The organism is Variovorax soli, assembly GCF_031454625.1.
Classification (GTDB): Bacteria; Pseudomonadota; Gammaproteobacteria; order Burkholderiales; family Burkholderiaceae_C; genus Variovorax; species Variovorax soli_A.
This window is the reverse complement of record NZ_JAVDRF010000002.1, coordinates 276,206-388,026: the sequence shown is the minus strand read 5'-3', so window position 1 is coordinate 388,026 and position 111,821 is coordinate 276,206. Positions and strand designations below refer to the sequence as shown.

Sequence of the window (111,821 nt, the reverse complement as noted above, 5' to 3'; positions counted from 1 at the left end):
GCGCAACCCAGCACGCCCGTGCTGGGCACGCCCTTCTGGCATCACGCCAACGCTCAATGACCGCGATGAGCGCCATCAACGACCCCAACGACGTCGCGCGCGCCATCGTGGCGGCGCATGCCGCTCGCTTCGGCGAGACAGGCGACCGCCCAGGCTCCTTCTCTTCTGAGGACGCGGTGTACCGTGGCGCCAAGACCGCCTGCGCGGCGCTCGGTTTCATCGAGGTCGATGCCGAGTGCCTGTCCCGCGCCTGGCAGGCGCAGACCCTGCGCACCGGCGCTTTCGATGCCCAGGCCTGGCCCGAGCACCCGGCCGATTTCGGCATGCGCCCCTTCCCCCCGTCGGCCCGTGCCGATGCGTTCCCGCCCTGCCCCGAGAAGCTCGGCCTCTACGCCGTGCTGCCCGACGGCGCCTGGGTGGGACGCATGGCGCGCGCGGGCGTGCCGACGGTGCAGCTGCGCTTCAAGTCCGGCGATGCCGATGCGGTGAAGCGCGAAGTGCACGCGGCCGTGGAGGCGGTGCGCGGCACGGGCGCCCTGCTCTTCATCAACGACCACTGGCAAGCCGCCATCGAGGCGCGGGCCTACGGATTGCACCTGGGCCAGGAGGATCTCGACGCTCTGGCTCCGCAGGAGCTGCAGGCGATCCGCGACTCCGGCCTCCGCCTGGGCGTCAGCACCCATGGGTACGCGGAGATGGTGCGCGCCGACGCCGTGAGCCCGAGCTACCTCGCCATGGGCGCGGTGTACCCGACCACGCTGAAGCAAATGGCCACCGCGCCGCAGGGGGTGGCGCGCCTGGCCGTATACGCGCGATTGATGCGCGGCTATCCGCAAGTCGGCATTGGCGGCGTCGACGCCCGGCGGCTGCCTGAAGTGCTGGCGACCGGCGTGGGCTCGGTGGCCGTAGTGCGGGCGCTGGTGGCCGAGGCCGATCCCGAGGCCGCGGCAGCCCGGCTGATGAAGGCCATGGAAGCCTGAGAAAATTTTTTAGCGCACCCGGGCAGGGCAATGCGACCCCGCCGGGAGGGCCGAAAAGTCACGCTATAATCTGAGGCTTGTTCCTCGATAGCTCAGTCGGTAGAGCGCCGGACTGTTAATCCGTAGGTCCCTGGTTCGAGCCCAGGTCGAGGAGCCACATTGAGAGCCCTGCTATCGAATTCGGTAGCAGGGCTTTTTTCCTGTGGAGCCGAACGGCCTCGCCTAAGGCAGTTGGTCGATGCGCTCCTTCGCATCCCTGGTCGCCTCCTGTAGGGCGAGATCGCTCGAGGCCAAGCCGGTCCCTTCCAACTCGAAGCGGGACGTGCCGTCCAAGACGTACGACCAGTGCCAGGCCCGGCCTCGCTCGATGCAGGCGATCACGACGTCGTGACCGTTGTAGTGAAACTCGGCGTCCAGCTCCGGCATAGGCACCTCTACGGCTTCGGCCTCTTTCGCGTCCAGCTCGAGCTGCCAGGGCTGGCTGCACAGGCCATGACCGCGGCAGCGCCGGCTGGGTCGTGGGTCCTTCTTTCCCGAGGTGGCTTGGGCTTGACCTTGACCCATTCGCTGGTCCGCAGACCGGGCAGGTAGATGCTCGAGCGGCGCTTCGCGATGAACGCCTGGTGGCCGGGAAGGCCTCCCGCCAGCTTCAGCAGATGCGCCCCTCCTTTTTCGGCGTAAGGCACCACGAGGATGCCCCAGGGGGGTTCCACCAACAGTTGCCCGAGCGCGGCCTTGCGCAGCATCAGCGGCAGGGCCGTGATGTCCTCGCCGCGATGAACCAGAAGGTCGAACACGCAGTAGACGACCGCCCTGGCCCCCAGGTACCAGCAGCGATGGCGGGCCCGCTCCTGGAGTGCCTTCAGATCGCTTCGGCCTTGGTCGTCCAGCACGCATATCTCGCCGTCGGCGACGCACGGACCGCCGCCCACCTCGGCCAGGCTGTCGCTGATCTCGGGAAACCACTTGGTCGCATCGGCCCCATGGCGCGTTCTCAGCTGGACGATGGTGCTGCCGAACGCGGCGGTCACGCGATAGCCCTCGTACTTGAGCTCATAGATCCACCCCGGCTCGTGGAGACCCATCGAGCGCTCCGACACCAGCATGGGCTTGAAGTCTTGGAGACGGACCATGGCACGGGCAAGACGCCTCGCCTACTGCGGCGGCGCCGCGGGCTTCTGCGGCGCCTGCTGCGTCTGCTCCTGCATGACGGGTGAACGCTCCCTGGATTTCGAGAGCAGGAAAAAGGCGAGGACGGCGAGAACCACCAGCACGATCACCATGATCGCGCCCCAGCGGAAGACGCGCTTGTCGTCGCGGTCGTCGCTCTTGGCTTGTGCTTGTCGAGTCGTTGGCATGGTCGATTCCTTGCACGAATCGATCCACGCTACCCGGCACGCCTGCCGCTGCGCCGTCAGACAGGGGCTCGGCGCCCTGTCTCGAAAAGCCAGAAGAATTCCGCACGCGGGCCATTGCTGTCTTCAGGAGTCATCGACGCATTCGCTCCCGCGCACGACGAGGCCCGCTCGTTGCCGACGGGCCGCGCATCTCCCGGCCGTCCCCCGTGTCAGGCGCCTTCCCGCAAGGCCTCGCGACCGCGTCCGTCGCCGGCACTTTTGCCCCGCGCCAACACTCCAAATACAGAAACGCACAGGAGACACAGCATGCCGGACGACTTGAGCAACCGCGGCCCGCAGGATCGGTCGCGCATCAACGTCAGCGAGACGCACGAGCTTCGCTACTGGACGAAAGAGCTGGGCGTCAGCGAGGCGCAATTGAGGGCGGCAGTCGCCGCCGCAGGCACTTCGGTCGAGGCCGTCCGCCAATACCTCGGGAAGTAGCAGCAGCAAGGATTGGCGGCATGGAGCCAGCGATGTCCAGGAACGTCGTGTTGGTGTACAGGGGCTATCACTTTCTCTGCAGGGCCGAGAAGGAGCGCCCGGGCCGGTTCCGGCCGGTCGTCATCCGGCAGCTCGGATTCCCCAGCGAAAAGGAGGTGCAGCTGATGAACGACTCCGACCTTTGCCGCACCGAGGCGGAAGCACTTCGACACGCGGAGCAGCAGGCCGTCCATTGGGCTGACAGCCGGGCCGAGGTCCACGAAGTCTGAGGCTGCCCCGCAGCAAGTGTTTCGCTGCAGTGCAGCACGCGGGCGCGCGCGTCAGGCGCCCTCTTGCGCCACGCCGATGTTTGCGCAGAATTGAACTGCCCTTCATGAAAGGAGGCCTCCCATGCCGATGGAGCTTCTTCGGCAGATCGCCCAGCAGCCGCTGCCATGCACGATCTATGCACCCGCCGAGATCGACAAGCTGCGCGTCCTGCGCGCCGCGGAGCTGGTCAGCGCCTTCATTCCGCCCGCCGAGTCCCTGCCGAGCGGATGCGAAAGCCACAGGCCGGCTCAGGTCCTGGCCATCACCGCCAAGGGGCAAAAGGCATTGGAAGGCCAGTTGCAGGACACGCTGGACCTTTGAGCGAAGCGCCGTCGTCCATCTCTGCTTGCTTGAATTAGGGAAGTCACTGATCAATCAGTGCATCCGAGTACAGAAATCGTCGATTCGAGTACCAATCCTGCAAGCCAAGGTCTCCAGAATCGGTTGAAGCGACTGCCTCGTCGCCAACCACAAGGAGACATCCCCATGAAGCGTTTTCTGAAGGCGGGACTGGTGCTCGCGCTCGCCGGCGCGGGCCTGGCCGCCCATGCCGAGACCGAACTGGTCGTCGCCACCGTGAACAACGGCCACATGATCGAGATGCAGAAGCTGACGCCGGTCTTCGAGAAGGCGCACCCCGACATCAAGCTCAAGTGGGTCACGCTCGAGGAAGGCACGCTGCGCCAGCGCGTCACCACCGACATCGCCACCAAGGGCGGCCAGTTCGACGTGATGACCATCGGCATGTACGAGACGCCGATCTGGGCCAAGAAGGGCTGGCTCCATCCCATCGCCACCGACGCTGCCTACGACGTCGACGACCTGCTGCCGGCGATGCGCACCGGGCTGTCGGCCGACGGCAAGCTCTACGCCGCGCCTTTCTACGGCGAAAGCTCGATGCTGATGTACCGCAAGGACCTGGCCGACAAGGTGGGCTTCAAGATGCCCGAGCAGCCGACCTGGGCGCAGGTGAAGGAGCTGGCCGGCAAGGTGCACGACCCCAAGAGCGGCGTCTACGGCATGTGCCTGCGCGGCAAGCCGGGCTGGGGCGACAACATGGCCCTGCTCACGACCATGGTCAACACCAACGGCGGCCAGTGGTTCGACATGAGCTGGAAACCGCAGATCGACACAAAGCCCTGGAAGGACGCGATCACCTTCTACGTCGACCTCATGAAGGCCTATGGCCCGCCCGGCGCCTCGGCCAACAGCTTCAACGAGAACCTCGCCCTCTTCAACGAAGGCAAGTGCGCCATGTGGGTGGATGCGACCATCGCCGCCTCCTTCGTGAGCGACCCCAAGCAATCCAAGGTGGCCGACAAGGTGGCCTTCGCGCAGGCGCCCGTCGCTGTGACGCCCAAGGGCGCCAACTGGCTCTGGGCCTGGGCGCTGGCGATCCCCGCCGGCTCGCAGAAGGTGGACGCAGCGCAGACCTTCATCAAGTGGGCGACCTCCAAGGACTACATCAAGCTGGTCGCCAAGGAACAGGGCTGGAACGCGGTGCCGACCGGCACGCGCAAGTCGACCTATGCCACGCCCGAGTTCATGAAGGCGGCGCGCTTCGCCGAAGCCGAGAAGAAGGCGATCGATACCGCCAACCCGAACGACAGCACGCTGCCGAAGTCGCCCTACGTCGGCGTGCAGTACGCCGCCATCCCCGAGTTCCAGGCCATCGGCGTCGCGGTGGGCCAGCAGATGAGCGCGGCGCTCTCGGGCAAGACCAGCGTCGACCAGGCGCTCAAGACCTCGCAGACGGCGGCCGAGCGCGAGATGAAGAAGGCCGGGTACTACAAGTGAGCACCCTCACGCCCTCCCCCGCCGGGGAGGGCCGGGCACCGGGCGCGGACACCGCCGCCCCGCTTCCCGGCTTCTCCCAGAGCGGGAAGAAGAAGAACAAGAAGACCGCAAGCGACCGCTTCCTGCCCCGGCTGCTGATGGCGCCGGCGGTGCTCACGCTCTTCCTCTGGATGATCGTGCCGTTGGCGATGACGATCTACTTCTCGTTCGTCAACTACAACCTGATGCAGCCTGGCGACCACCCCTTCGCCCGCTTCGAGAATTTCCAATATTTCATCACCGACCCGGACTTCTGGCCGGCGGTGTGGAACACCCTGCTCCTGATCGGCAGCGTGATCGTGTCGACCGTGGTGCTGGGCGTGCTGCTGGCGCTGCTGGTCAACGAGCCCTTCCCCGGCCGCGGCATCGTGCGCGTGCTGCTGATCTCGCCCTTCTTCGTGATGCCCACGGTGAACGCACTGCTGTGGAAGCACATGATGATGAACCCGATCTACGGCGTGCTCGCAGACCTCTGGCGCGCCTTCGGCGCCGAGCCGATCGACTGGCTGACCGACGTGCCGCTGCTGTCCGTGATCATCATGGTGGCATGGCAGTGGCTGCCTTTCGCCTGCCTGATCTTCATCACCTCGCTGCAGTCGCTGGACCGCGAGCAGATGGAAGCCGCGCGCATGGACGGCGCGAGTGCGGTGCAGCGCTTCGGCTACCTCACGATTCCGCACCTCGCCCGGCCGATGGCGGTGGTGATCATGATCGAGATGATCTTCCTGCTCTCGGTGTTCGCCGAGATCGCGGTCACGACCAATGGCGGACCGGGCAACGAGAGCACCAACCTCACCTACATGATCTTCAAGCAGTCGCTGATGAACTTCGACGTCGGCGTAGCCTCGGCGGGCGCGCTGTTCGCGGTGATCCTGGCCAACATCGTGGCGGCCTTCCTGATCCGCATCATCGGCAAGAGCCTGGATTGAGGGGAAGCACATGCAAACCGACAGTGTCATCCCCCTCGTCCTGCGCACCGCCGGCGCCTGGGCCGTCTCGCTGCTGCTCTTCTTCCCGCTGGGCTGGCTGGTGCTGACCTCCTTCAAGACCGAGCTGCAGGCGATCCACGTGCCGCCGCTCTTCGTCTTCGAGCCGACGCTGGACAACTTTTCGGAAGTGCAGCGCCGCAGCGACTACCTCCTGTTCGCGAAGAACTCGCTGATCACCAGCATCGGCTCCACCATCCTGGGCTTGCTCATCGCGGCACCGGCGGCCTATTCGATGGCCTTCTTCCGCACCCGGCGCACGCGCGACATCCTGATGTGGATGCTCTCGACCAAGATGATGCCGGCGGTCGGCGCACTGGTGCCCATCTACGTGCTCGCGCAGACCGCCGGCCTGCTCGACTCGCGCACCGCGCTCACCATCGTCTTCACGCTGTCGAACCTGCCGATCATGGTGTGGATGCTCTACACCAGCTTCAAGGACATCCCGCCCGAGATCCTGGAAGCCGCGCGCATGGACGGCGCCAACCTGTGGACCGAGTTCCGCCACGTGGTGATGCCGCTGTCGATCGGCGGGCTCGCCTCCACCGGCTTGCTGTGCCTGGTGCTGAGCTGGAACGAGGCCTTCTGGGCGCTCAACCTCAGCTCGGCCAAGGCGGGCACGCTGGCGGTGCTGATCGCCTCCTATTCGAGTCCCGAAGGCCTGTTCTGGGCCAAGCTCTCGGCCGCCTCGCTGCTCGCCATCGCACCCATCGTGGTGTTCGGCTGGTTCAGCCAGAAACAGCTGGTGCAGGGCCTCACCTTCGGTGCCGTCAAGTAAAGGACTTCTCCATGGCCTACCTCCAACTCGACAACATCAAGAAGAGCTTCGGCGATACCCACGTCATCAAGGGCGTGGACCTGCAGATCGACAAGGGCGAGTTCGTCGTCTTCGTCGGCCCCTCGGGCTGCGGCAAGTCGACGTTGCTGCGCCTGATCGCCGGGCTCGAGCCCATCACCAGCGGCACGCTGTCGCTGGACGGCAGGGACATCACGCGCACGCCTTCGGGCAAGCGCGACCTGGCCATGGTGTTCCAGAGCTATGCGCTCTATCCGCACATGAGTGTGTTCGACAACATGTCCTTCGCGCTCAAGCTGGCGAAGGTGTCGAAGGACGTGATCAAGACCAAGGTCGACCACGCGGCCAAGACGCTGAACCTCACGCAGTACCTTCACCGCACGCCCAAGGAGCTCTCGGGCGGACAGCGGCAGCGCGTGGCGATCGGCCGCGCGATCGTGCGGGCGCCCAAGGTCTTCCTGTTCGACGAGCCGCTGTCCAACCTGGACGCGGCGCTGCGCGGCAACACGCGCGTGGAGATCAGCAAGCTGCACCGCGCGCTCGGCGCCACCAGCATCTACGTGACGCACGATCAGGTCGAGGCCATGACGCTGGCCGACCGCGTGGTGGTGCTGCGCGACGGCCTGATCGAGCAGGTCGGCACGCCGATGGAACTCTACGACCGGCCTGCCAACCAGTTCGTGGCCCAGTTCATCGGAATGCCTTCGATGAACATGGTGCAGGCCCGCGCGATCCCGAGCTTCGCCGCACAGGTGAACGGGCGGCTGCCGACCGACGGCTTCCTGGGCGTGCGGCCGGAAGGCCTGCGCGTACACCCGGGCGCCGCGCCTGGCGCGCCCGCGCGCGTCGAGCTGGTCGAGGCGCTCGGAGCCGACACGCTGATCCACGTGGACGTCGCCGGCGTGCCGCTGATCGCCCGCCAGAACGAGCGCACGCCGCTGCATCCGGGCGACGCGGTGACCGTGGAGCTCGATCCCTCGGTGCTGCATTTCTTCAACCGGGAAGGCCGTGCGGTCGCCGCCTGAATTGCTTCGTCCCATGTCCCTTCCGCTTCTTTCGGAGTTCGTGATCCTGCATCTCGGACTCGGCTCCTTCCATCGCGCCCACCAGGCGGTCTACCTGCAGCAGCTGATCGAGGCCGGCGACGCCCGCTGGTCGCTCTCGGGCGCCAACCTGCGGCCCGACATGGCCGAGCTGCTGGCCACGCTGCGGGCGCAGGACGGCTGCTACACGGTGGAGACCGTCTCACCGGCCGGCGACTACCGCTACCAGCGCATCGGCGCCATCCGCGAGGTGCTGCCCTGGGAGCCGTCGCTGGCGGCGGTGGTCGCGCGCGGGGCCGATCCGCGCACGCGCATCGTGTCCTTCACCGTCACGGAGGCCGGCTACTACCTCGATCCGCAGGACCGTCTCGACACGGGCGCCGCCGAGCTGGCCGAGGACCTCGCGCGGGCCCGGCGCGGCGAGGCTGGACAGACGATCTACGGCGCGGTCTGCGCGATCCTGCGCGCGCGACACGACGCCAGTGCCGGCCCGGTGACGCTGCTCAATTGCGACAACCTGCGCCACAACGGCCGGCGTTTCCGGCAGGGCCTGCTGGCCTTCATCGAAGAGGCCGGCATGCCTGCACTGGCGTCCTGGGTGCGCGAGAACACCACCTGCCCCAACGCGATGGTCGACCGCATCACGCCGCGCCCGCCGCCCGAGTTGCGCGCGCGCGTGCGCGAGGCCACCGGCTGGGACGACGCCGCACCGGTCACGGCGGAGCGCTTCACCCAATGGGTGATCGAGGACGACTTCATCCACGGCCGCCCGGACTGGGCGCGCGTGGGCGTGGAGCTGGTCGATTCGGTGGCGCCGTACGAGGAGGCGAAGATCCGCATCCTCAACGCCAGCCACAGCTGCATCGCCTGGGCCGGGACGCTGGTCGGCCTGCAGTACATCCACGAAGGCACGCGCACGCCGGCGATCCGTCGGATGGCTTTCGACTACGTGACCGAGGACGTGATCCCGTGCCTGGACACACCCGGCCACCCGAGCCCGGTGGACCTGCCGGCCTACCGCGACGTGGTGCTGGAGCGCTTCGGCAACCCCGCGATCCGCGACACCAACCAGCGCGTGGCGATGGACGGCTTCTCCAAGATTCCCGGCTTCATCGCGCCCACGGTGCGCGAGCGCCTGGCGCGCGGCGAGGGCATCGCCGGCGTCGCGGTGCTGCCCGCCCTCTTCCTGTTCTTCCTGCGCCGCTGGCATGCAGGCACGCTGCCCTACAGGTACCAGGACCAGGGCATGGATGAGGCAGTGGCCCATGCGATCTGCGACGCGCCCGACCCGGTCACCGCCATGTGCAGCGACGCGGGCCTGTGGGGCGATGTCGCGGGCGATCTTCGCCTGGTCGACGCGGTACGCGCGGCCTCGGAGCGCGTGCGCACCTTCATCGAGGAGAAAAGCAGATGAGCAGCCGTCTCGCGCAACGTCATGTGCTCGTGTCCGGTGCCGGCGGCGGGATCGGCCTCGCCATCGCCGAAGCGTGCCTGCAGGAGGGCGCTCGATGCACATTGGTCGATCGCTCGCCCGCGCCCTCCGATGGCGTGGCGCACCTTCAGCGCAGCCATCCCGGCCGCGTGATCTACCTGCCGGCCGACGTGACCGACGATCATGCGGTCGCGCAACTGCTCGAATCGGCCCAGGCCGCCGCTGGCTCGATCCATACCCTGGTCAACAACGCCGCGGTGTTCGACATGGCGCCGCTGCTGGAGAGCGACCAGGCCTCCTTCGACCGGCTTTTCGCGGTCAACGTGAAGGCGCTGTTCTTCGTCATGCAGCGCGTTCTGCAGCACATGGTGGCTCACGGCGAGGCGGGCTGCTCGGTCATCAACATGGCCTCGCAGGCCGGCCGCCGCGGCGAGGCGCTGGTCTCGCACTACTGCGCGACCAAGGCCGCCGTCATCAGCTACACACAGAGCGCGGCGCTGGCGATGGCGCCGCGGGGCATCCGCGTCAACGCCATTGCGCCCGGGGTGGTCGACACGCCGATGTGGGCGCACGTGGATGCGCTGTTCGCCCGCTACGAAGGCCTCGCGCCGGGGGAGAAGAAGCGCCGGGTCGGCCTCGAGGTGCCGCTGGGCCGCATGGGCACGCCGGGCGATATTGCCGGCGCCGCCGTGTTCCTCGCCAGCGACGAAGCCCGCTACATCACCGCGCAGACGCTCAACGTCGACGGTGGTAACGTCATGAGCTGAAGGTAGATCGAAGGAAGCCTTCCATGACATCGGTGCGCCAACGCCACCTGCCCCGACACCGCGGACCCGAGCTCGAACGCGACATCACGCGGTCGCCCTCGCTCGGCTACGAGGCGCCCGAGGAGACCGGCCTGGTGCGCTGCCTGGCCCATGGCTTCCCCAGCCCGCTGGTGCGCTGGCATTTCCACGACGAGTACGAGCTGCACCTGATCACCGAGACCTCGGGCAAGGCCTTCATCGGGGACTGGATCGGTCCCTTCCAGCCGGGCCACTTGGTGCTGTGCGGTCCGCGCCTGCCGCACAACTGGATCTCGCTCGACGCGCCGGCGGATGGCGCGGCCGGGCGCGACCGCGTGATCCAGTTTCGCCACGAGCCGATCGAACGCGCGGCAGCGGAGATCCCGGAGCTGCAGGAGGTGATGCAGTTGCTGGAGCGCTCCCGCCACGGCATCGAGTTCTTCGGGCTCGCCGAGCGCGCGCAGGCCCACTGGGACGCGGTCAAGGGTGCGCGCGGGCTGCGCCGCTTCGCGCTCTTCTGCGGCTACCTGGCCGATCTCGCGCAGTGCACCGACTACCGGCTGCTCTCCAACGTGCAGATGCAGGGCGTGGAAGGCGATGCCGGTGTGGACCAGATCAATGTCATCGTCGACCGCATCACCTCCAACCTGGCCGAGCCGATCGTGATGGCCGACATCGCCGCCGAGCTGGGCATGAGCGAGAGCCGCTTCAGCCGCTTCTTCAAGCGCTCGACCGGCAACAGCTTCACCGATTTCGTGAACCGCGTGCGCATCAACAGCGCCTGCCACCTGCTGATGCAGACCGACCATTACGTGACCGACATCTGCTATCAGGTCGGCTTCAACAACGTCGCCAATTTCAACCGTCGCTTCCTGGAGATCAAGGGCATGACGCCGACCGAGTTCCGGCGCCAGAGCGACCACCGCTTCGGCAGCGGCTGACAACGCCAAGGGACCCGCGCTTGTACCTCGGACTCGACCTCGGCACTTCGGAGCTGAAGGCGCTGTTGCTGGCGCCGGACCACCGCATCGTCGCGCTGGCGCGGTCGCCGCTCACGGTCGACCGGCCCGCGCCCCTGTGGTCTGAGCAGGCGCCTTCGCAGTGGTGGGAAGCGCTGGAGGCGGTCATGGCCGAGCTGCGGCGCAGGGAGGCGCCAGCGCTTTCGGCGGTGCGCGCCATCGGCCTGTCGGGCCAGATGCACGGCGCCGTCGCCATGGATGCGCAGGACCGGGTGCTGCGCCCCGCCATCCTCTGGAACGACGGGCGCAGCGCCGCCCAGTGCCGCGACCTCGCCGCCCACGTGCCCCGCTTGGCCGCCATCGCCGGCAACCTCGCGATGCCGGGCTTCACCGCGCCCAAGCTGCTGTGGATGCGCGAGCACGAGCCCGATCTGTTCGCGCGCGTCGCGCATGTGCTGCTGCCCAAGGACTGGCTGCGCTTCATGTTGAGCGGCGAGTTCGCGAGCGACATGTCGGACGCCTCGGGCACGCTGTGGCTGGACGTGGGCGCGCGCGACTGGTCCGACGAACTGCTGGCCGCGTGCAGCCTGTCGCGTGCGCAGATGCCGCGGCTGGTCGAGGGCAGCGCTGCCGCCGGGCGACTCAAGGCCGAACTGGCCCAGCGCTGGGGCATGGCGCCGGGCGTGACCATCGCCGGCGGCGGTGGCGACAACGCGGCCAGCGCCGTCGGCATGGGACTGGTGGAAGCGGGACAGGGCTTCGTCTCCCTGGGCACCTCGGGCGTGATCTTCATCGGCGGCGAGCGCTTCGAGCCTCGTCCCGAGGCGGCGGTGCATGCCTTCTGCCATGCACTGCCGGGACGCTGGCACCAGATGTCGGTGATGCTGTCCGCCTCCAGCGCGGTCAGCTGGGCCGCGCGCAGCTTCGGTCTCGGCAACGAGGCGGCGCTCCTGGCCGCGGCCGCTTCGCTCGGCGACGAGGCGCGGCAGCGCGCTCCGCTGTTCCTGCCCTACCTGTCGGGGGAGCGCTCGCCGTACAACGATGCCGACGCGCAAGGCGTGCTGTTCGGCCTGACGCATGCGCACGGCCCGGCGGACATCGCGCATGCGGTGGTCGAAGGCGTGAGCTTCGGGCTACGCGACGGCCTCGACACCCTCGCACGGCCGGCCGGGGACCTGGTGCTGGTCGGCGGCGGCGCGCGCAGCACCTGGTGGGCGCAGCTGCTGGCCGATGTGCTGGAGACGCCGCTGGCGATCTGCGAAGGCAGCGAGGCCGGTGGCGCACTCGGCGCGGCGCGGCTCGCCTGGCTCGCCGATGGCGGCAGCCTGGCCGAGGTCTGCCGCCGCCCCCAGCTGCGGCAGCGCTTCGAGTCCGATCGCGCGCCGGCTGATTGGCTTCGCGCCCGGCACGCCCGCTCCAAGGCCCTCTACGCTGGGCTGCGCCCGCTCTTCGGCGCCAGGAATGAATGAGCTGCCGCGCCGCGCCGAAGTACCGGCCCATTGACCGCGCTTTCGGCGTATGCCGCCCGGCTGTGCCGCGATGCGACCTTTGACGGATGGGCCAAGGGCGCCGCGGCAGCTACCTTCGCTGCATGCCTTCCTTCTTCAAGTTCGCGGCCCGGTGCCGGGCGCCCTTTTCTGCGCGCAGTTGCATCGAGGCACGCCCGACCCCGCCGTGCAAACCGCCCCGGCCGCCCCTGTTGGTGCTGCGCGGCGTGTCCCAGCAGGGAACGATCCGCGCGCACGCAGCCAAGGTGATCGCGGTCACCGCGCTGCATTTCGGGACGCAGGGCCGATAGGCCCTAGAGGATCGAGTGATCGGTGGTGAACAGGCAGGAATCCGCGTCGGACGGAGGCTCCTGCGGGTCGTGCGCAGCAGCGTGCCGCGTGACCGGCGGCGGCGCCTCGCCCTCATCGCCGATGCCCATCGGCGCCGGGGGCTTGCCGAAAGGCGCCAGGCCCTGCACCACACGCAGCGCCGATGCGCCCTGGATCAGGGCCTCCGAATAATCGGGCAGGCCCTGGGTCGAGGAGTCCACCGGCCGATAGACCAGGCACTCGTCGGAGTCCGCCTGCACAGCCTCCATCAGCACCCAATGGAATTCATTGGGTTCGAGTTCGAGAACCGTGAGGGCAAGATCGCGCAGTGCCATGGGGGAAACCTCTTATTCAACTGTTTCAACGAATTGTTACAGCTGAATAATGATCGACAAAGGTACTTTCGCACGATGCATCCTCCAGCTGAGGTAGGCAGGGGGAAATAGCGTGAAGGGCGCCGCAGTTGCGGCGCCCTGCACTCAACCGAGGCGAACCGGCACGAAGATCCGGTCGCCGTCGCGCTGGATCAGCAGCGCGATCGACTTGTCGGCCTTCGCCGCCACCTCGCGAACCTGCTCCACGCTCTTGGCGGGCGTGCCGTTGATCGCCAGCAGCACGTCGCCGGCCTGCACGCCAGCCAGGGCCGCGGGGCCGCCTGCATCTTCGATCAGCAGGCCGCTGTCCACATGAGCCTCGCGCTTTTCCTGCGGCTGCAAGGGTCGCAGCGCAAGGCCGAGCTTTCCGTTGCCGGCGCCGGCGTCATTCTTGGCCACGGCGCTCGTCTTGTCGCTGGCATCGCCGAGGCGCGCGCTGATCTCGTGGCGCTCGCCCTGGCGCCACACGTCCAGTGTGATGCGGCTGCCGGGCTTCTTCTGGCCGATCAGCGCCGGCAGGTCGCCCGAAGAGACGATGGGCTCGCCATCGACCTTGCGGATGACGTCGCCCGAGCGCAGGCCGGCCTGGTCGGCGGGGCCGCCCTTCTCCACGTTCGACACCAGCGCGCCCTCCGGCTTGTCGAGCTTGAAGGAGTCGGCGAAGGTCTGGTTGACCTCCTGCACCGCGACGCCAAGCCGCGCATGGCTGACCTTGCCGGTCGCGACGATCTGGTCCTTCACCTGGATCGCGACGTCGATCGGGATCGCGAAAGACACGCCCTGGTAGCCGCCGCTGCGGCTGTAGATCTGCGAGTTGATGCCCACCACCTCGCCGCGCGCATTCAAGAGCGGCCCGCCCGAGTTGCCGGGGTTGATGGCGACGTCGGTCTGGATGAAGGGCACGTAGCTGTCATCGGGCAGCGAGCGGCCCTTGGCGCTCACCACGCCGGCCGTCACCGTGTTCTCGAAGCCGAAGGGCGATCCGATGGCGAGCACCCATTCGCCCACCTTCAAATCCTTGGTGTTGCCCAGTTGCAGGGTTGGCAGGTTCTTGGCGTCGATCTTCAGCACGGCGACGTCGGTCTTCGCATCCGAGCCCAGCACCTTGGCGCGGAACTCCCGGCGGTCGGTGAGCTTGACCGTCACTTCGTTGGCATCCTTCACCACATGGGCGTTGGTCAGGATCACGCCATCGGGGCTGACGATGAAGCCGGAGCCCTGGCCGCGCACGGGAACGTCGCGCTGCGGGCCACGGGGGCCGAACTGGCCGCCGAAGCGGCGGAAGAACTCGAACATCGGGTCGTCCGGATCGATGCCTTCCATCGCGGTCTTGGTGGTGCCGGTCACGCTGATGTTGACCACGGCCGGACCGTCGCGCGAGGTGATGGTCGAGAAGTCGGGCATGGTGACCAGGGGCGCCGCGGCGGCAGGCGCCGCAGCCGTTGCGCCCACGGCACTGGCACTGGTGTAGGCGCCCGCGCCGACGGCGCCGATCACTCCGGCGGCCGCCAGAGCGACAGCGAGAGCACGGGGCGAGTTCAGACGGACATTCATGGCAGTTCCTTTCGATGTGTCAGTGGAAAACACGATGAAAGGAATGTCGTCCGCTTCGCTTAGGCCCGCCTTAAAAATCGGAGGGGAAACGCACGCTCACCCGCAAGCCTCGGAGGCTTTCCGAGCGGCCGATGTCCAGCGTTGCGCCATGCTGGTCGGCGATGGATTTCACGATCGCCAGCCCCAGGCCGCTGCCCGGCGCCTGCGGCTCGCCCGCGCGGTAGAAGCGGTCGAGCACGCGCTCGCGCTCCTCGACCGGCAGCCCCGGGCCGCTGTCTTCCACGACCAACTCGGCGCCGCCCGCCTGCGACGCGATGCGGATGTCGACCCGCCCGCCCTCGGGCGTGTACTTGACGGCGTTGTCGAGCAGGTTTCGCAGCAGCGTGCGCAAGGCCTCTGGTCGGCCCCGCACCCGTGCCGCGTCTGCGGCGGCGATGCCGATATCGATGCGCCTCGCCTGGGCGACCGCGATCGCGTCGGACAGCGCGAGCCGCGCGACCTCCTGCAGTTCCACCGCTTCCGGCGGCATTTCGGCGGTGGCGCTGGCTTCCTGCCGCGCCAGTGCCAGCATCTGCTCGACCAACCGCGTCGCGCGGTCGATGCCCGCCGCCAGGCGGTTGACCGCCAGCTCGCGCGCGGCTTCGTCGGGCGCTCGCTTCAGCCCTTGCACCTGCAGCTTGAGCGCGGCGAGCGGCGAGCGCAGCTCGTGCGCGGCATCGGCCACGAAGTGCTTCTGCGCCTCGAAGGCCCGACGCACGCGCTCGAACAGGAGGTTGAGCTCGTGCACCAGGGGGCGAACCTCCTCCGGCAGGCCGCTCTCGCTCACCGGGGACAAGTCGTCGGCTTGCCGCGCCGCGACCTGGCCGCGCACCCGTGCCACCGGCGCCAGCGAGCGGCTCACCACCCACCACACCACCAGCATCAGGAGCGGCGCCGCGAGCCCGATCGGCCCGACGGTGCGCAGCGCCAGCGTGCCGGCCATGTGGCGGCGCGCCGCCATGTCCTGCGCCACCTGGATCACGAGCGTACGGCTCTGAAGCGAGAACACCCGGTAGGTGGTGCCACGTGCCCGCACGTTCGAGAAGCCCAACACCGCGCGCTGCGGCAAGGCGGCCTGCGCGGCCGATTCGAAGATGCGCTGGCCGTCGATGGTCCACACCTGCACGACGAATTCGAAGTTCTCCTCGCCGTCGCTGAGCCCGCTGACGGCGGCACTGGGCGGCAAGCCGGCGCGCAGCGACAAGGCCATCTGCTGCATGTGGTAGTCGAAGATCTCGTCGGCTTCGTTGAGCACGGTGCGATAGGCGACGAAGGCCTGGGTGCCGGCGGCGAGCAGGATCGCAGCAAGCAGAAACCAGAGGAGCCTGGCGCGTAAGGATTTCATGCCCGCCCCCACGCTGGGCACTGCGTGTCCTCGCTGCCCCCCGAGGGGGCGCGCGCTTGCTTGGGGCGGCCCGGCGCTGCGCGCATCATTCCTTGGGCACCATGTATCCCACCCCCCGCACATTGCGGATCAGGTCCGCGCCGAGCTTCTTGCGCAGCCCGTGCACGTAGACCTCGACGGCATTGCTGCTGATCTCGTCCTTCCATCCATAGAGCTTTTCCTCGAGCTGCGCGCGCGAAAGCACCATGCCGGGCCGCGCGATCAAGGGCTCGAGCACCGCCCATTCGCGCGCCGACAACACCGTCGGCTGCCCATTGACGGTGACTTCGCGCGTCGTCGGATGGATGCTCACGCCCATGTGCTCGTAGACCGGCTCGGCCCGGCCCGAGGCGCGGCGCAGCAAGGCACGGATACGCGCCAACAGCTCGTCGAGGTCGTAGGGCTTGAGCACGTAGTCATCGGCCCCGGCATCCAGCCCCTCGATGCGCTGCTGCACCGAATCGCGCGCGGTGGCGATCAGCACCGGCATGCGCTGCTTGCGCGCACGCAGGGCGCGCAGCACCTCGAGCCCGTCGCGGCGCGGCACGCCGAGGTCGAGCAGCACCAGGTCGTACTGCTGCGTCCTGAGCGCGGTGTCGGCCGCGTCGCCGTCCTTGACCCAGTCGACCGCGTAGTTCTCGGCCCGCAGCAGGTCGAGCACGGCCTCGCCGATCATCACATCGTCTTCGAGCAGCAGCAGTCGCATGGTGGAGTCATCCGGCAAAGGATCGTTCGAGATCGTAGGGGGTGGCGAAGTTCAGAGCAGCGCGCGCACCTCGCGCGCCGCCTCGAAAAGCAGCGGCAGCAGGTCGCGGCGCAGCGCATCTTCCTGATGACGGCCGCCGGACAGCACCACGTTGAGCGCCGCCACCGTGTGGCCCTGCATGTCGCGCAGCGGCACCGCGAGCGCCTGCACGCCCAGCTCGTGCTCCTCGCTGGCGAAGCAGCAGTCGTCCTTCCGGACCTGGGCGATGCGCTGGCGCAGCATTCGCGCCTGGGTGATGGTGTGCGGCGTCAGGCGCGGCAGCACGCGGCCCTTGAGCCAGCTCGCGAGCTGTGCCGCGTTCATCGCCGCCAGCAAGACGCAGCCGGTCGAGGTCGCGTGCGCGGGCAGGCGCGCGCCGAGGTGGAGGCCGTAGGCGAGCACGCGGGTCGGCGTGCCCCAGGCGCCGCTGCGCGCGATGATGACCGCCTCCTCCCCATCGAGCACCACGGCCGAGAAGGACTCCCCCGTCTGCGCAGCCAACCGGTTCAGCGTGGGCTGAAGCGCGCGCGGCAGCCGCGAGGAGGCCAGGTAGCTGCCCGAGAAGCGCAGCACCTTCGGCGACATCCAGAAGTAGCTGCCGTCGGTCTCGAGATAGCCCAGGTGAGCAAGCGTGAGCAGGTGTCGCCGGGCGGCGGCGCGCGTGAGGCCGGCACGCTCGGCCGCCAGCGTCGCGTTGAGGCGCTGGCGCTCGGTGTCGAAGCTCTCGAGCACGGCCATGCCCTTGGCGATGCCCTCGATGAAGTCCGGCTTGGCGATGGTCATGGCGGCGAAGCGAATCAGGTGTTGCGCGATCATCGCGCAGGCGGCCCCATCATCGCACAGAGGATGGCGCCGGGTGATGCAGGAACGGCTCCTTCGTCCTACGCTTGGCCCAACATCCAGGAGACATCCATGCGTACCCAGGTCGCCATCATCGGGGCCGGCCCCGCCGGCTTGTTGCTCGGCCAGCTGCTCTTCAAGGCCGGCATCGACAACGTCATCATCGAGCGCCAGACCGGCGAGTACGTGCTGGGGCGCATCCGAGCCGGCGTGCTGGAGCAGGTCACGATGGACCTGCTGGCCCGCGCCGGCGTCGATGCCCGCGCTAAGGCGGAAGGGCTGCCGCACGAGGGCATCGAGCTGCTCTTCAAGGGCGCGCGCCACCGCATCGACCTGCTCGGCCTGACCGGCGGCAAGCAGGTCACGGTCTACGGCCAGACCGAGGTGACGCACGACCTGATGAACGCGCGCGAGGCAGAAGGCCTGACGACGATCTATAGCGCCTCGCAGGTCAGCCTGCACGGCTTCGACGGCGAGCGCCCGACCGTGCGCTACGAGAAGAACGGCGCCACCCACGAGATCGAATGCGATTTCATCGCCGGCTGCGACGGATACCACGGCGTGAGCCGCGCCAGCGTGCCGTCCGGGGCCATCCACACGTACGAGAAGGTCTACCCCTTCGGCTGGCTGGGCGTGCTGGCCGACGTGCCGCCGGTGTCGCACGAGCTGATCTACGCCAACACGCCGCGCGGTTTCGCCCTGTGCAGCATGCGCAGCCCGACACGCAGCCGCTACTACGTACAGGTGCCGGTGGACGAGCGGGTGGAGGACTGGAGCGACGAGGCCTTCTGGAACGAGCTGCGCCTGCGCCTGGATCCCGAGGCCCGCGATCATCTGGTGACCGGTCCCTCGCTGGAAAAGAGCATCGCGCCGCTGCGCAGCTTCGTTGCCGAGCCGATGCGCTTCGGCAGGCTGTTCCTGGCCGGCGATGCAGCTCACATCGTGCCGCCGACGGGCGCCAAGGGCCTGAACCTAGCCACCGCCGATGTGGGCTACCTGTCGCGCGCCCTCGAGGTCTTCTACCGCGAGCACAGCGCATCGGCGCTCGACCGCTACTCCGAGCTGTGCCTGCGCCGCATCTGGAAGGCCGAGCGCTTCTCGTGGTGGTTCACCTCGCTCATGCACCGCTTCCCGGACACCGGCGAGTTCGGGCAGAAGATCCAGGAAGCCGAGCTCGACTACCTGGTGCACTCGCGCGCGGCGTCCACCTCGGTCGCCGAGAACTACGTCGGGCTGCCGCTCGAGGACTTCTGACCCTCAGGGCCCCGGCTGCATCAGCTGCCACACCCGCGCGGGCGTCAACGGCATGTCCAGGCGCGGCGTGAGCCCGGCCATGCCGTTGCGCGCGAAGGCGTCGGCCACCGCGTTGACGACAGCCGGCGTGGCGCCGATGGTGCCGAGCTCGCCCACCCCCTTCACGCCCAGCGGGTTGTTCAGGCAGGGCGTGCTCTGGTCCATCTCGGTCTTGAACATCGCGGCCATGATGTCGGCGCGCGGCGCGGCGTAGTCCATCAGGCTGCCGGTCAGCGGCTGGCCGGTCTCTGCGTCGTAGACGACGCGCTCGCACAGCGCCTGGCCAATGCCCTGCACGGCGCCTCCCTCCAGCTGGCCGCGCACGATCAGCGGGTTGATCACCCGGCCGACATCATTGACGGACGCATAGGCCACCACACCGACCTCGCCGGTGCCGGGATCGATCTCCACCTCGCAGATGTGGCAGCCGTTGGGCCAGGTCGGACCGGCGACGGTGCTGGTGGAGTCGACGAAGATCTGCCGCTCGGGCTGTCGGCCTGCGAGCGCGAACAGGTCGAGCGCGAGGTCGGTGCCGGCCACCTTGAAGGCGCCGGCCTCGTATCGGACGTCCTCCGCCGCGACCTCGAGCTCCTGCGCCGCCAGCGCGCGCGCCTTGTCGATGGTGCGCTCGGCGCCCACCCGCACAGCCGAGCCGCCGGTGAAGATGGATCGCGAGCCGGCACTGCCGAACCCATCCCCGCGGTCGGTGTCGCCCAGCACGATGCGCACTTTCTCGATCGGCACGCCGAAGGTGTCGACCACCAGCTGCGCCAGGGTGGTCGCGATGCCCTGCCCCATGGCGTTGACCGCCGAGAACACCTCGATGACGCCGTCGGCCTGCACCGAGACGGTCACGCGCTCCTCGAACACGTTGCCGCCGGTCCACTCCAGGAAGGTCGCGATGCCCAGCCCGCGCAGCCGGCCCTGGCGCTTCGACTCGGCGACGCGTGCGTCGAAGCCTTGCCAGTCGGCCAGTGCCAGGGCCTGGTCCATGACCGACTCGAAGCGCCCGGTGTCGTAGGTCTGCTGCATCGGATTGGTGTAGGGCATCTGGGCGGGCTGGATGAAGTTGCGTCGGCGCAGCTCGAGGCGGTCGATGCCGATCTGGCGCGCGGCTTCGTCCATCAGCCGCTCGATGGTGTAGATGGCCTCCGGGCGGCCCGCGCCGCGGTAGGCGCCGGTCGGCGCGGTGTTCGTGAGCACCGCGAGGAAATCGAAGTCGATAGTCTGGATGTCGTAGACGCTGGTCTGCACCCACGGGCCGATCAGCAGCTGGATCACGACGCCGGTGGCGGTGGCATAGGCGCCGACGTTGGCCAGGGTGCGGATGCGCAGCGCGAGGATCTTGCCGCCGGCATCGAGCGCAAGCTCGGCCCGCGCCTCGATGTCGCGGCCGTGGGAGGTGGAGAGGAATTCCTCGCTGCGGTCGGCTACCCATTTCACCGGCCGGCGCAGCGTATGCGCCGCGAAGGCCACCACGATGTCTTCGGGATAGGCGCCGGTCTTCATGCCGAAGCCGCCGCCCACGTCGCCCACGACCACGCGCACCTGCTCGGTCGGCAGGCCGATCGCCTCGCAGACCGAGTTGCGCACGCCCGAGGGCATCTGGGTGCTCAAACGGAGGGTGAGGCGCCCGGAGGCCGGGTCGGCATCCGCCAGCACCGAGCGCGGCTCGATCGTGAGCGCGACCACCCGCTGGTTGACGACGTCCAGCGCCACCACGTGGTCGGCGCGGGCGAAGGCAGCGCTGGCCGCCTCGGCGCTGCCGTGGCGCATCTCGGCGGCGATGTTGCCCGTGGCCTCGCCCCAGACCAGCGGCGCGCCTTCCGCGACGGCAGCCTGCGTGTCGACCACCATCGGGAGCTCCTCGTAGTCGACCATCACCGCCTCGGCCGCATCGCGCGCCTGGGCCGCCGTCTCGGCGATCACGGCGGCGACCGGCTCGCCGACGAAACGCACGGTGTCGAGCGCCAGCACATGCCGCGGCGGCGAGGCGCAATCGGACCCATCCGCGCGCTTGAAGGCCACGGCCCCGGGCATCGGCTTGACGCCGGCCTGCTGCAGCTCGGCGCCGGTCAGCACGCGCAGGACACCGGGCATGGCGACCGCCGCAGCGGCGTCGATCGCCGCGACGCGCGCATGCGGATAAGGGGAACGCACGAAGAACAGGTGGGTCTGACGGGCTGGCGCGACGTCGTCGGTGTAGCGCCCGGCGCCTGCCAGAAGGCTCTCGTCCTCGAGCCGCCGGACGGATTGGCCGCTGCCGAAACGCGTGGGGTTCGTTGCTTCTGCTGTCACCATGGTCCTCTTTCCATTTGTTTTGGCCGGGGATGACTATATGGGCATCCCGCGTATTCGGCTTCCGATGACATCGCGCCCCCTCGAAGCCGTGTATACCTCCGACCATGCAACTGCCCTGGCTCGCACCCGGTGATCCGCTGCCCGACGCCTCTTCGGCATGGGGCGAATCCGACCCCGTTCCCGGCCTGCTGGCCGCGGGCGGCGGCCTCGATGTCCCGAGCCTGCTGCAGGCCTATGCGCGCGGCATCTTCCCCTGGTTCAGCGAGGGCCAGCCGATCCTCTGGTGGAGCCCGGACCCGCGCATGGTGCTGGAGGTGGAGCGCTTCAGCTTGCACCGCTCCCTGCGCAAGACGCTGGAGCGCATGCGCGCCGCGCCGGGGTTCGAGATCCGCATCGACCACGGTTTCGAAGCGGTGATCCAGGCCTGCGCGCAAGCCCCGCGCGTCGGCCAGACCGGCACGTGGATCCTGCCCGAGATGGTGCGTGCCTACACGGCCCTGCACCGGGCGGGCCATGCGCACAGCGTCGAGACCTGGATCGACGGCGAGCTCGCGGGTGGCCTCTACTGCGTGGCGATCGGGCGCGCGGTGTTCGGCGAATCGATGTTCGCGCGCCGGCCCGACGCCTCCAAGATCGCGCTGGCGGCGCTGGTCAGCTTCTGCCGCGCGCACGGGATCGCGATGATCGACTGCCAGCAGAACACCACCCACCTGGCCAGCCTGGGCGCCCGCGAAATGCCGCGCGCTCGCTTTGTCTCACACGTGGCAAGGGCACGTCATCTGGGCGGGCCGCAGTGGCGTTTCGAGCCCGTATACTGGTCCGAACTCCTGCCTGCGCGAACCTCTCTTTCGACGTGACGCACCTCAAGGATCTTCCGCTCCACACGCTGCAGTTCTATGCGACGGCGCCCTATCCGTGCAGCTACCTGCCGGACCGGCAGGCCCGGTCGCAGGTCGCGACGCCCAGCCACCTGATCCACAACGACGCCTACTCGGACTTGGTGCTCAGCGGCTTCCGGCGCAGCGGCATGTTCACTTACCGTCCCCATTGCGACGGCTGCAGCGCCTGCGTGCCGCTGCGCGTGCTGGCCAATTCGTTCAAGCCCAACAGAAGCCAGCGCCGCGCCCTGGCACGCCATGCCGACCTGCAGGCGCGGGTGCTCAAGCTCTGCTTCGTGCCGGAGCACTACCAGCTCTACCTGCGCTACCAGAACGGCCGCCACGCCGGCGGCGGCATGGACCACGACAGCATCGACCAGTACACCCAGTTTCTCCTTCAGAGCCGGGTCAACTCCAGGTTGGTAGAGTTCCGCGAGACCCGGCCGGACGGCAGCGCTGGCGCGCTGAAGATGGTGTCGATCCTCGACGTGCTGAACGACGGGCTGTCGGCGGTCTACACCTTCTACGAGCCCGAGCCGGGCGCGGGTTACGGCAACTACAGCGTTCTGTGGCAAATAGAGCAGGCGCGCAAGCTGGGCCTGGCCCACGTCTACCTCGGCTATTGGATCAATGGCAGCGCCAAAATGAACTACAAGGCGCGCTTCGCGCCACACGAGGTGCTGATCGGCGGGCGCTGGCAAGCGCCTATCGATTTCACCAAGTAAAATCGCAACCGGTTCCCCCAACCGCGTTGCCATGAGAAAACCCCAATCAGACATTCCTGCCGCGCCCGTGATCCAGGTGATCGAGCGCATGTTCTCGCTGATCGACGTGCTGGCCTCCCGCGAGGAAGCGATCTCGCTGAAGGAAATCAGCGAAAAGACCGGCCTGCACCCTTCCACCGCGCATCGCATTCTGAACGACCTGGCGGTTGGCCGGTTCGTCGACCGGCCTGAGGCGGGCAGCTACCGGCTGGGCATGCGCCTGCTGGAGCTCGGCAACCTAGTAAAGGGCCGGCTGAATGTGCGCGACGCCGCCATGGCGCCGATGCGCGAGCTGCACAAGCTCACCCAGCAACCGGTCAATCTCAGCATGCGCCAGGGGGACGAGATCGTCTACATCGAACGCGCCTACAGCGAGCGCTCCGGCATGCAGGTGGTGCGCGCCATCGGTGGGCGCGCGCCGCTGCACCTGACCTCCACCGGCAAGCTGTTCCTGGCGGTGGACGAACCCCAGCGCGTTCGCAGCTACGCCACCCGCACGGGTCTTGCCGGCCACACGCGCAACAGCATCACCCAGCTGCCTGCGCTGGAGCGGGAGCTGTCGAAGGCGCGCCAGTACGGCATTGCCCGTGACAACGAGGAGCTGGAGCTCGGCGTGCGCTGCATGGCTGCCGGCATCTATGACGATCAGGGGAAGCTGGTGGCGGGCCTGTCGATCTCGGCCCCGGCCGACCGGCTGGACGATGGCTGGCTGCCCAAGCTGCAGGCAACTGCCAACGAAATCTCCAGCGCGCTCGGCTACACCGCGAGCGCGCCGCCGGCGGCCTGAGGTGCCGCCGGGCCGGCGCCTGGGCCGGATGGAGACAACGGGGGATCAGCTCGCGACGTGGGCCACGGCAAGCGTAGGCTGTGGCGGCGTTGCCGCTGCCGGGTTGATCATGTGGTGGTTGGCTTCGACCCAGCGCCGCACGCGCTCGGCATCGGCGATGCGGCCGAGCTTGCCGGCCGAATCGAGGAACACCATGATCAATTTGCGCCCGGCGATCCGGGCCTGCATCACCAGGCACTGGCCGGCCTCGGTGATGTAGCCGGTCTTCTGGAGGCCGATGTCCCAATCGGGGCTCTTCACGAGGCGATTGGTGGTGTTGTACTGCAGCACGCGGTTGCCCACTTCGACCTGGTACTCGGGCGAGGTGGAGAGCTGGCGCACCGTGGCGTCGGCGGAGGCCGCGTTGACGAGGAGCGCCAGGTCCTGTGCGCTCGACTGGTTGCGGCTGGAGAGACCGGTGGGTTCGACGTAGCGCGTGTCCTTCATGCCGAGCATCTTTGCCTTGGCATTCATGACGCTCACGAACGTGGCCAGGCCGCCCGGATAGGTGCGGCCGAGGGCGTGGGCAGCCCGGTTCTCGCTGGACATCAGCGCCAGGTGGAGCAACTCACCGCGCGGCAGCGTGCTGCCGACGGTCAAACGCGAGCGGCTCCCTTTTTCGGTATCGACGTCGTCCTGCGTGATGGTGATCAGTTCATCGGAAGGGAGGTGGGCTTCGCTGATGAGCAGCCCCGTCATGAGCTTGGTCAGCGAGGCGATCGGCAGCACGACGCTGTCGTTCTTGCTGAACAGGACCTCGCGCGTGTCCTGGTCGATCACCAGGGCCACGCTGGACTTCAGGTCCAGCGCATCTTCGGTGCTGTGCAGCCCCGCGAGCTGGCCGAAGGACTGTCGCGCCGCGACCTCGGGCACGCGCACGACCGAGCGCCGCTGCACCGCCACGACCGTCTTGCCGCCCCGCTTGCGGATCGAAGCCACCACGTTGCGCCCGCCGCTTACCACACGGTCGGCCTGCTCGCCCTTGGCGCTGCGCTTGGAGTCCGCGCTTCGTTTGCTTTCGGCGGCGATCTGGGCCTTCTTGGAGACCTGCGCTTTCTTGGCGGCCTGGGCCGTGGGCAATAAAAACGCCGTGGCACAAAGCGCGACGGCGAAAAGACGAAGAGCGGGAAGGAACCGCTGGCTGGAAACTCGGCAGAAACGGGCTTCGGGCATTAAAAACTCCAGCGGCGATTAGCAGGACCGCAGTGTATCGAAATCAAAAAAAACACGCAATATCAGTTACTTGCATCCTCTTCTTCAGTCGAAACAAAGGATCCCCCAAACAACTAACCTTGTGCTGCCACTCTCTCAGCTTGGCTCTGTAACTTGTTGAGCGCACTCAAATAAGCCTTGGCAGAAGCCACCACGATGTCCGGATCGGCGCCGACGCCATTGACGACTCGGCCCGCGTTCTGCAGACGGACCGTGACTTCGCCCTGACTCTCGGTCGACCCACTGATGGCATTCACTGAATAGAGCACCATCTCCGCCCCGCTTTTCACCTGGGCTTCGATCGCCTTCAGCGATGCATCAACCGGGCCATTGCCATCCGACTCGCTCGTGACCTCCTTGCCATCCACTGTGAACACGATGCGCGCATGGGGGCGCTCACCGGTTTCGCTGTGCTGCATCAAGGATACAAAACCAAACTGCTCCGCAACGTGCGAATGCTCCTCGTCGCTTACAAGTGCAAGGATGTCTTCGTCAAATATTTCGCTTTTTCGATCGGCAAGCTCCTTGAAGCGGGCGAAGGCGGCATTGATGTCGGCCTCGCTCTCCATCGCTACCCCGAGTTCCTGCAGGCGCTGCTTGAAGGCGTTGCGGCCACTGAGCTTGCCCAGCACGATCTTATTGGCGCTCCAGCCCACGTCTTCCGCCCGCATGATCTCGTAGGTGTCGCGCGCCTTGAGCACGCCATCCTGGTGAATGCCGGAAGCGTGGGCAAAGGCATTGGCGCCGACCACCGCCTTGTTGGGCTGGACCACGAAGCCGGTGGTCTGGCTGACCATGCGGCTCGCCGCCACGATGTGCCTCGTGTCGATGCCGAGTTCCAGCCCGAAATAATCCTTTCGTGTCTTCACCGCCATGACGATTTCTTCGAGCGAGCAGTTGCCGGCCCGCTCGCCGAGACCGTTGATGGTGCATTCCACCTGCCGCGCCCCACCGATCTTCACGCCGGCCAGGGAATTGGCCACCGCCATGCCAAGGTCGTTGTGGCAATGCACCGACCAGACAGCCTTGTCGCTGTTCGGGATGCGCTCGCGCAGCGTCCGGATGAAGTTCCCGTAGAGCTCCGGGACCGCGTAGCCGACGGTGTCGGGCACGTTGATGGTCGTCGCTCCCTCGTTGATCACGGCCTCGAGCACCCGGCACAGGAAGTCGACGTCGCTGCGATAGCCATCCTCCGGGCTGAATTCCACGTCGCTGACCAGGTTGCGCGCGAAGCGTACCGCGACCCTTGCCTGCTCGAACACCTCGTCCGGCGTCATCCGCAGCTTCTTCTCCATGTGGAGGGGCGAGGTCGCAATGAAGGTGTGGATGCGGCTACTGGCCGCGCCCTTCAGGGCTTCGGCGGCACGGGAGATGTCGCGGTCGTTGGCACGCGAGAGGCCGCAGACCGTCGACTCCTTGATCGCACCCGCGATGGCCGCGACAGCGTCGAAATCGCCATTCGAACTCGCCGGGAAGCCGGCCTCGATGACGTCGACCCGCAGGCGCTCCAGTTGGCGCGCAATGCGCAGCTTCTCGTCCTTTGTCATCGAGGCGCCCGGCGACTGTTCGCCGTCGCGCAGGGTGGTGTCGAAAATGATGAGTTTGTCGGCCATCGCGGATCTCCTTGGGTTCAGGCGGCTTCAACCACCGATTGTGCGCTGCGGGCGCCCTGCGCCCGCGCCCTCTCCAGGCCGGACACGATGGCCTTGAGCGAGGCCGAGACGATGTCGGCGTCCCTGCCGACGCCGAACAGCGTCCGGGTCTCGTCGACCCGCAGCTCGAGATACGCGACCGCCTGCGCATCGGCACCGGCGCCGATCGCGTGCTGGTGGTAGTCGATGACGCGGATCGAATGCCCGGTGGCGTCGGCCAGCGCGTGGATGAAGGCGTCGATCGGCCCATTGCCCCGGCCTTCGATCCGGCGGATCTCGCCGGCCCAGGGCAGATCGGCGCGCAGCACCACCGACGCATTGGCGCCCTGGCCCCGCTCCTCCAGCACACGGTGCTGGGGCCCCGAATCATCGCTGATGCGGTACTCGCGCTCGAACAGTTGCCAGAGGTCGGCCGCCGTGAGCTCCTTGCCGGCGACGTCCATCACGCGCTGCACCACCTGGCTGAATTCCATCTGCAGCCGGCGTGGCAACTCGAGCCCGAACTCGCTCTCGAGCAGGTAGGCGATGCCGCCCTTGCCCGACTGGCTGTTGACGCGGATCACGGCTTCGTAGCTGCGGCCCACGTCCTTGGGGTCGATCGGGAGGTAGGGCATATCCCAGATTGCACCCTGCTTGCGGGCGGCGAATGCCTTCTTGATCGCATCCTGGTGCGAACCCGAGAAGGAGGTGTAGACCAGATCGCCCACATAGGGATGGCGCGGGTGCACCGGCAACTGGTTGCAATGCTCGACCGTGACGCGTATCTCGTCGATGTTCGAGAAGTCCAGCCCGGGCGAGACGCCCTGCGTGTAGAGGTTGAGCGCAACGTTCACCAGGTCGAGATTGCCGGTGCGCTCGCCGTTGCCGAACAGGCAGCCCTCGATGCGTTCGGCGCCTGCCATCAGCGCGAACTCACCGGCGGCCGTGCCCGTGCCCCGATCGTTGTGCGGATGCACGCACAGCACGATCGAATCGCGTCGCGCCAGGTTGCGGTGCATCCACTCGATCATGTCGGCGAAGATGTTGGGCGTGGCGTGCTCGACCGTCGAGGGCAGGTTGACGATGCACTTGCGCTCGGGCGTCGGCGCCCACACCTCCGTGACGGCGTCGACCACACGCTTGGAGAAGGCCAGGTCGGTATCCGAGAACATCTCGGGCGAATACTGGAAGGTCCACTGCGTGGCCGGCTGCCTGGCGGCCAGTTCGTTGAACATGCGGGCGTGCGAGGTGGCGAGATCGACGATCTGGTCCTCGTCCATGCCGAGCACCACGCGGCGCATCACGGGCGCCACCGCGTTGTAGAGGTGCACGATGGCGCGCTTCGCGCCTTGCAGCGACTCGAAGGTGCGCTCGACCAGGTGATCGCGCGCTTGCGTGAGTACCTGGATCGTCACATCGCCGGGGATGCGGTCTTCCTCGATCAGCTTGCGGACGAAGTCGAATTCGATTTGCGAGGCCGAGGGGAAGCCGACCTCGATCTCCTTGAAGCCGATGGCCACCAGGGTCTCGAACATGCGCATCTTGCGTTCGATGTCCATCGGCTCCACCAGCGCCTGATTGCCGTCGCGCAGGTCGGTCGACAGCCAGATCGGTGCCTTGGTCAGCACGGCATCGGGCCAGGTCCGGTCCTTGAGGCCGATGGGTGCAAAGGCGCGGTACTTGCGGTCGGGTTGCTTCAACATCTGGTATTTCTCGCTGTGGTTGGATGGACAACCAGCAACCCCAAAACAAACGGCCCGTTGCTGGTGCGAACGGGCCGTGTGATGGATTCGCTTGCGCGCGCTACCGTCTCCGCCCGTGGGGCATCAGTAGTAGGGCCAGCGAAAGCTTGTTCATGGGAGTGGCGAATGTAGCACAGGCCAAATCACTTGTGGAGGCCGCGCTCGTCGGGCTCCTCGGTCGAGGTGCTGATGACACTCACGTGCTGGCCCTTGGCCTTGCGCCAGCCGTAGACCACATAGCCGCTCAGCCCGTAGGCCACGAACAGGCCGAACAGCACCGTCGGCGGATGGATGTTGATGACCGCGATCGCCAGCGCGATCAGCACGATGACAGCGAAGGGGACGCTCTTCTTCACCTGGATGTCCTTGAAGCTGTAGAACGGCGCGTTAGTCACCATCGTGAGGCCCGCATAGAGCGTGAAGCCAAAGGTGATCCAGGTGATCTGGTGCCATGACAAATACAGCACCTCGCCGCCGCGCTTGCCCCATTCGGTCATGAGCCAGATGAAGCCCGCCACCAGCGCCGCAGCCGCCGGCGAAGGCAGCCCCTGGAACCAGCGCTTGTCGACCACGCCGGTGTTGACGTTGAAGCGCGCCAGCCGCAGTGCGGCGCACGCGCAGTACACGAAGGCCGCGATCCAGCCCCAGCGCCCCAGGCCCTTGAGCGACCATTCGTAAGCGATCAGTGCCGGCGCTGCGCCGAAGGACACCATGTCGGACAGCGAATCCATCTGCTCGCCGAAGGCGCTCTGCGTGTTGGTCATGCGCGCCACGCGGCCGTCCAGGCTGTCGAGGATCATGGCAGCGAACACACCGAGCGCCGCCAGGTCGAAGCGTGCGTTCATGGCCATCACGACCGAGTAGAAGCCCCCGAACAGCGCCGCCAGCGTGAACAGGTTGGGCAGGATGTAGATGCCCTTGCGGCGCTTGCGCGGCGCTAGATCTTCGGGGAGCGTGTCGTCGTGCATGGATCGGCGCAGTGTAGTTCAGCCGCTCGTGCGGCATCCAAGAAAAAGGGCCACCGCGCGGGTGGCCCTTGTCGCGTCGGAAAGCGCGATCAGTTACGCGTCTGGTCGACCAGCTTGTTCTTCTTGATCCAGGGCATCATGGCGCGCAGCTTCTCGCCGACCACCTCGATCTGGTGCTCCGCGTTCAGTCGGCGGCGGCTGATCAGCGTCGGCGCGCCAGCCGCGTTCTCGAGCACGAAGCTCTTGGCGTACTCGCCGGTCTGGATGTCGCGCAAGACCTGCTTCATGACCTTCTTGGTTTCCTCGGTCACGATGCGCGGGCCCGTCACGTACTCGCCGTACTCGGCGTTGTTCGAGATCGAGTAGTTCATGTTGGCGATGCCGCCTTCATAGATCAGGTCGACGATCAGCTTGAGCTCGTGCAGGCACTCGAAGTAGGCCATCTCGGGCGCGTAGCCGGCTTCCACCAGGGTCTCGAAGCCGGCCTTGATCAGTTCCACGGTGCCGCCGCACAGCACGGCCTGCTCGCCGAACAGGTCGGTCTCGGTCTCTTCGCGGAAATTGGTCTCGATGATGCCGGCTTTGCCGCCGCCGTTGGCCGTCGCATAGGACAGGGCCAGGTCGCGCGCCTTGCCGCTCTTGTCCGCATGCACCGCGATCAGGTGCGGCACGCCGCCGCCTTGGGTGTAGGTGCTGCGCACCGTGTGGCCGGGGGCCTTGGGCGCCACCATCCAGACGTCGAGATCGGCGCGCGGCTGGACGAAGCCATAGTGCACGTTGAAGCCGTGCGCGAAGACCAGCGAAGCGCCTTCCTTGATGTGGGGCGCCACGTCGTTCTTGTAGACGCTGGCGATCTGCTCGTCAGGCAGCAGGATCATGACCACGTCGGCTGCCTTCACGGCGTCCGCCACTTCGGCGACCTTCAGCCCGGCCTTCTCGACCTTGGGCCAGGAAGCGCCGCCCTTGCGCAGGCCGACGACGACCTTCACGCCGCTGTCGTTCAAGTTCTGCGCATGCGCATGGCCCTGGCTGCCGTAGCCGATGATCGCCACGGTCTTGCCCTTGATCAGGCTGAGATCGGCGTCCTTGTCGTAATAGACCTTCATGGTGCTTGCTCCTTCGTAAATTCAGTGAATGTGTGGTTGCTTCTCAGACGCGCAGGATGCGCTCGCCGCGGCCGATGCCGCTGGCGCCGGTACGGACGGTCTCGAGGATGGCGCCGCGGTCGATGGCCTCGATAAAGGCATCGTTCTTGCCATGGTCGCCGGTGAGCTCGATGGTGAAGCTCTTGTCGGTCACGTCGATGATGCGGCCGCGGAAGATCTCGGCCATGCGCATCATCTCCTCCCGCTCCTTGCCGACCGCACGCACCTTCACCATCATGAGCTCGCGCTCGGTGTAGGCGCCTTCGGTCAGGTCAACGACCTTGACGACTTCGATCAAGCGGTTGAGATGCTTGGTGATCTGCTCGATCACATCGTCGGAACCAGCCGTCACGATCGTCATGCGCGACAGGCTGGCATCCTCGGTCGGAGCGACGGTCAGCGATTCGATGTTGTAGCCGCGGGCGGAAAAAAGGCCCACGACGCGGGAGAGTGCACCGGGCTCGTTCTCGAGCAGCACGGCAATGATGTGTTTCATGTCAGCAGGGGACTCCTCTTTTCGCCGCCCTCCCCCGCGCACGGTAATGCGCGGGCTCGACGGACAATAGATTCATCCGCAAAAAGTTAATGAAGGAGCCGGTCCGCCTCGGAACCGGCTTGTCGTCCGTTACAAATCCTCGGAGCCCAGCAACATCTCGGTGATGCCCATTCCCGCCTTCACCATCGGGAACACGTTCTCGGTGGGGTCGGTGCGGAAATCCATGAACACGGTTCGGTCCTTGAGCTTGCGCGCCTCGCGCAGTGCGGGCTCCACGTCCTGCGGCCGCTCGATCAGCATGCCTACATGGCCGTAGGCCTCGGCCAGCTTCACGAAGTTGGGCAGCGCGTCCATGTAACTATGGCTGTAGCGGCCGGAGTACTCGATTTCCTGCCACTGGCGAACCATGCCCAGGTAGCGATTGTTGAGCGAACAGATCTTGATCGGCGTGTTGTACTGAAGGCAGGTCGACAGTTCCTGGATGCACATCTGCACCGAACCCTCGCCCGTGACGCAGAACACCTCCGACTGCGGCTTGGCCAGCTTGATGCCCATGGCATAGGGGATGCCCACGCCCATGGTGCCCAGGCCGCCGGAGTTGATCCAGCGGCGCGGCTCGTCGAAACGGTAGTACTGGGCCGCCCACATCTGGTGTTGGCCGACATCGGAGGTGATGTAGGTGTCGGTGCCCTTTGTCATGTTCCAGAGGGTCTCGACCACGTATTGCGGCTTGATCACGTCCTTGTTGCCGCGGTCGTACTTGAGGCAATCCTTGCTGCGCCAGCCTTCGATGGTGTCCCACCAGCCGGCCAGCGCCGCCGCGTCGGGCCTGGTGCTGCTTTCCTTGATCATCGAGATCAGCTCGGTCAGCACTTCCTTCACGTCGCCGACGATCGGGATGTCGACCTTCACCCGCTTCGAGATGCTCGAGGGATCGATATCGACGTGGATGATCTTGCGCTCGTTCTGCGCGAAATGCTTGGGATTGCCGATCACCCGGTCATCGAAGCGCGCACCCACGGCCAGCAGGACGTCGCAGTTCTGCATCGCATTGTTGGCCTCGATGGTGCCGTGCATGCCCAGCATGCCGAGGAACTTGCGGTCGGAGGCCGGATAGGCGCCCAGGCCCATCAGCGTGTTCGTCACCGGGTAGCCCAGCATGTCGACGAGGGTGCGCAACTCCTGGGTCGCGTTTCCGAGCAGCACGCCGCCGCCGGTATAGATATAGGGGCGCTTGGCCGAGAGCAGCAGCTGCAGCGCCTTGCGAATCTGGCCGCCATGGCCCTTGCGCACCGGGTTGTAGGAGCGCATCTCGACCTTGTCGGGATAGCCGCTGTAGCTGACCTTCTTGAAGGAGACGTCCTTCGGCACGTCCACCACCACCGGGCCCGGACGTCCGCTGCGCGCGATGTGAAATGCCTTCTTCATCGTCATGGCCAGGTCCTTCGGGTCCTTGACGAGGAAGTTGTGCTTGACGATGGGGCGGGTGATGCCGACCGTGTCGCATTCCTGGAAGGCATCCAGGCCGATGGCCGCCGTCGGCACCTGCCCGGAGATGATCACCATCGGGATGCTGTCCATGTAAGCAGTCGCAATACCGGTGACTGCATTGGTCAGACCCGGGCCCGAAGTTACGAGGGCCACACCGACCTCGCCGGTAGCGCGCGCGTAACCATCGGCCGCATGCACCGCCGCCTGCTCGTGGCGCACCAGCACGTGCTGGATGGTGTCCTGCTTGTAGAACGCATCGTAGATATAGAGAACTGCGCCGCCGGGGTAACCCCACACGTACTGGACGCCTTCGGCCTGCAGTGCCTTGACCAGCACTTCGGCGCCCATGAGTTCTTGCGTTTGACTGCCGGTCACGGCTGCTGCGGAAGCGAGTTCCGCCTTTGAAATTTCCATGATCAACCTTTGCGTTTTTTCGGGAACGAAAAACCTTGGGTGCTTCTTCGCAAGCTCTTGTGGGGCCGCGTCGAAACTTGAGGCCAAGGCCATGAGCGGACTTGTCGTGCCGCCGGACCGTGACCCGTTTGCCTTTGAATTGCAGCGCGGATTATGACATCGGAAGGACGGCCCGAACCCGAGGCACGGCTGTAACAGGCGCGCAGGCATAATCCGCGGCGACAAAAACCAGGATCTCGTCCTCGAGACACCTCCCACGCGGCGCCCCATGTGCCGGACTCGCTTGGCCACTGAACAAGAACTCTCCGATTTCCTGAAAGGCGTCGAACGACGTGCTTTCAAACGCACCGTCTACCACGTGCGGGACGAGGAAGCCGCGCTCGACATCGTGCAGGACAGCATGATGAAGCTGGCAGAGCATTACGGCGACAAGCCGCCCAACGAAATCCCGCTGCTGTTCCAGCGCATCCTCTCGAACTGCACCCTGGACTGGTTCCGCCGCCAGAAGACCCGGCGGGCGCTCTTCTCCAACATGAGCGACTTCGAGACGTCGAACGAGGACGGCGAATTCGACCTGCTCGAGCATTTCACGATCGAGACCGACACCCGCGAAAGCGAAAGCGCGGAGGACAGCACGCGTCGTGCCCAGATTTTTCACCAGATCGAGGAACAAATCGCCGCATTGCCGGGTCGTCAACGCGAGGCCTTTTTAATGCGTTACTGGGAAGAAATGGACGTCGCCGAGACGGCCGCTGCGATGGGCTGCTCCGAGGGCAGCGTCAAGACCCACTGTTCGCGCGCCGTTCACGCCCTGAGCAAGGCACTCAAGGCCAAGGGAATTTCGCTATGAATACAACGCTTTCGACACCCTCTGCCGCTGCGGAGGCGCAATTCGGCCGCCAGGTGGCCGCGCGTCTGTCCGCCGGTACCCAGGATCTGCCGCACGAGATCAGCGAACGCCTGCGCGCTGCAAGGATGCAGGCGGTGGCACGCCGCAAAGTGGTGCTGGTGCCGCAAGCGGCCTCCTTTGCGGTGCCGAACGGCCGAACTGCGGTGATCGGCGGAGGCTGGTGGACACGCATCGGGTCGATCATCCCGCTGATCGGGCTGGTCGCCGGCCTGATCGTGATCAATTCCCTGCAGGAGGACAGCCGGACCAATGAACTCGCCGAAGTCGATGCCGCCCTGCTCACCGACGACTTGCCCCCTGCCGCCTACACCGACCCGGGTTTCGCCCAGTTCCTGAAAACCGAGGCTGCCGCCCAGCGCTGACCCCATCATCCCGCCCGTTCGCATGCCGCTTCACCCTCGCGCTCACGCGCCCGCCCTTCCGCGCCGGCTGCTGCCAGGCGCAGCCGGGGGTGCGTGCGCGCTGATGGTGTTGGCGCTCGCCGGCGTGGCCATGGCATCTGCCGATGCCCAGGTCCACCCGCAGAGCGCAGCGTCCGCCGCGACCCCGGCCAAACAGGCGCCCGTCTCCAAACCCCTGTGGCGAGACCTGAGCGCCCGTCAACAGCGCGCCCTGGAACCGCTCGCGCTGCAGTGGAACAGCTTGACTGAACCCCACAAGCGCAAATGGCTGGCCCTTTCGCGCAATTACGCCAAGCTGTCGGCGGCGGAGCAGGAGGTCCTGCACAGCCGGATGACCGAGTGGGCGACGCTGAGCAACCAGCAACGCTCGCAGGCTCGCCTCAACTTCGCCGAAGTGAAGCAAGTACCGATCGACGAACGCAAGGCCAAGTGGGAGGCCTACCAGGCCCTCAGCGAGGAAGAACGACGCGAGCTGGCCGCCCGCGCAAAGCCCCGCCCCGGCGCCGCGGTGTCGATACGGCCGGTGCCCGCCCAGAAGCTGGTCCAGCTGCCCACTGCGACATCCGACGCGCAGCACACTCCGCGGATCCAGCTGGCGCCGCCCGTGCCCATGTCGCAGCCGTCGCTGGCACGTCTCCCTGCTGCCGGTCCGGCGCTGGGCCCGGTCGCAGCTCCGCCGGCCAGCCCGCCCGTCGCCGCCGAGGCGCAGGTGCCGCCGCCTTCCGCGCCGACTGCTCCGCCCGACACTTCGGTTTCCGCCACGCCACCGGTACGCACCAGCGATCAGCCCTCCGCCGCGCCGTGATACAAGCTGCCGATGGCTTCCAGTTCTCCCGACAGCGCCGGCGCTCGCGCGACGGCCTTTCCTGATTCCTCCTCTCCTGCCGCTCCGCCGGCGCTGGGCGCGCCCGGACTCTGGCGGCGCATGGCATGCTGGCTCTATGAGGGCATGCTGCTGTTCGCCGTGGTGTTCGTCGCCGGCTGGCTGTTCAGCACGCTGGGCCAGATGCGCGACGCCATGGATTCGCGCCGGCACCTGCTGCAGGCTTTCCTCTTCGTCGTGTTCGGCGTCTATTTCGTCTGGTTCTGGTCCAAGGGCCAGACGCTGGCCATGAAGACCTGGGGCATCCGCGTGGTCGATCGGCTCGGACGACCGCTCACGCAGGGCCGCGCACTGCTGCGCTACCTTCTCTCGTGGGTCTGGTTCCTGCCGCCCCTGGCTGCCATCGCGCCCTTCAAGCTCGGCGGCGGCGAGTCTGCTGTGCTGATCTTCGGCTGGGTGATCGTCTGGGCGCTGCTCTCTCGATTTCATTCCGAACGCCAGTTCTGGCACGACGCCTGGGCCGGCACCCGCCTCATCCCCTCCCAATCCATGAGCGCCGCCCGGCGTCCCGCAGGCACTCGCACTGCAGCCGAAGGGGAAGCCAAACCGCCGAGCACCCGATGAGCACCCTCGATCCCGTCAATCCGCAGAAATCGAGACGCGGCCTGGACCGAATCTGGCACGCCACCCTCATTTCGGTCGATGGTTTCCGCGCCGGCTGGCGCGAAGCTGCCTTCCGCCAGGAGGTGCTCTGCGCCGTCGTCATGCTGCCGGGCGCCTTCTGGGTCGGCCAGACCTGGGTCGAGACCGCTTTGCTCGCCGCAGTGGTCATCCTGGTGATGGTCGTGGAGCTGCTCAACACCGGCATCGAAGCGGCCATCGACCGCGTAGGCCCGGAATGGCACTCCTTCTCCAAGAGCGCCAAGGACGTGGGCAGCGCCGCAGTGCTGCTGTCCATCATCCTGTGCTCCGGCGTCTGGGTCGCAGCGCTGTGGCAGCGCTTCGCGAGATAGGCACCGCCCAACGCGGCCTCGTGCAAGCCGCGCGTCATTCGATGCCGGCATGATCGGGGCATGACCCCTACTTTTTCGATTTGCGTCTATTGCGGTTCGCGCCCGGGCGAGCGGCAGGAATTCTCGGCGGTGGCCCGCGCGGTCGGCCTTTGGATCGGCGAACGCGGCGGCCAACTGGTCTACGGCGGCGGCCGCACCGGTCTGATGGGCACGGTGGCCGAGGCAACGCGCACCGCCGGCGGCCGCGTCGTCGGCATCATCCCGAAGGCCCTCGTCGACAAGGAGCTCGCCAATCCGCTGTGCGACGAGCTGCACGTCGTCGACACCATGCACGAGCGCAAGGCCATGATGGGCGAGCGCGCCGACGCCTTCGTCGCCCTGCCCGGGGGTATCGGCACCTTCGAGGAACTGTTCGAGATCTGGACATGGCGCCAGCTCGGCTACCACGACAAGCCGATCGGCATCCTCGATGTGGCGGGCTACTACGCCGGCCTGCTCGACTTCCTGGCCCACAGCGTTCGTGAGGGCTTCATGGGCGATTGGCAGATGGGCCTGATCCGCTCCGGGAGCGAGGTGCCGGCGCTGCTCGAAGCGCTGATCGAGGAGGCCGGCCGCCACCCCCGTGGCGACAAGCTCGCCGAAGTGCTCTGAGGACAGGCGCTAAACGGCCTGTTCGTCTTCCTCGCCGGTACGGATGCGCACCACGCGCTCGACGCTGGTCACGAAGATCTTGCCGTCGCCGATCTTGCCGGTGCGCGCCGCGCCCACGATGGCATCGACGCAGCGGTCCAGATCGGCCTCGTTGACCACCACCTCGACCTTCATCTTCGGCAGGAAGTCGACCACGTACTCGGCACCGCGGTACAGCTCGGTGTGCCCCTTCTGCCGCCCGAAACCCTTGACCTCGGTCACAGTAAGCCCGGTGACGCCGACTTCGGCCAGCGCCTCGCGCACGTCGTCGAGCTTGAACGGTTTGACGATGGCGGTGATTTGCTTCATAGGTCTCTTTCTTCCGGCGATTTCGTTGAAGTTGCTTGCGATAGGGTAGCGCCAATCCGCGCCGACGCTGCGATGGCCTACCCCGATGCCCGCGATGCCTTCGTCGTCCTGCATGTAGCGTGCCAGGGCTCGCGACCCGAAAAAGATTATGTCATTCGCCCCCGAGCGGCGAAGGCTTGGGAAAGGCATCGCACGCGCGTTCGCGCGGGCTGCTACGCTCGGCGGGCCATGCGCCCAGGTTCCTCCTCCACCGGCCTCTTTTCTTCCTTCTTCCCCTGGTTCCACAACCAAGCCTACGTGCTGCTGGTGTTCACCACGCTGATCTGGGGCGCGAACGCCGTGGCCGCCCGGCTCGCGGTGGGCGAGGTCTCGCCGATGATGCTGACCTTCTCGCGCTGGATCGTCTGCTGCCTGGCGCTCGGCCTGTGCGCACGTCAGCAGATCGCGCTGCATTGGCGCGCCCTGCTGCCCTCCTGGCGCTTCATCACGCTGATGGGCACGCTGGGCTTCACCGGCTTCAATGCGCTGTTCTACGCCGCGGCGCATCACACCACCGCCATCAACATCGCGATCATCCAGGGCACCATTCCGGTGCTGGTGCTGCTGGGCAGCCTGCTCTTCTTCCGCACCCGCATCGCGGCACTGCAACTGGTGGGTGTGGTACTGACGCTCGCCGGCATCGTGGTGGTCGCCTCCGGCGGCCATCCGGCGCAGCTGGCCGAGCTGGGCTTCAACGTGGGCGACCTCTGGATGATCGTGGCGTGCCTCCTCTATTCCGCCTATGCGCTGGGGCTGCGCCGCCGGCCGGATGTGCCCGCCATCGTCTTCTTCGCGTCGACCGCGGCGGTGGCCTGCCTGGTGTCGATGCCGCTGCTGGCAGCGGAGGTCGCCATGGGCGACTTCTTCATGCCCACGGTCGCGGGCTGGGCGCTGATCCTGTTCGTCGGGCTGCTGCCTTCCTTCATTTCGCAGATCACCTTCATCCGCGCGGTTGGCCTGATTGGCCCGGCCCGGGCGGGCGTCTTCCTCAACCTGGTGCCGATCTTCGGGCCGTTGCTGGCGGTGCTCGTGCTCGGCGAGCCGCTGTCGGCCTACCACGCCGTGGCGCTGGCCCTGGTGCTGGGCGGCATCTACATCGCCGAGACCAACGGCCCGCGCGGCCGCTGACGGAACGCTCTTGACCCAAGCTGTCGTCCGCATTCACGGCGCCGCCGCCGAGATCGACGCCGCCGCCTGGGACGGCCTGCTGGCCGCGCAGGCCGCGCCCTCCCCCTTCATGCGCCATGCCTATTTGGACGCCATGGAGCAGAGCAACAGCGCCTCGCCCGAAAGCGGCTGGGTGCCGCGTTTCCTGACACTGTGGCGCGGCCGGGAACTGCTCGCCGCCTGCCCGATGTACCTCAAGGGCCACTCCTACGGCGAGTACGTGTTCGACTGGGCCTGGGCCAACGCCTACCAGCAGCATGGGCTGGCCTACTACCCGAAGGCCGTGGTGGCGGTGCCCTTCACCCCCGTGCCGGGAACGCGCCTGCTGGCACGCGACGCCGCCAGCCGCGCCCTGCTGGTGCAGGCGCTGCTCGCCTGGTGCAAGCAAGAAGAGCTGTCATCGCTGCACCTGCTTTTCGGCGCCGACGAGGACATCGAGGCCTGCGCCGGTGCCGGCCTGATGCTGCGGCACACCGTGCAATTCCATTGGAAGAACATGGGCCCCGCGAGCGGCCCTGGCGTGTCCTCGCCGTCCCCCCAGGAAGCGCGCTTCGCCCGGGGGCGGCCCGGCGGCGAAATCACGGGCTGGAAAGACTTCGACGCTTTCCTCGCCAGCCTCTCCCACGACAAGCGCAAGAAGATCCGCCAGGAGCGCCGCAAGGTGCACGACGCAGGCGTGCGCTTCCGCTGGTCACGCGGCGCCGACATCCGCGAGGCCGACTGGGACTTCTTCTATCGCTGCTACGCCCGCACCTACCGCGAGCACGGCAACCCGCCTTACCTGAAGCCCGAGTTCTTCGGTCGCATGGCCGAGGACCTGCCGGAGGCCTGGCTGCTGTTCATCGCGGAGCGCGGGGGCAAGCCCATCGCCAGCAGCCTCATCGCACTGTCCGCCGATGCCTCCGTCGCCTATGGCCGCTACTGGGGCGCGCTCGAGCGGGTGGACTGCCTGCACTTCGAGGCCTGCTACTACCAGCCGCTCGCGTGGTGCATCGCGCACGGCGTGCAGCGCTTCGAGGGCGGTGCACAGGGGGAGCACAAGATGGCGCGCGCCCTGATGCCGGTGAAGACCACCAGCGCTCACTGGCTGGCCCACCCCGCCTTCGCCGACGCGGTCGAGCGCTTTCTCGAGCGCGAGGACGAAGGCATCGTGAACTACCTCGACCACCTGGGGGAGCGCAGCCCCTTCCGGCACGCCGAGTAAGCCGCCTGCGGCTTGCTGGAGATGCAGCGGCCGGCAGGCTGACCGCGCCGCCGCTTCACCGCCTCGCAACCGCGCGCGCGCGCCCCAGCCTGCGCTTGCTTCCGCCGGCAATGGCAGCAACCAGTTGTTGCACCAGCGCCTGCGCCAGCGGCGACAACGTGCGTCCTTCCAGCGACAGCACCTGCAGCCGGCGCTGCTGCATCTGTGCTTCGATGAAGGGCCGCGCAACCAAGGTACCGTTCTCGATCAGGTGGACGGCCGTCAGGAGTCCCGCCAGCACGATGTCGGGCGTGCGCACCAGCGGCAGCAGGACCGAAGAAAAATTGCTGACGAAGACGGGTTCGTAGACCAGTCCCTGCACGCTGCAGCTCAGGTCGAAGAGCTGCCGCGCGGTGACGCCCCGTGCGCCCACGGCCAGCGGATAGCGCACCGCTTCGGCCACGCTCACGGCGCGCTGGCGCGCCAGCGGGTGGTCGGGCGCCATCAGGGCGTACACGGGCGCCGGCGCCGAGTGCTCGATGCGGCAGCCCGGCTCCGGCGCGACAACGTACTTCAGCGCAATGTCGGCATCGCCGCGCGCCAGGAGCGCGCTGACCTCGTCCGGCGCGCCGATGTGCAACTGCAGCCGGCTTTGTGCATGCGCCCCGCGAAAGCGGCGCATCACCTCCGGGATGAAGCCCGCCGCGAAGCCCTCGGTGCAGGCCACGCGCACGCGGCCCGCCTCCCGCCCGCCGATGCCGCGCACCTGCTCGATCACCTGCTCGGTGTCCGCCTGGGTCGTGCGCAGATGCGCGGCCAGGCGCTCGCCGGCCTGCGTCAGCGCCATGCCGCGCGCCTTGCGCTCGAACAATGGGGTCTGCAGCGCATCCTCCAGCTTGGCGATCTGCCGGCTGACCGCCGAGGGCGCCACGTAGAGCCGCGTCGCCGCCTGGCTCACCGAACCGCGGGCCGCGACTTCCATGAAGTAGCGCATGGGAATGCTGAGGATGGAAGTGGCCATGGGGAGCGGTTCTGCTTTGCCTTGAAGGCAATGGTAGCTTGCGAATTCGGTGGTTCACGCAATGGCGATCTGGCCTTTTACTTGCACTCCCGCCATCAGCCGAATCCCAGACCATGCAACGCCAAGACTGCCTCCGCGCCGCCGCCGCCTATTTCGACGACGGCCGCTTCCTTGCCGACCTGCAACGGCGCGTCGCCTTTCGCACCGAGAGTGACACCGGCGCCGTGACGCCGGCGCTCGGCGCCTACCTGCGCGAGGAAATGACGCCGGCGCTCGCGGAGCTCGGCTTCCACTGCGAGGTGATCGACAACCCCGCGCCCGGCGGCGGACCCTTCCTGATCGCTCGCCGCATCGAAGGGCCCGAGCTTCCGACGGTGCTGAGCTACGGTCACGGCGACGTGGTGAGCGGCCAGGATGCGCAGTGGCGCGACGGCCTCGGCCCCTGGACGCTCACGGTCGAGGGCGAGCGCTGGTACGGCCGCGGCACCGCCGACAACAAGGGCCAGCACAGCATCAACCTCGGCGCGCTGGCGCAAGCGATCCGCGCTCGCGGCGGCAAGCTCGGCTACAACGTGACGCTGCTGCTCGAGACGGGCGAGGAAGCGGCATCGCCCGGCCTGCACGAGCTCTGCAGACAGCAGGCCGACAAGCTGCGCGCCGACCTGTTGATCGCCTGCGACGGGCCACGCGTGAGCGCGCAGCGGCCCACCCTGTTCCTCGGCTCGCGCGGCGCGGTCAACTTCAGCCTCGCACTGCGCGCGCGGCCGCGCGGCTACCACTCGGGCAACTGGGGCGGCGTGCTCGCGAACCCCGCCACGGTGCTGAGCCATGCCGTCGCAACGCTGGTGGACGCCAAGGGCCGCATCCTGGTCGAAGCACTCCGGCCGAAGGGCATTCCAGCGTCGGTGCGCGACGCCCTGGCCGAGATCGCGATCGGCGGCGGTGCCGACGACCCGGCGGTGGAGGCCGAATGGGGCGAGCCCGGCCTGAGCCCGGCCGAGCGCCTGATGGCCTGGAACACGATCGAGGTGCTCGCTCTCGGCGCGGGCTCGCCGCAACGCCCGGTCAACGCGATACCGGGCGAGGCGGTGGCGCATTGCCAGCTGCGCTTCGTGGTGGGCACGCCTTGGCGCGATCTCGCTGCCATCCTTCGCGCGCACCTCGATGCGCAGGGCTTCGGTCAGGTCGAGGTGCGGGTCACGCTCGAAGGCGCGGCAACGCGCCTGGACCTCGACAACCCCTGGGTCGGCTGGGCACAGCGCTCGATCGAGGCGAGTACGGGCCAGCGCCCTGACGTGCTGCCGAACCTTGCCGGCTCGCTTCCCAACGACGTGTTCGCCGACCTGCTGGGCCTGCCCACGCTGTGGGTGCCGCACTCGTATCCGGCCTGCGCGCAGCATGCGCCCAACGAACATCTGCTCGCGCCGCTCGCCCGTGAAGGCCTGCAGATCATGGCCGGCCTGTACTGGGACCTCGGCGATGCGGCTGCGAGCACGCCGTGGCATGCCTCGACTTCCAGCACTTCCACCTTCTCCTCGACCCCGAAAGCCAAGTCCGCATGAAGCCCTTCGCCCATCTCTTCGCCGCCGTCGCCCTTCTTGCCGCGAGCGGACTCGCGCAAGCCGTAGACGCCTGGCCTGCAAAGGCCGTCAAGCTGGTGGTGCCCTTCACGCCCGGCGGCGGCACCGACATCGTGGCGCGCGGACTTGGCCAGAAGCTGGCCGAACAACTCGGCCAGCCCGTCGTGATCGACAACAAGCCCGGCGCCGCGACCATCATCGGCGCCGACGCCGTTGCCAAGTCGCAGCCCGACGGCTACACCTTGCTGGTCTCGGGCTCGACCACCTACAGCGTGAACGCGGCCTTGCGCGCCCGGCTGCCCTACGACCCGCTGAAGGACCTGGCGCCGGTGGCGATCATCGCCAAGGCACCGCTGGTCCTGGTCGTCAACGCCGGCTCGCCCTGGCGCAGCGTGAGCGAGCTGACCGCAGCCGCCAAGGCCAGGCCGCAGGGCATCCGCTACGCCACCTTCGGCAGCGGCACCGCCCCGCATCTGGCCGGCGAGATGTTCGCGATGGCGGCCGACGTGAAGCTCCAGGACGTACCCTACAAGGGCAGCAGCCAGAGCACGGTCGCCCTGATCGGCGGCGAGATCGAGATGGTCATCGACACCGTGGCCGCCGTCGCGCCGCATGTACGCTCCGGCAAGCTGCGTGCGCTGGCCATCGTGGGCACGACGCGCTCGAGCACGCTGCCCGAAGTCCCGACGATGACGGAACTCAAGCTGCCGGATGCCACCTTCGAGGGCTGGTACGGGCTGGCCGCACCTGCCGGTACGCCTGGGCCGGTGCTGCAGAAACTCACGGCAGCGGTCGGTGCCGCCATGGCCGACAAGCGTCTGCAGGACCAATTCCGCGCCCAGGGCATGGAGCCGGTGATGATCGGTGCCGCGCCCTTTCGCAGCCTGATGGAGTCGGAGATTTCGCGCTACCGGGCGTTGGCCCACCGTGCAGGCATCGCGGCCGAGTGACTCGAATTGAACGAGCGTTCATGGGCCTGCGCATTGCAAAGGCGCCCAACCCCGCTAAGGTAGAAGAGCGCTCATGGGGCTGCGCGCTGCAAAGGTGCCCACGGGTCCGCTGCGGCGCGCCACCGTGGCGGTCGTCGCTTCGCGCCGACTCCCCTGCGGTGCTCGCGTCACCGGCCTGCCGCAGAACTCACTGCGTTCACTTCGTTCACTCCGTTCAAACAGCTGCGGCAAGTCAGACAACGATGCACGCCTGTCCTCCGGCAGGCGTGCGGCCGGCGACGCTGCGCTCCTCGGCGCCACAGAGGCGCGCCGCAGCGGACCCGCGGGCACCTTTGCGGGATGCGTTGTGCCGGTCTCCCCGAATGCCGGAGCGGGTGCGGTATTCAGAACAACCCCTGACGCTTCCTCCGCGGGAGGTGGTCTGCGGACCGGGCGATTTCTGGGGCGGCGAGGAGCGCAGTCTGGGGGCGGGCGCGCCTGCCGAAGGACAGGCGCGCTTCGTGATCTGACTCGCCGCGGCTGTTCGAGCGAAGCGCGCCGAAGGAGCGCGTAGCGAGTTCCGCGGCGCCGCCCCCAGACGAGCACCGCAGCGGAGTCGGCGCGAAGCGACGACCGCCCCAGTATGAGCCCGGGCCGCAGACCACCTCCCGCGGCGCGCAAGCTGCATGCCCGCTTGCGCCCTCAGCCGCGACGAGTAGCGAAACGCTTCGAATCAAGGCAGCAATTCGAACTTCAGCTCCGACAGCGGCGTCACCTTCTCGTCCCGCGTCATCTTGTACTCGGTGTTCGGCCCCAGCCACTTGGCCCAGATGCGGTCGATCTCGCCGGACTTGTCGAGCGCCATCAGCGCTCCATTGACCTTGGCGAGCAGCACCGGCTCGTCCTTCTTCATGCCGATGCCGATCGGCTGCAGCACCATCGGCTCCTTGATCATCTTGAGCTCGACCCCGGAGGTCTTCGACTGATTGACCAGCTTGGTGATGGTCATGGTGTTCGCGACCATGCCCACCGACTTGTTCTGCTGCACCGCCATGTAGGCCGAACCCGTGTCCTGGAAGGTCACCGGTTCGGACCCGTTCATCTTGATCGACAACTCCGAGGTCGAGCCCTTGGTCGAGCTCAGGCGTTTGCCCTTGAAGTCGGCCTTGGTGGTGCCGGGATCGGAGGCCTTCACGGCCAGCATCTCCTTGGCCACGTAGTACGGATCGCTGAACTGGATCTGCTCGCCGCGGCTCTTGGTGTAGGCCAGGTTGGCCACCGTCACGTCGACACGGCCAAGCTTGACCTCGGGCACACGCGCTTCGACCGACAGCGGCGTGATCTTGGCCGTGAGCCCCAGCTGCTTGGCGAGGGCATTGCAGAGATCGACGTCGAAGCCCACCATCTCGCGCGTCTTGGGATCGGGCGCGGCGAAGGGCGGCACGTCGGCGAAGGTGCCGCACTTGAGTTCCTTGCGTTGCTGGATCTCATCCCATTGGTCCGCGTGGGCCAGCAGGGACAGCGTGGCAAGGCCGCAACCGATGGCGGCGAGACGGAACACGGTCTTCTTCGACATGATGAACTCCTGGTGAGGTGCTGTTGGAAAGGGAATGGGCGGTCTCAATGCGCGCGCAGGTCGGACAGGAAGCGCTGCGCGCGCGGATGCTGCGGACTGCTGAAGAAGGTGGCCGGCTCGGCCTTCTCGAGGATGCGGCCGGCGTCCATGAACCAGACGCGGTCGGCGACCTCGCGGGCGAAGTTCATCTCGTGCGTGACGCACATCATGGTCATGCCGTCGTTGGCAAGGCCCCGCATCACCGCCAGCACCTCGCCGACCATCTCGGGATCGAGTGCGCTGGTGGGCTCGTCGAAGAGCATGGCGGGCGGCTCCATGGCGAGGGCGCGCGCGATCGCCACCCGCTGCTGCTGGCCGCCCGAGAGCTGCGCCGGATAGGCGCCGGCCTTGGCGGCCAGGCCCACACGCTCCAGCAGCTGCATCGCCTTGGCCTTGGCATCGGAGCGCTTGACGCCGAGCACGCGCATCGGCGAGAGCATGATGTTCTCCAGCACCGACAGGTGCGGGAACAGGTTGAAGCTCTGGAACACGAAGCCGATGCGGCTGCGCAGCTTGTTGAGCGCCCCGCTGCCCATGGGCGCGTGGATGTCGTGACCGTCGAAGAGCAACTGGCCCGACTTGATTTCCTCGAGCCGGTTGACGGTGCGGATCAGCGTCGACTTGCCGGAGCCCGAGGGTCCGCAGACCACCACCACCTCGCCCTTGCGCACCTCGGCGTTGACGTCGGTCAGGGCCTGGTAGTCGCCGTACCACTTGTTGATGTTGGAAAACAGGATCATGGGAGCGTCGTCACGAGTCGCGGGGCTGGGCATGGGTCTGTCTCCTGTGTTCATGTCGTTGCGGGCCGTCTTGCGCGGCTCGTCAGGGATTGGCCGCGACCGGCGGCGGCAGCGAAGCGCCCTCCGGCGACAGCTGCGCCGTCGCCGCGCCGAGGCGCTTGTGGGCGATGCGCCGTTCCAGCCACTGCGCAAGCTGCGTAAGGCTGAAGCACACCACGTAGTAGGTCATCGCCAGGATGAAGAACACCTGGAAGGGCTTGGTCAGCAGCTGGTTGTTGATCTGGTTGGCCGCGAAGGTGAGCTCGTTCACGTTGATCACGTAGCCCAGCGTCGTTTCCTTGATGGTGGAGATGAACTGGCTCAGCATGCTCGGCAGCATGTTGTAGAGCGCCTGCGGCAGGATCACGTACCACATGGTCCCGAGGTGGCTGTGGCCGAGCGCGCGCGCTGCCTCGGTCTGCCCTTTGGGCAGGGCCAGGATGCCGGCGCGGACCACCTCCGACAGATAGGCGCCCTCGTAGATCACCAGCGTGCACAGCATGGTCGTGAAGCCCGAGATCTCGCGGCCGACCAGGATCGGCACCAGGAAGTAGACCCACAGGATCACCATCAGCAGCGGCACGCCGCGCACGACGTACACCAGCACCGTCGCCGGCCAGCGCAGCAGCTTCCAGGGGGACAGCCGCGCCAGCGCCATCAGCACCGACAGCGGGAACGCCAGCACGATGCCCAGCACCGACAGGATCAGCGTGGCGACGATGCCGCCCATCGGCCCGTTGGGGTACTGGCCGACGAGCAGCAGCAGCCAGTTGTCGCGCAGGATCTCGAAGACGCTCAACATCGCTCACCTCGCCCCGGCAATGCGGTAGTGCCGCGCCACCCAGCCACCCGCGGCCATGATGAACAGCGAGAAGGCGAGGTACAGCACCGTCGCGACGCTGTAGGCCTCGAAGGCGCGGAAGCTCTGGCTCTCCACCTCCTTGACCGCATGCGTCAACTCGGCCACACCGATGGCCATGGCCAGGCTGCTGTTCTTGAAGAGCGACACGCTGTGGTTGACCAGCGCGGGGATCGCGTTGCGGACCGCCTGCGGCAGCATGACGTGGCGCATCGAGCCGATGTAGCTGTGGCCCAGTGCACGCGCGGCCTCGGCCTGGCCCGCCGGAATGGAGCGCAGGCCCGAGCGCATGTCCTCGCTGAAGTAGGCGGCCTGGCACAGGCCGAGTGCGACGATCGAGAGGATGGCCTCGGCGTTGTGCTCGGACAGCCAGCCCTGCAGGAACTGCGGCAGCAGGCTGAAGATGCCGAAGTACCAGAGCATCAGCTGCACCAGCGTCGGCACGTTGCGGTGGTAGGACACATAAGCGGCGACCACGCGCTCGGCGATGCGGCTGGAGGTCAGGCGCACGGTCAGCAGCACGAGGGCCAGGCTCATCGCGAGCAGCCAGGAGCCGGCCGCGATCTTCAGCGTCATCTCCACGCCGTGCAGCAGCATGGCGCCGAACTCCGGCTTCAGCAGGACGGCCAGCAGATCGAAATCCTTCATGCCTGCTCCTCTTGCGCGTGGTGGTGGCGTCTCAGCCGCGGGGCGTTTCCGGCCGCGTGGTGGAGAGGCCGCCCGGCACCTGCAGCGTCGGCGTGATCTCCATGTGGCCCACGTTGACCGCGACCGGCGCGGCAATGGCGAAGGCGATCGCATCGGCGATGTCCTCGGCCTGCGGCAGCTCGAAGCCCTCGATGAAGCGCTCGTGCATCTCCTGCGCATTGCCGTGCACGTGCGCGAAGATGTCGGTGGCCACGCGTCCCGGGCAGATCTCGGTCACGCGCACGCGCTTGCCGAAGACATCGATGCGCAGTTGGCGCGACAGCATGCTCACCGCGGCCTTGGTCGCGTGGTAGGTGCTGTTGCCGCCGAAGTTGTAGGCGCCTGCGATCGAGCTGATGTTGACCACGTGGCCGCGGTCGCGCTCGACCATGCCCGGCACGACCAGCCGGCACAGGTGCAGCACGGCGCGCAGATTGACGTCGACCAGCAGGTCGATGCCCTCGGCGTCGGCTTTCAGGATCGAGCCAGGTCGGTCGACGCCGGCGTTGTTGACCAGCACGTCGAAGGGAATCTCCTGCGCCAGGCGCGTGACGCCGTCGAGGTCGCTCACATCGATGGCGTGCGGGATGCAACCGGTGCGCGCGGCGAGCTCGGCCAGCTTGTCGGCGCTGCGCGCGAGCGCGTGGACCTGCAGGCCCTCCTTGCAGAGGCGCTCGACGACTGCGGCGCCGATGCCGGAGGAGGCACCCGTCACCAGCGCGGTCTTGTAATCGGAGAAGGGCATCTTTGGGCTTCTTTCGTGAGGACGAATTCACTGTATCGAGCAGGGCGCAAGGGCGCCAAGACGGAATGGCTGTGGAGAGATAAGGCGTCCTTATGTCGCCCGCCTGCGGGACTTCAGGCCAGCTGGCGCGAGATCGGCACCACGCGGCCGACCGCCTCGACCACGCCGCGCACCGCGCGGGCCAGTTCGACCGCGCCGGGCGTGTCGCCGTGCACGAGGATGGAGCGCACGTTCATCGCGATCTTCCGGCCGCCATGACTGGCCACGGTGCCCTCCTCCAGCAGCTGACGCACGCGCGCCAGCACGGCTTCGCGATCGTGGATGACAGCGCCGGGCAGCTTGCGCGGCACCAGCAGGCCCTCGTCGTCGCAGGCGCGGTCGGCCAGGAAGGTGCGCGCCACGCGCAGGCCGCAGCGCTCGGCGGCGTCCTCGATGGCGCGGCTGGCCGAGGAGCTGATGACGAGCCCGGGGTCGAAGTCCGCCACCGCGCGCACCAGCGGGCCGGCCAGCGCAGCATCGGCGGCCGCCATGTTGCCCAGCGCGCCGTGGAAGCTCATGTGCGTCATGCGGTGGCCGGCCGAGCGCGCCATGCCCGCCAGCGCGCCGAGCTGATAGGTGACGTAGGTGGCGAGCTCCGCGACGTCGATCTGCATCGGGCGGCGCCCGAAGCCGAGCAGGTCGGGAAAACCCACATGCGCCCCCACGTCCACGGCTCGCTCGCGGGCCAGGCGGACCGTGCGGTCCATGATGACCGGGTCGCCGGCATGGAAGCCGCAGGCCACGTTGGCGGAGCTGACGATCTCCAGCAGCGCCTCGTCCTCGCCCATGCGCCAGGGCCCGAAGCCCTCGCCCAGATCGGCGTTCAGATCGATGTCCATGACGGTGTACTCCTCATTCGACGGGCCGCAGTTCGACCAGCGCGGTGCCCCAGCCCACACTCTGGCCGTCGGGCACCAGGAAGGCGATCAGCACGCCGGACTGCGGCGCAGGCACCGGCAGCAGCAGCGGGCCGATCTTCATCAAGCCGAGGGCCTGTCCCGCGGACACGCGCTCGCCCGGGCCCGCCAGCGGCACGGCGTGCAGCGGGTGGGCGCGCAGGAACACGCCCACCGACGGCGCGGCAGCGATGCATGGCGGCGGCGCCGATGGCGCGCCCTCGTCCTGCGCATCCAGCTGCACGACCTCGCCTCCGCTCGCACCTGCACGCCCCAATCGCAGCACGCCATCGGGCATGCGCAGCTCCAACAGGCCGATGTCGGTGGCAGCCAGCCAGGCGGCGAGCTCCTGGACTTGTGCGGGGGTCTTCATGTCAATGGATGCGCGGCGCGCTGCGTTGCAGGTCGACCATGCGCCCCACCCTCGCGAGCCAGGCCTCGATCTCGTCCTGTGCGGCCACGGCCTCGTCCCAGTTGCATTCGACGAAGCGGATGCGGCTGCCGATCGGCGCCTGGCCGAGGCGCCAGAGGTCGGCCTCGATCACGGTGCCCAGCTTCGGATAACCGCCCGAGGGCTGGGCATCGCGCATCTGGATGATGGGCTGCCCGCTGTGCGGCACCTGGATCACGCCGGGCACGATGCCGTGCGAGCGCACCTCCATCGGCTCGATGGGCCGCAAGGCCTCGCCGTCGAGCCGGTAGCCGTAGCGGTCGCTCTGCGCGGTGATCTTCCATTGGCCGGCCCAGAAGGCGGCGCGCGAGGCTTCCTCGAAGCCCTCGTATTCGGCGGCGGGCAGCACCCGCACCGCGGGCAGGCCGTCCACCTGCAGCGGCAGGCTGAGGGCCGGCGGCACGAGGCCGAAGCCGGTCCGGCAGGCCTGCCCCTCGCCGGCCGCACGCAGCGCATCGCCGCGGCGCAGCGCGCGGCCTTCGTGGCCGCCGAAGGCGCCGCGCAGCTGGGTGCTGCGCGAGCCCAGGACCTCGGGCACGTCCACGCCGCCGGCCAGGCACAGCATGGCCCGGCTGCCGCGGTGCCGGCCGCCTTGCGGCAGGCCCAGCGTGAGCGTCTGCCCGGCGCGCGCCTGGTGCACCCACCAGGGCAGCAGCGGCGCTTCGTCGAGCCGCGCCGCGCAATCGGCACCGGTGAGCGAAAAGGCGCAGTCCTGGTCGAAGCGCAGCTTGAAGGGAAACACCGGCACCTCGATGGCGGCCGCACCGAGCCCATTGCCCAGCAGCAGGTTGCCGGCCGCCAGCGCCAGCTTGTCCATGGCCCCGGAGGTGCCCACGCCCCAGCGCAGGCTGCCGGTGCGCCCCATGTCCTGCACGGTGGCCAGCGCGGCGGAGGAAAGCACTTCGATCATTTGACGACTCCCTCGACCCGGAAGCGGATCATGTCGCCCGGCTGCAGCATCGCCGGCGGGTCCTGCGACGGATCGAAGAAGGACATGGCGGTGCTGCCGATGGTGTTCCAGCCGCTCGGCCCGGCCGAGGCGGACACGCCGGTCTGCGCGCCGCCGATCGACACCGCGCCGCCCGGAATGCTCAGCACCGGGACCTTGCGGCGCGGCGTGGCGATGCGCGGGTCCATGCCGCCGAGGTAGCAGTAGCCCGGATGGCTGCCGAGCGCATACACCGGATAGACCCGCATGCTGTGCAGCTCGACGACCTCCTCCACGCTCAGGCCGGTGTGCGCCACCACGTCGGCCATGTGCGGGCCGCCCTCGCCGCCGTAGACCACCGGGAGTTCGACCAGGCGCCCCTCCAGCGGCAGCGGCGAGGCCGCGTCCCAGGCCGCTTGCAGGCGGGCCTCCAGCGCGTCCAGCGCCGCGGCGCTGCGCGGCGGCCGCTCGAAGGTGAGCATGAGGTTGTTCATGCCCGGCACGGCTTCGCGCACCTCGGGCCAGCCCTGCGCCTCGTGCGCGAGCGCCCAGATGCGCTGCTGCGAGGGCAGCGCGAGCTCGCCGGGCGCCTCGAACAACAGCGCCGTGGTGCCCAGCAGGCTGACGGATGCGGCAGCGGCCCTCATGCGGCGCTCCTTTGCTGCAGCCAGCGCTCGAGGTGGTGGATGTCCACGCCGCCGGCCGCGAAGCCCTCGTCGCGCAGGATCTCGCGGTGCAGCGGCACGTTGGTCTCGATCCCCTCGATGCGCGTTTCGGCCAGCGCCAGGCGCATGCGGTCCAGCGCGTCCTCGCGCGTGCTGCCCTGCACGATCAGCTTGGCGATCATCGAGTCGTAGTACGGCGGCACGCGGTAGCCCGCGCCGGCATGCGAATCCACGCGTACCCCGAAGCCGCCCGGCAGCTGCCAGCCGCCGATGCGCCCCGGCGAGGGCGCGAAGGTGTCGGGGTGCTCGGCATTGATCCGGCACTCGATCGCATGGCCCTGGCAACGCACGTCGGCCTGCGTGAAGGCGAGCCGCTCGCCGCGGGCCACGCGCAGCTGCTGCTGCACGATGTCGATGCCGCTGGTCATCTCGGTCACGGGGTGCTCCACCTGGAGGCGGGTGTTCATCTCGATGAAGTAGAAGGCGCCCTGCTCGTACAGAAATTCGAAAGTGCCGACGCCGCAATAGCCGATCTGCCGGCAGGCTGCGGCGCAGCGCTCGCCGACCTCGGCCAGCAGCGCCTCGTCGATGCCGGTGGCCGGCGCTTCCTCGATCACCTTCTGGTGCCGCCGCTGGAGCGAACAGTCGCGGCTGCCGAGCCACAGCGCGTTGCCGTGGCTGTCCGCCAGCACCTGGATCTCCACATGGCGCGGATGCAGCAGGAACTTCTCGATGTAGACCTCGGGGTTGCCGAAGGCGCGGCGCGCCTCCTCGCGCGTGAGCGACATCGCGTCGGGCAGCGCCGCTTCCTCGTGCACCACGCGCATGCCGCGGCCGCCGCCGCCGCCCGCCGCCTTCACGATCACCGGAAAGCCGATCTCGCGCGCCAGGGCGAGGACCTCGGCCGGGTCCTCCGGCAGGCTGCCGTCCGGGCCAGGCACGCAGGGCACGCCGGCGCGCCGCATCGCGCGCTTGGCCGCGACCTTGTCGCCCATGGTGCGGATGCAGCCCGCGCTCGGGCCGATGAAGACCAGCCCGGCCTGCTCGACGCGCTCGGCGAAGCCCGCGTTCTCCGACAGGAAGCCGTAGCCCGGATGGATGGCCTGCGCGCCGCTGACTTCGGCGGCGAACAGGACCGCGGACTGATTCAGGTAGCTCTGGCCGGGCGCGGCCGGGCCGATGCACAGGGCCTGGTCCGCCTGCGCCACGTAGCCCGCCTCGCGGTCGGCCTCGGAGTGCACCACGACGGTCTTGAGCCCGAGGCCGCGGCAGGCGCGCTGGATGCGCAGGGCGATCTCTCCCCGGTTGGCGATGAGCACGGTGTCGAACATGTTCTTCGCTCCCTATGCAAGGTCGAAGCGCAACAGCGCCTGGCCGGCCTCGACCTCCTGGCCGGAGCGCACCAGCACCGCTTGCACGGTGGCATCGCGTTCGGCGCGCACTTCGTTGAAGACTTTCATGGCCTCGATGACGCACAGCGTCTGGCCGGCCCGGACGGCCTGTCCGGCCTGCACGAAGGGCGGCTCGCCGGGCGTCGGCTGCAGATGCACCACGCCGTAGAGCGGCGCCAGGCATTCGATGGAGGCGGGCGGCTGCCCTTCCACCGGTTGCGGCGCAGCGGGGTCCGTTGCCGGGATGCGGGCCTGCTGTGTCGAGACGTCGGCGCGCCGCGGCGCTGCCGCGGCCAGCGCCGACTGCTTCACCAGCCGCAGCGTGCAGCCGTTCTCGCTGAACTCCAGCTCGGACAGGTCCGAGGCAGCCAGTGCGTCGATGAGCGTCTTGATCTGTTCCTGATTCATGCCGGTCTCCGCCTCGCGACAGAAGAACTCGAAACGCCGACGTGTTCGGCGAACGCGTGACGGCAGGCATGAACGGTACCGGCCCGCGGGCGCAAAGCCCAAGACGGATTGGCTGTGCCGCAATAAGGGCGCCTTATGACAAGGCGCTGAGCTCGGGTTGGGGCGTGGCGGCGACGTGAACGGCCAGGTCGGTCACGAGTTCGAGCAGGATGTCCTTCACCGCCTGCGCGGGCTCGGACAGCGGCAGATGGTCCGACTGGCACAGCGCCAGCGGCGCCTCGATCACCGGGTCGACGATCTGGAACTTCCAGGCCCCGCAGGAGGCGGTCACCTCGCGTGCCATCGAGGCCGGCAGGATGGTCGCGCCGAGCCCATCGGCGATGGCGGCCGTCAACGTGAAGGCCGACTCGATCTCGGCCACCACGCGCGGCACCTTGCCCGCGCGCACGAAGGCTGCATCGACCAGCTTGCGCACCACGTTGTAGGGGCGCGGCAGGAAGAGCTCGATCTCGCCCAGGTCGGCCAGCTTCACCGGTTCGGCAGGCGGCGGCATCGAGGCCGGCCCCACCAGGAACAGGGGTTCCTTGAGCAGGGGCAGGAAGGTCAGCCCATGGATCGCCTTGTCGCCGTAGAGCACGGCGAGGTCCATGCGGCCGTTCATGATCAGCTCGCTGAGCGTGGTGCCGTAGTTCTCGTTGAGGTAGAGCAGGATGCCGGGCTGGCGCGCACGCACGGTGCGCAGCAGCGGCAGCGACAGCGCCGAGGCGGCCGTGCCCGGTGCCAGCCCCACCGACACCTGGCCCGACAGGCCGGCGCCGGCCGCTTCCATGTCGACGCGCGCCTGCTCGCACTGGCGCAGGATGATCTGCGCATGGCGGTAGAGCACCTTGCCGGCCTCGGTGGGCGTGACGCCGCGCTTGGTGCGCACAAGCAGTTGCTGGCGCACTTCGCCCTCGAGCGTGGCGAGCTGCTGGCTCAGCGCCGGCTGGGCGATGAAGAGCACCTCGGCCGCCTGCGTGAGGCTGCCGATATCCACGATCTTGACGAAGTATTTGAGGCGCCTGAGGTTCACGCCTTGCTCCTGGCAAAAGCCGAGCCTAGCACCGGTGTTCGCGCCGGCGTACCCGGGCTCACCATAAGCTCCACCTATCGAACCAGAGCGATCTCGTCTTGGCCTCGAGGAGGCGTTGTGCGTACCGTTGCGGCCTTGCATCCTCGTCCAAGGAAGAGACCCGTGACCACCTCCCGCATCGCCGCCCGCGTCCGGCGCATCAAGCCTTCACCCAGCACCTCCGCCGCCGACCGCGCCAACGAACTGCGCCGCCAGGGCAAGTCGATCGTCAACCTCGTGGTGGGCGAACCCGACTTCGACACCCCCGCGCACATCCGCCGCGCCGCCGCCGACGCCATGGACCGCGGCGCGACCCGCTACACGCTGATGGCCGGCACGGTGGAGCTGCGCCAGGCCATCGTCGCCAAGCTGGAGCGCGAGAACGGCCTGCGCTATGCCATGAACGAGATCATCGTCACCAACGGCGCCAAGAGCGCGATCTACAACGCCCTGGCCATCACGCTGGAGCCGGGCGACGAGGTCATCATCCCGGCGCCCTACTGGGTCTCCTATCCGGACATGGTGCTGGCCTGCGAAGCCACGCCCGTCACCGTCGCCTGCCCCGAGGCCAATGGCTTCAAGCTCACGCCGGCCCAGCTGGAGGCGGCCATCACGCCGCGCACGCGCTGGCTGCTGATCAACTCGCCGAGCAACCCCACGGGCGCGAGCTACACGGCCGACGAATACCGCGCGCTGGCCGAGGTGCTCGCGCGCCATCCGCACGTCATGGTGATGACGGACGACATCTACGAGCACATCCGCTTCGATGGCCAGGCGACGCCGCACCTGCTGGCCGTTGCGCCGGCGCTGCGCGAGCGCACCCTCGCGATCAACGGCGTCTCCAAGACCTATGCCATGACCGGCTGGCGCATCGGCTGGGCCGCGGGGCCGTCGGACCTGATCACCGCCATGGACACGCTGCTGTCGCAGTCCGCCGGCAACTGCTGCTCGATCAGCCAGGCCGGCGCCGCCGCCGCGCTCAACGGCGACCAGGGCTTCGTGACCGAGAGCGTGGCCGTCTACAAGGCGCGGCGCGACCGCACGCTGGCCCTCGTCAACGCCATCCCGGGCCTGAGCTGTGCCACGCCGCCCGGCGCCTTCTACCTCTACATTAACTGCAGCGGCCTGATCGGCAAGTCCACGCCGGCGGGCAAGACCTTGAATGAAGATGGGGACGTGGTGATGTACCTGCTGGAAAGCGCCGGCGTCGCCACCGTCGCGGGCACCGCCTATGGCCTCTCGCCCTACTTCCGCCTGTCCATCGCCACCGCCATCGAGACGCTGGAAGAAGGCTGCGCGCGCATCGCGCGCGCCGTGGCCGAGCTGCGCTGATTCAACGAACCCTCAGGACCGAACCCCATGCCCTACAAAGCCCTTCGCAAGAACAGCTCGGCCCCGCAGGTCGATGCCAGGATCATCGCCGCGCTGCACGAGATCCCCGTCGCCGCATTGAGCGACAACATGCACCGCAACATCGGCAGCACCGGCCTGCATCCCTACCACCGCCCTGTCGCCCTCACCATGGCGGGCACCGCCGTCACCGCGCGCTCGCGCGGCGGCGACAACCTGACCTACCTGCGCGCGCTCGAGTTCTGCCGTCCCGGCGACGTGCTAGTGGTCGACGCGGGAGGCGACCTCAACAACGCGGTGGTCGGCGGCATCCTGTCTTTCTATGCCGCGCAGATCGGCGTCGTCGGCGTGGTGATCGACGGCGCGATCCGCGACCTGGCCGAGATCCGTTCGCGCGAATTTCCGGTCTACGCGCGCGGCGTCACCCATCGCGGGCCCTACAAGGACGGCCCGGGCGAGATCAACGTGCCGGTGTCGGTCGGCGGCATGGTCGTCAACCCCGGCGACATCGTGGTCGGCGACCAGGACGGCCTGATGGCCTTCGCGCGCGACGAGGCCGAGCTGCTCATCGAGAAAGCGCGCGCCCATCTGGCGACGGAAGCCGAGACGATCCGCGCCATGAAGGAAGGCCGCTGGGACCGCGCCTTCATCGATGCGCTCGAGGCGCGCTGCAACAACTGAAGCCGGTGCCCCGCGATGCGCCCTTCCGTCCTGGCCACCCGCGCCACCTTCCCCGACCTCGCCGACCGGCTGCGCGAGCATTTCGACGTCGACGACAACCCCACAGATGCCGTGTGGAGCCCGGCCGAGCTGATCCGCCGGCTGCAGGGCAAGCAGGGCGTGATGAGCACCGGCAGCGAGCGCATCGATGCTGCCCTGCTCGACGCCTGCCCGCAGCTCAGGGCCGTGTGCAACGTCGGCGTGGGCTACAACAACGTCGACGTCGCGGCCTGCACCGCGCGTGGGGTGCTGGTTACCAACACGCCCGACGTGCTGACCGAGACCACGGCCGACTACGGCTTCGCCCTGATGATGGCCACGGCCCGGCGCATCGCGGAATCGGAGCGCTTCCTGCGGCGCGGCGAATGGACGAAGACCGGCATCTACGACATGTTCGTCGGCGGCGACGTGCATGGCGCGACGCTGGGCATCCTCGGCATGGGCCGCATCGGCCGTGCCATCGCACGGCGGGGCGCGCTGGGCTTCGGCATGCGCGTGATCTACCACAACCGCTCGCGGCTGACGGCCGAGGCGGAATCGGAATCCGGCGCCCGCTACGTCGACAAGGCCACGCTGCTGAAGGAAGCCGATCACCTGGTGCTGGTGCTGCCCTATTCGCCGCAATCGCACCACGCGATCGGCGCCGCCGAGCTGGCGCAGATGAAGCCCACGGCCACGCTGACCAACATCGCGCGCGGCGGCATCGTGGACGATGCCGCGCTGGCGCAGGCGCTGCGCTCCGGGACGATCGCGGCAGCAGGCCTCGATGTCTTCGAGGGAGAGCCGGCCGTCCATCCCGACCTGCTGGCCGTGCCCAACGTCGTGCTGACGCCGCACATCGGCAGCGCCTCGGTGCAGACACGCCGCGCGATGGCGGCCTTGACCATCGAGAACCTGATCGCCGCCCTCGGCTGCGGCAGGCAGGCCGGCAGGCCGCCGACGCCGGTCAATCCCGAAGTCCTGGCGCAAGCCCGCTGACCGATGGCGCCGAGGATCCTGGTCATGGGCGTTGCCGGCTGCGGCAAGTCCACGGTCGCCGCCCGGCTCGCCACCGCGCTCGGCTGCGCGCTGATCGAGGGCGACGACTTTCACCTGCCGCAGAGCCAGCACAAGATGCGCCACGGCATCGCGCTGGACGACGCCGACCGCTGGCCCTGGCTCGACCGGCTCGGCGTGCTGCTGGCCGAGGCGCCCGGCGGAGCTGTGCTCAGCTGCTCCGCGCTGAAGCGGCGTTATCGCGAACGCCTGCGCGCAGCGGTGCCGGCGCTGCAGACCGTGTTCATCGACATCGGCCCCGAGGAAGCCCGCGCGCGCGTGGCCGCCCGCCCCGCCCACCTGTTTCCGCCAAGCCTGGTGGCGAGCCAGTTCGAGGCGCTGGAGCCGCCGCTGGGCGAACCCGGTGTGCTGCGGGTGGACGCGATGCAGCCGCGCGCGGTGCAAGGCGAGGCGATACTTCGATGGCTCGGCCATGCCGCGCCCCAACCCTTGATGGAGACTCCGCCTTGAACCCCGTCCTCAAAAGCTTCGATCTCAGCGGGCGCACCGCGCTCATCACCGGCTCCAGCGCCGGCATCGGCCTGGCGCTCGCGCGTGGCCTCGCAGGCGCCGGCGCACGCATCGTCCTCAACGCGCGCAGCACCGACAAGCTCGAACAGGCGGCCGCCCGGCTGCGCGAGGAAGGCGCCACGGTCTTCACCGCGGCCTTCGACGTGACCGCCGGCGCGGCGGTGAACGCGGCCATCGAACGCATCGAAGCCGACATCGGTCCCATCGACATCCTCGTCAACAACGCCGGCATGCAGCGCCGCGGCCCGCTGGACCAGTTCGAGGAAGCGCACTGGCACGAGCTGATGAAGACCAACGTCGACAGCGTGTTCCTGGTCGGTCAGGCGGTGGCGCGGCGCATGATCCCGCGCAAGCGCGGCAAGATCATCAACATCTGCTCGGTGCAGAGCGAGCTGGGCCGCCCCGGCATCGCGCCGTACACCGCCAGCAAGGGTGCGGTGAAGATGCTCACCAAGGGCATGGCCATCGACTGGGGGCAGCACGGCATCCAGGTGAACGGCCTCGGCCCGGGCTACTTCAAGACCGAGCTGACCGATGCGCTGGTGAAGAACGAGGAGTTCACCGCCTGGCTGGTCGGACGCACGCCCTCGCGGCGCTGGGGCGATGTGGAAGACCTCGTGGGCGCGGCGGTGTTCCTCGCGAGCGAGGCCTCCAACTTCGTCAACGGCCACGTCCTCTATGTGGACGGCGGCGTCACCGCGACCCTCTGAACGCGCGCAAGAAGGAAGACACACACCATGGAAGCACTCGTCATCCACGCCCCCGGCGACCTGCGCGTCGAGGATGTCCCCACTCCCGAGCTCGGGCCCGGCCAGCTGCGCGTGCGCGTGCGCTGCGGCGGCATCTGCGGCTCGGACCTGCACTACTACCAGCACGGCGGCTTCGGCACCGTGCGCATCAAGGAGCCGATGGTGCTGGGCCACGAGGTGGCCGGCATGGTCGAGGCCGTGGGCGCCGCGGCAGGCGGCTTCGCTGCTGGCGAACGCGTCGCCATCAGCCCGAGCCGGCCGTGCGGGCTGTGCCGCTACTGCCAGCAGGGTCTGCAGAACCACTGCCTGGACATGCGCTACTACGGCAGCGCGATGCGCACGCCGCACGTGCAGGGCGCCTTCCGCCAGGAAATCGTGGTGGAGCACTGGCAGGCGCACCGGCTGGCCGATACGGTGAGCGACGGCGAGGGCTCGATGGCCGAGCCGCTCTCGGTGGCGCTGCACGCGGTGCGCCGCGCGGGGCCGCTGCTGGGCAAGAGCGTGCTGGTCACCGGCTGCGGGCCGATCGGCGCGCTGGCGATCATCGCGGCCCGGCGCGCGGGGGCGACGCACATCGTGGCCACGGACGTCGGCGCGCACACGCTGGGCAAGGCGCTCAAGGTCGGCGCCGACGAGGTCGTCAACGTGGCGGAGGAGCCCGATGGGCTCTCACGCTTCACGGCCGACAAGGGTCATTTCGACGTGCTGTTCGAGGCCAGCGGCAACCAGCGCGCGCTGGTCGGCGCCTTCGATGCGCTGCGCCCGCGCGGCATCATCGTGCAGCTGGGGCTGGGCGGCGAGATGCAGATCCCCATCAACACCATCGTGGCCAAGGAGTTCGACCTGCGTGGCGCCTTCCGCTTCCACGAGGAGTTCGCGGTCGCGGTGGAGCTGCTCAACAAGGGGCTGGTGGACGTGAAGCCGCTGATCTCGGCCACGCTGTCGTACCGCGATTCGGCGCGCGCCTTCGCGCTGGCGGCGGATCGCTCGCAGGCGATGAAGGTGATCCTGAACTTCGATTGAGCGAGGGGGGGGGCGGTCTCGCCCCGCTCCGCGCAAGGGCATCAGCCCTTCTTGTAGTTCGCGATGCCGTCCATGATCTCCTTCTTGGCTGCATCGATGCCTTCCCAGCCCAGCACCTTGACCCACTTGCCCTGCTCCAGATCCTTGTAGTGCTCGAAGAAGTGCGTGATGGCCTTCAGGCGCATCGGGTTGACGTCTTCCACCTTCTTCCAGTGGCTGTAGATCGGCAGTACCTTGTCGGTGGGCACGGCGAGGACCTTGCCGTCGACGCCGGCCTCGTCCTCCATCATCAGGATGCCGATGGGCCGGCAGGGCACGACCACGCCCGGCACCAGCGCCCAAGGGGTGATGACCAGCACGTCCACCGGATCGCCGTCTCCCGAGAGCGTTTGCGGCACATAGCCGTAGTTGGTCGGGTAGTGCATCGCCGTCGTCATGAAGCGGTCGACGAAGATCGCGCCGGACTCCTTGTCGACCTCGTACTTGATCGGATCGGCGTTCATCGGGATCTCGATGACGACGTTGAAGGCTTCGGGGGCGTCTTTGCCGGGGGAAACTTGGCCGAGGGACATAGGACGGTCTGTAGTGGATAGGTGTTAGAGAGATTCGGACAAACCCGAAGTTTACTTTCCGTGTCACGGCCCGGTCGCACCAAACCAGACTTTTGCCTGTAAATTGGTCCCGTTGGCCAATCGGCCCCGCCCTTCGGGCATCGGGGCTTCGAGGAAGCAACGCGGCGGAAGCACTGACCCGTACGCGTTGCGCACAGGGCTCCGTGCTTTCGTCTCCACAAGTCACAACGTACGAATGGAGAAGCAAGGCATGATCGGCAACACCCCACTCGTCCTCGCCATCGTCTGCGGCCTCGTGGCCGTGGGTTATGGCTTCTGGGCGCGCAGTTGGATTCTTTCGAAAGACCCCGGCAACGCCCGGATGCAGGAGATCGCGGCCGCGATCCAGACCGGCGCGGCGGCCTACCTGGCCAAGCAGTACCGCACCATCGCCGTCGTGGGCATCGTGCTCGCGATCCTGATCGGCGTCTTCCTCGACGCCACCACCGCCATCGGTTTCGTGATCGGCGCGGTGCTCTCGGGTGCCTGCGGCTTCATCGGCATGAACGTCTCGGTGCGCGCCAACGTGCGCACCGCGCAGGCAGCCACCCAAGGCATCGGTCCGGCGCTGGACGTCGCCTTCCGCGGCGGCGCCATCACCGGCATGCTGGTGGTGGGGCTCGGCCTGCTGGGGGTCTCGACCTTCTACTGGTTCCTGGCCGGCAACGGACAGCTGACACCCAGCACCAAGCTGGCCACCCTGCTCAATCCGCTGATCGGCTTCGCGTTCGGCTCGTCGCTGATCTCGATCTTCGCGCGGCTGGGCGGCGGCATCTTCACCAAGGGCGCCGACGTCGGAGCGGACCTCGTGGGCAAGGTCGAAGCCGGCATCCCGGAGGACGATCCGCGCAACCCGGCCGTGATCGCCGATAACGTGGGCGACAACGTCGGCGACTGCGCCGGCATGGCGGCCGACCTGTTCGAGACCTATGCGGTGACGCTGATCGCGACGATGGTGCTGGGCGCCCTCATGGTGGCGGCGGCGCCGGTCAATGCGGTGCTGTATCCGCTGGCGCTGGGGGCCGTGTCGATCATCGCTTCGATCATCGGCTGCTTCTTCGTGCGCGCCTCGCCGGGCATGATCAACGTGATGCCGGCGCTCTACAAAGGGCTGGCCGTGGCCGGCCTTCTGTCGCTGATCGCGTTCTGGTTCGTGACGCAGTGGCTCATCCCCGACAACGCGATCACGGCCTCGGGCAGCCAGATCAAGCTCTTCGGCGCCTGCTTCGTCGGCCTGGCGCTGACGGCGGCGCTGGTGTGGATCACCGAGTTCTACACCGGCACCCAGTACTCGCCGGTGCGGCACATCGCGCAGGCCTCGACGACCGGCCACGGCACCAACATCATCGCGGGCCTGGGTGTGTCGATGCGCTCGACCGCCTGGCCGGTGCTCTTCGTCTGTATCGCGATCCTGGCCTCCTACATGCTGGCCGGCCTCTACGGCATTGCGGTGGCGGCCACCGCCATGCTGAGCATGGCCGGCATCGTGGTGGCGCTCGACGCCTACGGCCCGATCACCGACAACGCCGGCGGCATCGCCGAGATGTCGGAACTGCCGGCCAGCGTTCGCGACATCACCGATCCGCTGGACGCCGTGGGCAACACCACCAAGGCGGTGACCAAGGGCTACGCCATCGGCTCGGCGGGCCTGGCCTCGCTGGTGCTGTTCGCCGACTACACGCACAAGCTGGAGACCTACGGTCAGGCCATCAGCTTCAACCTGAGCGAGCCGATGGTGATCGTTGGCCTCTTCATCGGCGGGCTGATCCCGTATCTGTTCGGCGCCATGGCAATGGAGGCGGTGGGGCGCGCGGCCGGCTCCGTGGTCGAGGAAGTGCGACGCCAGTTCCGCGAGATCCCCGGGATCATGGAAGGCACCGGCAAGCCCGAATACGGCCGCGCCGTCAGCATGCTGACCGGCGCCGCGATCAAGGAAATGATGATCCCGAGCCTGCTGCCGGTGGTGGTGCCGATCCTGGTCGGCCTGCTGCTGGGGCCAAAGGCGCTCGGGGGGCTGCTCATGGGCACCATCGTCACCGGCCTGTTCGTCGCCATCTCGATGTGCACCGGCGGCGGCGCCTGGGACAACGCCAAGAAGTACATCGAGGACGGCCACCACGGCGGCAAGGGCTCCGAGGCGCACAAGGCCGCAGTCACCGGCGACACCGTGGGCGATCCCTACAAGGACACGGCCGGCCCGGCGGTGAACCCGCTGATCAAGATCATCAACATCGTGGCGCTGCTCATCGTCCCGCTGGTGGTCAAGTTCCATGCAGGCGACGTCGGCGCGATGACCACGCCCGCGATCTCGCCGGCTCCCGCGGTCGCACCCGCGCTCGCGCCCGCACCGGCCGCGGCGCCTGCGGCCGAGGTGAAGGTTCAGTAGAAGTGGGAAGCTGCGGCGGCCGGTGGCCGCCGCACCCAAAGGCCAGGCTTGTCAACGAATCCGGCGCGAAGCGGCTTCGTTGGCAGCGCTTCAGTTCAGCGTTGCGCCGTGGGTCGGCAGCGCGCCCTGCTCGGTGCGCAGCGGCACGCCTTGGAGCGTGTCGAAGTCGGACGGCGACTCCGGGGGGCGCGTCTCCTCCATTTCGTGCAGCGCCGCGACCCAGCGGCCAGCCGCCGAGTTGGCCGGCTCGTCATTGGTGAAGACGCCGTCACGGATATAGAAGGTCTCGCCGGCAGGCCGCTCCGTGTGCAACTCGATCAGGCGCGCGATCGGGAAGGTGTAGGTAACGAGCTTCTCCTTGGTCTTGCGGTCCTTGCCGCCGCAATTGAAGAAGCCTTCGGCGGCAATGACGATGCAGGAGCCGTCGACCTCGGCATCCACCTCGCCTCCGAGGCGCCAGACGGCGGTGGGAAGCCGCACGCGCACCTTGTCGATCACCAGATCGCGCTGCTTGTTCAGGGCGTTCAGCGGAGGGACCAGTGAGCGCAGTTGGCGCAGGCGCTCGGCAAAGTTGTCGTCGATGGTGAAGTCCACGTGGTGCGTGGCACCGCCCGAGCGCTTGACGACCTGCATGACGACATGACGCGGAGGCCGGCTCATGGCAAATCGCCCTTCCCCCTCGCGTGGAGGCGCCGCAACCAATAGCAGTGAATGGTTTTAAGCGGATTCATTAATCGACCGTGAATTAGAACTTAGGTATTGACGCAAATATTTGCATCAATTGTTTCCAACTGTAGATCGATTTCGGCGCTTTTGATAGTCGATTTGCAGAACCAAATGGAATCGCTCGACTACGTCATGAAAGCGCCATTAAAGCGCGCCGCGGGAGCCATGAGGCGCGGGCTCCGCGGCGCCAAGCAGCGACCTTGCGGCGCGATTTACGCCGAGGCAGCCGCCTCTGCTTCGTCGAGCGCCTTGCAGGAAGGTGCGCAAACCGTCTGCGACTTGCCCAGGAACTGGCGCGTGCGCATCTGCGAGCGCACGCGGTGCTTGCCGCACAGGAAGCAGGACATGGTCGCACCGCTGAAGGAAGCCGAGGCGCGGAAGGGGGAGCCCGAGGCCTTGGCCTTGTAGCGAAGGCCATCGGCGACGATGGCAGTCTTGACCTCAGCCTTGGCCATGGGCGGTGTCCGACTCGGTACGGCGCTTCGCACGCTGGGTCTTCGGCGCCGAGATTTGGGTAGCGTTCATGAGTGGGGATGTGGGGGCGGAGATGCAAGATTACAAGTGACCGCCGGCAGCGCCAGTCTCCTGCGCAACCTGGCACTGTAGCAGCAGGCAGTACAGCCCCTCGATGAATACGGGGACCCCGAGTCCCGAAGTCCTGTGCGTGCGCGGGCAACGGGGCGTCGGCCGCAGGCGCACTTTCAACGCGGCTGCCTGACGTGCTCGAACTGCATCAGGTAGAGCGCGGCCGTGTGGCGCGCGGTGTCGGCGATGCGGCGCGCCGCATCGCCCTCCTCGTCCAGCGCAATCGCCATTTCGACCGCGGCCAGCCAGCGCTTCAGGTGGTTCTCGTCGTTTTGCCCGTGGTACTCGAGGAAGCGCAAAGCCCCCGGCGAGAGCTTCACGCCGGCCTTGATCAGCGGCAGCAGGGCCGGCACGATGCGCTGGCCCGTGCCCTCGATGATGTAGATCGCGCCCAGCAGGCCGATCGGGTTCCGCGTCGCGGCCAGGCCATGCAGGTAGGCGCTGAGCGCCTCGCCGCCCGGGTTGCGGCGCAGCGCGTCGATGTCGGCGACCGCGCCGCCGGCCTTGCGGTAGTCGTCGAACAGGAGCATGAAATCGTCCTGCTCCTCGCCGGCATGCACGCCGATGAGGGACGCCAGCGCCTGGTAACGCTGGCTCAGCGAGGCGGCGCCTTCGCGCATCCACTTGCTGCCTTCGCGCACCTGGGGAATCCAGTTCTCCATCCAGTTCAGGTAGTCCGGCAGCGCGAAGCGGCGCTCGCGGATCTGCCGGACCAGCGGCGTGCGCCAGACGCCCGAGCGGTAGTCGTGCCAGATCGAGGCGAGTTCGGTGAGCAGGCCGCCCAGGGCTTCGGGCGCGCCGGCCGGATCGTGCGGCGCTGAGACGGCCTCGGCCTCGGCCTCGGCCTCGGCATCGGCAGCGACCGCCGCCCGCGCGCGCACCGGAGCGGAAACGGGTGCGGCATCCGCCGCCTCGACCTCGAACAGCATGTACGCCGCCATGAAGCGCCCCGACTCGGGCACGTAGCAGAAGATCTGTTCGCCCGGCTTCACGAGCCTGGTATGCAGGAACTCGGCCAGCATGACCATGATCGAGGCGGCGCCGGTGTTGCCGCGCCAGGCCAGGTTGCTGTACCAGCGCTCGCGCGGGATGGCGAGGCCGGCCTTCTGCATCAGGCCGTCGACCACCGGAATGAACTTTTCCGACGAGTAGTGGCACAGGAAATGATCGACCCGCCCGGGATCGAGCCAGCCCTCGCGCACCAGCCCCGCGTACTCGTGGATGCCGATGTCGAACAGGTGCGGGAGCAGCCGGATGTCCTGGCGCAGCGACAGCGCGCCCGCGGCCTCGGCCTCGCCCCAGGAGGCGAAGTCCAGGTGCCCGCGGGCGCGGTCCTCGGTCAGGCCCAGCTGCATGCACACCGGGTAGTCGCCCGAGAAGGCACGCTGGTGGATCCACTTCAGGCGCAGCCGGACGGCGGATGCGCCGGGCGTCCCGGCCAGTGCCGGTGCGCCGTCCGACAGCAGGATCGCCCCGGCGCCATCGGAGAGCATCCAGCGCAGGAAGTGCGAGTCGAAATCGCAGTCGTAGCCTCGGGCCGCGAAACGCGAGCGCTTGAAGAGGCGCGAAGGCATTTCGCTCGCCACGGCCAGCGCCGAGCGGTGCGCCCCCATCTCCACGCCCTGGGCGGCCGCCTGGATGGCCGACACGCCGGCCGCGCAGATGCCGTGCACCGACAGCGTCTCCATCGGCGGCGCCGCGAGTTCGCCCTGGATCATGTTGGCGAAGCCCGGCATCAACGTGTCGCCGCCCGAGGAGCCACTGGCCAGCAGCGAGACGCGCGAGAGCTCGGCCCCGCCCTGTTGCAGGCAGTGGCGGATCGCCGCCGCCGCCAGCTGCGCGTTGCTGTGCACGGTGCGGCCCTCGGGGTCGATGGCGTAGTAACGCTCGCGGATGCCGTTCTCGGCCAGGATGCGCCGCTTGATGCGTTCCGACATGCGGTTGAGAGGCGCGATGTAGGCGTCCATGCCTTCGTTCGACACCGGTTTGCCCGGCATGAAGTAGCCGGCGCTTTCGAGATGGACGTTTTGGAACGGGACGGGCATGGATCAGGGCGGTGGGAGGGCGCTCGCGGGCATCAGCGAGCGGCTGCGAAAGCGCGGCACCAACGCGCCCAGCACGAACACCCGCGCCATGTAGGTCAGCAGGCCACGCTCGTTGAGCGCCGGGTGGACGCGCGCCCGGTAGCACTCGCGGTGCAGCCGCCCGAGCTCCGACCAATGGATGTGCGAATGCTCGTGATGCGCGGTGTGCAGGCCGATGTTGAAGAGCAGCGGATTGACCAGCCCTTCGAAGTTTCGCGCGTAGTCGAGGGAGCCGCCCTTCGTCCCCGGCCGGCCGTCCGCATGCGCGTGCTGCAGGTAATTGGTGGCCAGCAGCCAATGCAGGCCATGCAGCTGCGGCAGGATCACGAACAACAGGGCGCGGTGCCAGTCGAGCGCCAGCAGCGCCGCCCAGCTGCCCAGCCACCACGCATATTGCGTCATGCAGTAGCGCCATGCGCCGGGCCAGTGGCGGCGCAGCGTCGCCAGCCACGCGATGAACAGGGGGTAGAGCACGGCCGCCGCCTGCAGCGGATGGATCAGGTAGCCCCAGAGGTGATTCGTGTCGCCGCCGAAACGATAGGTGCGCGCCGCATCCCGGGGCCCATGCCGGAAGCGGTGGTGATTGGCCACGTGCGCCGGCCAGAACACGAAGGTCGGATGGCCCTGCAGCAGGGTCAGCCAGACATCGGTGAAGCGGTTCGCCCTGCGGCCGCGCCACAGGCGCATGTGCGCATGGTTGTGGTGGATCACGCTGATGCCGAGCGTGAGAAAGAGCATCGGGCCGTAGAGCAGCCAACTGAAGCCGTGCACCCACTGCCACGCCGAGAGCGCCGGCAGCAGCGCGAGGTAGGCGAGGCTTTGCCAGTCGCGCCAGTGGCGCAGCCGCGGCAGGACGAGCCGGCGCGCAGGCGGGGAGCGCAACGATGTCGCCACGCGCCGGCTACAGCAGCATTTCCGGAACGATCGGCGCGATCAGCCGGTTGTAGAAACGCTGCAGGAAGGTCGCCTCCGGCTCGCTGGTCAGTACCATTTCCTTCTCGCCATCGGTGGTCAGCCATTCGAGGCGACCGGTGCCCTTGGCCAGCCGCAGGCGGTAGGAGTTCTGCACCCGGCTCACGCTGATCACGCGCAGCAATTCGCGTGCGAGTTGCGGGCTGTCGATCAGCATGCCCATCTCGGTGTTCTGGGTGGCCGAGCGCGGGTCGAGGTTGGCCGAGCCGATCAGGACGCGCGAGCGGTCGATGGCCGCCGTCTTTGCGTGCAGCCGGCCCAGCGAGCTGCCGAAGGAGCCGAAGCGCTTGCTGGCCGTGGTGCGTTCGGGGCTCAGCTCGTAGAGGTCGGCCCCCGATTTCAGCAGGCGCTCGCGATAGCGCATGTAGCCGGTGTGTACCAGCGGCTCATCGTTGGCTGCCAGCGAATTGGTCAGGAGCACGAGCTTGATCTTGCGCCTGCCCAGATCTTCGAAGGCGGCCATGCCCTTCTCGCCCGGCACCAGGTAGGGCGAGGTCATCTGCACCTCCTGCTTGGCCTCGAGCAGCCGCTCCCAGATCCGCATCGTGACGCTGGTGGCCAACGCTTCGTCGGCCGACATGGTGGCGGGCTTGGTGGGCGGGTCGGCGACGGCGTGGGCCACGCCCCACAGCAGGCCCATGCGCCCCTCGTCGAGCTCTTCGGAAATCGGCCCGTAACCCAGGATGTCATTGGGCGGCAGCACGATCTTGGGCGGCGGTGCGGCCATGCCGATCCACGAGTCGAACTCGGCGGTGCCCGGCGTTACGCCACCCTGTCCGCGCACGATGTCCTGGATCGGCCAGACCTGCTCGCTGTTCCAGTAGGTGTCGAAGATGGTCTCGAGCTGCGGCACGACCTTCCCCACCACGACTGCGTCCATGTCGATGAAGTTCTGCGCCTCGCTCAGCACGAAGTACTCGTCGGCGATGTTGCGCCCGCCGACCACCGCCATCGCGCCGTCCGCGATGAACAGCTTGTTGTGCATGCGGTGATTGAGTCGGGCGATCTCCTGCGGGGAAGCGAGGAAGCGCGAAAGAAAGCCGTCGCGTCCGCAACAGAAGGGGTTGAAGAGCCGCACCTCGATGTTGGGCGTCTGGGACAAGGCGAGCAGCAGGTACTGGCTCTTGCTCGTGTAGAGGTCGTCGACCAGGATGCGCACCTTGACGCCGCGCGCCGCGGCCTCCCGCAGCGAACGCATCAGCAGCCGGCCGACGGCGTCGTTCTCGAGCTGGTAGTACTGCACCACGAGCGAGCGCTCGGCCCGCTGCGCGAGCTGGATGCGCGCATCGAGCGAATACACGCCCAGGGGCATCAGGCGAAACCCGGAGTGCTCACCGGGGGGTGTCGAGGCCGCCACCACCTTGGCCAGCGTGGTCGACGGATCGGCCGGCGCCGCGTACTGCGCTGGCCGTTCCCGGGCCGGCGGCAGCGAGCCGCAGGCCCCTAGCCCGGCGGCGAGGACGCACAGCAGCGCGGCGCGCAGCAGATGGACCCATGCGTTCATGATCTTTCCTCTCTCTTGCCATGTTCCGGATACGGCGGCAGGCCCTTGGCGGTTTCACCCTGCCGCGCAGCCGATCCGGGCTCTAGAATTTCGCGATGCCCCTTCCCGGAGTTACATCATGACCCGACGGATTCTCGCGCGTATCGCCGCCATCGCATTGACAGCCACGGCTCTTTCTCCAGCCCTGGCGGCGCTGGACATCGGCGATCCGGTGCCCAAGTTCACCGCCACCGCCGCGCTGGGGGGCAAGACCTTCCGCTATTCGCTGGCGGACGCACTGGCCAAGGGGCCGGTGGTGGTGTATTTCTTCCCGGCGGCCGGCACCACCGACTGCAACATCGAGGCGCATGCCTTCGCCGAGGCCATGGGCCAGTTCGAAGCGGTCGGCGCCACGGTGATCGGCGTCTCGGCCGACGACATCGATACGCTGAAGGACTTCTCGGTGAAGCAGTGCCAGAGCAAGTTCCCGGTTGCGGCCGACCAGTCGAAGGTCGTGATCGAGGGTTTCGACGCGCTGATGCAGACCCGCCCCGACTTCGCGAACCGGCTGTCATATGTGGTCGCGCCCAACGGCACGGTCGCCTCCTATTACCAGAACCTGAACCCGGACAAGCACGTGGAACGCATGCTCAACGCGGTGAAGGCGCTGCCGAAGACTGTCTCCAGCCGCTGAGGCCTTCCCCCAGGGACGCGGCCTGTCGCTTTCGCGCACAATTTCGGCCATGCAGCTCCACTACATCGCCAACGAAAGCGTCCCCTCCTCCTCCGGCCGGACCCTCCCCGTCCTGGACCCTTCCGACGGGCAGGCCTTCGACGAACTGCAGCGCGGCGATGCCGCCGACATCGACGCAGCCGTGCGGGCGGCGCGCGACTGCTTCGAGGGCAGCTGGCAGAAACTGAGCGCGGCCGAGCGCGGCCGGCTGCTCTACAAGCTGTCGCAGAAGATCGCCGAGCACACGGACGAGCTCGCGCTGCTCGAGCAGCGCGACTGCGGCAAGCCCGTCAAGCAGGCGCGCGCCGATGCGCTGGCGCTGGTGCGCTACTTCGAGTTCTACGCCGGCGCCTGCGACAAGCTGCATGGCGAAACCATCCCCTACCAGGACGGCTACAGCGTCTTCACCTGGCGCGAGCCGCACGGCGTCACCGGCCATGTCATCCCGTGGAACTACCCGATGCAGATCTTCGGCCGCAGCGTCGGCGGGGCGCTGGCCGCGGGCAATGTCTGCGTGGTCAAGCCTTCCGAGGATGCTTGCCTGTCCCTGATCCGCGTGGCGCAGCTGGCGGCGGAGGTGGGCTTCCCGCCCGGGGCGATCAACATCGTGACCGGCTACGGCCACGAGGTGGGCGACGCGCTGGCGAGGCACCCCGGCATCGACCACATCAGCTTCACCGGCAGCCCGAAGGTGGGCACGCTGATCCAGCAGGTGGCGGCCGAGCGCCATTGCCCCGTGACGCTCGAGCTCGGCGGCAAGAGCCCGCAGATCATCTTCGCCGACGCCGACCTCGGCGCCGCCATCCCGGTGCTGATCAACGCCATCGTGCAGAACGCCGGCCAGACCTGCTCGGCCGGCTCGCGTGTTCTGGTCGAGCGCGAGATCTACGAGCTGTTGCTGGAACGCCTGGGCCAGGCCTTCGAGGCGCTGCGCGTCGGGCCCGCGGCGATGGACCTGGACGTGGGCCCGCTGATCCGCCAGACCCAGCAGCAGCGCGTCTGGGACTTCCTGTCCGACGCCCAGCACGCCGGCATCCCGATGGTGGCCCAGGGCGTGGTGGTCGACGAAGCGCCGCAGACCGGCTTCTACCAGGCGCCCACGCTGCTGCGCGACGTGCCGGTGACGCACCGCCTGGCGCAGGAGGAAGTCTTCGGCCCGGTGCTCGCTGCCATGTCCTTCCGCGACGAGGACGAGGCGGTGGCACTGGCCAACGCCACCCAGTTCGGCCTGGTCGCCGGCATCTGGACGAAGGACGGCGGGCGCCAGTTCCGCATGGCCAAGCGGGTGAGGAGCGGGCAGGTCTTCATCAACAACTACGGCGCCGGCGGCGGCGTGGAGCTGCCCTTCGGCGGCGTCAAGTCATCGGGCTATGGCCGCGAGAAGGGCTTCGAGGCGCTCTACGGCTTCACCACGCTCAAGACCGTGGCGGTTCGCCACGGCTGATCCCTTCGACGGGGTGCCTACACTCCCCGTTTCTTCCCTCATCCCCGGAGACCCAAGGCATGCGCGTCAAAGACAAATCCATCATCGTGACCGGCGCCGGCGGCGGCATCGGGGAAGGCATCGCCAAGCGGCTGGCCGCCGAAGGTGCGCAGGTCATCGTGAACGACATCGCCAGCGAGCCCGGCGAACAGGTGGTCCAGGCCATCCGGCGCGCCGGCGGCAAGGCCTCCTTCTTCGCCGCCGATGTCACGAAGTCGGCCGAGGTCCAGGCCCTGGTCACCGCCGCGGTACAGCGCCACGGCAAGCTCGACGTGATGGTCAACAACGCCGGCTGGACCCACCGCAACCGACCCGCCCTCGAAGTGAGCGAGGAAGAGTTCGACCGCTGCTTCGCCGTCAACATGAAGAGCATCTATCTCTCCACCATCCACGCCGTGCCGGCCTTCCGCGCCAATGGCGGCGGCGCCTTCATCAACATCGCCTCCACGGCGGGCGTGCGTCCTCGCCCGGGCCTGACCTGGTACAACGGCTCGAAAGGCGCGGTGATCACCACCAGCAAGTCGCTGGCCGCCGAGTTCGGCCCTGACAACATCCGCGTCAACTGCATCAACCCCGTGTTCAACCCCGACACGGGGCTGGCGGCCGAGTTCGCCGGCGGCCCGATCACCGAGGAGCGCAAGGCCAGGTTCCTCGCCACCATCCCGCTGGGCCGCTTCTCCACCGCGCTCGACGTGGCCAACGCGGCGCTTTACCTGGCCAGCGACGAGGCGGCGTTCATCAGCGGCGTGTGCATCGAGGTGGACGGGGCGCGCTGCGTCTAGATTCCGGGGAAGCGGGAACGGGCATCCGGACGCGGAGTGCGCGAAGCGTCCCCTGCGTCCGCATGCCCGCTTTCACCAGGCCGCTATTCAGCCGAAAAGGGGCGGCAGGCCCGGCAATGGGGTAAATTGCCCTTTCCCCATGAGCAGCAAGCACATCGTCCCCGTCTCCCAGATCGGTCGCGCACAACGCGCCGCGCCGCTGCCGACGCACGCGGTACCGGCCACCGGAGTGCTGCTCGACCGGCTTGCGCGCCCGCTCACCGATCTGCGCATCAGCGTCACCGACCGCTGCAACTTCCGCTGCAGCTACTGCATGCCCAAGGAAGTCTTCGACAAGGACTACCAGTACCTGCCGCACAGCGCACTGTTGAGCTTCGAGGAAATCACCCGGCTGGCCCGCATCTTCGCCGCGCACGGAGTGCACAAGATCCGGCTCACCGGCGGCGAGCCGCTGCTGCGCAAGAACCTCGAGCTGCTCATCGAGCAGCTGGCGGCGATCCGCACACCCGAAGGCAAGCCGCTCGACCTGACGCTGACCACCAACGGCTCCCTGCTCGCGCGCAAGGCCGAAGCGCTCAAGGCAGCCGGCCTGCAGCGCGTCACCGTCAGCCTCGACGGCCTGGACGACGCCGTGTTCCGCCGCATGAACGACGTCGACTTCCCGGTCGCCGAAGTGCTCACCGGCCTCGACGCAGCACACGCCGCCGGGCTGGGCCCGATCAAGGTCAACATGGTGGTCAAGCGCGGCACCAACGAGCAGGAGATCCTGCCGATGGCCCGGCGCTTCCGCGGCACCGGCGTCGTGCTGCGCTTCATCGAGTACATGGACGTCGGCGCCACCAACGGCTGGCGCATGGACGAGGTGCTCCCCTCGGCCGAGGTGCTGCAGCGCGTCGCCGCCGAGTTCCCGATCGAGCCGCTCGAAGCGACGGCCCCGGGCGAGACCGCCCAGCGCTGGGCGTACCGCGACGGCGGCGGCGAGATCGGCGTGATCAGCAGCGTGACCCAGGCTTTCTGCCATGACTGCACCCGCGCGCGCCTGTCGACCGAAGGCAAGCTCTACCTGTGCCTCTTCGCGACCGCCGGCCACGACCTGCGGCCGCTGCTGCGCGGCGATGCCGACGATGCGCAGATCGCCTCCGCGATCGGCCATATCTGGCAGGGCCGCGCCGACCGCTATTCCGAGCTGCGCGCGCTGCGCGGTCCCGACACGGAGGCGTCCAGCGGCGCGCGCCGTGTCGAGATGAGCTACATCGGCGGATGAGCCCCGCACGGTCGCCCGAATGAACACACCGACCGCCATCGCCCCCGGCGAGATCACCGGCCTCGTCCTCGCCGGCGGCCGCGGCTCGCGCATGGGCGGTGTCGACAAGGGCCTGCAGAACTTCAACGGCACGCCGCTCGCGCTGCACGCGCTGATGCGGCTGCAGCCGCAGGTCGGCGAGCTGATGATCAACGCCAACCGCAACCTCTCGGCCTACGAATCCTTCGGCGTGCCGGTCTGGCCGGATGGCCTGGCCGACTATGCCGGGCCACTGGCCGGCTTCCTGACCGGGCTGGAGCGCTGCGAGACGCCCTACCTGCTCACCGTGCCCTGCGACACGCCGCTGTTCCCCTTCGACCTGGCGGAGCGCCTGGGCGAGGCGCTGCTGGTGCAAGACGCCGAGATCGCCATGGTCAACGCCCCCGAGGCCGCCGCCGAAGCGGACGGCGCCTCGGCCCTGCGGCCGCAGCCCGTCTTCTGCCTGCTGCGCGCCACCCTGCTCGAAAGCCTGGTGCGCTTTACGCAGGAGGGCGGCCGCAAGATCGATCGCTGGACCGCCCGGCACCGCACGGCGCTGGTGCCCTTCGACCGCCCGGGCGATGCGCCCGATGCCTTCTTCAACGCCAACACGCTGGCCGAGCTGCACGCGCTCGAAGGCCAGCGACGCTGATCCGGGTTCCCCCAATGAGCCGCATCGCCGAGATTGCCGCCGAACTGGCGGGCTACGACCCCAAGGCGCTCGGCGTCGACGCGGTGCAGGCCTTCCTGACGCGGCTCGCGCAATCGGCCGTCGTCACCCAGACCGAGCGGATCGCCCTGCGCGATGCCCTGGGCCGGGTGCTGGCCGAGGACATCGTCTCGCCCGTGAGCGTGCCGCCGCACGACAACTCGGCCATGGACGGCTTCGCCTTCGACGGCGCCGTGCTGCCGACGGGCGCGGCCAGCGATGCTTCGGTGAGCCTGCGCGTGGTCGGCACAGCGCTCGCCGGCGCGGCCTGGCGCGGCACGCTGGCACCCGGCGATGCGGTCAAGATCATGACCGGTGCCGTGATGCCGGCCGGCCTCGACACCGTAGTCCCGCAGGAGTTCTGCTTCGTCGAGGGCGAGCAGGTGCGCTTTCCTGCCAAGGCGCTGCGACGGGGCGACAACCGCCGCCTGGCCGGCGAGGACCTGCAGCAGGGCCAGCCCGCCCTGCTGCGTGGCGAACGCCTGTCGCCGGCTGCGCTGGGCATGGTGGCCAGCCTCGGTTTGCCGATGGTGCCGGTGCTGCGGCGCCTGCGCGTGGCCTACTTTTCCACCGGCGACGAGATCCTGAGCTTGGGCGAGCTGCCGCGTGAAGGCGCGGTCTACGACAGCAACCGCTACACCGTGTTCGGCCTGCTCACCCGCCTCGGCTGCGAGGTGATCGACCTCGGCCTGGTGCGCGACGATCCCGCCGCGCTGGCCGACACGCTGCGCCGCGCCGCGACCGAGGCCGACGCCATCATCACCAGCGGCGGCGTCAGCGTGGGCGAGGCCGACCACACGCGCGCCGTGATGCAGCAGCAGGGTGACATGGCCTTCTGGCGGGTCGCGATGCGCCCCGGACGGCCGATGGCGGTCGGGCTCATCCCCAGGCCGCGCGGCGCCGGCGGTACGGCCGTGCTGTTCGGGCTGCCCGGCAATCCGGTGGCGGTGATGGTCACCTTCCTCGCCTTCGTGCGGCCGGCCCTGCTGCGCATGATGGGCTGCCACGAAAGGGCCTGCGCGCCGCCGCCCCTGCTGCGCGCCAGGAGCGTCGATGCGATCCGCAAGAAGCCGGGCCGCACCGAGTACCAGCGCGGCCGCGTCGAAGCCGTGCCGGGCGCGCTGCCCGAGGTGCGCATTGCCGGCAACCAGGGCTCCGGCGTGCTCAGCTCGATGGTCGAGGCCAACGGACTGGTCGTGCTGCACCACGCGCAGGGCAGCGTGGCGGCGGGTGACCTGGTCGACGTGATGATGTTCGAGGGCGTGATCTAGGACACGCGAACCCCACTCCGTGCAGGAGGCGCGCATGCTCGCAGCCAGAATCGAGTTGATGCAGCAGATGCCGATCTTTGGCGCCATCGATGCCGCAACCCTCGAGTTCCTGCTCGAACCGGCGCCGGTGATCGAGGTCGCGGCCGGCGACTACTTCTGCCGCGAGGGCGATCTGGCCGACGGCATGTACGTGCTCGAGCGCGGCCGCGTGACCGTGTCGAAGAGTTGGGAAGACCAGCGCTTGCTGCTGCGCCGGCTCGGGCCGGGCGACTGCTTCGGCGAGATGGCGCTCCTGGACCTGTTCCCGCGCAGCGCCTCGATTCGGGCCGACGAGGACTGCAGCGCGATTCGGCTCACCTCCGACAACCTGCTGCGCCTGTTCGAGCACGATGCCACGCAGTTCGCGCTGATCCAGATGAACATCGGGCGCGAGCTCAGCCGGCGCCTGCGCCACACCGACGCCCTGCTGTTCCGCGCCCGCATGGGCGAGGTGCTGGAGGCGCCGGAGCGTCTCGTCACACGTCCGGCGGACCTGTAGCCGGACCCTGCCGGCAGCGCCCTAGAGCCGCCCCAGCGCGCGCTCCACGCCCTTGTTGGCCAGCATGTCGGCGCGCTCGTTGCCCGGATCGCCCGAGTGGCCCCTGACCCAGCGCCATTCGATCTGGTGGCCGCCTTCGGACACCAGCTTGTCCAGTTCCTTCCACAGCTCCACGTTCTTCACCGGCTGCTTGGTCGAGGTGACCCAGCCCTTGGCCTTCCAGCCGCGGATCCATTCGGTGATGCCCATGCGCACGTATTGGCTGTCGAGGTAGAGGAGCACCTTGCAGGGTCGCTTGAGCGCGGCCAGTCCCTCGATCACCGCCTTGAGCTCCATGCGGTTGTTGGTGGTGTTGAGCTCGCCGCCGAAAAGCTCCTTCTCGGTCGTCCCCGACTTGAGCCAGGCGCCCCAGCCGCCAGGGCCTGGGTTGCCCTTGCAGGCGCCGTCGGTGTAGATCTGCACTTCGTTCAAGAACCGTTTCCTTGTCGTTGTCGTGTCCGGTGATGGTGATGTCCGCGGTGCACCTTGCCGGCGATCGGCACCGGCGCGCTCGCACGCTGCGCCGCCCGGCGCCAGTCGGCCGACAGCAGCCGCATGCCGCGCACCCGCTTGACCGCGACCACGAAGTACACCGCGCCGAAGATCGGCCACCAACGCTCGCCCAGGGTGTCGATCCAGCGGCAGCGTTCGAGCCAGGTCTCACTGCGCACGGCCGGCCGGTAGATGCCGAAGTCCCCCGACTCGACTTCGAAGCTCAGGAGGCGCAGCCAGTCGCGCATGCGCCGGTAGCCGATGAAGTCGCCCGATTCGGGCAGGAACAGCTCGCCGAAGCCCAGCCGCCGATACAGGTGCGCGCGCCACTGGCGCATGCCCCACAGGCTGGCCGGGTTGAGCCCGCAGATGACCACGCGGCCCTCCGGCACCAGCACGCGCTCGACCTCGCGCAGGGTGCCGTGCGGGTCGTGGCTGAGTTCCAGCGCATGGGGCAGCACCACCAGGTCCAGGCTGTTGGCCGAAAAAGGCAGCGCCGTGAAGTCGGTGACGAGGGCGCTCTTGCAAGCCGCCGCCGGATCATCCAGCGCCAGCCAGCGATGCGGCATGCGGTTGGCACGCAGGCCCTCGACCTCGGCCAGGCCGAGCTGCAGCGCGTGATAGCCGAAGACGTCGGCCACGGCCTGGTCGAAGCGGGACTGCTCCCACGCCAGCAGGTAGCGGCCGGGAGGGGTCTGGAACCACTCGTGCAAACCTATAATTTGACCGCTCATGAAGCTCGTTCCACTGCCCGCCTTTGCCGACAACTACATCTGGATGCTGCAGGACGGGCGCAACGCGATCGTGGTCGACCCGGGCGACGCCGCGCCGGTGTTCGATGCACTCGCCCGCGGCCATCTGCAGTTGGCCGCGATTCTAGTCACGCACCATCATGCCGATCACACCGGCGGTGTCGCGGCCCTGCGCGACGCCACGGGCGCGCCGGTCTTCGGTCCGGCGACCGAAGCGATTCCCGAGCCCCTCACGCGCCTCTCGCAAGGCGACCATGCCGAGGTGCTGGGCCTGCGCTTCGAGGTGATCGAGGTGCCCGGCCACACGGCGGGGCACATCGCCTACTTCCTGCCGGCCGATGCGGCAAACACCGCCGCCGGTGCGCCGGCGCCGCTCGTCTTCTGCGGCGACACGCTGTTCTCGGGCGGCTGCGGCCGCCTCTTCGAAGGCACGGCCGCGCAGATGCTCGCCTCGCTCGACGCCCTGGCCGCCCTCCCCGGCGAAACCCGCGTGTGCTGCGCCCACGAATACACACTTGCCAACCTTCGATTCGCACGGGCGGTGGAACCCGGCAACGCCGACCTGACTCACTACACGGCGCAATGCGAGGCATTGCGTGCGCGCGGCGAGCCGACGCTGCCCTCGCAGCTGGCCATCGAGCGCCGTATCAATCCCTTTCTTCGCAGCCGCGAAGCCACTGTCCTGCAAGCGGTCCGTGCCCATGCCGGCCTTCCCGCACGAAGCGGCGAGGCCGACGTGTTCGCCGCGCTGCGCCAATGGAAAAACGACTTCCGATGAAATTCATCCTTGCTGCCTGCCTGGCCGGTTCGCTGCTGCTCGCGGGCTGTGCGAGCACCACCGGCTCGGGTTCCTCCGCCTCCTCCGATCCCACGGCATCGAGCGCTGCCGCGGCGCCGGTCTATCCCGGCGGTGCGCTGACCCCCATCACCTCCGGCACCACCCGTTCGCGCTCCGTGGTCACGCTGGCCCCGCCGGTCGACATGTGGGACCGCATCCGTCGCGGCTTCAAGATGCCCGACCTCGACAACGAGCTGGTGCGCGACCGCGAGCAGTGGTATGCGAGCCGGCCCGACTACATGCAGCGCATGACCGAGCGCTCGAGCCGCTACATCTTCCACATCGTCGAGGAACTCGAGCGCCGCGACATGCCCACCGAGCTGGCGCTTCTGCCCTACATCGAGAGCGCCTTCAACCCGCAGGCCGTCTCGAGCGCCAAGGCCGCCGGCATGTGGCAGTTCATGCCCGCCACCGGCACCGACTTCGACCTCAAGCAGAACATCTTCCGCGATGACCGCCGCGACGTCGTCGCCTCGACCCGCGCCGCGCTCGACTACCTGCAGAAGCTCTACGGCATGTTCGGCGACTGGCAGCTTGCACTGGCGGCCTACAACTGGGGCGAGGGCAACGTGAGCCGCGCCATCGCCAGGAACCAGCGCGCCGGCCTGCCCACCGGCTACGCCGACCTCAACATGCCGACAGAGACCCGGTACTACGTGCCCAAGCTGCAGGCGGTGAAGAACATCGTCGCCAACCCGGAGCGCTTCAACGCCGAGTTGCCGGTGATCGCCAACCATCCCTACTTCCAGACCGTCACGCTCAAGCGCGACCTCGACGTCGCCCTGGCCGCCAAGCTGGCCGACGTCAACATCGAGGACTTCCGCGCGCTCAATCCTTCGGCCCACAAGCCGGTACTGCTGGCCGCAGGCACGCCCGAAATCCTGCTGCCCTGGGACAACGCCGCCGTGTTCCAGCGCAATTTCGAGGCCTACAGCCAGGGCCAGTACGCGAGCTGGACCGCCTGGACCGTGCCCTCCACCATGACCGTGGCCGACGCCGCCCAGCGCGCCGGCATGAGCGAGTCCGACCTGCGCGCCATCAACAGCGTGCCCCCGCGCATGCTGATCAAGGCAGGCTCGACGCTGATCGTGCCGCGCGGCGCGCGCGTGCAGGAAGACGTGCAGGCCACCGTCGCCGACACCGGCCACCTGAGCTTCCAGCCCGAGATCGTCACCCGGCGCACGGTGGTCAAGGCCGGCCGCAGCGACACCGTCGCGAGCATCGCCCGCCGCTACAAGCTCAGCCCCGCCAGCGTTGCCGAATGGAACGACGTCAAGACCAGCCATGTCTTCCAGCGAGGAGGACAAGTGGTGGTCTTCCTGCCGGTGCGCGCCTCGGGCATCGCGGCCGTCGGCCGAGGCGCGGGGCGCGGGCGGAACGACAGCACCGTGGTCGTGACCAGCAAGCGCGGCGGCGGCGTCGTCAAGACCAGCGCTGCCAGGAACGCACCAGTCGACCGGTCGGCGTCGTCGAGCAAGATCGTGCGCGAGAAGCGCGGCGGCAAGCCGTCCAAGAAGAAGCGCTAGCGCAAGACGACGCGACAAGGCGCAAGGCGCTCAGATCTTTTCCGTCTCGCCGCTCTTCGGCTGCCACTTCATGAGCCGCCGCTCGATCAGCCCCACCAGCCCGTCGAGCACCAGCGCAAAGGCGGTCAGCACCACGATACCGGCGAACACGGTGTCGACGTCGAAGGTGCCTTCGGCCTGCAGGATCAGGTAGCCCACGCCGCGCGCCGAACCCAGGTACTCGCCCACCACGGCGCCGACGAAGGCCAGCCCGACGGAGGTATGCAGGCTGGAGAACACCCAGCTGGTCGCGCTCGGCAGGTACACCGTGCGCAGCAGCTGCCGCCGGCTGGCACCCAGCATGCGCGCATTGGCCAGCACCACCGGGCTGACCTCCCGCACGCCCTGGTAGACATTGAAGAACACGATGAAGAACACCAGCGTGACTGCCAGCGCCACCTTGCTCCAGATGCCCAGGCCGAACCACAGCGCAAAGATCGGCGCCAAGATCACCCGGGGCATGGAGTTCGCGGCCTTGATGTAAGGATCGAGGATCAGGCTGGCCGTCGGCGCCAGGGCCAGCCAGAGCCCGCAGGCGAGGCCCAGCAGGGTGCCGATGCCGAAGGCCAGCACGGTCTCGATCAGCGTCACGCCGAGGTGCAGGTAGATGTCGGCACGGCCCTCGAGCCCTTCGGGGAAGAGCCTGTTCGGCGCGATCGTTACCGGCAGGAACCAGCTCCAGATCCGGCCCGCCACCTTGACCGGCTCCCCGAGAAAAAAGGCGATCTTCGAATCGCGCGACGCCAGGTGCCACAGCACCAGCAGCAAGATGAGCAGCGCAAGCTGCCAGACTCGCGCGTTGCCTTCGTTCGGCCGCAGCCTCATCAGGCGGCCTTCTTCAGCTGCTGCGCGTAGCCCTTCAACACCTCGTCGCGCAGCACGCTCCAGATCTGCGAGTGGAGTTCGACGAATCGCGGGTGCGTGCGCACCTCAGCCACGTCGCGCGGGCGCGCGAGGTCGATGACGAACTCGCCGATCGGATGCGTGGCCGGACCGGCCGAGAGCACCACCACGCGATCGCTCATGGCGATCGCCTCGTCGAGGTCGTGCGTGATGAAGAGCACCGCCTTTCGTCCTTGTTGGCCGGCAGGCGCTGCGCGCCCACCCGCCGCCGGTGTGAGCACCGGCGCCGGGGCGGCGCGGCGCCCGGTGCTGGGGGCGGCCCAGAGTTCGAGCACTTCGTTCTCCATGAGCTGCCGCGTCTGCACGTCGAGCGCGCTGAAGGGCTCGTCCATCAGGATGATGTCGGGGTCCAGCGCCAGCACCTGCGCCAGCGCCGTGCGCTTTCGCATGCCGCCCGAGAGCTCGTGCGGATAGCGGTCGCCGAAGCCTCCCAGGCCGACGCGCGCCAGCCACTGTTCGGCCAGCGTCCTTGCCGCGTCGTCGGGCATACCGCGGTACTGCAATCCAAGCATCACATTCGCGAGCGCGCTGCGCCAGGGCATCAGTGCCTCGGTCTGGAACATGTAGCCCGCGCGCGCATTGACGCCCGTCAGCGGCTGGCCGAACACCTTCACCGTGCCGGAGGAAGGTTCGAGCAGGCCCGCGCCGACGTTGAGCAGCGTCGACTTCCCGCAGCCCGTGGGCCCGACCACCGAGACGAACTCGCCCGCACGCACCCGCAGCGAAGTGCCGGCCACTGCCGTGTAGCGCTGCCCGCGCTCGTCCTTGGAGCGGAAAGTGCAGCTGATGTCGAGCAGTTCGAGCGCGTGGTCGGCGTCGTCAGACATGGACGAAATAAAAAAACCCGGCAGGAGCCGGGCGCGAAAACGGGCAACTCAGGCTTTGAATCGGTCCTTCGCGCGGCGCGCGAACTCGTTGGTGTAGGTCTTGCCGAGGTCGATCCTGTCGGCCTTCACCGTCGGGTCGAAGCTCGCGATCGCGGCCAGCGCCGTCTTCGGCCCCTCGGCCGGCACGATGCCGTCGGTCGCGATCGCCTCGCGCACCTTGTCGAAAGAAGCCAGGTACAGCGCGCGGTCACCGAGCAGGTAGGTCTCGGGCACCGTCTTGATGATGTCGCCCGGCCCGGCGGTCTGCAGCCACTTGAGGCCGTGCACGATCGCGTTGGCCAGTGCCTGGCAGGTGTTGGGATGCTTCTGGACGAATTCGGCCGGCGCATACAGGCACCCCGCCGGCATCGGGCCGCCGAACACCTCCTGCGTGCCCTTCAGCGTGCGCGTGTCGCTGATGATCTTCACGTCGCCCTTCTGCTCGAGCATGGTCATCACCGGGTCGGTGTTGCTGATGGCGTCGATCTGGCCGGAGCGCAGCGCCGTCAATGCGCCGGCGGCCACGCCCACGCCGATGAAGCTCACGTCGCTCGCCTTGAGGCCGCCGCGCGAGAGCACCAGGTTGGCCACCATGTTGGTGGACGAGCCCGGCGCAGACACGCCGATCTTCCTGCCCTTGAGATCGGCGATGCCTGCGTAGCTCGCCATGTTCTTGGTCGACACGCCGATCGCGATCTGCGGCGCGCGACCCTGCAGCACGAAAGCCTGGAAGATCTGGTTCTTGGCCTGCAGGTTGATGGTGTGCTCGTAGGCGCCCGAGCACACGTCGGCCGAGCCGCCCACCACCGCCTGCAGCGCGCGCGCACCGCCGGCGAAGTCGGAGATCTCGACCTCCAGGCCTTCAGCCTTGAAGTAGCCCAGCTGCTCGGCGATGGTGAGCGGCAGGTAGTAGAAGGCCGCCTTGCCGCCGACCGCGATCGCGATCTTCGGCTTCTCGAGCTTGGCCTGCGCGCGCACCCACAGCGGTACCGCGATGGATGCGGCACCCAGGGCTGCGGCGACGGTGAAGCTGCGGCGATGGAGCATGCGTGGTGGCCCTGGCTCTCTGGGTTCTTTGTTCGAATCGAGCTTAGGGGCGCGCGCCATCTGCCTGCATCGGGAACATCCCGTGCGGGTTTTCACGTAAACATCAAGACCAACCGGCCAAGCGCTAGCGGCCGGCGAAAAGCATCGCGATATTGACGGCGAACGCCAGCGCCCAGACGGCGCTGCGCGCCGTTCCGAGGCCACGGATGTAGAGCACGATGTAGATGACGCGCAGCACGACATAAGCCGCGGCCAGCCTGTCGAGGGTGGTCTGCGCCGCACCGAGTTGATGCGCGATGACGACCGCGCCGATGAAGAAAGGCAGGCCCTCGAAACTGTTGGCCTGCGCGCCGATCGCCCTCGCCCGCCAGCCGGCCTGGCGCCCCATCCAGTCGCGCGGCGCCTGGTTGTCGCGCGGCTTGAAGCTGCCGGCCTTCGCGGCATAGGCCGCGGCATAGGGCAGCAGCGCCGCCACCAGCACGCACCAATAGGCGAGCGTCAGCGAGGAGAGGCTCATCGCCGGTCCACCAGCGCGTGCGCGATGGTGCCGAGGTCCACGTACTCGAGCTCACTGCCGGCCGGCACGCCGCGCGCGAGCCGCGTGACGGTGAGTCCGCGCTGCCGCAGCGCCTCGCCGATCACGTGCGCGGTGGCCTCGCCCTCGGCCGTGAAGTTGGTGGCGAGGATGACCTCGCTCACCGCGCCGTCGAGCGCACGCTCGAACAGCTTCGAGATCCCGATGTCCTTGGGGCCGATGCCGTCGAGCGGGCTCAGCTTGCCCATCAGCACGAAGTAATAGCCGCGGAAGGCGCCGGTACGCTCCAGCGCCGCCTGGTCGGCCGGCGTTTCGACCACGCACAGCTTGGTGGCGTCGCGGCGCGCATCGAGGCACACGCTGCACACCGGCGCTTCGGTGAAGGTGTTGCAGCGCTCGCAATGCCGCACCTCGGCCGCAGCCTCCTGCAATGCGCGCGCGATCCGCTGCATGGCATCGCGGTCGTGCTGGAGCAGGTGGAAGGCCATGCGCGAGGCCGACTTGACGCCGACACCGGGCAAGCGGCGCAAGGCCTCGATCAAGGCATCGACCGCGCTGGAGTCCGCCATGCGCAGGCTTAGAAGGGGAGCTTCATGCCGGGCGGCAGGCCCGGCATGCCGGCGGTCAGCTTGCCCATCTTCTGCTCGCTGGTTTCCTCGGCCTTGCGGACCGCGGCGTTGAAGGCGGCGGCCACCAGGTCTTCCAGCATGTCCTTGTCGTCGGCCAGCAGGCTGGGGTCGATGGTGATGCGCTTGACGTCGTGCTTGCAGGTCATCACGACCTTCACCAGGCCGGCGCCCGACTCGCCCTCGACCTCGATGGTCGCCAGCTCTTCCTGCGCCTTCTTGAGGTTCTCCTGCATTGCCTGCGCCTGCTTCATGAGGCCGGCCAGTTGTCCTTTGTTGAACATCGTTGGTCCTGTCGTCGTTGGATGATGAAAGAAGAATAAATCGGTTCAGGCAGGCCGCAGCGTGCCCGGCACGATCCTGGCGTCCCAGTCGCGCATCATGGATTGCACCTCGGGGTCGTTGCGGATCGCTTCTTCGGCCGCGTGCTGCCGCGCGTCGGCCGCCTGCTTGTTGCGGCGCGCCGGGCTGTCGGCCACGGAGCCGATCTCGATGGCGAGCCTCACTTCATGGCCCAGCGCCGCCAGGGCCGCCTGCAGCTTGTCGCGGCTGCCCGCCTGGTTGAGCGACTCGCGCTCGACGCGCAGCAGCCATTGGTCGACATCGCGCGCCACCAGTTGCGATTGAAGCGCCAGCTCGCGCGCCAGCGCGGTGACCGCCTCGGCCGCCACCAGTTGCGTGACGGTCGCATGCCAGAAGTCGCCCTCCTCGCTGGGCTGGATGGGCGGCGGAACGCTGTCGCGCGCCACGTCGCGCGCGCCGGGCGGAGGCTGCACGCGGACCTGCATGGCGAGCACTTGGGCCGCCGCGGTGGCGGCTTCGGACGCGGGCGGCGCGGCGGCGAGGCGACCCTCCTCGCGCACGGGCAGACGGTGGCCCGGAGGTGCGGCGCTCGTTGCGCTCGTTGCGCTCGTTGCAGCGGGTGCGGTCTCCGCCTGCGCTGCGGGTGCCGCCGCGACGACCGGGGCCCGGGGTGCCTGCGCGCGCTCCGGCGCGGCAGCGCGCGCTTCATTCAGAGTTTTTTTTTCCGCACCGGCCACAGCCGCAGGCTTGAAGGCCAGCAGGCGCAGCAGAACCATGGTGAGCGCGGCGTACTCGTCGGGCGCCAGGCCCAGCTCGCCGCGGCCGTGCAGGCACAGGCTGTAGAGCAGCTGCGTCTCGTCGGCCGGCATCGCGGCCGCCAGGCGCGCGGTCTCGGCTGCATCGGGGTCGCCCGCATCGCCGGTCTCTGCGCGCGCCGGCACGGCCTGCAGCACGGCCATGGCTTGCAGCACGGCGGTCATCTCCTCGAGCGTGGAGGCGGCCGACAGGCCGTCGCGGCGCAGGCCCTCGGCGGTCTCGACCACCGTCCGGCCATCGCCCTGCGCCAGGGCTTCGATCAGGCGGAACACATGGCCCCGGTCGACGCTGCCCAACATCTGCCGCACGCCGCCCTCGGTCAGTTCGCCGTTGCCGAAGGCGATCGCCTGGTCGGTCAGCGACAGTGCATCGCGCATCGAGCCGCGGGCCGCGCGCGCGATCAGCCGCAGCGCATGCGGCTCGGCCGGCACGGCTTCGGTCTGCAGCACGCGCGTGAGATGCTCGAGCACCGTCTCGGGCGCCATCGGCCGCAGGTTGAACTGCAGGCAGCGCGACAGCACCGTGACCGGCACCTTCTGCGGGTCGGTGGTCGCCAGCACGAACTTGAGGTACTCCGGCGGCTCTTCGAGCGTCTTCAGCATGGCGTTGAAGGCATGCCCGGTGAGCATGTGCACCTCGTCGATCATGAAGACCTTGAAGCGGCCCTGCACCGGCTTGTAGACCGCCTGTTCCAGCAGGGCCTGCACCTCGTCCACGCCGCGGTTCGAGGCCGCGTCCAGCTCGGTGTAGTCGACGAAGCGGCCCGAATCGATGTCCTTGCAGGCCTGGCACACGCCGCAGGGCGCGGCGGTGATGCCGCCCTGCCCGTCGGGCCCCTGGCAGTTGAGCGACTTGGCCAGGATGCGCGAGACGGTGGTCTTGCCGACGCCGCGGGTTCCGGTGAAGAGGTAGGCGTGGTGCAGCCGCTGGGAGGTGAGCGCGTTCTCGAGCGCCTGCACCACGTGCTCCTGGCCCACCATCTCGCTGAAGGTCCTGGGGCGGTGTTTTCGGGCGAGAACGAGGTAGGCCATCGGCGCATTCTAGGTTGTCACCCGAAGCGGCTCAGGCGATCCTCCGGCGCGACATAGGCCTTTTTACTTATAGATTTTCGCGGTATCGCCCCTAGCATGGCAGGGTCTTCCCAGGAGAGCGACATGCCCACTGCGCATCCCAGGGCCGCCGCGCGCGCGCCGGCCGGCAAGGCCAAGTCCCAGCCGTCGGCCGGGCGGCGCTATTGCATGCAGCCCGTGCAGGCGCCGCGCCAGTTCGACAGCAGCGTCTCGGCCGGCCGCGCCTCCGCCATCCTGGCCGCGAGCAAGAAATGGGTGAACGGCACGCAGCTCGGCTACTACTGCTACAAGCGCGGCGACGGCGTGCCGGCCGCGTGGCAGGGCAACACGGCCGACGTGGAGGTGGTGGACCAGGCCTTCGAGGCCTGGGCGAAGCTGGGCATCGGCATCGGCTTCCGCCGCGTGGAGGCGCCGGAGGACGCGACCGTGCGCATCGGCTTCGATCCGCAGGACGGTTCCTGGTCCTACGTGGGCCGCGACGTGCTGAACGTGCGCGACCCGCTGCAGCGGACGATGAACTTCGGTTGGCCGCTCAACACCGACTACGGCCACGACACTGCGCTGCACGAGATCGGCCACACGCTGGGCCTGGAGCATGAGCACCAGAATCCGAACGCCGGCATCACCTGGAACCGGCAGGCGGTGCTCGACTACTTCTCGGGCGCGCCCAACCACTGGCAGGAGGCGCAGATCGAGTGGAACGTCCTGCGCAAGATCCCGGCCGCCGAGGTCAAGGGCACGACCTGGGACCCCGACTCGGTGATGGAGTACCACTTCGAGCCCGGCCTGATCGACGCTCCCGCGCAATACCGGGAGGGGCTGGTGCCCAAGGGCGGGCTGTCGTACGCCGACAAGGCCTGGGTGGTGGAGTCCTATCCTGGCGTGCGGGCGCCGGCGGTGGGCACGCTCAAGGTTGGCCTCTCGCAACTGCTCAAGCTCAAGGCCGGCGAAACCCGCAACTTCGAATTCGTGCCGGCGCGCACGCGCACCTACCAGATCGGCACCTTCGGCACGTCGGACACGGTGCTGGTGCTGTTCGAGGTCACGCCCGCTGGCAATGTGCAGATCGCGGGCAACGACGACAGCGGCACCGAACGCAACGCACGCGTGAGCATGCGCCTGCAGAAGGGCCGGCACTACCTCGTGGGCGTGCGCCTCTTCTACGCCGATGCGGCCCTCGAGACTTCGCTGATGGCCTGGTGAACCGAGGGGCCTCGGGGCGTCGCCTACAATTGCGGCTGACGGGCCTCCCCGCATGGTGAAGTGGCCAACCGGGTCAGGTGGGGAACCAAGCAGCCCTAACTGCGTAGCCAGTGCCGGGGGTAAGGCTCGTCAACCTCACATCCGTAAAAAAGCCGCGTGCGTCCACGCGGCTTTTTTTTGCTCTGCGAAGCCCTCGTCACCGTGAATGGTGCTCGAGCGCCGTCGCACATCAAGTACACGAGTACGCCATCTCAAGATCGGCGTTCGTCGCGCTCCAGCCACCGCAGGACACCTCGCGCGGCGACCACGCCGCTGGCCATCGAGGCGGTCAGCAGATAGCCGCCCGTGGGCGCCTCCCAGTCGAGCATCTCGCCGGCGCAGAAGAGGCCGGGCAGCGCGGTGCTCATCAGATGCGCGTCGAGCGCCTCGAAGCGCACGCCACCGGCGCTGCTGATGGCCTCGTCGATGGGCCTCGGCGCGACCAGCCGCAGCGGCAGCGCCTTGAGCGTCTCGGCCAGCTTCTCGGGCGCATGCATTTCGTCGCGCGTGAGCACCTCGTGCAGCACGGCAGCCTTGATGCCCTCGAGGCCAAGCCGGCTCTTCAGGTGGCTGGCCACCGAGCGCGCCCCGCGCGGATGCAACACGGCCGCGCGCACCTGCTCGGCGCTGCGGTCGGGCAGCAGGTCGAGCCACAGGGTGGCGCTGCCCTGCAAGGCGATCTCGTCGCGCAGCAAGGCCGAGGCCGCATAGACCAGGCTGCCTTCGATGCCGGTCGCGGTCGCAACGAACTCGCCCTTGCGCGCGAAGCGGCGGCCTCGCGCATCGCTGCACGAAATCGCCACCGATTTGAAGGGCTTGCCGGCGAAGCGCTCGGCGAAGTACGGCGTCCAGCCGATGTCGAAGCCGCAGTTCGCCGGCGCGAGCGGCGCCACCTCCACGCCGCGCGCAGCGAGCCAGGGCACCCACGCGCCGTCGGAACCCAGCCGCGACCAGCTGGCGCCGCCGAGGGCCAGCACGGTGGCCTCGGGCATCACCTCCAGCTCGCCGCTCGGCGTGGCGAAGCGCAGCGCACCCGCGCCGGACCAGCCTCGCCAGCGATGACGCATGTGGAACTGCACGCCGGCCCCGCGCAGCCGATGCAGCCAGGCACGCAGCAGCGGCGCCGCCTTCATGTCGGTGGGGAACACGCGGCCCGAGCTGCCGACGAAGGTCTGGATGCCGAGGCCGTGCACCCAGTCGCGCAGCGCCTGGGGACCGAAGTCGCGCAGCAGTGGCTCGACCTGCGCACGGCGCGCGCCGAAGCGGCTGGCGAAGGGCTCGAAGGGTTCGGCATGCGTGAGATTCAGGCCGCCGCGCCCCGCCAGCAGGAACTTGCGGCCGACCGAGGGCATGGCGTCGTAGAGATGCACGGGCAAGCCCCGTGCGCTCAGCACCTCGGCCGCCATGAGGCCGGCCGGGCCGCCGCCGATGACGGCGATCTTCTCGACCTTGCCGCCGCTCATTCGACGTCCACCAGTTCGCCCTGTCCGGTGAGGAAGGCTGCTCGCACGGCCTCGCCGGGACAGGCCTCCTGCACCGCATCGCGGTAGCGCTGCAGCTGCGAGATCAGCGTTGCGTCGCGCTCGGGACGGGCCGCCGACTTGTAGTCGAGCACCCACCAGACGCCGCTCGCGCGATGCCGCACCAGGCGGTCGATGCGCAGCACCTCGCCCCGGTGGACCAGCGTCACCTCATTGCCCTGCCACGCGAGCGCGTCGGTATCCCATGCCCAGGCGCCTCCACCCGCGCGGATGCGCTGCGCCATCGCAGCGGCGACCCTGGCCGTGTCGGCGTCGAGCCCGAACTCGCGGCCCGCAGCACGCACGTGGGCCGGTGCCGGCGGCACGCCCGGCTGCGCCCACTCGAGCAGGCGGTGCATCGCCTGGCCCAGGGCCGACGCGCGCGAGTCGGCGCTCCTCGCCGCGACGCGCGACGCCGTGCGCGCCAGGCCGACCGGCACCGGCAGCTGGAGCATGGCGAAGGCGGCCGTTGCAGGCGACGCTCCGGCCAGCGGCGCGCCTGCGTCGGCCGCCGCATCGATGGGCTCGCAAAGCGCTTCGAGGCGCGACCACCAGCTGCGGCCGTCCGGCCGCGCGGCCGGCACCGCCGACAGCACCAGCTCGCCGCGCGCGCGCGTGGTCGCCACGTAGAGCGCATTGATCTCCTCGCGATGGCGCGCGGCCTCCTCCTGCGCCAGGTCGCGGACGGTGCAAGCCGGCGGCCTCTTCTCGCTCGCGACGAAGACGAAGCGCTCCGGCGCCGCCGCCTGGCCCGGCCACTTGACGAGCACGCCCATGGTCTGCGTGCGCTGCGCCGAAGCGTCGGTGTCCAGCATCAACACCAGGTCTGCCTCCAGGCCCTTGGCGCCGTGCACGGTGAGCAGCTGCACCGCATCGGCCGCAGCGACCGAGGGCGCGCGGGTGCCGCCCCGGCGCAGCGCGCGCACGAAGGCGTATGGCGTGGCGAAACGCGCACCGTCGAGCTCGAGCGACGCGGCCATCAGCCCGCGCAGGTTGCCGAGCACGCCGGCGCGCAGTGCCGCCGGCGCGGCGGCCGCGAACCGGCCGAGCACGTCCGCGTCGTGGTAGATCGCACTCAGCGCATCGTGCGGCGGCCAGTCGGCCAGCCAGCGTTGCCATTGGCGCAGGCGGGGCCCGATGCCCGCGAGCGGCGGCGACAGGTCCGGCGCCTGCAACAGCTCGAACCAGCTCGCGCCGTGTTCGCGCCGGCGCAGCGCCAGGGCGACCAGCGCATCGTCGTCGAGCCCGAAGAGCGGCGAGCGCAGCGCGCGCGCCAGCGACAGGTCGTGGTCCGGCGAGACCAGCGCATCGAGCAGCGCCACCATGTCCTGCACCTCGGGCGCATCGTGCAGATCATTCTTCTCGGGCTGCTGGACGGCGATGTGCAGCTTGCGCAACTCGTCCTGCAGCGCCGCGAGCCGGCTTCGACGGCGCGCCAGCACCATGATGCGGCTGGGTGCAAGACCTTGCGCAATGCGCCCGGCGATCCAGCGCGCGGCCTGCTCGCATTCCTTCTGCAGCAGCTTTTCTTCGGGCAGCACGCGCGGCGTGACGAGGCTGTCGCGCCAGGGCAGCAGGCCCTCCTCGTTCGCGACGCCGCCCTGCTCCCTCGGCGCGATCGCGTCGCGCGGGATCGGCGGCAGCTTGCGCACCCGCCCCGCGGCGCGCGATTCGGTGGTGTGGTCGCGGAATCCGCTGAACTCGCCGGCGCGCTGTGCATCGCCCATCGCCGCATTGACCAGGCTCACCACGGCCTGTGCATTGCGGTGCGTGTGGTCGCAGTTGAGCAGGTCTCCGTCGAGTCCTTCCTGGACGAACTGCTTGGCCGCGATGAACACCTGCGGCTCGGCGCGCCTGAAACGATAGATGCTCTGCTTCGGATCGCCGACGATGAACACGCCCGGTCGCCGCCCGCCCGCGCCCGCATAGCTGCCCAGCCAGCCGTGCAGCGCCTGCCATTGCAGCGGATTGGTGTCCTGGAACTCGTCGATGAGCAGGTGCCGCACGCGCGCGTCGAGCCGCTCCTGCACCCAGCCCCACAGCTCGGCGTTGCCAAGCAGCAGGTGCGCCGCCTGCTCGACGTCGTTCATGTCGACCCATCCGTGGGCCGCCTTGACCTCGGCGAAGCAGCGGATGAGCAGGCGGGTCAGCCGCGCCATCCGCTGCTGGTAGAGCCAGGCGGCATGCTGGGCCTGCGCTTCGCAGTACTGCTGCACGTACTGCTGCGCGGCGCGCACGTCTTCCACGCCGGCGAGCTTGTCGCTGAACTTGCGCGGCTCGCCCTTCTGCGTGAGCAGCGCGTCGAGCACGCCGGGCACGCGGCCCCTGGCCACGGCATGCTCCAGCTTCACGCCCTTTTGCGAAAAGGTCGGCGCACTGGCGCGGCCGAGCGCGCGCGCCGCGGCGAGCAGGGCTGCGCGGGAGGCGGGATCGTGCAGCAGCCGATCCTCGGGCGTCTCGGCGCCGGCGAAGTCGGGATAGAACTCGCCCATGGGCACCACGGCGTCCTCGACCGCACCGTGGGCGTCGGCGAGCACGAATTCGACACGCCGCGTCAGCGCCTCGTCGAGCGCCTTGGCGGTCTGCGAGCGGCCGTAGTGCGCGACCAGCGCCCGGTAGTCGGCGGCGGCCTCGGCGTCCTCCGCGACGGCCGCGAAGAAGGGGCGCCAGACACGCGCACGCGCCTCGGCATCGTCCTCGAGCAGCTGGTAGTTGGCGGGCAGCCGCAGGCGCTCGAGCACGGCGACCGGCGCACTGCGCAGCAGGCCGGCGAACCAGGCATGGAAGGTACGGAACTGCACCGGCCGGCCGCCCGCGAGCAGCTCGCGGTAGAGCCCCTGCAGCCGCGGCGCGCGGGCCTCGGCGGAGGGCCGGTCCATGCCGCGCATGACCAGCTCCGGCACCAGTGCCTCGACGGGCAGCGCCGCGAAGGCTTCCAGCCACTGGTCGAGCCGCTCGCGCATCTCGCCGGCCGCTTTCTTGGTAAAGGTGATGGCGAGGATCTCGTGCGGCGCGCAGGCGTTTTCGCCCTCCTCGAGCAAGGCGCGCAGGATGCGCGAGACCAGCATCCAGGTCTTGCCCGCGCCCGCGCAGGCCTCCACTGCCACCGAGCGGCGCGGGTCGCAGGCAATGGCATAGAAGCGCTCGCGCGAGACGCCGGCGCCGTTGTGCTCATAGGCGGCCGCCTTCGGAGGCGCTGCAGGCATGGGCGGGCCCGAGGCTTCCAGGGCCTTCGCCTTCGGCGCGGCCGCCGCAGCTGCAGCCGGCAGCGCGGGCTCATCGCTCCAGAAATCCTTGCGGCACAGGCCACGCGCGGCGCAGTACTCGCATACCGCGCCCTCGCCCAGGGCGGGCAGTGCCGCACCGCGTCCGATGCGCGCGAGGTCGTCCATGACGCCGGCCACCAGGGCATCGCGTGCGGCGATCACATCGGTCTGCTCGACGGTGCGCGTGCCCGACGCCTTCTCGCCGACGTTGACGTAAGCCGCACGCAGGCGGTCGTCGGGGAACAGGGCGGCGTAGAAAGCGAGCTGCGTGTCCTCGGTGGGATCCTTGATGCGATCCCGGGTCTTGTCGACCGACTCGGTCTTGTAGTCGATCACGAAAGGGCGTCCGTCGGCCGTGGCATCGACGCGGTCCAGCCGGCCGACCAGCTTCACGCTGCCCAGCGCCAGTTCCTTCCAAGGCTCGGATTCGACGAATACGGCGTGCTCGTCCTGCTCATGCATGGCGAGCCAGGCAAGGTAGCCGTCGCGCACCGCGGGCCAGGCCGCGGCAAAGGGGAGGAACTCGGCTTGCGACAGGCCGAACTCGCGCGTTGCCGCTTGCTCGGCCGTGGCCATCAAGGCGAGACGCGCGTCCAGGTCTGCATCGGGTGTGTGTGCCAGTGCCTCATGGAAATGGCCGAGCACCGCATGCAGCCAGTTGCCGAAATCGCGCTTGTCGACTTCGGCATCGAGCTCGTCGCTGCTGCGCAGGCCGAGCTGGCGCATCGCGAAGAAGCGATAGGGGCAGCGGCGCAAGTCTTCATAGGCGGTCGAGGACAGCGTGGCGGGCAGCAGTGCATCGCCGTGCGGCTGCGGCCGCGGCGTCGGGCGCGCGGGCACCTGGACTGCGACGCGTGGGTCCGCGGCCGTGGCCGTGGCGTGATCCAGCTGCAGCATCTGCAGCAAGGCGCTGGGATGCACGGGCTCGCCGGCGGCATCGAAGCGGCGCCACAGCAGGTCGCAGTGCGGCGCGCCCAATGCCACGGCCCAGGCCGCGCGCTGGGCCCCCTCCAGCACCTCGCGCGCGGGCAGCGCCAATGCGAGGCGTTGCGCCGCCGTCCAGTCGCCGGGCGGCTCGGGCGAAGCAGGCAGCCGATGATCGTCGCAGCCCGGCAGCACGACGGCGCCGAAGGCGCGGCCCAGCAACTGGTGCAGCGGCAGCACCACTACCCGCGGAATGTCCTCGTCGGAGGGCAGGCGCACGCTCGCAGCCTCGAGCACGTCGCGCACCCAGGCGGTGAACTCCGCGAGGGTGCAGCGCGTGCCGCGCATTTCACTGCCCTCGATGTCGAGATAGAGCGCACCGATCAGCTCGGCGCCGACCACGTCCTGCTGGAGCGCAGGCCATTGGCCGGCGGCCTCGAGCAGCGCGCGCGTCGCCTGGAGCCACTCGGCCAGCGGCCTCGCGCGGGCGAGCGCCGCGCGCAGCGTCTCGATGTCGTTGGTGTAGGCGAGCAGGTCCTGGTCGCGGGGGTGTTCACTGGCCGCGGCGAAGAGGCACCAGCTGCGCCAGTCGCGCATGCCGCGCTCGCGCAGGCGCTTCTCCAGCGCGCGGATCGCGCGGCCATCGAAGGCGGCGTTCTTGAGCCAATCCAGCACCTGGTCGCTGGAGGCATCGTGGGCGCAGGCACGCAAGGCGCTCATCAGCGTGGCGGCAGCGCGTGTCGTGGAGAGCTTCCAACCGGTCTCGTCCTGAGGCTGCACGCCATGGGCGATCAGCTGGGCACTGATGCGGCGCGTCAGGGCGCGATCGGTGGTCACCAGCGCCACCGGCGCGCGGCCCTCGGCCAGATGGCGCAGCACGCAGGCGGCGGCGCGCTGGGCTTCGTCCTCCGGGTCATCGCAAGGATGCAGGTCCGCGATGCAGGCAGCCGCGGCCTGCGTCGCCAGCGGCAGGCGCAGCGCACGCTCGCCGAACAAGGCCGCGAGCTTGTTGGCCAGTGGATCGCTCTGTAGCCCTTCGAGAACGATGAGCTGGTCGACCCGCTCGAGCGCGCCGCCGGCGAGCAGCACATCGGTTGCGTAGGCCGAGCTGGCAGCCCAGGCCAGCGCGATGCCGTTGAGTGCGCTCTCGGTGTCGAACCACTCCGAGCCGCGGCCCGCCACCAGGGCCTCGCGCACCCGCTGGGCCCAGGCCGTACGCTCGTCCGGCGCCTCGGATGCGGCGAGGGGCGCGAGCTGCAAGGCAATCTCGACCACTCGCCCCGCCAGGGCATTGCGGGCTGCGGCGAAGCCGGCGCGGGCCAGCAGCGATTGCGCGGTGAGCAGGTCGCGCGCCATATCGAAGGCAATGTCGTCGGCGCCGGGCACGAAGCCGCCCACGCTGCGCGCCCAGTTGCGCGTGGTTTCGAAGCGCGGCGCGAAGCCCGGCGCACCACAGCCGGCCCACATGCCACGCGCCGCCTGCATGAGCTGCGCATAGGGCACCAGCACCACGGTGCGCGCGGGGTGCAGCCCGCGCTCGGACAGCAGGCGCGCGATGCGGGCGACCAGGCCTTCGTTCGGGTCGCACCAAAGAGCATGCGCCGGGTGGCGCTCGGAAGGGTTCATGGGGGGATCTTGTAGGGCTTGGCTATCGGGGCCATAGCGTGCGCGCTGACCACGCCATCACTTGGTTTCTGTCACAATGGCCCGCACTTTAGCTGCACCATCATCCAGCGCAGAAGGACCCATCCCATGGCCAGCGAACTCATCAAACACATCTCCGACTCTTCCTTCGAAGCCGACGTGCTCAAGTCCGGCAAACCCGTGCTCGTGGACTACTGGGCCGAGTGGTGCGGCCCCTGCAAGATGATTGCCCCCATCCTCGACGAAGTCTCCAGCGCCTACGAGGGCAAGCTGCAGGTCGCCAAGATGAACGTCGACGAGAACCGCGACATCCCCGCCAAGTTCGGCATTCGCGGCATCCCGACGCTGATGCTGTTCAAGGACGGCCAGCTGGCTGCGACCAAGGTCGGCGCGATGAGCAAGGCCCAGCTGACGGCCTTCATCGACCAGCAGCTCGCCTGAGTTCTTCGTCTTCGGGCCTGCCGGCGTGCAATGCGCTGGCAGCCCTTGTCGTTTTTCCTGTCATAATCTTCGCAGTTCACCGGCTCTTCTTTCTTGGCAGCCGGTTCGAGTTCCCCGGTTTGTGAGGCCTCCTCGCCTCTCCTCAAACCTCCCCCCTGGTTCTTTCCGACAGTTTCCCCGCACGGGGTTGTTCCATGCACTTAAACGAACTCAAGGCACTCCACGTGTCTGAAGTCTTCAAGCAGGCTGAAGCACTGGAGATCGAAAACACCGGCCGCATGCGCAAGCAGGAGCTGATGTTCGCGATCATCAAGAAGCGTGCAAAGGCGGGCGAGCAGGTCTTCGCTGACGGCGTGCTCGAGATCCTGCCGGACGGCTTCGGCTTCCTGCGCAGCCCGGACACCAGCTTCACCGCCAGCACCGACGACATCTACATCAGCCCCAGCCAGGTGCGGCGCTTCAACCTGCACACCGGCGACCTGATCGAGGGCGAGGTGCGCATACCCAAGGACGGCGAGCGCTACTTCGCGCTGACCAAGCTGGACAAGGTCAACGGCGGCGCGCCCGAGGCGAACAAGCACAAGGTGATGTTCGAGAATCTCACGCCGCTGTTCCCCAAGGAGCTGATGCGCCTGGAGCGCGACAACTTCAAGGGCGACGAGAACATCACCGGCCGCATCATCGACATCATCGCGCCCATCGGCAAAGGCCAGCGCGCCCTGCTGGTGGCGCCGCCCAAGAGCGGCAAGACGGTGATGATGCAGCACATGGCGCATGCGATCAGCGCCAATTACCCCGAGGTCCACATGATGGTGCTGCTCGTCGACGAGCGGCCCGAGGAAGTGACCGAGATGCAGCGCACGGTGAAGGGCGAGGTCATTGCCTCGACCTTCGACGAGCCGGCTGCGCGCCACGTACACGTGGCCGAGATGGTGATCGAGCGTGCCAAGCGCCTGGTCGAACTGAAGAAGGACGTGGTGATCCTGCTGGACTCGATCACCCGCCTGGCCCGCGCCTACAACAACGTCGTGCCCTCTTCCGGCAAGGTTCTGACCGGCGGCGTGGACTCCAATGCATTGCAGCGCCCCAAGCGCTTCCTGGGCGCCGCGCGCAACGTGGAGGAAGGCGGCTCGCTGACCATCATCGGCACCGCGCTGATCGACACCGGCAGCCGCATGGACGAGGTGATCTTCGAAGAGTTCAAGGGCACGGGCAACTCCGAAATCCACCTCGACCGCCGGCTTTACGAGAAGCGCGTCTTTCCCTCGATCCAGCTCAACCGCAGCGGCACCCGCCGCGAAGAGCTGCTGCTGCCGCCCGAGATCCTGCAGAAGACCCGCATCCTGCGCCAGCTCATGTACAACATGGACGAGATCGAGGCGATGGAACTCATGCTGAAGAACATGAGGGCGACCAAGACCAACGTCGAGTTCTTCGACATGATGCGCCGCGGGGGAGGCTAGGCGCGCGCCTTGCCCTTTCCCGGACCAGCAGCCCGGCAAAGCCGGCCCGCTGTGTTTCTTGTGAACAGGCCTCGCTACGCTTGTCCCGACGCCTGATCAGCGCGTCGGGAGGGCGCGGCCTTCGGCTGCGCTCTGGCGGCCGAGGTCCAACAATTCCATGAGTTCGACCGCCTGCTCGGGGGAAACGGGGTTCTCGCCCTTGCCGAGGATCGCGTCGCGCACCGCGGCGTAGTACGCCACATAGTTGCCGGCTTGCGTCGGCACTCTGCTCGACCGGGCCTGGCCGTCGTCGGACGGCAGGATCAGCTCGCCATCCAGGTCGTCGGCGCCCCACCCTTCGCCACCCGGCTTTCCGCCCGCGCGCAACGCGTCCTCCTGCGGATCGACGCCGCGCTTCACATAGCTGCCGCCCGTGCCGTGCACGATGTAGCGCGGCGCGGCATGGACGGCCAGCGTGGTCGCATGCAGCACCACGCGCAGCGGCGCATGCGGCCCGGTCTCGTAGCGCAGCACGGCATGGAAGTAGTCCTCGACCAACGCTCCGTCACGCAGGGCGGCGGTGTCGAGCTGCAGCGTGTCGGGCCGCCCGAAGAGTTGCACGGTCTGGTCGAGCAGGTGCGAGCCCAGGTCGACCCAGAGGCCGGCGCCCGGCACCGGCTGCTCGCGCCACCGCTCGCGCACCTGGGGCCTGAAACGGTCGAAGTGCGATTCGAAGTACACCGGCCTGCCCAGCTGGCCGCCGGCGAGCAGTTGCTTCAGCGTCAGGAAGTCCGAATCGAAGCGGCGGTTCTGGTACACCGACAGCAGCCGCCCCTGGCGCTGTGCCAATGCCGCGAGCTCGCGCGCCTGGGCGGCATCGAGCGTGAAGGGCTTGTCGACCACCACATGCTTGCCCGCGGCCAGCGCTGCCTTGGCCACCGGATGGTGCTGCGCATTGGGCGTGGCGACCACGACGAGGTCGATATCGGCTCTGCCCAGCAGCGCATCCACGTCCGGCACCACGTCGACGCCCGGCCATTCCGCATGGACCTTGTGGGGCTGGGAGCTGGCCACCGCGCCCAGTTGGAGACCAGGCACGGCCGAGAGCACGGGCGCGTGGAAGGTCTGGCCGGCGAAACCGAAGCCGACCAGGCCGGCGCGCAAGGAGCTTGAATTCATGGCGAAAAAGGCGCTGGCGCCCAAAACGCCCAGTATGCGATAATTGAGGGCTTCGCGAAAAGTGCAGCCCGGCACCTGCCGGACGAACGAGCAATGTTGCGTTCAAGCGTGTGGCTCTCGCATCGACCAAGGAAAACACCATGAAAGAAGGCATTCACCCGAACTACCGCGAAGTCCTGTTCGTCGACCTGTCGAACGGCTTCAAGTTCGTCACCCGTTCCTGCGTGAACACCAAGGAAATGGGCAAGACCGAGGACGGCCGCGAGCTGCCGCTCTTCAAGCTCGACACCTCCAGCGAATCGCATCCTTTCTACACCGGCACCCAGAAGTCGGTGGACAACATGGGCGGCCGCGTCGAGAAGTTCCGCAACCGTTTCGGCAAGACCGGCGGTGCCGCCTCCAAGTAAGGCAGGCGCTTCCGAGTCGAGGGCAGCCCGGTTTACCGCGCTGCCCTTTTTCTTTTCGCCCTCCTTCACCCGACACTCTTCCCGTTGAACCAGCCGACGCCAGCGATCGTTGCCCAGAGCGCCGTGCGGCGCCTGCCGCGCATCGCCCTCATCCTGCTGTGTGCGGCCTACCTGATGCCCGGCCTGATCGGGCGAGGTCCCTGGAAGAGCGCGGACCTCGTCTCCTTCGGCTACATGGCCGAGCTGGCGCGCAGCACCGAGGGGCTGGCGCGCTGGCTCGATCCGACACTGCTGGGCCTGCGGCCCGAAACGCCGGCGCTGATCCCCTACTGGATCGGCGCCTGGGCCATCAAGATCGCGCCCGCCTGGGTGCATCCCGATCTCGCCGTCCGCATCGCCTTCGCGCTGCTGCTCTGGGGCAGCTTTGCAGCCACCTGGTACGCGGTGTACTACCTCGCTCGCACCACCCAGGCGCAGCCCGTGGCCTTTGCCTTCGGCGGCGAGGCGCGCCCCACCGATTACGCCCGTGCCATCGCCGACGGCGCACTGCTGGCGCTGATCGCCTGCCTGGGCCTGGCCCAGCTGGGGCACGAGACCACGCCGGCGCTGGCGCAGCTCTTCTTCACTTCGCAGCTGTTCTACGGCATCGTGGCCCTGCCCTACCACCGCGTCGGCCCGATCATCGCCCTGGTCGTCGGCGCGGCCGGCATGACGCTCAGCGGCGGTCCCACCGTCGGGTTGGCCCTGGGACTCGGCTGCGTGATCTTCCTGGCCCTTGAAAGGCGGCGTCGCGCGAGCGAAGAAACGTCCGCCGACGAGCCCACCTACTCCGCGGCCGCGATCGGCACCATCTTCGGCGCCACCCTGATGGCCGGGCTGCTGGCCGCCGCGCTCGGCCTGCTGCAATGGAAGATCGAAATGCCGGGCAGCCAGCCCGGCACGCGCGTCTGGGGCGAGCTGCGAAGCCAGGCCAGGCTGTTGCTGTGGTTCACCTGGCCCGCCTGGCCGCTCGCGCTGTGGACCCTCTGGCGCTGGCGGCGGCAGTTGACCGCCCGCCACGTCGCCCTGCCGCTGTGGTTCGCGCTGGTGCCGCTGGCCGCCACCTGGACCACCAATTTCTCGGAGCGCTCGCTGCTGCTCGCCCTGCCGGCCTTCGCGACGCTGGCGGCCTTCGCCCTGCCGACCTTCAGGCGCAGTGTCGCCGCGCTGATCGACTGGTTCACGCTGCTCTTCTTCAGCATCTGGGCCATCGTCTTCTGGGTGATCTGGGTCGCGATGCAGACCGGCTTCCCGGCGAAGACGGCCGCCAACGTCGCGAAGCTGGCCCCCGGCTTCGTTCCCCATTTCTCGGCCACGGCACTGCTCTTCGCCATCGCCGCCACACTGGCCTGGGCGTGGCTGGTGCGCTGGCGCACCGGCCGGCACCGCGCGGCCCTGTGGAAGACCCTGGTGCTGCCGGCCGGCGGCGCTGCCCTGTGCTGGATGCTGGTGATGACGCTGTGGCTGCCGGTGCTGGACTACACCCGCAGCTATGCGCCGCAGGTGCGCGCCATCACCGAGCGGGTCGGCCAGCCGAGCTGCGTCTCCGAGCTGGCGCTGGGCCGGGCCCACATTGCGGCCCTGCGCCACCACGGGCAGATCAACCTGCAGCCGCTGCTGGGCGGCCCGAGCTGCCCCTGGCTGTTGGTGAGCCCTGAGGCCATCGAGCGCCTTCATACGCTGGTCAACCTCGAGGGCTGGCGTCTCATCGGGACACTGCGCCGCCCCACCAGTCCCAGCGACGACCTGCTCCTCTACCAAAGAACCGCGCCTTGAGCAGCGAACGGCGAGTCATCGCGCGCCACGCGGCCACCGTGCTGGCCGGCCAGCTGGCCGTGATGGCCTTTGGCGTGACCGACACCATCGTGGCCGGCCGCTATGCCGAGGGCGCCCTGGCGGCGCTGTCGGTGGGTTCGGCCGTCTTCGTCAGCGTCTACGTTTCGCTGCTGGGAATGCTGCAGGCCCTGCTGCCGGTCTGGGCCGAGCTGCACGGCGCTCAGCGCACGGACGAGGTCGGCCGCTCCGTGCGCCAGGCGCTCTACCTCTGCGGCATCGCGATCGCACTCGGCATGGCGATCCTGCTCTTCCCTGCACCGATGCTGCGCTGGGCCGAGGTGCCGCAGGCCATGCGTGCCGATGTCGAGGCCTATCTGCAGGTCCTGGCCTTCGCGCTCCCGCCGGCTTTGCTGTTTCGCGTGTTCAGCACGCTCAACCAGAGCCTGGGCAAGCCGCAGCTGGTGACCTGGCTTCAGCTGACCGCGCTCGCGCCGAAGCTGGTGCTGTCGATCTGGTTCACCTTCGGCGGCTTCGGCCTGCCGGCGCTGGGCCTGGTGGGCTGTGGCTGGGCCACGCTGGCGGTGAACTGGGCCATGCTCGCCTGCGCGGCATGGCTGCTGCGCAGCCAGACCTTCTACCGCGACTACCACATCTGGCGCCGCATCGAGGCGCCCGAATGGCGCCAGCTCCGCCAGTTCGCCCGCCTTGGCGTTCCGGCCGGTCTCGCCGTGCTGGTGGAGGTCACCTCCTTCACGCTGATGGCGCTGTTCATCGCGCGCCTCGGCACCGCCGCGTCGGCGGCCCACCAGATCGCATCGAACCTCACTGCCGTCGCCTACATGGTCCCGCTGTCGCTCGCCATCGCCACCAGCGCGCGCGTCAGCTTCTGGCTGGGCGCCGGCGACGCCATGCTGGCGCGCCGCGCCTTTGCGCGAGGCTTCGAGCTGGCCGTCTTCGGCGCTCTGCTGTTTGCCGCCGCCATGGCGCTGCTGCGCTGGCGGCTGGCCGCCATCTATTCCGCCAATCCTGCGGTGGTGGCGCTCGGCGCCACGCTGCTGCTGGCCACCGCCGCCTACCACCTGGCCGATGCCGTGCAGACACTGTGCGTCTTCGTGCTGCGCTGCTACCGGGTGACGGTGATGCCGCTGGTGCTGTACTGCACGCTGCTCTGGGGCGTGGGACTGGGCGGCAGCTACGTGCTGGCCTATCGCGGCATCGGGCCCTGGCCGGCCATGCAGTCGCCGCTGGCTTTCTGGCTGATGAGCGCGCTCGCCCTGGTGATGGCGGCCGCGCTGCTGCTGGCGCTGCTCTCGTCGACGCTCAAGAAGCGTTGAACGACAGAGCGGCCCCGCTCACGCCTTTTCGAGCGACGGCGCCGGCACCGCGGCCTGCCGCAGGCGCGTCACCGGGAACACCAGTGCGAAGCGCGATCCCTTGCCGACCGTGCTCTCGATGCGCAGCTCCGCGCCGTGGCGCTGCGCCACGTGCTTCACGATCGCCAACCCCAGCCCGGTGCCGCCGGTCTCGCGCGAGCGGCTGCGGTCGATGCGGTAGAAGCGCTCGGTCAGGCGCGGGATGTGCTCGGCCGCGATGCCCGGGCCGCTGTCGCGCACCGCGTACTCGCCACGGCCGTCGGGCAGAAGGCGCCAGCTGACCGCCACCTCGCTGCCGCCGGGCGTGTAGCGGATGGCATTGCTCAACAGGTTGGACATCGCGCTCTGCAGCTCGGTGGCCGCGCCGGCGATCTCGGAATCCGCTTCCAGCGCGAAGCTCAGTTTGTGCCCCTGCGCAGCCAGCCGGCTCGACAGGCCGCGCCCTTCGTCCTCGCACTGCGCCATCAGCGCCCGCACGCGGGTCCAGCGGTTGACGGGCGGGGCGGCGCTGCCTTCCAGGCGCGACAAGGTCAGCAGGTCGTTGACCAGCGTCTCCATGCGATGCGACTGCTGCCCCATCAGCTGCAGGTAGCGCGACCGCTCCTCGGCATCGAGCGGCAGGGTCTGCAGCGTCTCGACGAATCCGGCGAGCACCGTGAGCGGAGTGCGGATCTCGTGCGAGACGTTGGCGACGAAGTCGCGCCGCATCGCCTCGGCCTGTTCGAGCGAGGTGATGTCGCGCGTCAGCAGCATGCGGCGGTTGCCGGCATACGGATGCACCTGCACCGACAGGCGCACCGGATGGCCGCGATGGGCCTGGATCTGCGAGGGTGCGTCGATGACCACGTCGCGGCTGTAATTCCAGGAGGCCAGGTACGCCACGAAGGCGGGATCGCGCACCAGGTTCGAAAGATGCTGAAGCAGGTCGCGCTCGGCATCGATCCCGAATTGCCCGGCCGCGGTCTGGTTGCACCATTCGATGCGGCCCTGCTCGTCGAGCAGCACCACGCCGTTGGGCGAAGCCTGGATGGCGGCCAGAAACTCCTGCAGCCGGTCCTCGGCCTGTCGGGCCTGCTGCTCGCGCGTTCGCAGCAGCTTGCGGATGCGCTCGGCCATCTCACCCCAGACGCCGGCCCCCCGCGACGGCAGGCCGTTGGCGTCGTTGCGCAGCACGTGCAGCAGCCGCTGTGCGCGCCAGGCATCGAGCCCGAACCAGAGCCATGCGCCCAGCCAAGCGCCCAGCCACAGGTAGTGGAGTCCGGCTACCACCGCGACCACGGCGCCCCCCAGAAACGAGGCTGTCAGAAAAGTTGCGATACGAAACGGCATGCCCGCCCATTGTGCCGCGCGGTCTCCGCCGGCGAGCCCTTCACACCGTGGCCTGGGACGTCAGCCTGTAACCCGCGCCGCGCACGGTCTCGACCATCGGCGCCGCGGGGCCGAGCGATTCGCGCAGGCGCTTGACGTGCACGTCGACCGTGCGCTCCTCGATGTAGACATGATCGCCCCACACCTTGTCCAGCAGCTGGGCGCGGCTGTGAACGCGTTCGGCATGCTGCATGAGATAACCCAGCAGCTTGAACTCGGTCGGCCCCACCTTCAGGGGCATGCCCTGCCACGTCACGCGGTGCGTCGCGGTGTCGAGGGCCAGTTCGCCGATCTCGACGCGCTCGGTCACCACCTCCGGCGCGCGGCGGCGCAGCACGGCGCGGATGCGCGCCAGCATCTCCTGGGTGGAGAAAGGCTTGGTGATGTAGTCGTCCGCCCCGGCGTCCAGTCCGGCGACCTTGTCGGGTTCGTCGCCGCGCGCAGTCAGCATGAGGATCGGTAGGTTCTTGGTGCGCGCGTCCTTGCGCCACTGGCGCGCCAGCTGCAGGCCGCTCTGGCCCGGCAGCATCCAGTCGAGCAGCACCAGGTCGGGCAGACAGGCGTCGATCTCGCGCTGCGCCGCGTCGCCGTCCTCGGCCCAGATCGGCTCGAAGCCGTTGTGGCGCAGGTTGACGGCGATCAGCTCGGCGATCGAGGACTCGTCTTCGACGATCAGGACGCGGGGTTTCTTCATTGAGCGATGGCAGCCTATTGGAGAGCGGATTCGATGTCCTGCATCGAGGTATGCCGCACATCGGCACCCTTGACGATGTAGATGATGAACTCGGCGATGTTCTTCGCATGGTCGCCGATGCGCTCGATGGCCTTGGCCAGGAACAGCAGGTCGAGGCTCGCCGAGATGGTACGGGGATCTTCCATCATGTACGTGACCAGCTTGCGCACGAAGCCGTCGAATTCCTTGTCGATCAGGTCGTCGTCCTTGAGGATCGACAGCGCGGCGGCGGTGTCCAGGCGCGCAAAAGCGTCGAGCGCCTTGCGCAGCAGGCCGGAAGCCAGATCGGCCGCGACGCGCAGATCGGTAGACGGCAGCGCGCGCGCCGCACCGCTTTCGATGATCGACTTGACCATGCGCGCGATCTTGTTGGCCTCGTCGCCCACGCGCTCGAGATTGGCGGTGGTCTTCGAGATCGCGATCAGCAGCCGCAGGTCGCGCGCCGTCGGCTGGCGCCGCGCGATGATCGAGGACAGCTCGCGGTCGATCTCGATCTCCATCGCGTTGACGCGCGCTTCGGTCTCGATCACCCGGTCGGCCGCGTCCGTGTCGAACTGCGCCAGGGCGTACACGGCCTGACTGATCTGGGACTCGACCATGCCGCCGAGCTCCATCACTCGGGAGGAGACCGCGTTCAGTTCGCTGTCGAACTGGCTGGAAAGGTGCTTTTCGGTCATGACAATCCTTTCAGCCGAAACGGCCGGTGATGTAGTCCTCGGTCTCCTTGCGCTTCGGCTTGAAGAACAGCTCCTCGGTCGCGCCGAATTCGATCAGGTCACCCAGGTACATGTAGGCGGTGTAGTCGCTGCAGCGCGCCGCCTGCTGCATGTTATGGGTCACGATGACGACTGTATATTCGTTCTTCAGTTCGGCGATCAGTTCCTCGATCTTGGCCGTCGAGATCGGGTCCAGTGCCGAGCAGGGCTCGTCGAGCAGCAGCACCTCGGGCTTGATCGCGATGCCGCGCGCGATGCAAAGGCGCTGCTGCTGTCCGCCCGACAGGCCGGAGCCGCTCTGCTGGAGCTTGTCGCGCACCTCGGTCCAGAGCGCAGCCTTCTTGAGCGCCCATTCGACGCGGTCGTCCATTTCGGAGGCGCTCAGGTTCTCGAACAGCTTCACGCCGAAGGCGATGTTGTCGTAGATCGACATCGGGAACGGCGTCGGCTTCTGGAACACCATGCCGACCTTGGCGCGGATCAACGCCACATCCTGTTTGGAAGTCAGCAGGTTCTCGCCGTCCAGCGCGATCACGCCCTCGGCGCGCTGCTCGGGGTAGAGCTCGAACATTCGATTGAAGGTGCGCAGCAGCGTCGACTTGCCGCAGCCCGAAGGACCGATGAAGGCGGTCACCTTGTTTTCGGGGATCTCGAGGTTGATGCTCTTGAGCGCGTGGAACTTGCCATAGTAGAAGTTCAGGTCCTTGACCGAGATCTTCGCGCGGGACGGCTGCGCAGCGATGGTGGGAGGCATGGTGTTCAGAGTTTGTTGCGCGTCAAGACGCGAGCGAGGATGTTGAGCGCCAGCACCGCGACGGTGATCAGGAACACGCCGGCCCAGGCCAGCTGCTGCCAGTTCTCGTAGGGGCTCATCGCGAACTTGAAGATGGTGACCGGCAGGCTGGCCATCGGCTGCGTCATGTCGGCGGTCCAGAACTGGTTGTTGAGCGCGGTGAAGAGCAGCGGCGCGGTTTCGCCAGCGATGCGCGCGACCGCCAGCAGCACCCCCGTGACCACGCCGGCCCGCGCCGCGCGCAGCGTGATGCTCATGATCACCTTCCACTTCGGCGCGCCGAGCGCATAGGCTGCCTCGCGCAGGCCGGGCGGGACAAGTTGCAGCATGTTCTCGGTGGTACGGATCACGACGGGAATCACGATCAGCGCCAGCGCCAGCGCGCCGGCCAGGCCCGAGAAGGACTTGAAATACGCCACCACGATCGCGTAGACGAACAGGCCGATCACGATCGAGGGCGCCGACAGCAGGATGTCGTTGACGAAGCGCGTGACGCTCGCGAGCCAGCCCTTGGGGTTGTACTCCGCCAGGTAGATGCCGGCCATGATGCCGATCGGCGTGCCGACGAAGGTCGCCAGCAGCACCATCGCCAGCGATCCGAAGATCGCATTGGCGATGCCGCCGGCCTCGTTGGGCGGCGGCGTCATCTCCGTGAAGGTGGCGATCGCCAGGCCGCCGACGCCCAGGCGCAGCGTTTCCCAAAGGATCCAGATCAGCCAGAACACGCCGAAGGCCATCGCGGCGAGCGACAGCGACAGCGCGACGATATTGAGGCGCTTGCGCCCGGCGAACTTGGCCGCGCGCGTGTCATTGAGCGCCTTGGCGCTGAGGAGCTTTTCGGCCGTGCTCATTCGGTGACCTCCGCGCTGCGCGCTGCGGTATTCGCCTTGGAAGCGGTCCGGGGGCTCATGCCTTCTTCCCTTCGCTCTTCTGCATCTGCTGCAGCAGCAGCTTCGACAGCGACAGCACCACGAAGGTGATGAAGAACAGCACCAGGCCCAGGTACATCAGCGAGGCCTGGTGCAGGCCGGCGCCGGCTTCGGCAAACTCGTTGGCCAGGACCGAGGTGATGCTGTTGGCTGCCTCGAAGACCGACAGCGAGTTCAGCTGGTTGGTATTGCCGATCACGAAGGTGACGGCCATGGTCTCGCCCAGGGCACGGCCGAGGCCGAGCATGATCCCGCCGACGACGCCGGCTTTGGTATAGGGCAGCACCACCTTGGAAACGACTTCCCAGGTGGTGGATCCGAGGCCGTAGGCCGACTCCTTGAGGAGCGGCGGCGTGACCTCGAACACGTCGCGCATCACCGACGCGATGAACGGAATGATCATGATCGCGAGGATGATGCCGGCCGACAGGATGCCGATCCCCACCGGCGGACCCGATACCAGCGCGCCCAGATAGGGCACCCCCGCGAAAACCTTCTGCAGCGGCTGCTGCACATAGGTCGAGAGGATCGGACCGAACACCAGCAGCCCCCACATGCCGTACACGATCGAGGGCACGGCAGCCAGCAGCTCGATCGCGGTGCCGAGCGGCCGCTTGAGCCACGCCGGCGACATCTCGGTCAGGAACAGCGCGATGCCGAAGCTCACCGGCACCGCGATGACCAGCGCGATCAGCGAGGTGGCGAGGGTGCCGTAGATCATCACCAGCCCGCCGTACTCGTTCTGGACCGGGTCCCATACGCTGCTGCTGAGAAAGCCGAGGCCGAATTTGGAGATTGCGGGCCAGGCACCCGCCAGGAGCGACAGCAGGATGCCGATCAGCATGGCCAGCGTCAGCAGCGCGGCGCCCTTGGCGGCCATGCCGAACAGGCGGTCGGCGGTGGCGCCGCTGCGCGGCTTCCTGACAGGGGGTGGACTGGCGGTGGTGCGTCCGCCGTCGGCCGGCAGGTCGAGGGGGCTCGCGGCAGCAGGGAAGGTGGATGACACAGGTCGCTCCGAAAGCGGCGCGTGCTCGAGCGGGGTGCTGCTCATGACGCGCCGGCTCGCTTTACTTGGCGACGACGGGCTTGCCCGACGCGTCCTTGATCTCGCCCCAGGCGATGGCGATCGCGCCCTTCACCTTTTCGGGCATCGGCACGTAATCGAGGTCGGCGGCGGTCTTGTCGCCGTTCTTGTAGGCCCAGTCGAAGAACTTGAGCGTGGTGACGGCCTGGGCCGGCTTGTCCTGCGTCTTGTGCATCAGGATGAAGGTCGCGCCGGTGATCGGCCACGAATGCTCGCCGGATTGATTGGTCAGCACCTGGTAGAAGGTCTTGGACCAGTCGGCACCCGCGGCGGCCGCCTTGAAGGCATCGTCGTCCGGCGAGACGAACTTGCCCGCAGCGTTCTGCATCTGCGCATAGACCATCTTGTTCTGCTTCACGTAGGCGTACTCGACGTAGCCGATCGAGTTGGGCAGCTTGCTGACGAACTGCGCGACGCCTTCGTTGCCCTTGCCGCCCGCGCCGGTGGGCCAGTTGACGGCGGTGCCGTCGCCGACCTTGCTCTTCCACTCGGGGTTGGCCTTGCTCAGGTAGTTGGTGAACAGGAAGGTGGTGCCGGAACCGTCGGCGCGGCGCACCGGGGCGATGGCAGCGTCGGGCAGCGCGAGCGAGCCGTTGAGCGCCTTGATCGCCGGGTCGCTCCACTTGGTGATCTTGCCCAGGTAGATGTCGCCGAGCACCTGGCCGCTGAGCTTGAGCTCGCCGGCCTTGACGCCCTGGATATTGACCACGGGAACCACGCCGCCGATGACGGTGGGGAACTGCAGCAGGCCCTTGGCCTTGAGCTCGTCATCGGTCAGCGGCATATCGGAAGCGCCGAAATCGACCGTCTTGGCATCGATCTGCTTGATGCCCGCGCCGGAACCGACCGACTGGTAGTTGATCTTGGCGCCGGTCGCCTTGTTGAAATCGGAGGCCCACTTGGAATACAGAGGGGCCGGGAAGCTTGCGCCTGCGCCCGTGGCGTCCTGGGCAAGAGCGGGGACATGGGCGAGGGCCGCGGCGATGAGGCCCGCGGCTGCAAACTTGAACGTCGTTTTCATGAAGCTTCCTTCTGGATGTGCAAAGAACCCCCTTGCCGGGGACTTGCCCGCGACTCTAGGAAGCTTGTGTGACATCGGTGTGACACCGCTCTCCAGAGGGAAATCGGCATTCCGGGGCCGGAGTGCGTGACGTTGTCACACAAGCGTCATGCGCCACGCCTAGCCTCGAAAGCCCTTCCGCAGCGCGGCCCCAGCCTACGCGGCGCGGGGAGACCGAGCGGCTACGATCGGGGCCCCGGCCTCGTCCTAACTCAACATGCAAAACGGAACCCGCCTCGCCGCGGTCGATCTCGGCTCGAACAGCTTCAGGCTCGAAATCGGCCGTGTCGACCATGGCCAGATCCACCGCACCGAGTACCTGAAGGAAACCGTCCGCCAGGGCAACGGCCTGGACGCGGCCCGCAACCTGACGCCCGAGGCGATGCAGCGCGGCTGGGACACCCTCGCCCGCTTCGGCGAACGGCTGGCAGGCTTCAAGCGCTCGCAGGTCCGCGCCGTCGCCACTCAGACCCTCCGCGAAGCCCGCAACCGCGACGAATTTCTGCTGCGCGCGCGCACCATCCTGGGTTTCGGCATCGACGTCATCACCGGCCGCGAGGAGGCCCGCCTCATCTACCAGGGCGTCGCGCACCTGCTGCCTCACACCGATGCCTCGACCCGCGAGCGCCGGCTGGTGGTGGACATCGGCGGGCGCTCGACCGAGATGATCATCGGCCGGGGCCTGCAGGCCGAGGTGATGGAGTCGTACCGTGTCGGCAGCGTCGCCTGGTCGATGAAGCATTTTCCCGAAGGCCAGTTCACCACCGCCGCCTTCCGCGCCGCCGAGGTCGCGGCCAAGGCGGTCCTGGACGATGCGCTCGGCACCTACGTGCCCGACCGCTGGGACGTTGCCTACGGCGCCTCGGGCACCATCGGCGCGGTCGGCGACGTGCTGGCGGCTGCCGGCGGCGAGCCGGGTCTGATCACGCGCAAGGGCCTGGACTGGCTGCTCGAGCGCCTGCTGAAGGCCGGCCATGCGGACCGCCTGCGCATCGAGGGCATGCGGGAAGACCGCAAGGCGGTCATCGGCGGCGGCGTGAGCGTGCTGCGCGCCGTCTTCGACCTGCTCGAAATCGAGGAGATGAGGGTGGCGCAGGGCGCCCTGCGCCACGGCGTGCTGTACGAGCTGCTGGAGCGCGACGAGAGCGTCGCCGACCTGCGCGTCAGCACGGTCGCGCGCCTGACCAGCCGCTTTGCGGCCGATACCGCCCAGGTCCGGCGCGTCGGCGAGACGGCCGCGGCGCTGTTCCTGCAGCTGGAGCCGGCTTCGCGCGGCGCCAGCACCACCAGCCGCGCGGGCCGCGCGCTGCGCAAGATCGGCTGGGCTGCGCAGTTGCACGAGATCGGGACCCACATCTCCCACAGCGACTATCACAAGCACGGCGCCTACATCCTCGACAACACCGACGCGCCGGGTTTCGCGGTCAACGAGATGCATTGGCTCAGCCAGCTGGTGCTGGGCCAGCGCGGCAAGCTGCGCAAGCTGGAGACCACGCTGGACGACGAAACCTTCGTGCCCCAGCTGCTGGCACTGCGGCTGGCAGTGATCCTGTGCCACGCCCGGCGCGATCCCGACCTGGATGGCCTTCGCCTCGTGCGGGCGGACAGCCGCTTCTTCGTCATCGGCTGCCGCAGCGGCTGGGCCGAGAGCTATCCGCAATCGGCGCACCTGCTGCGGGAGGAAGTGCTGGCCTGGCAGAAAACCCCTTGGCGGGTCCAGCTGGAAGGCTGCTGAAGGACGACGGCGGCTCGCGCCGCCTACATCAGCTCGGGCGACTGCACCGTCACCACCACGGTCTGGATGTCGCCGTCGCGCTCGCGTGTGCGGATCCACCAGACGGCGCCCTTGCGCACCGGGCAGCTGTCCTGCTTCAGCCCGAGCAGCAGCGAGATCGCCTGGCCCAGCGAGGGCTGGTGCCCGACCAGCAGCACCACCGACTTGCCATTGGGCCAGCCGGCCGCCGCCAGCAGCGCGTCGGCCGTGGTGTCGGGCGAGAGCTCACTGCGCAGCTTGTACTTGCGGCCGAGCGCCAGCACGGTCTGCTCGCAGCGCCGGGCCGGGCTGCAGACGACCCGTGTGCCCTCGGGCAGCTGCCGGTCCAGCCAGCTCGCCATGCGCTTGGCCTGCTTCTCGCCGCGCTGGGTCAGCGAACGCTGCAGGTCGTCGCAGCCTTCGCTCCAGTCCTCGGCCTCGGCATGGCGCCACAAGATCAGGTCCATGCGCCTCTCATCCCCGCGTGGCGGCCCGGCCGCGGCCGCGCGACGAGTAGCGGACCATGAGCGCGGTCTGCGCGCCGTGCGCCTGCACGGCACGCGGCGCGCCCTCCTCGCCCTGGTGCGTGTCGTGCTGCACGCGGCGGTAGACGCCATCGGCGCCGAGGTCCCAGGCATCGCGCCCGTCGTGCAGGTACGCCACCAGGCATTCGTCGATCAGGCGCTGGCGAAGCACGGGGTCCGTCACCGGCCAGGCCAGCTCGATGCGACGCATCATGTTGCGGTTCATCCAGTCGGCGCTCGACAGATAGAGCGCCTCGTCTTCGCCCTCGCGGAAATAGAAGACCCGCGAATGCTCGAGGAAGCGGCCGATCACCGAACGCACGCGGATGTTGCCGGTCAGCCCCGGCACCTGGGCCGGCAGGGTGCAAGCGCCGCGCACGATGAGGTCGATCTTCACGCCCTTGCGGCCCGCGCTGACCAGGGAGGCGATCAGCGCCTCGTCGGTCAGCGCATTCATCTTGGCAACGATGCGCGTGGGCGCGCCGCGCGCGGCGGCCGCGCCCAGCGCGTCGATGCGCGCGGCCAGGTTGCGGTGCAGGTCGAAGGGCGCCATCCACATGCGGTTGAGCTTGGGCAGCCGGCTCTGGCTGGCCATGTGCACGAACACGGCCTCCATATCGGCCGTCAGCAGCGGATCGGCCGTCAGGTGGCTGATGTCGGTGTAGAGCTTCGCGGTGCGCGGGTTGTAGTTGCCGGTGGACAGGTGGCCGTAGCGCCGCATCTGCTTGCCCTCGCGGCGTGTCACCAGCAGCATCTTGGCGTGGGTCTTGAGCCCGACCACGCCATAGACCACCTGGGCGCCGATCGACTCGAGCATCTCGGCCCAGTTGATGTTCGCCTCCTCGTCGAAGCGCGCCTTGAGCTCCACGATGACCGTGACTTCCTTGCCGCGTCGGACCGCCTCGCGCAGCAGCTCCATCAATTCGGAATCGGCGCCGGTGCGGTAGATGGTCTGCTTGATCGCGAGCACCTGCGGGTCCTGCACCGCCTCGCGCAGGAAGGCGAGCACGCCCTCGAAGCTCTCGAAGGGCTGGTGGATCAGCGCATCGCCGGCCTGCAGCCGTTCGAAGAAGGACTGCCCCGGCGACAGCGAGAACGGGTAGGAGGCCTGGTAAGGCGCGAAGCGCAGCTGCGGCTCCTCCAGCAGGTCGATCAGTTGCGTCAGCCGCGCCAGGTTGACCGGTCCGTGCACCCGGTAGAGCGCCTCCGGCGGCAGGTTGAACTGGGCGAGCAGGAAACTCGCCAGAGACTCCGCGCAGCTGGCCGAAACCTCCAGCCGCACCGCCTGCCCGAAGTGGCGGTGCTGCAGCCCCTGCCGCAGCGCGGTGCGCAGGTTCTTGACGTCTTCCTCGTCGACCGCCAGATCGGAATGGCGGGTCACGCGGAACTGCGAGAACTCGCCCACCTCGCGCCCCGGGAACATGCTCTGCAGATGCGCCCGCACGATGCTCGAGAGCGCGACGAAGAGCTTCTTGCCGCCGGAGACCCGCGCCGGCATCGCGATCATGCGCGGCAGCACCCGCGGCACCTTGACGATGGCGATCGGGTTCTCGCGGCCGAAGGCGTCCTTGCCGCCCAGGCGCACGATGAAGTTGAGCGACTTGTTCGCGACCTGCGGGAAGGGATGGGCCGGGTCCAGCCCGACGGGAATCAGCAGCGGCCGCACCTCGCGCTCGTAATAGTCGCTCAGCCATTTGCGCTGCGCCGCATTGCGCTCGCCGTGCGAGATGACATGGATGCCCTCTTTCGCGAAGGTCGGCATCAGCTCGCTGTTGTAGAGCGCGTACTGGCGGCCCACCAGGGCATGCGCCGCCTCGGCCATGCGGGCGAAGGACTCGACGGTGTAGTTGCCCTTGCGGTCGCCGGCCGTGTTGGCGGCCAGGTGAGGCGCCATCCGGACTTCGAAGAACTCGTCGAGGTTGGACGAGACGATGCACAAATAGCGCAGCCGCTCGATCAGCGGAACCTCGGGCCGATAGGCCCAGTCGAGCACACGCTCGTTGAAGGCCAGGATGCTTTGGTCGCGGTCGAGCAGGGTCAGCGAGGGTTCCACGACGACGGGCGGGCTGTCGGCGAGGACGGGCGGGGAAGCGAAATTGTCTGGATCAACCGGCACGGGAATGGTCGCAAGCGAGAACATGACAGTGTCGAACGCCTTCGTGACACTTGCATGACAACTGTGTGACGCCGTTTCCCGGCTGTCAATCGCCCAGGAAATGCTTGCGGTAGCGCGCCGGTAGCTCGTCGATGCGCATCAGCATCGGCAGGTCGGCGCTGTTGAAATCCGGATCCCAGGCCGGCGGGCCCAGCACCTTGGCCCCCAGGCGCAGGTAGCCCTTGATCAGGGCCGGGGGCTCGATGTCCAGGTCGCCGTCGAGCCGATGCACCGGCAGCGGCAGGCGCGGCTGCACCTGGTACTGGATCGGCGCCATGTGCGTGACCGAGAGCTGGCGCCAGATGCTGGCGGCGGCATCGCCGCTGGTCACGCCGTTGTGCCACATCGGAATGCTGGCGCAGCCGATCATCGTGTCGAGCTTGTTGCGGTTCATGAAGGCCGCGAGCGCGCCCCACAGCGCGAGGATCACGCCGCCCTGGCGATGGTCGGCATGCACGCAGCTGCGGCCGAGCTCGACCATGCGCTCGCGCAGGTCGCGCAGGCGCGTCAGATCGAATTCGGTGTCGCTGTAGGTGCTGCCCACGCGCCGGGCCTGGGCCGGCGTCAGCACGCGGTAGGTGCCGATGACCTGGCGCGTGCCCTCGTCGCGCACCAGCAGGTGCTCGCAGAAATCGTCGAACAGGTCGACGTCGTGGCCTTCCAGGGGCGTGGTCAGGCGCGCGCCCATCTCGCCGGCGAACACCTCGTAGCGCAGGCGCTGCGCGGCGCGCACGTCGTCCTGGTGGCGCGCCCAGCTCACGCTGATGCCGCCGCGAGCGGTGTGGGTCGCCTCGGGCACGGCGACGATGGGGGCCGGCAGGGGAACGGTCGCCGGCGTGCGGACCGGGGCGGGCCACAGGGAGGCGCGCAATCCCAGTTGCGAGAACGGAAACGTCGGCGTGGGCAGTTCTTTCATGCGGGGACCCTTTCTGCCGACGAAGTCTGTGGGGATGCAATGAAACACGCGTGTCACTCCGATGGCAGTTGCATGACGTGTCGCGCGATTTCGGCGTTTGGGCGTCTAATGC

At 68.4% G+C, this 111,821-nt stretch carries 108 protein-coding genes, 1 tRNA gene, 1 other RNA gene and 1 pseudogene (1 of these 111 cut by a window edge); 52 read left to right on the top strand and 59 right to left on the bottom strand.

Annotated features, from left to right (window positions below):
• The 3 genes from J2739_RS05765 to J2739_RS05755 all read left to right on the top strand — a co-directional run.
• Positions 1-60, top strand: the 3' end of a protein-coding gene (locus tag J2739_RS05765; protein WP_309899438.1) for a thiazole synthase. Its footprint begins 765 nt before the window's first position; 60 of the gene's 825 nt are visible here — the last part of the coding sequence; its start codon lies beyond the left edge, outside the window; the stop codon is at positions 58-60.
• A gap of 5 nt (positions 61-65) precedes the next feature.
• Positions 66-980 (top strand): thiamine phosphate synthase, encoded by a 915-nt coding sequence (locus J2739_RS05760; protein ID WP_309899436.1) that lies wholly within the window; start codon positions 66-68, stop codon positions 978-980.
• Positions 981-1,061: 81 nt separating this feature from the next.
• A tRNA-Asn gene (locus tag J2739_RS05755) sits at positions 1,062-1,137 on the top strand.
• Between the two features lie 65 nt (positions 1,138-1,202).
• Here the strand turns inward: J2739_RS05755 and J2739_RS05750 are convergent.
• Genes J2739_RS05750 through J2739_RS05740 form a run of 3 tightly spaced genes read right to left on the bottom strand, consistent with a single transcriptional unit; the run spans position 1,203 to position 2,338 of the window.
• Positions 1,203-1,406 carry a hypothetical protein gene (locus J2739_RS05750; RefSeq protein WP_309899434.1) on the bottom strand — a complete coding sequence of 68 codons (204 nt, stop codon included), beginning with the start codon at positions 1,404-1,406 and terminating at the stop codon, positions 1,203-1,205.
• Positions 1,407-1,414: 8 nt separating this feature from the next.
• A complete protein-coding gene (locus J2739_RS05745) occupies positions 1,415-2,113 on the bottom strand; it encodes an ATP-dependent DNA ligase (RefSeq protein WP_309899432.1) in 699 nt (232 codons plus the stop codon).
• A gap of 21 nt (positions 2,114-2,134) precedes the next feature.
• Positions 2,135-2,338, bottom strand: a complete 204-nt coding sequence (locus J2739_RS05740) for a hypothetical protein (RefSeq protein ID WP_309899430.1) — start codon at positions 2,336-2,338, stop codon at positions 2,135-2,137.
• 306 nt (positions 2,339-2,644) lie between these two features.
• On the opposite strand from J2739_RS05740, the gene J2739_RS05735 reads away from it, so the two are divergent.
• From J2739_RS05735 to xylB, 11 genes are all read left to right on the top strand, one after another.
• Positions 2,645-2,821 carry a DUF3606 domain-containing protein gene (locus J2739_RS05735; protein ID WP_106554007.1) on the top strand — a complete coding sequence of 59 codons (177 nt, stop codon included), beginning with the start codon at positions 2,645-2,647 and terminating at the stop codon, positions 2,819-2,821.
• Positions 2,822-2,853: 32 nt separating this feature from the next.
• Positions 2,854-3,090, top strand: coding sequence for a hypothetical protein (locus tag J2739_RS05730; protein WP_309899428.1), 237 nt, complete (start codon positions 2,854-2,856; stop codon positions 3,088-3,090).
• Between the two features lie 121 nt (positions 3,091-3,211).
• On the top strand, positions 3,212-3,451 hold the full coding sequence (locus J2739_RS05725) for a hypothetical protein (RefSeq protein WP_309899426.1): 240 nt from the start codon (positions 3,212-3,214) through the stop codon (positions 3,449-3,451).
• A 165-nt stretch (positions 3,452-3,616) separates the two neighbouring features.
• On the top strand, positions 3,617-4,927 hold the full coding sequence (locus J2739_RS05720; RefSeq protein WP_309899424.1) for an ABC transporter substrate-binding protein: 1,311 nt from the start codon (positions 3,617-3,619) through the stop codon (positions 4,925-4,927).
• A gap of 137 nt (positions 4,928-5,064) precedes the next feature.
• Complete coding sequence (locus J2739_RS05715; RefSeq protein WP_309899962.1) at positions 5,065-5,895, top strand: carbohydrate ABC transporter permease; 831 nt, start codon at positions 5,065-5,067, stop codon at positions 5,893-5,895.
• A 10-nt stretch (positions 5,896-5,905) separates the two neighbouring features.
• Positions 5,906-6,730, top strand: a complete 825-nt coding sequence (locus J2739_RS05710) for a carbohydrate ABC transporter permease (protein ID WP_309899422.1) — start codon at positions 5,906-5,908, stop codon at positions 6,728-6,730.
• 11 nt (positions 6,731-6,741) lie between these two features.
• Positions 6,742-7,773, top strand: a complete 1,032-nt coding sequence (locus J2739_RS05705) for an ABC transporter ATP-binding protein (RefSeq protein WP_309899420.1) — start codon at positions 6,742-6,744, stop codon at positions 7,771-7,773.
• Between the two features lie 13 nt (positions 7,774-7,786).
• Positions 7,787-9,205, top strand: a complete 1,419-nt coding sequence (dalD, locus tag J2739_RS05700) for a D-arabinitol 4-dehydrogenase (RefSeq protein WP_309899418.1) — start codon at positions 7,787-7,789, stop codon at positions 9,203-9,205.
• A complete protein-coding gene (locus J2739_RS05695) occupies positions 9,202-9,990 on the top strand; it encodes an L-iditol 2-dehydrogenase (RefSeq protein ID WP_309899416.1) in 789 nt (262 codons plus the stop codon). Before dalD ends, J2739_RS05695 begins: the two co-directional genes overlap by 4 nt.
• Positions 9,991-10,013: 23 nt before the next feature.
• Complete coding sequence (locus tag J2739_RS05690; RefSeq protein WP_309899414.1) at positions 10,014-10,949, top strand: AraC family transcriptional regulator; 936 nt, start codon at positions 10,014-10,016, stop codon at positions 10,947-10,949.
• Between the two features lie 20 nt (positions 10,950-10,969).
• Positions 10,970-12,436, top strand: a complete 1,467-nt coding sequence (gene xylB, locus J2739_RS05685; protein ID WP_309899412.1) for a xylulokinase — start codon at positions 10,970-10,972, stop codon at positions 12,434-12,436.
• A gap of 332 nt (positions 12,437-12,768) precedes the next feature.
• On the opposite strand, the gene J2739_RS05680 is transcribed toward xylB, so the two are convergent.
• From J2739_RS05680 to J2739_RS05660, 5 genes are all read right to left on the bottom strand, one after another.
• Positions 12,769-13,119: a hypothetical protein gene (locus J2739_RS05680; RefSeq protein ID WP_309899410.1), complete on the bottom strand. Its 351-nt coding sequence runs from the start codon at positions 13,117-13,119 to the stop codon at positions 12,769-12,771.
• A gap of 144 nt (positions 13,120-13,263) precedes the next feature.
• Positions 13,264-14,712, bottom strand: a complete 1,449-nt coding sequence (locus tag J2739_RS05675) for a DegQ family serine endoprotease (RefSeq protein WP_309899408.1) — start codon at positions 14,710-14,712, stop codon at positions 13,264-13,266.
• A 70-nt stretch (positions 14,713-14,782) separates the two neighbouring features.
• Complete coding sequence (locus tag J2739_RS05670; protein WP_309899406.1) at positions 14,783-16,096, bottom strand: ATP-binding protein; 1,314 nt, start codon at positions 16,094-16,096, stop codon at positions 14,783-14,785.
• Between the two features lie 85 nt (positions 16,097-16,181).
• On the bottom strand, positions 16,182-16,841 hold the full coding sequence (locus J2739_RS05665; protein ID WP_309899404.1) for a response regulator: 660 nt from the start codon (positions 16,839-16,841) through the stop codon (positions 16,182-16,184).
• 51 nt (positions 16,842-16,892) lie between these two features.
• Entirely contained in the window at positions 16,893-17,663 is a 771-nt protein-coding gene (locus J2739_RS05660) for an IclR family transcriptional regulator domain-containing protein (protein WP_309899960.1), read from the bottom strand.
• A 129-nt stretch (positions 17,664-17,792) separates the two neighbouring features.
• Here J2739_RS05660 and pobA point away from each other — a divergent pair, with 129 nt between their 5' ends.
• Positions 17,793-18,974 (top strand): 4-hydroxybenzoate 3-monooxygenase, encoded by a 1,182-nt coding sequence (pobA, locus tag J2739_RS05655; RefSeq protein WP_309899402.1) that lies wholly within the window; start codon positions 17,793-17,795, stop codon positions 18,972-18,974.
• 3 nt (positions 18,975-18,977) lie between these two features.
• Here the strand turns inward: pobA and J2739_RS05650 are convergent, their stop codons facing one another.
• Positions 18,978-21,314 carry a xanthine dehydrogenase family protein molybdopterin-binding subunit gene (locus J2739_RS05650; protein ID WP_309899400.1) on the bottom strand — a complete coding sequence of 779 codons (2,337 nt, stop codon included), beginning with the start codon at positions 21,312-21,314 and terminating at the stop codon, positions 18,978-18,980.
• Positions 21,315-21,418: 104 nt separating this feature from the next.
• Here J2739_RS05650 and aat point away from each other — a divergent pair, with 104 nt between their 5' ends.
• The 3 genes from aat to J2739_RS05635 are packed head-to-tail and all read left to right on the top strand — an operon-like array spanning position 21,419 to position 23,743.
• Positions 21,419-22,171, top strand: coding sequence for a leucyl/phenylalanyl-tRNA--protein transferase (gene aat / locus J2739_RS05645; protein WP_309899398.1), 753 nt, complete (start codon positions 21,419-21,421; stop codon positions 22,169-22,171).
• Positions 22,168-22,917, top strand: coding sequence for an arginyltransferase (locus J2739_RS05640; protein WP_309899395.1), 750 nt, complete (start codon positions 22,168-22,170; stop codon positions 22,915-22,917). Before aat ends, J2739_RS05640 begins: the two co-directional genes overlap by 4 nt.
• 31 nt (positions 22,918-22,948) lie before the next feature.
• Complete coding sequence (locus tag J2739_RS05635) at positions 22,949-23,743, top strand: IclR family transcriptional regulator (protein ID WP_309899393.1); 795 nt, start codon at positions 22,949-22,951, stop codon at positions 23,741-23,743.
• Positions 23,744-23,788: 45 nt separating this feature from the next.
• Here J2739_RS05635 and J2739_RS05630 read toward each other — a convergent pair whose 3' ends face one another.
• The 7 genes from J2739_RS05630 to J2739_RS05600 form a co-directional block, all read right to left on the bottom strand.
• Entirely contained in the window at positions 23,789-24,955 is a 1,167-nt protein-coding gene (locus J2739_RS05630; protein ID WP_309899391.1) for a serine hydrolase, read from the bottom strand.
• 113 nt (positions 24,956-25,068) lie between these two features.
• Positions 25,069-26,607 (bottom strand): 2-isopropylmalate synthase, encoded by a 1,539-nt coding sequence (locus J2739_RS05625; RefSeq protein ID WP_309899389.1) that lies wholly within the window; start codon positions 26,605-26,607, stop codon positions 25,069-25,071.
• Positions 26,608-26,624: 17 nt separating this feature from the next.
• Positions 26,625-28,328 carry a 2-isopropylmalate synthase gene (leuA, locus tag J2739_RS05620; RefSeq protein ID WP_309899387.1) on the bottom strand — a complete coding sequence of 568 codons (1,704 nt, stop codon included), beginning with the start codon at positions 28,326-28,328 and terminating at the stop codon, positions 26,625-26,627.
• 182 nt (positions 28,329-28,510) lie between these two features.
• Entirely contained in the window at positions 28,511-29,335 is an 825-nt protein-coding gene (pssA, locus tag J2739_RS05615; protein ID WP_309899385.1) for a CDP-diacylglycerol--serine O-phosphatidyltransferase, read from the bottom strand.
• Positions 29,336-29,424: 89 nt separating this feature from the next.
• On the bottom strand, positions 29,425-30,441 hold the full coding sequence (ilvC, locus tag J2739_RS05610; RefSeq protein WP_309899383.1) for a ketol-acid reductoisomerase: 1,017 nt from the start codon (positions 30,439-30,441) through the stop codon (positions 29,425-29,427).
• A gap of 43 nt (positions 30,442-30,484) precedes the next feature.
• The gene (gene ilvN, locus J2739_RS05605) at positions 30,485-30,976 is read right to left on the bottom strand and encodes an acetolactate synthase small subunit (RefSeq protein ID WP_159855501.1); all 492 of its coding nucleotides are present in this window, start codon (positions 30,974-30,976) and stop codon (positions 30,485-30,487) included.
• Between the two features lie 129 nt (positions 30,977-31,105).
• A complete protein-coding gene (locus J2739_RS05600) occupies positions 31,106-32,881 on the bottom strand; it encodes an acetolactate synthase 3 catalytic subunit (RefSeq protein ID WP_309899382.1) in 1,776 nt (591 codons plus the stop codon).
• 283 nt (positions 32,882-33,164) lie between these two features.
• Here J2739_RS05600 and J2739_RS05595 point away from each other — a divergent pair, with 283 nt between their 5' ends.
• The 6 genes from J2739_RS05595 (at position 33,165) to J2739_RS05570 (ending at position 36,679) form a co-directional block, all read left to right on the top strand.
• Complete coding sequence (locus tag J2739_RS05595; protein WP_309899380.1) at positions 33,165-33,731, top strand: RNA polymerase sigma factor; 567 nt, start codon at positions 33,165-33,167, stop codon at positions 33,729-33,731.
• Complete coding sequence (locus tag J2739_RS05590; protein ID WP_309899378.1) at positions 33,728-34,153, top strand: DUF3619 family protein; 426 nt, start codon at positions 33,728-33,730, stop codon at positions 34,151-34,153. Before J2739_RS05595 ends, J2739_RS05590 begins: the two co-directional genes overlap by 4 nt.
• A 130-nt stretch (positions 34,154-34,283) precedes the next feature.
• Positions 34,284-34,997, top strand: coding sequence for a DUF3106 domain-containing protein (locus tag J2739_RS05585; protein WP_309899376.1), 714 nt, complete (start codon positions 34,284-34,286; stop codon positions 34,995-34,997).
• Positions 34,998-35,009: 12 nt separating this feature from the next.
• The gene (locus J2739_RS05580; protein ID WP_309899374.1) at positions 35,010-35,639 is read left to right on the top strand and encodes an RDD family protein; all 630 of its coding nucleotides are present in this window, start codon (positions 35,010-35,012) and stop codon (positions 35,637-35,639) included.
• Positions 35,636-36,028 (top strand): diacylglycerol kinase, encoded by a 393-nt coding sequence (locus J2739_RS05575; protein ID WP_309899372.1) that lies wholly within the window; start codon positions 35,636-35,638, stop codon positions 36,026-36,028. Before J2739_RS05580 ends, J2739_RS05575 begins: the two co-directional genes overlap by 4 nt.
• Positions 36,029-36,088: 60 nt before the next feature.
• Positions 36,089-36,679: an LOG family protein gene (locus J2739_RS05570; protein WP_309899370.1), complete on the top strand. Its 591-nt coding sequence runs from the start codon at positions 36,089-36,091 to the stop codon at positions 36,677-36,679.
• Between the two features lie 9 nt (positions 36,680-36,688).
• Here J2739_RS05570 and J2739_RS05565 read toward each other — a convergent pair whose 3' ends face one another.
• Positions 36,689-37,027 (bottom strand): P-II family nitrogen regulator, encoded by a 339-nt coding sequence (locus tag J2739_RS05565; RefSeq protein ID WP_309899368.1) that lies wholly within the window; start codon positions 37,025-37,027, stop codon positions 36,689-36,691.
• Between the two features lie 228 nt (positions 37,028-37,255).
• On the opposite strand from J2739_RS05565, the gene J2739_RS05560 reads away from it, so the two are divergent.
• Positions 37,256-38,194, top strand: coding sequence for a DMT family transporter (locus J2739_RS05560; protein WP_309899366.1), 939 nt, complete (start codon positions 37,256-37,258; stop codon positions 38,192-38,194).
• Between the two features lie 10 nt (positions 38,195-38,204).
• Positions 38,205-39,437 (top strand): GNAT family N-acetyltransferase, encoded by a 1,233-nt coding sequence (locus J2739_RS05555; RefSeq protein ID WP_309899364.1) that lies wholly within the window; start codon positions 38,205-38,207, stop codon positions 39,435-39,437.
• Between the two features lie 55 nt (positions 39,438-39,492).
• Here J2739_RS05555 and J2739_RS05550 read toward each other — a convergent pair whose 3' ends face one another.
• The gene (locus J2739_RS05550) at positions 39,493-40,437 is read right to left on the bottom strand and encodes a LysR family transcriptional regulator (protein ID WP_309899362.1); all 945 of its coding nucleotides are present in this window, start codon (positions 40,435-40,437) and stop codon (positions 39,493-39,495) included.
• 113 nt (positions 40,438-40,550) lie between these two features.
• On the opposite strand from J2739_RS05550, the gene J2739_RS05545 reads away from it, so the two are divergent.
• Positions 40,551-41,999 carry a M20 family metallopeptidase gene (locus tag J2739_RS05545; RefSeq protein WP_309899360.1) on the top strand — a complete coding sequence of 483 codons (1,449 nt, stop codon included), beginning with the start codon at positions 40,551-40,553 and terminating at the stop codon, positions 41,997-41,999.
• Positions 41,996-42,967: a Bug family tripartite tricarboxylate transporter substrate binding protein gene (locus tag J2739_RS05540; RefSeq protein ID WP_309899358.1), complete on the top strand. Its 972-nt coding sequence runs from the start codon at positions 41,996-41,998 to the stop codon at positions 42,965-42,967. Before J2739_RS05545 ends, J2739_RS05540 begins: the two co-directional genes overlap by 4 nt.
• Before the next feature lie 712 nt (positions 42,968-43,679).
• On the opposite strand, the gene J2739_RS05535 is transcribed toward J2739_RS05540, so the two are convergent.
• The 12 genes from J2739_RS05535 to nac form a co-directional block, all read right to left on the bottom strand.
• Positions 43,680-44,522, bottom strand: coding sequence for an ABC transporter substrate-binding protein (locus J2739_RS05535; RefSeq protein WP_309899356.1), 843 nt, complete (start codon positions 44,520-44,522; stop codon positions 43,680-43,682).
• Between the two features lie 44 nt (positions 44,523-44,566).
• On the bottom strand, positions 44,567-45,301 hold the full coding sequence (locus tag J2739_RS05530) for an amino acid ABC transporter ATP-binding protein (RefSeq protein WP_309899957.1): 735 nt from the start codon (positions 45,299-45,301) through the stop codon (positions 44,567-44,569).
• Between the two features lie 82 nt (positions 45,302-45,383).
• Positions 45,384-46,142: an amino acid ABC transporter permease gene (locus tag J2739_RS05525; RefSeq protein ID WP_309899354.1), complete on the bottom strand. Its 759-nt coding sequence runs from the start codon at positions 46,140-46,142 to the stop codon at positions 45,384-45,386.
• A gap of 3 nt (positions 46,143-46,145) precedes the next feature.
• A complete protein-coding gene (locus J2739_RS05520; protein WP_309899352.1) occupies positions 46,146-46,847 on the bottom strand; it encodes an amino acid ABC transporter permease in 702 nt (233 codons plus the stop codon).
• A gap of 31 nt (positions 46,848-46,878) precedes the next feature.
• Entirely contained in the window at positions 46,879-47,631 is a 753-nt protein-coding gene (locus tag J2739_RS05515) for an SDR family oxidoreductase (protein WP_309899350.1), read from the bottom strand.
• Positions 47,632-47,744: 113 nt separating this feature from the next.
• The gene (locus J2739_RS05510) at positions 47,745-48,509 is read right to left on the bottom strand and encodes a LamB/YcsF family protein (protein WP_309899349.1); all 765 of its coding nucleotides are present in this window, start codon (positions 48,507-48,509) and stop codon (positions 47,745-47,747) included.
• Positions 48,510-48,522: 13 nt separating this feature from the next.
• The gene (locus tag J2739_RS05505; protein ID WP_309899347.1) at positions 48,523-48,939 is read right to left on the bottom strand and encodes an acetyl-CoA carboxylase biotin carboxyl carrier protein; all 417 of its coding nucleotides are present in this window, start codon (positions 48,937-48,939) and stop codon (positions 48,523-48,525) included.
• A 1-nt stretch (position 48,940) separates the two neighbouring features.
• Complete coding sequence (locus tag J2739_RS05500) at positions 48,941-49,927, bottom strand: 5-oxoprolinase subunit C family protein (protein WP_309899345.1); 987 nt, start codon at positions 49,925-49,927, stop codon at positions 48,941-48,943.
• Positions 49,924-50,592 carry a 5-oxoprolinase subunit PxpB gene (gene pxpB, locus J2739_RS05495; protein ID WP_309899342.1) on the bottom strand — a complete coding sequence of 223 codons (669 nt, stop codon included), beginning with the start codon at positions 50,590-50,592 and terminating at the stop codon, positions 49,924-49,926. The genes J2739_RS05500 and pxpB overlap by 4 nt, the downstream gene beginning before the upstream one ends.
• Positions 50,589-51,941, bottom strand: a complete 1,353-nt coding sequence (gene accC, locus J2739_RS05490; RefSeq protein ID WP_309899341.1) for an acetyl-CoA carboxylase biotin carboxylase subunit — start codon at positions 51,939-51,941, stop codon at positions 50,589-50,591. Before accC ends, pxpB begins: the two co-directional genes overlap by 4 nt.
• 12 nt (positions 51,942-51,953) lie before the next feature.
• Entirely contained in the window at positions 51,954-52,409 is a 456-nt protein-coding gene (locus J2739_RS05485; RefSeq protein ID WP_309899339.1) for an acetyl-CoA carboxylase biotin carboxyl carrier protein, read from the bottom strand.
• Positions 52,410-52,542: 133 nt separating this feature from the next.
• Positions 52,543-53,481, bottom strand: a complete 939-nt coding sequence (gene nac / locus J2739_RS05480; protein WP_309899337.1) for a nitrogen assimilation transcriptional regulator NAC — start codon at positions 53,479-53,481, stop codon at positions 52,543-52,545.
• Positions 53,482-53,643: 162 nt separating this feature from the next.
• On the opposite strand from nac, the gene J2739_RS05475 reads away from it, so the two are divergent.
• Genes J2739_RS05475 through J2739_RS05450 form a run of 6 tightly spaced genes read left to right on the top strand, consistent with a single transcriptional unit; the run spans position 53,644 to position 58,928 of the window.
• Complete coding sequence (locus tag J2739_RS05475; RefSeq protein ID WP_309899335.1) at positions 53,644-54,852, top strand: aspartate transaminase; 1,209 nt, start codon at positions 53,644-53,646, stop codon at positions 54,850-54,852.
• Between the two features lie 27 nt (positions 54,853-54,879).
• Positions 54,880-55,551: an RraA family protein gene (locus tag J2739_RS05470; RefSeq protein ID WP_309899333.1), complete on the top strand. Its 672-nt coding sequence runs from the start codon at positions 54,880-54,882 to the stop codon at positions 55,549-55,551.
• A 15-nt stretch (positions 55,552-55,566) separates the two neighbouring features.
• Positions 55,567-56,568, top strand: a complete 1,002-nt coding sequence (locus tag J2739_RS05465) for a 2-hydroxyacid dehydrogenase (protein ID WP_309899332.1) — start codon at positions 55,567-55,569, stop codon at positions 56,566-56,568.
• Between the two features lie 3 nt (positions 56,569-56,571).
• Positions 56,572-57,096, top strand: a complete 525-nt coding sequence (locus J2739_RS05460; RefSeq protein WP_309899330.1) for a gluconokinase — start codon at positions 56,572-56,574, stop codon at positions 57,094-57,096.
• Positions 57,048-57,866 carry a glucose 1-dehydrogenase gene (locus J2739_RS05455; protein ID WP_405053831.1) on the top strand — a complete coding sequence of 273 codons (819 nt, stop codon included), beginning with the start codon at positions 57,048-57,050 and terminating at the stop codon, positions 57,864-57,866. Before J2739_RS05460 ends, J2739_RS05455 begins: the two co-directional genes overlap by 49 nt.
• 27 nt (positions 57,867-57,893) lie before the next feature.
• Positions 57,894-58,928 (top strand): L-idonate 5-dehydrogenase, encoded by a 1,035-nt coding sequence (locus J2739_RS05450; protein WP_309899325.1) that lies wholly within the window; start codon positions 57,894-57,896, stop codon positions 58,926-58,928.
• A 41-nt stretch (positions 58,929-58,969) separates the two neighbouring features.
• On the opposite strand, the gene ppa is transcribed toward J2739_RS05450, so the two are convergent.
• Complete coding sequence (ppa, locus tag J2739_RS05445) at positions 58,970-59,500, bottom strand: inorganic diphosphatase (protein WP_309899323.1); 531 nt, start codon at positions 59,498-59,500, stop codon at positions 58,970-58,972.
• Between the two features lie 250 nt (positions 59,501-59,750).
• On the opposite strand from ppa, the gene J2739_RS05440 reads away from it, so the two are divergent.
• Positions 59,751-61,925, top strand: a complete 2,175-nt coding sequence (locus J2739_RS05440) for a sodium-translocating pyrophosphatase (protein WP_309899321.1) — start codon at positions 59,751-59,753, stop codon at positions 61,923-61,925.
• Positions 61,926-62,015: 90 nt separating this feature from the next.
• Here J2739_RS05440 and J2739_RS05435 read toward each other — a convergent pair whose 3' ends face one another.
• From J2739_RS05435 to J2739_RS05415, 5 genes are all read right to left on the bottom strand, one after another.
• A complete protein-coding gene (locus tag J2739_RS05435; RefSeq protein ID WP_309899318.1) occupies positions 62,016-62,585 on the bottom strand; it encodes a hypothetical protein in 570 nt (189 codons plus the stop codon).
• A 278-nt stretch (positions 62,586-62,863) separates the two neighbouring features.
• Complete coding sequence (locus J2739_RS05430; RefSeq protein WP_309899316.1) at positions 62,864-63,106, bottom strand: hypothetical protein; 243 nt, start codon at positions 63,104-63,106, stop codon at positions 62,864-62,866.
• Positions 63,107-63,352: 246 nt separating this feature from the next.
• Entirely contained in the window at positions 63,353-65,281 is a 1,929-nt protein-coding gene (locus J2739_RS05425; RefSeq protein WP_309899314.1) for an iron-containing redox enzyme family protein, read from the bottom strand.
• A 3-nt stretch (positions 65,282-65,284) separates the two neighbouring features.
• On the bottom strand, positions 65,285-66,202 hold the full coding sequence (locus J2739_RS05420) for a fatty acid desaturase (RefSeq protein ID WP_309899312.1): 918 nt from the start codon (positions 66,200-66,202) through the stop codon (positions 65,285-65,287).
• Between the two features lie 19 nt (positions 66,203-66,221).
• Positions 66,222-67,796, bottom strand: a complete 1,575-nt coding sequence (locus J2739_RS05415; RefSeq protein WP_309899309.1) for a phospholipase D family protein — start codon at positions 67,794-67,796, stop codon at positions 66,222-66,224.
• Positions 67,797-67,914: 118 nt separating this feature from the next.
• Between J2739_RS05415 and J2739_RS05410 the strand changes: the two genes are divergently transcribed.
• From J2739_RS05410 to J2739_RS05380, 7 genes are all read left to right on the top strand, one after another.
• Positions 67,915-68,469 (top strand): peroxiredoxin, encoded by a 555-nt coding sequence (locus J2739_RS05410; protein WP_309899306.1) that lies wholly within the window; start codon positions 67,915-67,917, stop codon positions 68,467-68,469.
• Between the two features lie 49 nt (positions 68,470-68,518).
• Positions 68,519-69,952, top strand: coding sequence for an aldehyde dehydrogenase family protein (locus tag J2739_RS05405; protein WP_309899305.1), 1,434 nt, complete (start codon positions 68,519-68,521; stop codon positions 69,950-69,952).
• Positions 69,953-70,011: 59 nt separating this feature from the next.
• On the top strand, positions 70,012-70,773 hold the full coding sequence (locus J2739_RS05400; protein WP_309899303.1) for an SDR family oxidoreductase: 762 nt from the start codon (positions 70,012-70,014) through the stop codon (positions 70,771-70,773).
• A gap of 139 nt (positions 70,774-70,912) precedes the next feature.
• Complete coding sequence (gene moaA / locus J2739_RS05395) at positions 70,913-72,037, top strand: GTP 3',8-cyclase MoaA (protein ID WP_309899300.1); 1,125 nt, start codon at positions 70,913-70,915, stop codon at positions 72,035-72,037.
• Between the two features lie 19 nt (positions 72,038-72,056).
• A complete protein-coding gene (gene mobA, locus J2739_RS05390; RefSeq protein WP_309899298.1) occupies positions 72,057-72,707 on the top strand; it encodes a molybdenum cofactor guanylyltransferase MobA in 651 nt (216 codons plus the stop codon).
• A 14-nt stretch (positions 72,708-72,721) separates the two neighbouring features.
• Positions 72,722-74,035, top strand: coding sequence for a molybdopterin molybdotransferase MoeA (moeA, locus tag J2739_RS05385; RefSeq protein WP_309899295.1), 1,314 nt, complete (start codon positions 72,722-72,724; stop codon positions 74,033-74,035).
• A gap of 34 nt (positions 74,036-74,069) precedes the next feature.
• The gene (locus J2739_RS05380) at positions 74,070-74,573 is read left to right on the top strand and encodes a Crp/Fnr family transcriptional regulator (RefSeq protein ID WP_309899293.1); all 504 of its coding nucleotides are present in this window, start codon (positions 74,070-74,072) and stop codon (positions 74,571-74,573) included.
• A gap of 21 nt (positions 74,574-74,594) precedes the next feature.
• Here the strand turns inward: J2739_RS05380 and rnhA are convergent, their stop codons facing one another.
• Positions 74,595-75,044, bottom strand: coding sequence for a ribonuclease HI (gene rnhA, locus J2739_RS05375; RefSeq protein WP_309899291.1), 450 nt, complete (start codon positions 75,042-75,044; stop codon positions 74,595-74,597).
• A complete protein-coding gene (locus J2739_RS05370; protein ID WP_309899955.1) occupies positions 75,041-75,817 on the bottom strand; it encodes a class I SAM-dependent methyltransferase in 777 nt (258 codons plus the stop codon). The genes rnhA and J2739_RS05370 overlap by 4 nt, the downstream gene beginning before the upstream one ends.
• A 19-nt stretch (positions 75,818-75,836) precedes the next feature.
• Between J2739_RS05370 and gloB the strand changes: the two genes are divergently transcribed.
• Both gloB and J2739_RS05360 read left to right on the top strand, forming a co-directional pair.
• The gene (gloB, locus tag J2739_RS05365; protein ID WP_309899289.1) at positions 75,837-76,634 is read left to right on the top strand and encodes a hydroxyacylglutathione hydrolase; all 798 of its coding nucleotides are present in this window, start codon (positions 75,837-75,839) and stop codon (positions 76,632-76,634) included.
• A complete protein-coding gene (locus J2739_RS05360) occupies positions 76,631-78,220 on the top strand; it encodes a transglycosylase SLT domain-containing protein (RefSeq protein WP_309899287.1) in 1,590 nt (529 codons plus the stop codon). The genes gloB and J2739_RS05360 overlap by 4 nt, the downstream gene beginning before the upstream one ends.
• A 30-nt stretch (positions 78,221-78,250) precedes the next feature.
• Here the strand turns inward: J2739_RS05360 and J2739_RS05355 are convergent, their stop codons facing one another.
• From J2739_RS05355 to dnaX, 7 genes are all read right to left on the bottom strand, one after another.
• Entirely contained in the window at positions 78,251-79,084 is an 834-nt protein-coding gene (locus tag J2739_RS05355; RefSeq protein ID WP_309899285.1) for an ABC transporter permease, read from the bottom strand.
• Positions 79,084-79,989, bottom strand: a complete 906-nt coding sequence (locus tag J2739_RS05350) for an ABC transporter ATP-binding protein (protein WP_309899283.1) — start codon at positions 79,987-79,989, stop codon at positions 79,084-79,086. The genes J2739_RS05355 and J2739_RS05350 overlap by 1 nt, the downstream gene beginning before the upstream one ends.
• A 48-nt stretch (positions 79,990-80,037) precedes the next feature.
• Positions 80,038-81,075 (bottom strand): ABC transporter substrate-binding protein, encoded by a 1,038-nt coding sequence (locus tag J2739_RS05345; protein ID WP_309899281.1) that lies wholly within the window; start codon positions 81,073-81,075, stop codon positions 80,038-80,040.
• Between the two features lie 124 nt (positions 81,076-81,199).
• Entirely contained in the window at positions 81,200-81,592 is a 393-nt protein-coding gene (locus J2739_RS05340; RefSeq protein ID WP_309899279.1) for an MAPEG family protein, read from the bottom strand.
• Positions 81,589-82,179: a recombination mediator RecR gene (gene recR / locus J2739_RS05335; protein WP_309899277.1), complete on the bottom strand. Its 591-nt coding sequence runs from the start codon at positions 82,177-82,179 to the stop codon at positions 81,589-81,591. Before recR ends, J2739_RS05340 begins: the two co-directional genes overlap by 4 nt.
• Positions 82,180-82,187: 8 nt before the next feature.
• Positions 82,188-82,520 (bottom strand): YbaB/EbfC family nucleoid-associated protein, encoded by a 333-nt coding sequence (locus tag J2739_RS05330; RefSeq protein WP_019653034.1) that lies wholly within the window; start codon positions 82,518-82,520, stop codon positions 82,188-82,190.
• A 45-nt stretch (positions 82,521-82,565) separates the two neighbouring features.
• A complete protein-coding gene (dnaX, locus tag J2739_RS05325; protein WP_309899275.1) occupies positions 82,566-84,386 on the bottom strand; it encodes a DNA polymerase III subunit gamma/tau in 1,821 nt (606 codons plus the stop codon).
• 123 nt (positions 84,387-84,509) lie between these two features.
• Here dnaX and J2739_RS05320 point away from each other — a divergent pair, with 123 nt between their 5' ends.
• Positions 84,510-85,628 carry a M12 family metallopeptidase gene (locus J2739_RS05320; RefSeq protein WP_309899273.1) on the top strand — a complete coding sequence of 373 codons (1,119 nt, stop codon included), beginning with the start codon at positions 84,510-84,512 and terminating at the stop codon, positions 85,626-85,628.
• A gap of 37 nt (positions 85,629-85,665) precedes the next feature.
• Positions 85,666-85,762: signal recognition particle sRNA small type (gene ffs / locus J2739_RS05315), an RNA gene on the top strand.
• A gap of 117 nt (positions 85,763-85,879) precedes the next feature.
• Here the strand turns inward: ffs and J2739_RS05310 are convergent.
• The 3 genes and pseudogenes from J2739_RS05310 to J2739_RS05300 all read right to left on the bottom strand — a co-directional run.
• Complete coding sequence (locus J2739_RS05310) at positions 85,880-87,130, bottom strand: TIGR03862 family flavoprotein (RefSeq protein WP_309899271.1); 1,251 nt, start codon at positions 87,128-87,130, stop codon at positions 85,880-85,882.
• On the bottom strand, positions 87,127-90,393 hold the full coding sequence (locus J2739_RS05305) for a UvrD-helicase domain-containing protein (RefSeq protein ID WP_309899953.1): 3,267 nt from the start codon (positions 90,391-90,393) through the stop codon (positions 87,127-87,129). Before J2739_RS05305 ends, J2739_RS05310 begins: the two co-directional genes overlap by 4 nt.
• Positions 90,394-90,495: 102 nt before the next feature.
• Positions 90,496-91,350: pseudogene (locus J2739_RS05300) on the bottom strand (RecB family exonuclease); the annotation flags it as partial.
• A gap of 1,779 nt (positions 91,351-93,129) precedes the next feature.
• Here J2739_RS05300 and trxA point away from each other — a divergent pair.
• Both trxA and rho read left to right on the top strand, forming a co-directional pair.
• A complete protein-coding gene (trxA, locus tag J2739_RS05295; RefSeq protein WP_309899269.1) occupies positions 93,130-93,462 on the top strand; it encodes a thioredoxin TrxA in 333 nt (110 codons plus the stop codon).
• A gap of 194 nt (positions 93,463-93,656) precedes the next feature.
• Positions 93,657-94,925 carry a transcription termination factor Rho gene (rho, locus tag J2739_RS05290; protein WP_309899268.1) on the top strand — a complete coding sequence of 423 codons (1,269 nt, stop codon included), beginning with the start codon at positions 93,657-93,659 and terminating at the stop codon, positions 94,923-94,925.
• A 96-nt stretch (positions 94,926-95,021) separates the two neighbouring features.
• On the opposite strand, the gene J2739_RS05285 is transcribed toward rho, so the two are convergent.
• Positions 95,022-96,083 (bottom strand): oxidoreductase, encoded by a 1,062-nt coding sequence (locus J2739_RS05285; RefSeq protein WP_309899266.1) that lies wholly within the window; start codon positions 96,081-96,083, stop codon positions 95,022-95,024.
• Between the two features lie 140 nt (positions 96,084-96,223).
• Here J2739_RS05285 and J2739_RS05280 point away from each other — a divergent pair, with 140 nt between their 5' ends.
• The 3 genes from J2739_RS05280 (at position 96,224) to J2739_RS05270 (ending at position 99,639) form a co-directional block, all read left to right on the top strand.
• Positions 96,224-96,490, top strand: a complete 267-nt coding sequence (locus tag J2739_RS05280; protein WP_309899264.1) for a type B 50S ribosomal protein L31 — start codon at positions 96,224-96,226, stop codon at positions 96,488-96,490.
• An 84-nt stretch (positions 96,491-96,574) separates the two neighbouring features.
• Positions 96,575-98,305 carry a hypothetical protein gene (locus tag J2739_RS05275; RefSeq protein WP_309899262.1) on the top strand — a complete coding sequence of 577 codons (1,731 nt, stop codon included), beginning with the start codon at positions 96,575-96,577 and terminating at the stop codon, positions 98,303-98,305.
• A complete protein-coding gene (locus J2739_RS05270; RefSeq protein WP_309899261.1) occupies positions 98,302-99,639 on the top strand; it encodes an MATE family efflux transporter in 1,338 nt (445 codons plus the stop codon). Before J2739_RS05275 ends, J2739_RS05270 begins: the two co-directional genes overlap by 4 nt.
• 18 nt (positions 99,640-99,657) lie before the next feature.
• Here the strand turns inward: J2739_RS05270 and phoR are convergent, their stop codons facing one another.
• From phoR to pstS, 7 genes are read right to left on the bottom strand one after another with little or no spacing between them, the layout of a single operon-like run.
• Entirely contained in the window at positions 99,658-101,007 is a 1,350-nt protein-coding gene (gene phoR / locus J2739_RS05265) for a phosphate regulon sensor histidine kinase PhoR (RefSeq protein WP_309899258.1), read from the bottom strand.
• Positions 101,008-101,047: 40 nt separating this feature from the next.
• Entirely contained in the window at positions 101,048-101,740 is a 693-nt protein-coding gene (phoB, locus tag J2739_RS05260; RefSeq protein WP_309899256.1) for a phosphate regulon transcriptional regulator PhoB, read from the bottom strand.
• Between the two features lie 14 nt (positions 101,741-101,754).
• On the bottom strand, positions 101,755-102,456 hold the full coding sequence (gene phoU, locus J2739_RS05255; RefSeq protein WP_309899254.1) for a phosphate signaling complex protein PhoU: 702 nt from the start codon (positions 102,454-102,456) through the stop codon (positions 101,755-101,757).
• A gap of 10 nt (positions 102,457-102,466) precedes the next feature.
• Complete coding sequence (pstB, locus tag J2739_RS05250) at positions 102,467-103,249, bottom strand: phosphate ABC transporter ATP-binding protein PstB (protein WP_309899252.1); 783 nt, start codon at positions 103,247-103,249, stop codon at positions 102,467-102,469.
• 5 nt (positions 103,250-103,254) lie between these two features.
• Positions 103,255-104,139: a phosphate ABC transporter permease PstA gene (gene pstA, locus J2739_RS05245; protein ID WP_309899250.1), complete on the bottom strand. Its 885-nt coding sequence runs from the start codon at positions 104,137-104,139 to the stop codon at positions 103,255-103,257.
• 55 nt (positions 104,140-104,194) lie between these two features.
• Positions 104,195-105,268 (bottom strand): phosphate ABC transporter permease subunit PstC, encoded by a 1,074-nt coding sequence (gene pstC, locus J2739_RS05240; RefSeq protein ID WP_309899248.1) that lies wholly within the window; start codon positions 105,266-105,268, stop codon positions 104,195-104,197.
• 16 nt (positions 105,269-105,284) lie between these two features.
• A complete protein-coding gene (gene pstS / locus J2739_RS05235) occupies positions 105,285-106,322 on the bottom strand; it encodes a phosphate ABC transporter substrate-binding protein PstS (RefSeq protein ID WP_309899246.1) in 1,038 nt (345 codons plus the stop codon).
• 256 nt (positions 106,323-106,578) lie between these two features.
• Between pstS and J2739_RS05230 the strand changes: the two genes are divergently transcribed.
• Positions 106,579-108,096: a Ppx/GppA phosphatase family protein gene (locus J2739_RS05230; protein ID WP_309899244.1), complete on the top strand. Its 1,518-nt coding sequence runs from the start codon at positions 106,579-106,581 to the stop codon at positions 108,094-108,096.
• A gap of 23 nt (positions 108,097-108,119) precedes the next feature.
• On the opposite strand, the gene J2739_RS05225 is transcribed toward J2739_RS05230, so the two are convergent.
• The 3 genes from J2739_RS05225 to J2739_RS05215 form a co-directional block, all read right to left on the bottom strand.
• Complete coding sequence (locus J2739_RS05225) at positions 108,120-108,581, bottom strand: SixA phosphatase family protein (RefSeq protein WP_309899242.1); 462 nt, start codon at positions 108,579-108,581, stop codon at positions 108,120-108,122.
• A 7-nt stretch (positions 108,582-108,588) separates the two neighbouring features.
• Positions 108,589-110,778: a polyphosphate kinase 1 gene (gene ppk1 / locus J2739_RS05220; protein WP_309899241.1), complete on the bottom strand. Its 2,190-nt coding sequence runs from the start codon at positions 110,776-110,778 to the stop codon at positions 108,589-108,591.
• Positions 110,779-110,839: 61 nt separating this feature from the next.
• Positions 110,840-111,709 (bottom strand): GNAT family N-acetyltransferase, encoded by an 870-nt coding sequence (locus J2739_RS05215; RefSeq protein ID WP_309899239.1) that lies wholly within the window; start codon positions 111,707-111,709, stop codon positions 110,840-110,842.
• Positions 111,710-111,821: the final 112 nt, after the last annotated feature.

Bases quoted from the DNA above. Each gene is read 5' to 3' on its own strand.
- J2739_RS05760 (WP_309899436.1), top strand. From the start codon at position 66: ATGAGCGCCATCAACGACCCCAACGACGTCGCGCGCGCCATCGTGGCG.
- J2739_RS05750 (WP_309899434.1), bottom strand. From the start codon at position 1,406: ATGCCGGAGCTGGACGCCGAGTTTCACTACAACGGTCACGACGTCGTG.
- J2739_RS05745 (WP_309899432.1), bottom strand. From the start codon at position 2,113: ATGGTCCGTCTCCAAGACTTCAAGCCCATGCTGGTGTCGGAGCGCTCG.
- J2739_RS05740 (WP_309899430.1), bottom strand. From the start codon at position 2,338: ATGCCAACGACTCGACAAGCACAAGCCAAGAGCGACGACCGCGACGAC.
- J2739_RS05735 (WP_106554007.1), top strand. From the start codon at position 2,645: ATGCCGGACGACTTGAGCAACCGCGGCCCGCAGGATCGGTCGCGCATC.
- J2739_RS05730 (WP_309899428.1), top strand. From the start codon at position 2,854: ATGTCCAGGAACGTCGTGTTGGTGTACAGGGGCTATCACTTTCTCTGC.
- J2739_RS05725 (WP_309899426.1), top strand. From the start codon at position 3,212: ATGCCGATGGAGCTTCTTCGGCAGATCGCCCAGCAGCCGCTGCCATGC.
- J2739_RS05720 (WP_309899424.1), top strand. From the start codon at position 3,617: ATGAAGCGTTTTCTGAAGGCGGGACTGGTGCTCGCGCTCGCCGGCGCG.
- J2739_RS05715 (WP_309899962.1), top strand. From the start codon at position 5,065: ATGGCGCCGGCGGTGCTCACGCTCTTCCTCTGGATGATCGTGCCGTTG.
- J2739_RS05710 (WP_309899422.1), top strand. From the start codon at position 5,906: ATGCAAACCGACAGTGTCATCCCCCTCGTCCTGCGCACCGCCGGCGCC.
- J2739_RS05705 (WP_309899420.1), top strand. From the start codon at position 6,742: ATGGCCTACCTCCAACTCGACAACATCAAGAAGAGCTTCGGCGATACC.
- dalD (WP_309899418.1), top strand. From the start codon at position 7,787: ATGTCCCTTCCGCTTCTTTCGGAGTTCGTGATCCTGCATCTCGGACTC.
- J2739_RS05695 (WP_309899416.1), top strand. From the start codon at position 9,202: ATGAGCAGCCGTCTCGCGCAACGTCATGTGCTCGTGTCCGGTGCCGGC.
- J2739_RS05690 (WP_309899414.1), top strand. From the start codon at position 10,014: ATGACATCGGTGCGCCAACGCCACCTGCCCCGACACCGCGGACCCGAG.
- J2739_RS05680 (WP_309899410.1), bottom strand. From the start codon at position 13,119: ATGGCACTGCGCGATCTTGCCCTCACGGTTCTCGAACTCGAACCCAAT.
- J2739_RS05675 (WP_309899408.1), bottom strand. From the start codon at position 14,712: ATGAATGTCCGTCTGAACTCGCCCCGTGCTCTCGCTGTCGCTCTGGCG.
- J2739_RS05670 (WP_309899406.1), bottom strand. From the start codon at position 16,096: ATGAAATCCTTACGCGCCAGGCTCCTCTGGTTTCTGCTTGCTGCGATC.
- J2739_RS05665 (WP_309899404.1), bottom strand. From the start codon at position 16,841: ATGCGACTGCTGCTGCTCGAAGACGATGTGATGATCGGCGAGGCCGTG.
- J2739_RS05660 (WP_309899960.1), bottom strand. From the start codon at position 17,663: ATGACCATCGCCAAGCCGGACTTCATCGAGGGCATCGCCAAGGGCATG.
- pobA (WP_309899402.1), top strand. From the start codon at position 17,793: ATGCGTACCCAGGTCGCCATCATCGGGGCCGGCCCCGCCGGCTTGTTG.
- J2739_RS05650 (WP_309899400.1), bottom strand. From the start codon at position 21,314: ATGGTGACAGCAGAAGCAACGAACCCCACGCGTTTCGGCAGCGGCCAA.
- aat (WP_309899398.1), top strand. From the start codon at position 21,419: ATGCAACTGCCCTGGCTCGCACCCGGTGATCCGCTGCCCGACGCCTCT.
- J2739_RS05635 (WP_309899393.1), top strand. From the start codon at position 22,949: ATGAGAAAACCCCAATCAGACATTCCTGCCGCGCCCGTGATCCAGGTG.
- J2739_RS05630 (WP_309899391.1), bottom strand. From the start codon at position 24,955: ATGCCCGAAGCCCGTTTCTGCCGAGTTTCCAGCCAGCGGTTCCTTCCC.
- J2739_RS05625 (WP_309899389.1), bottom strand. From the start codon at position 26,607: ATGGCCGACAAACTCATCATTTTCGACACCACCCTGCGCGACGGCGAA.
- leuA (WP_309899387.1), bottom strand. From the start codon at position 28,328: ATGTTGAAGCAACCCGACCGCAAGTACCGCGCCTTTGCACCCATCGGC.
- pssA (WP_309899385.1), bottom strand. From the start codon at position 29,335: ATGCACGACGACACGCTCCCCGAAGATCTAGCGCCGCGCAAGCGCCGC.
- ilvC (WP_309899383.1), bottom strand. From the start codon at position 30,441: ATGAAGGTCTATTACGACAAGGACGCCGATCTCAGCCTGATCAAGGGC.
- ilvN (WP_159855501.1), bottom strand. From the start codon at position 30,976: ATGAAACACATCATTGCCGTGCTGCTCGAGAACGAGCCCGGTGCACTC.
- J2739_RS05600 (WP_309899382.1), bottom strand. From the start codon at position 32,881: ATGGAAATTTCAAAGGCGGAACTCGCTTCCGCAGCAGCCGTGACCGGC.
- J2739_RS05590 (WP_309899378.1), top strand. From the start codon at position 33,728: ATGAATACAACGCTTTCGACACCCTCTGCCGCTGCGGAGGCGCAATTC.
- J2739_RS05585 (WP_309899376.1), top strand. From the start codon at position 34,284: ATGGCATCTGCCGATGCCCAGGTCCACCCGCAGAGCGCAGCGTCCGCC.
- J2739_RS05580 (WP_309899374.1), top strand. From the start codon at position 35,010: ATGGCTTCCAGTTCTCCCGACAGCGCCGGCGCTCGCGCGACGGCCTTT.
- J2739_RS05575 (WP_309899372.1), top strand. From the start codon at position 35,636: ATGAGCACCCTCGATCCCGTCAATCCGCAGAAATCGAGACGCGGCCTG.
- J2739_RS05570 (WP_309899370.1), top strand. From the start codon at position 36,089: ATGACCCCTACTTTTTCGATTTGCGTCTATTGCGGTTCGCGCCCGGGC.
- J2739_RS05565 (WP_309899368.1), bottom strand. From the start codon at position 37,027: ATGAAGCAAATCACCGCCATCGTCAAACCGTTCAAGCTCGACGACGTG.
- J2739_RS05560 (WP_309899366.1), top strand. From the start codon at position 37,256: ATGCGCCCAGGTTCCTCCTCCACCGGCCTCTTTTCTTCCTTCTTCCCC.
- J2739_RS05550 (WP_309899362.1), bottom strand. From the start codon at position 40,437: ATGGCCACTTCCATCCTCAGCATTCCCATGCGCTACTTCATGGAAGTC.
- J2739_RS05545 (WP_309899360.1), top strand. From the start codon at position 40,551: ATGCAACGCCAAGACTGCCTCCGCGCCGCCGCCGCCTATTTCGACGAC.
- J2739_RS05540 (WP_309899358.1), top strand. From the start codon at position 41,996: ATGAAGCCCTTCGCCCATCTCTTCGCCGCCGTCGCCCTTCTTGCCGCG.
- J2739_RS05535 (WP_309899356.1), bottom strand. From the start codon at position 44,522: ATGTCGAAGAAGACCGTGTTCCGTCTCGCCGCCATCGGTTGCGGCCTT.
- J2739_RS05530 (WP_309899957.1), bottom strand. From the start codon at position 45,301: ATGATCCTGTTTTCCAACATCAACAAGTGGTACGGCGACTACCAGGCC.
- J2739_RS05525 (WP_309899354.1), bottom strand. From the start codon at position 46,142: ATGTTGAGCGTCTTCGAGATCCTGCGCGACAACTGGCTGCTGCTGCTC.
- J2739_RS05520 (WP_309899352.1), bottom strand. From the start codon at position 46,847: ATGAAGGATTTCGATCTGCTGGCCGTCCTGCTGAAGCCGGAGTTCGGC.
- J2739_RS05515 (WP_309899350.1), bottom strand. From the start codon at position 47,631: ATGCCCTTCTCCGATTACAAGACCGCGCTGGTGACGGGTGCCTCCTCC.
- J2739_RS05510 (WP_309899349.1), bottom strand. From the start codon at position 48,509: ATGGACATCGATCTGAACGCCGATCTGGGCGAGGGCTTCGGGCCCTGG.
- J2739_RS05505 (WP_309899347.1), bottom strand. From the start codon at position 48,939: ATGAAGACCCCCGCACAAGTCCAGGAGCTCGCCGCCTGGCTGGCTGCC.
- J2739_RS05500 (WP_309899345.1), bottom strand. From the start codon at position 49,927: ATGATCGAAGTGCTTTCCTCCGCCGCGCTGGCCACCGTGCAGGACATG.
- pxpB (WP_309899342.1), bottom strand. From the start codon at position 50,592: ATGAGGGCCGCTGCCGCATCCGTCAGCCTGCTGGGCACCACGGCGCTG.
- accC (WP_309899341.1), bottom strand. From the start codon at position 51,941: ATGTTCGACACCGTGCTCATCGCCAACCGGGGAGAGATCGCCCTGCGC.
- J2739_RS05485 (WP_309899339.1), bottom strand. From the start codon at position 52,409: ATGAATCAGGAACAGATCAAGACGCTCATCGACGCACTGGCTGCCTCG.
- J2739_RS05470 (WP_309899333.1), top strand. From the start codon at position 54,880: ATGCCCTACAAAGCCCTTCGCAAGAACAGCTCGGCCCCGCAGGTCGAT.
- J2739_RS05465 (WP_309899332.1), top strand. From the start codon at position 55,567: ATGCGCCCTTCCGTCCTGGCCACCCGCGCCACCTTCCCCGACCTCGCC.
- J2739_RS05460 (WP_309899330.1), top strand. From the start codon at position 56,572: ATGGCGCCGAGGATCCTGGTCATGGGCGTTGCCGGCTGCGGCAAGTCC.
- J2739_RS05455 (WP_405053831.1), top strand. From the start codon at position 57,048: ATGGCTCGGCCATGCCGCGCCCCAACCCTTGATGGAGACTCCGCCTTG.
- J2739_RS05450 (WP_309899325.1), top strand. From the start codon at position 57,894: ATGGAAGCACTCGTCATCCACGCCCCCGGCGACCTGCGCGTCGAGGAT.
- ppa (WP_309899323.1), bottom strand. From the start codon at position 59,500: ATGTCCCTCGGCCAAGTTTCCCCCGGCAAAGACGCCCCCGAAGCCTTC.
- J2739_RS05440 (WP_309899321.1), top strand. From the start codon at position 59,751: ATGATCGGCAACACCCCACTCGTCCTCGCCATCGTCTGCGGCCTCGTG.
- J2739_RS05435 (WP_309899318.1), bottom strand. From the start codon at position 62,585: ATGAGCCGGCCTCCGCGTCATGTCGTCATGCAGGTCGTCAAGCGCTCG.
- J2739_RS05430 (WP_309899316.1), bottom strand. From the start codon at position 63,106: ATGGCCAAGGCTGAGGTCAAGACTGCCATCGTCGCCGATGGCCTTCGC.
- J2739_RS05425 (WP_309899314.1), bottom strand. From the start codon at position 65,281: ATGCCCGTCCCGTTCCAAAACGTCCATCTCGAAAGCGCCGGCTACTTC.
- J2739_RS05415 (WP_309899309.1), bottom strand. From the start codon at position 67,796: ATGAACGCATGGGTCCATCTGCTGCGCGCCGCGCTGCTGTGCGTCCTC.
- J2739_RS05410 (WP_309899306.1), top strand. From the start codon at position 67,915: ATGACCCGACGGATTCTCGCGCGTATCGCCGCCATCGCATTGACAGCC.
- J2739_RS05405 (WP_309899305.1), top strand. From the start codon at position 68,519: ATGCAGCTCCACTACATCGCCAACGAAAGCGTCCCCTCCTCCTCCGGC.
- J2739_RS05400 (WP_309899303.1), top strand. From the start codon at position 70,012: ATGCGCGTCAAAGACAAATCCATCATCGTGACCGGCGCCGGCGGCGGC.
- moaA (WP_309899300.1), top strand. From the start codon at position 70,913: ATGAGCAGCAAGCACATCGTCCCCGTCTCCCAGATCGGTCGCGCACAA.
- mobA (WP_309899298.1), top strand. From the start codon at position 72,057: ATGAACACACCGACCGCCATCGCCCCCGGCGAGATCACCGGCCTCGTC.
- moeA (WP_309899295.1), top strand. From the start codon at position 72,722: ATGAGCCGCATCGCCGAGATTGCCGCCGAACTGGCGGGCTACGACCCC.
- J2739_RS05380 (WP_309899293.1), top strand. From the start codon at position 74,070: ATGCTCGCAGCCAGAATCGAGTTGATGCAGCAGATGCCGATCTTTGGC.
- gloB (WP_309899289.1), top strand. From the start codon at position 75,837: ATGAAGCTCGTTCCACTGCCCGCCTTTGCCGACAACTACATCTGGATG.
- J2739_RS05360 (WP_309899287.1), top strand. From the start codon at position 76,631: ATGAAATTCATCCTTGCTGCCTGCCTGGCCGGTTCGCTGCTGCTCGCG.
- J2739_RS05355 (WP_309899285.1), bottom strand. From the start codon at position 79,084: ATGAGGCTGCGGCCGAACGAAGGCAACGCGCGAGTCTGGCAGCTTGCG.
- J2739_RS05350 (WP_309899283.1), bottom strand. From the start codon at position 79,989: ATGTCTGACGACGCCGACCACGCGCTCGAACTGCTCGACATCAGCTGC.
- J2739_RS05345 (WP_309899281.1), bottom strand. From the start codon at position 81,075: ATGCTCCATCGCCGCAGCTTCACCGTCGCCGCAGCCCTGGGTGCCGCA.
- J2739_RS05340 (WP_309899279.1), bottom strand. From the start codon at position 81,592: ATGAGCCTCTCCTCGCTGACGCTCGCCTATTGGTGCGTGCTGGTGGCG.
- recR (WP_309899277.1), bottom strand. From the start codon at position 82,179: ATGGCGGACTCCAGCGCGGTCGATGCCTTGATCGAGGCCTTGCGCCGC.
- J2739_RS05330 (WP_019653034.1), bottom strand. From the start codon at position 82,520: ATGTTCAACAAAGGACAACTGGCCGGCCTCATGAAGCAGGCGCAGGCA.
- dnaX (WP_309899275.1), bottom strand. From the start codon at position 84,386: ATGGCCTACCTCGTTCTCGCCCGAAAACACCGCCCCAGGACCTTCAGC.
- J2739_RS05320 (WP_309899273.1), top strand. From the start codon at position 84,510: ATGCCCACTGCGCATCCCAGGGCCGCCGCGCGCGCGCCGGCCGGCAAG.
- J2739_RS05310 (WP_309899271.1), bottom strand. From the start codon at position 87,130: ATGAGCGGCGGCAAGGTCGAGAAGATCGCCGTCATCGGCGGCGGCCCG.
- J2739_RS05305 (WP_309899953.1), bottom strand. From the start codon at position 90,393: ATGCCTGCAGCGCCTCCGAAGGCGGCCGCCTATGAGCACAACGGCGCC.
- trxA (WP_309899269.1), top strand. From the start codon at position 93,130: ATGGCCAGCGAACTCATCAAACACATCTCCGACTCTTCCTTCGAAGCC.
- rho (WP_309899268.1), top strand. From the start codon at position 93,657: ATGCACTTAAACGAACTCAAGGCACTCCACGTGTCTGAAGTCTTCAAG.
- J2739_RS05285 (WP_309899266.1), bottom strand. From the start codon at position 96,083: ATGAATTCAAGCTCCTTGCGCGCCGGCCTGGTCGGCTTCGGTTTCGCC.
- J2739_RS05280 (WP_309899264.1), top strand. From the start codon at position 96,224: ATGAAAGAAGGCATTCACCCGAACTACCGCGAAGTCCTGTTCGTCGAC.
- phoR (WP_309899258.1), bottom strand. From the start codon at position 101,007: ATGCCGTTTCGTATCGCAACTTTTCTGACAGCCTCGTTTCTGGGGGGC.
- phoB (WP_309899256.1), bottom strand. From the start codon at position 101,740: ATGAAGAAACCCCGCGTCCTGATCGTCGAAGACGAGTCCTCGATCGCC.
- phoU (WP_309899254.1), bottom strand. From the start codon at position 102,456: ATGACCGAAAAGCACCTTTCCAGCCAGTTCGACAGCGAACTGAACGCG.
- pstB (WP_309899252.1), bottom strand. From the start codon at position 103,249: ATGCCTCCCACCATCGCTGCGCAGCCGTCCCGCGCGAAGATCTCGGTC.
- pstA (WP_309899250.1), bottom strand. From the start codon at position 104,139: ATGAGCACGGCCGAAAAGCTCCTCAGCGCCAAGGCGCTCAATGACACG.
- pstC (WP_309899248.1), bottom strand. From the start codon at position 105,268: ATGAGCAGCACCCCGCTCGAGCACGCGCCGCTTTCGGAGCGACCTGTG.
- pstS (WP_309899246.1), bottom strand. From the start codon at position 106,322: ATGAAAACGACGTTCAAGTTTGCAGCCGCGGGCCTCATCGCCGCGGCC.
- J2739_RS05230 (WP_309899244.1), top strand. From the start codon at position 106,579: ATGCAAAACGGAACCCGCCTCGCCGCGGTCGATCTCGGCTCGAACAGC.
- J2739_RS05225 (WP_309899242.1), bottom strand. From the start codon at position 108,581: ATGGACCTGATCTTGTGGCGCCATGCCGAGGCCGAGGACTGGAGCGAA.
- ppk1 (WP_309899241.1), bottom strand. From the start codon at position 110,778: ATGTTCTCGCTTGCGACCATTCCCGTGCCGGTTGATCCAGACAATTTC.
- J2739_RS05215 (WP_309899239.1), bottom strand. From the start codon at position 111,709: ATGAAAGAACTGCCCACGCCGACGTTTCCGTTCTCGCAACTGGGATTG.